The 81,390-nt window shown below is 64.3% G+C and carries 71 protein-coding genes; 27 read left to right on the forward strand and 44 right to left on the reverse strand.

Annotation, left to right across the window (positions count from 1 at the left end):
• Positions 1 to 140 precede the first annotated feature (140 nt).
• The gene (locus tag AB6804_RS24720) at positions 141 to 1,055 is read right to left on the reverse strand and encodes a Gfo/Idh/MocA family protein (RefSeq protein ID WP_370888684.1); all 915 of its coding nucleotides are present in this window, start codon (positions 1,053 to 1,055) and stop codon (positions 141 to 143) included.
• 22 nt (positions 1,056 to 1,077) lie between these two features.
• Positions 1,078 to 2,811: an IlvD/Edd family dehydratase gene (locus AB6804_RS24725; protein WP_370888685.1), complete on the reverse strand. Its 1,734-nt coding sequence runs from the start codon at positions 2,809 to 2,811 to the stop codon at positions 1,078 to 1,080.
• Positions 2,812 to 2,932: 121 nt separating this feature from the next.
• Between AB6804_RS24725 and AB6804_RS24730 the strand changes: the two genes are divergently transcribed.
• Positions 2,933 to 3,886, forward strand: a complete 954-nt coding sequence (locus tag AB6804_RS24730; RefSeq protein WP_370888686.1) for a LysR substrate-binding domain-containing protein — start codon at positions 2,933 to 2,935, stop codon at positions 3,884 to 3,886.
• On the opposite strand, the gene ampC is transcribed toward AB6804_RS24730, so the two are convergent.
• Together ampC and AB6804_RS24740 are read right to left on the reverse strand one after the other, a co-directional pair.
• Entirely contained in the window at positions 3,865 to 5,058 is a 1,194-nt protein-coding gene (ampC, locus tag AB6804_RS24735; protein WP_370888687.1) for a class C beta-lactamase, read from the reverse strand. The genes AB6804_RS24730 and ampC overlap by 22 nt on opposite strands.
• A 94-nt stretch (positions 5,059 to 5,152) precedes the next feature.
• Positions 5,153 to 5,908: a YoaK family protein gene (locus AB6804_RS24740; protein ID WP_370888688.1), complete on the reverse strand. Its 756-nt coding sequence runs from the start codon at positions 5,906 to 5,908 to the stop codon at positions 5,153 to 5,155.
• A gap of 146 nt (positions 5,909 to 6,054) precedes the next feature.
• Here AB6804_RS24740 and AB6804_RS24745 point away from each other — a divergent pair, with 146 nt between their 5' ends.
• The 5 genes from AB6804_RS24745 to AB6804_RS24765 are packed head-to-tail and all read left to right on the forward strand — an operon-like array spanning position 6,055 to position 11,329.
• The gene (locus tag AB6804_RS24745) at positions 6,055 to 6,522 is read left to right on the forward strand and encodes a MarR family winged helix-turn-helix transcriptional regulator (protein WP_370888689.1); all 468 of its coding nucleotides are present in this window, start codon (positions 6,055 to 6,057) and stop codon (positions 6,520 to 6,522) included.
• Positions 6,519 to 8,636 (forward strand): FUSC family protein, encoded by a 2,118-nt coding sequence (locus AB6804_RS24750; protein ID WP_370888690.1) that lies wholly within the window; start codon positions 6,519 to 6,521, stop codon positions 8,634 to 8,636. The genes AB6804_RS24745 and AB6804_RS24750 overlap by 4 nt, the downstream gene beginning before the upstream one ends.
• 37 nt (positions 8,637 to 8,673) lie before the next feature.
• Positions 8,674 to 8,883, forward strand: a complete 210-nt coding sequence (locus tag AB6804_RS24755; protein ID WP_244795947.1) for a DUF1656 domain-containing protein — start codon at positions 8,674 to 8,676, stop codon at positions 8,881 to 8,883.
• Positions 8,880 to 9,863 (forward strand): efflux RND transporter periplasmic adaptor subunit, encoded by a 984-nt coding sequence (locus tag AB6804_RS24760; protein ID WP_370888691.1) that lies wholly within the window; start codon positions 8,880 to 8,882, stop codon positions 9,861 to 9,863. Before AB6804_RS24755 ends, AB6804_RS24760 begins: the two co-directional genes overlap by 4 nt.
• A 14-nt stretch (positions 9,864 to 9,877) precedes the next feature.
• Positions 9,878 to 11,329 (forward strand): efflux transporter outer membrane subunit, encoded by a 1,452-nt coding sequence (locus tag AB6804_RS24765; RefSeq protein WP_370888692.1) that lies wholly within the window; start codon positions 9,878 to 9,880, stop codon positions 11,327 to 11,329.
• A 5-nt stretch (positions 11,330 to 11,334) separates the two neighbouring features.
• On the opposite strand, the gene AB6804_RS24770 is transcribed toward AB6804_RS24765, so the two are convergent.
• The 3 genes from AB6804_RS24770 to garD all read right to left on the reverse strand — a co-directional run bounded on the left by AB6804_RS24770 (position 11,335) and on the right by garD (position 15,245).
• The gene (locus AB6804_RS24770; RefSeq protein WP_370888693.1) at positions 11,335 to 12,192 is read right to left on the reverse strand and encodes an NmrA family NAD(P)-binding protein; all 858 of its coding nucleotides are present in this window, start codon (positions 12,190 to 12,192) and stop codon (positions 11,335 to 11,337) included.
• 93 nt (positions 12,193 to 12,285) lie between these two features.
• On the reverse strand, positions 12,286 to 13,524 hold the full coding sequence (locus AB6804_RS24775; protein ID WP_370888694.1) for a Zn-dependent hydrolase: 1,239 nt from the start codon (positions 13,522 to 13,524) through the stop codon (positions 12,286 to 12,288).
• 131 nt (positions 13,525 to 13,655) lie between these two features.
• The gene (gene garD / locus AB6804_RS24780) at positions 13,656 to 15,245 is read right to left on the reverse strand and encodes a galactarate dehydratase (protein ID WP_370888695.1); all 1,590 of its coding nucleotides are present in this window, start codon (positions 15,243 to 15,245) and stop codon (positions 13,656 to 13,658) included.
• A 195-nt stretch (positions 15,246 to 15,440) separates the two neighbouring features.
• Here garD and kdgD point away from each other — a divergent pair, with 195 nt between their 5' ends.
• Both kdgD and AB6804_RS24790 read left to right on the forward strand, forming a co-directional pair.
• A complete protein-coding gene (gene kdgD, locus AB6804_RS24785; protein ID WP_370888696.1) occupies positions 15,441 to 16,358 on the forward strand; it encodes a 5-dehydro-4-deoxyglucarate dehydratase in 918 nt (305 codons plus the stop codon).
• A 106-nt stretch (positions 16,359 to 16,464) separates the two neighbouring features.
• Positions 16,465 to 17,817, forward strand: a complete 1,353-nt coding sequence (locus AB6804_RS24790; RefSeq protein WP_370888697.1) for an MFS transporter — start codon at positions 16,465 to 16,467, stop codon at positions 17,815 to 17,817.
• A gap of 59 nt (positions 17,818 to 17,876) precedes the next feature.
• Here AB6804_RS24790 and AB6804_RS24795 read toward each other — a convergent pair whose 3' ends face one another.
• The 7 genes from AB6804_RS24795 to AB6804_RS24825 form a co-directional block, all read right to left on the reverse strand.
• The gene (locus tag AB6804_RS24795; RefSeq protein WP_370888698.1) at positions 17,877 to 18,209 is read right to left on the reverse strand and encodes a DUF2322 family protein; all 333 of its coding nucleotides are present in this window, start codon (positions 18,207 to 18,209) and stop codon (positions 17,877 to 17,879) included.
• A gap of 53 nt (positions 18,210 to 18,262) precedes the next feature.
• On the reverse strand, positions 18,263 to 19,378 hold the full coding sequence (locus AB6804_RS24800; protein ID WP_052005595.1) for a porin: 1,116 nt from the start codon (positions 19,376 to 19,378) through the stop codon (positions 18,263 to 18,265).
• A gap of 146 nt (positions 19,379 to 19,524) precedes the next feature.
• Entirely contained in the window at positions 19,525 to 20,805 is a 1,281-nt protein-coding gene (locus AB6804_RS24805; RefSeq protein ID WP_370888699.1) for a hypothetical protein, read from the reverse strand.
• Positions 20,806 to 20,949: 144 nt separating this feature from the next.
• Positions 20,950 to 21,489 (reverse strand): hypothetical protein, encoded by a 540-nt coding sequence (locus AB6804_RS24810; protein WP_370888700.1) that lies wholly within the window; start codon positions 21,487 to 21,489, stop codon positions 20,950 to 20,952.
• 20 nt (positions 21,490 to 21,509) lie between these two features.
• Positions 21,510 to 22,436: a CsgG/HfaB family protein gene (locus AB6804_RS24815; protein WP_370888701.1), complete on the reverse strand. Its 927-nt coding sequence runs from the start codon at positions 22,434 to 22,436 to the stop codon at positions 21,510 to 21,512.
• A 16-nt stretch (positions 22,437 to 22,452) separates the two neighbouring features.
• Positions 22,453 to 22,905, reverse strand: coding sequence for a curli assembly protein CsgF (locus AB6804_RS24820; RefSeq protein ID WP_035960125.1), 453 nt, complete (start codon positions 22,903 to 22,905; stop codon positions 22,453 to 22,455).
• Positions 22,906 to 22,940: 35 nt separating this feature from the next.
• Positions 22,941 to 23,558 carry a CsgE family curli-type amyloid fiber assembly protein gene (locus AB6804_RS24825; RefSeq protein WP_370888702.1) on the reverse strand — a complete coding sequence of 206 codons (618 nt, stop codon included), beginning with the start codon at positions 23,556 to 23,558 and terminating at the stop codon, positions 22,941 to 22,943.
• Positions 23,559 to 23,892: 334 nt separating this feature from the next.
• On the opposite strand from AB6804_RS24825, the gene AB6804_RS24830 reads away from it, so the two are divergent.
• Positions 23,893 to 25,374 (forward strand): SulP family inorganic anion transporter, encoded by a 1,482-nt coding sequence (locus AB6804_RS24830; protein WP_370888703.1) that lies wholly within the window; start codon positions 23,893 to 23,895, stop codon positions 25,372 to 25,374.
• Positions 25,375 to 25,378: 4 nt separating this feature from the next.
• On the opposite strand, the gene AB6804_RS24835 is transcribed toward AB6804_RS24830, so the two are convergent.
• The 3 genes from AB6804_RS24835 to AB6804_RS24845 form a co-directional block, all read right to left on the reverse strand.
• Positions 25,379 to 27,652: a putative bifunctional diguanylate cyclase/phosphodiesterase gene (locus tag AB6804_RS24835; RefSeq protein WP_370888704.1), complete on the reverse strand. Its 2,274-nt coding sequence runs from the start codon at positions 27,650 to 27,652 to the stop codon at positions 25,379 to 25,381.
• An 87-nt stretch (positions 27,653 to 27,739) separates the two neighbouring features.
• Entirely contained in the window at positions 27,740 to 28,375 is a 636-nt protein-coding gene (locus AB6804_RS24840) for a DUF5074 domain-containing protein (protein ID WP_370888705.1), read from the reverse strand.
• Between the two features lie 45 nt (positions 28,376 to 28,420).
• Positions 28,421 to 29,641: a helix-turn-helix domain-containing protein gene (locus tag AB6804_RS24845; RefSeq protein ID WP_370888706.1), complete on the reverse strand. Its 1,221-nt coding sequence runs from the start codon at positions 29,639 to 29,641 to the stop codon at positions 28,421 to 28,423.
• Positions 29,642 to 29,746: 105 nt separating this feature from the next.
• Here AB6804_RS24845 and AB6804_RS24850 point away from each other — a divergent pair, with 105 nt between their 5' ends.
• A complete protein-coding gene (locus tag AB6804_RS24850) occupies positions 29,747 to 30,508 on the forward strand; it encodes a DUF899 domain-containing protein (protein WP_370888707.1) in 762 nt (253 codons plus the stop codon).
• 159 nt (positions 30,509 to 30,667) lie between these two features.
• Positions 30,668 to 32,206, forward strand: a complete 1,539-nt coding sequence (locus AB6804_RS24855; protein ID WP_370888708.1) for a methyl-accepting chemotaxis protein — start codon at positions 30,668 to 30,670, stop codon at positions 32,204 to 32,206.
• A 4-nt stretch (positions 32,207 to 32,210) separates the two neighbouring features.
• On the opposite strand, the gene AB6804_RS24860 is transcribed toward AB6804_RS24855, so the two are convergent.
• The 5 genes from AB6804_RS24860 to AB6804_RS24880 are packed head-to-tail and all read right to left on the reverse strand — an operon-like array spanning position 32,211 to position 37,329.
• On the reverse strand, positions 32,211 to 32,912 hold the full coding sequence (locus tag AB6804_RS24860) for a substrate-binding domain-containing protein (protein WP_370888709.1): 702 nt from the start codon (positions 32,910 to 32,912) through the stop codon (positions 32,211 to 32,213).
• Between the two features lie 14 nt (positions 32,913 to 32,926).
• Positions 32,927 to 33,610 carry a 4-carboxy-4-hydroxy-2-oxoadipate aldolase/oxaloacetate decarboxylase gene (ligK, locus tag AB6804_RS24865; RefSeq protein WP_370888710.1) on the reverse strand — a complete coding sequence of 228 codons (684 nt, stop codon included), beginning with the start codon at positions 33,608 to 33,610 and terminating at the stop codon, positions 32,927 to 32,929.
• A 2-nt stretch (positions 33,611 to 33,612) separates the two neighbouring features.
• A complete protein-coding gene (locus tag AB6804_RS24870; protein ID WP_370888711.1) occupies positions 33,613 to 34,638 on the reverse strand; it encodes an amidohydrolase family protein in 1,026 nt (341 codons plus the stop codon).
• Between the two features lie 12 nt (positions 34,639 to 34,650).
• Complete coding sequence (locus AB6804_RS24875; RefSeq protein WP_370888712.1) at positions 34,651 to 36,000, reverse strand: MFS transporter; 1,350 nt, start codon at positions 35,998 to 36,000, stop codon at positions 34,651 to 34,653.
• Between the two features lie 27 nt (positions 36,001 to 36,027).
• A complete protein-coding gene (locus tag AB6804_RS24880; RefSeq protein ID WP_370888713.1) occupies positions 36,028 to 37,329 on the reverse strand; it encodes a gallate dioxygenase in 1,302 nt (433 codons plus the stop codon).
• Between the two features lie 340 nt (positions 37,330 to 37,669).
• On the opposite strand from AB6804_RS24880, the gene AB6804_RS24885 reads away from it, so the two are divergent.
• Positions 37,670 to 37,975 (forward strand): high-potential iron-sulfur protein, encoded by a 306-nt coding sequence (locus AB6804_RS24885; protein ID WP_370888714.1) that lies wholly within the window; start codon positions 37,670 to 37,672, stop codon positions 37,973 to 37,975.
• A 22-nt stretch (positions 37,976 to 37,997) separates the two neighbouring features.
• On the opposite strand, the gene AB6804_RS24890 is transcribed toward AB6804_RS24885, so the two are convergent.
• Positions 37,998 to 38,603 (reverse strand): DUF4019 domain-containing protein, encoded by a 606-nt coding sequence (locus AB6804_RS24890; RefSeq protein WP_370888715.1) that lies wholly within the window; start codon positions 38,601 to 38,603, stop codon positions 37,998 to 38,000.
• 23 nt (positions 38,604 to 38,626) lie between these two features.
• Between AB6804_RS24890 and AB6804_RS24895 the strand changes: the two genes are divergently transcribed.
• Complete coding sequence (locus AB6804_RS24895) at positions 38,627 to 39,499, forward strand: endonuclease/exonuclease/phosphatase family protein (protein WP_370888716.1); 873 nt, start codon at positions 38,627 to 38,629, stop codon at positions 39,497 to 39,499.
• 298 nt (positions 39,500 to 39,797) lie between these two features.
• On the opposite strand, the gene AB6804_RS24900 is transcribed toward AB6804_RS24895, so the two are convergent.
• On the reverse strand, positions 39,798 to 40,496 hold the full coding sequence (locus tag AB6804_RS24900) for a nitroreductase (protein ID WP_370888717.1): 699 nt from the start codon (positions 40,494 to 40,496) through the stop codon (positions 39,798 to 39,800).
• Between the two features lie 276 nt (positions 40,497 to 40,772).
• Here AB6804_RS24900 and AB6804_RS24905 point away from each other — a divergent pair, with 276 nt between their 5' ends.
• The 4 genes from AB6804_RS24905 to AB6804_RS24920 all read left to right on the forward strand — a co-directional run bounded on the left by AB6804_RS24905 (position 40,773) and on the right by AB6804_RS24920 (position 47,143).
• Positions 40,773 to 41,384 carry a (2Fe-2S)-binding protein gene (locus AB6804_RS24905; protein ID WP_370888718.1) on the forward strand — a complete coding sequence of 204 codons (612 nt, stop codon included), beginning with the start codon at positions 40,773 to 40,775 and terminating at the stop codon, positions 41,382 to 41,384.
• 12 nt (positions 41,385 to 41,396) lie between these two features.
• Positions 41,397 to 42,401: a xanthine dehydrogenase family protein subunit M gene (locus AB6804_RS24910; RefSeq protein WP_370888719.1), complete on the forward strand. Its 1,005-nt coding sequence runs from the start codon at positions 41,397 to 41,399 to the stop codon at positions 42,399 to 42,401.
• Positions 42,402 to 42,425: 24 nt separating this feature from the next.
• The gene (locus AB6804_RS24915) at positions 42,426 to 44,663 is read left to right on the forward strand and encodes a xanthine dehydrogenase family protein molybdopterin-binding subunit (protein WP_370888720.1); all 2,238 of its coding nucleotides are present in this window, start codon (positions 42,426 to 42,428) and stop codon (positions 44,661 to 44,663) included.
• Positions 44,664 to 44,968: 305 nt separating this feature from the next.
• Positions 44,969 to 47,143, forward strand: a complete 2,175-nt coding sequence (locus AB6804_RS24920; RefSeq protein ID WP_370888721.1) for a malate synthase G — start codon at positions 44,969 to 44,971, stop codon at positions 47,141 to 47,143.
• 49 nt (positions 47,144 to 47,192) lie between these two features.
• On the opposite strand, the gene AB6804_RS24925 is transcribed toward AB6804_RS24920, so the two are convergent.
• The 5 genes from AB6804_RS24925 to AB6804_RS24945 all read right to left on the reverse strand — a co-directional run bounded on the left by AB6804_RS24925 (position 47,193) and on the right by AB6804_RS24945 (position 50,604).
• A complete protein-coding gene (locus AB6804_RS24925; protein ID WP_035960104.1) occupies positions 47,193 to 47,378 on the reverse strand; it encodes a 4-oxalocrotonate tautomerase in 186 nt (61 codons plus the stop codon).
• Positions 47,379 to 47,403: 25 nt separating this feature from the next.
• Positions 47,404 to 48,180, reverse strand: a complete 777-nt coding sequence (locus AB6804_RS24930; protein ID WP_370888722.1) for a class II aldolase/adducin family protein — start codon at positions 48,178 to 48,180, stop codon at positions 47,404 to 47,406.
• Positions 48,143 to 49,066 (reverse strand): urea transporter, encoded by a 924-nt coding sequence (locus AB6804_RS24935; RefSeq protein WP_370888723.1) that lies wholly within the window; start codon positions 49,064 to 49,066, stop codon positions 48,143 to 48,145. The genes AB6804_RS24930 and AB6804_RS24935 overlap by 38 nt, the downstream gene beginning before the upstream one ends.
• 98 nt (positions 49,067 to 49,164) lie before the next feature.
• Positions 49,165 to 49,368 carry a hypothetical protein gene (locus AB6804_RS24940; protein WP_370888724.1) on the reverse strand — a complete coding sequence of 68 codons (204 nt, stop codon included), beginning with the start codon at positions 49,366 to 49,368 and terminating at the stop codon, positions 49,165 to 49,167.
• A 96-nt stretch (positions 49,369 to 49,464) separates the two neighbouring features.
• A complete protein-coding gene (locus AB6804_RS24945) occupies positions 49,465 to 50,604 on the reverse strand; it encodes an iron-containing alcohol dehydrogenase (RefSeq protein WP_370888725.1) in 1,140 nt (379 codons plus the stop codon).
• A 95-nt stretch (positions 50,605 to 50,699) separates the two neighbouring features.
• Here AB6804_RS24945 and AB6804_RS24950 point away from each other — a divergent pair, with 95 nt between their 5' ends.
• The 3 genes from AB6804_RS24950 (at position 50,700) to AB6804_RS24960 (ending at position 55,758) form a co-directional block, all read left to right on the forward strand.
• Entirely contained in the window at positions 50,700 to 51,638 is a 939-nt protein-coding gene (locus tag AB6804_RS24950) for a LysR family transcriptional regulator (RefSeq protein WP_244795912.1), read from the forward strand.
• A 205-nt stretch (positions 51,639 to 51,843) separates the two neighbouring features.
• Positions 51,844 to 53,028, forward strand: coding sequence for a diguanylate cyclase domain-containing protein (locus tag AB6804_RS24955; protein WP_370888726.1), 1,185 nt, complete (start codon positions 51,844 to 51,846; stop codon positions 53,026 to 53,028).
• Between the two features lie 345 nt (positions 53,029 to 53,373).
• Positions 53,374 to 55,758, forward strand: a complete 2,385-nt coding sequence (locus AB6804_RS24960) for a PAS domain S-box protein (protein ID WP_370888727.1) — start codon at positions 53,374 to 53,376, stop codon at positions 55,756 to 55,758.
• Positions 55,759 to 55,764: 6 nt separating this feature from the next.
• Here the strand turns inward: AB6804_RS24960 and AB6804_RS24965 are convergent, their stop codons facing one another.
• Positions 55,765 to 56,538 carry a DeoR/GlpR family DNA-binding transcription regulator gene (locus tag AB6804_RS24965; RefSeq protein ID WP_370888728.1) on the reverse strand — a complete coding sequence of 258 codons (774 nt, stop codon included), beginning with the start codon at positions 56,536 to 56,538 and terminating at the stop codon, positions 55,765 to 55,767.
• A gap of 273 nt (positions 56,539 to 56,811) precedes the next feature.
• On the opposite strand from AB6804_RS24965, the gene AB6804_RS24970 reads away from it, so the two are divergent.
• The 4 genes from AB6804_RS24970 to AB6804_RS24985 all read left to right on the forward strand — a co-directional run bounded on the left by AB6804_RS24970 (position 56,812) and on the right by AB6804_RS24985 (position 61,610).
• The gene (locus tag AB6804_RS24970; protein WP_370888729.1) at positions 56,812 to 57,819 is read left to right on the forward strand and encodes a 2-keto-3-deoxygluconate permease; all 1,008 of its coding nucleotides are present in this window, start codon (positions 56,812 to 56,814) and stop codon (positions 57,817 to 57,819) included.
• Positions 57,816 to 59,123, forward strand: a complete 1,308-nt coding sequence (locus AB6804_RS24975) for a four-carbon acid sugar kinase family protein (RefSeq protein ID WP_370888730.1) — start codon at positions 57,816 to 57,818, stop codon at positions 59,121 to 59,123. Before AB6804_RS24970 ends, AB6804_RS24975 begins: the two co-directional genes overlap by 4 nt.
• Positions 59,124 to 59,133: 10 nt before the next feature.
• The gene (gene pdxA / locus AB6804_RS24980) at positions 59,134 to 60,135 is read left to right on the forward strand and encodes a 4-hydroxythreonine-4-phosphate dehydrogenase PdxA (RefSeq protein ID WP_370888731.1); all 1,002 of its coding nucleotides are present in this window, start codon (positions 59,134 to 59,136) and stop codon (positions 60,133 to 60,135) included.
• 95 nt (positions 60,136 to 60,230) lie between these two features.
• Positions 60,231 to 61,610 (forward strand): CoA transferase, encoded by a 1,380-nt coding sequence (locus tag AB6804_RS24985; protein WP_370888732.1) that lies wholly within the window; start codon positions 60,231 to 60,233, stop codon positions 61,608 to 61,610.
• A gap of 12 nt (positions 61,611 to 61,622) precedes the next feature.
• Here the strand turns inward: AB6804_RS24985 and AB6804_RS24990 are convergent, their stop codons facing one another.
• The 5 genes from AB6804_RS24990 to AB6804_RS25010 form a co-directional block, all read right to left on the reverse strand.
• Positions 61,623 to 62,012: a DUF1801 domain-containing protein gene (locus AB6804_RS24990; RefSeq protein WP_370888748.1), complete on the reverse strand. Its 390-nt coding sequence runs from the start codon at positions 62,010 to 62,012 to the stop codon at positions 61,623 to 61,625.
• Between the two features lie 2 nt (positions 62,013 to 62,014).
• On the reverse strand, positions 62,015 to 63,124 hold the full coding sequence (gene alr / locus AB6804_RS24995; protein WP_370888733.1) for an alanine racemase: 1,110 nt from the start codon (positions 63,122 to 63,124) through the stop codon (positions 62,015 to 62,017).
• Positions 63,125 to 63,238: 114 nt separating this feature from the next.
• Positions 63,239 to 64,963: a pyrrolo-quinoline quinone gene (locus AB6804_RS25000; RefSeq protein WP_370888734.1), complete on the reverse strand. Its 1,725-nt coding sequence runs from the start codon at positions 64,961 to 64,963 to the stop codon at positions 63,239 to 63,241.
• 277 nt (positions 64,964 to 65,240) lie between these two features.
• Positions 65,241 to 65,567 carry a hypothetical protein gene (locus AB6804_RS25005; protein ID WP_370888735.1) on the reverse strand — a complete coding sequence of 109 codons (327 nt, stop codon included), beginning with the start codon at positions 65,565 to 65,567 and terminating at the stop codon, positions 65,241 to 65,243.
• 64 nt (positions 65,568 to 65,631) lie between these two features.
• Positions 65,632 to 65,880: a hypothetical protein gene (locus AB6804_RS25010; RefSeq protein WP_035960399.1), complete on the reverse strand. Its 249-nt coding sequence runs from the start codon at positions 65,878 to 65,880 to the stop codon at positions 65,632 to 65,634.
• 124 nt (positions 65,881 to 66,004) lie between these two features.
• On the opposite strand from AB6804_RS25010, the gene AB6804_RS25015 reads away from it, so the two are divergent.
• Positions 66,005 to 66,373, forward strand: coding sequence for a hypothetical protein (locus AB6804_RS25015; RefSeq protein WP_370888736.1), 369 nt, complete (start codon positions 66,005 to 66,007; stop codon positions 66,371 to 66,373).
• Positions 66,374 to 66,379: 6 nt separating this feature from the next.
• On the opposite strand, the gene AB6804_RS25020 is transcribed toward AB6804_RS25015, so the two are convergent.
• A complete protein-coding gene (locus AB6804_RS25020; protein WP_370888737.1) occupies positions 66,380 to 67,576 on the reverse strand; it encodes an amino acid aminotransferase in 1,197 nt (398 codons plus the stop codon).
• A 29-nt stretch (positions 67,577 to 67,605) separates the two neighbouring features.
• Positions 67,606 to 69,009: an amino acid permease gene (locus AB6804_RS25025; protein WP_370888738.1), complete on the reverse strand. Its 1,404-nt coding sequence runs from the start codon at positions 69,007 to 69,009 to the stop codon at positions 67,606 to 67,608.
• 340 nt (positions 69,010 to 69,349) lie between these two features.
• Between AB6804_RS25025 and AB6804_RS25030 the strand changes: the two genes are divergently transcribed.
• Together AB6804_RS25030 and AB6804_RS25035 are read left to right on the forward strand one after the other, a co-directional pair.
• The gene (locus tag AB6804_RS25030; RefSeq protein ID WP_370888739.1) at positions 69,350 to 69,601 is read left to right on the forward strand and encodes a hypothetical protein; all 252 of its coding nucleotides are present in this window, start codon (positions 69,350 to 69,352) and stop codon (positions 69,599 to 69,601) included.
• Positions 69,602 to 69,645: 44 nt separating this feature from the next.
• Entirely contained in the window at positions 69,646 to 69,813 is a 168-nt protein-coding gene (locus tag AB6804_RS25035; RefSeq protein ID WP_370888740.1) for a hypothetical protein, read from the forward strand.
• A gap of 26 nt (positions 69,814 to 69,839) precedes the next feature.
• Here AB6804_RS25035 and aroQ read toward each other — a convergent pair whose 3' ends face one another.
• The 7 genes from aroQ to AB6804_RS25070 all read right to left on the reverse strand — a co-directional run bounded on the left by aroQ (position 69,840) and on the right by AB6804_RS25070 (position 81,105).
• Positions 69,840 to 70,277 (reverse strand): type II 3-dehydroquinate dehydratase, encoded by a 438-nt coding sequence (gene aroQ, locus AB6804_RS25040; RefSeq protein WP_370888741.1) that lies wholly within the window; start codon positions 70,275 to 70,277, stop codon positions 69,840 to 69,842.
• Between the two features lie 96 nt (positions 70,278 to 70,373).
• Positions 70,374 to 73,667 carry an ATP-binding protein gene (locus AB6804_RS25045; protein ID WP_370888742.1) on the reverse strand — a complete coding sequence of 1,098 codons (3,294 nt, stop codon included), beginning with the start codon at positions 73,665 to 73,667 and terminating at the stop codon, positions 70,374 to 70,376.
• Positions 73,667 to 74,332 (reverse strand): response regulator, encoded by a 666-nt coding sequence (locus AB6804_RS25050; RefSeq protein WP_370888743.1) that lies wholly within the window; start codon positions 74,330 to 74,332, stop codon positions 73,667 to 73,669. The genes AB6804_RS25045 and AB6804_RS25050 overlap by 1 nt, the downstream gene beginning before the upstream one ends.
• 297 nt (positions 74,333 to 74,629) lie before the next feature.
• Positions 74,630 to 75,313: a hypothetical protein gene (locus AB6804_RS25055; protein ID WP_370888744.1), complete on the reverse strand. Its 684-nt coding sequence runs from the start codon at positions 75,311 to 75,313 to the stop codon at positions 74,630 to 74,632.
• Positions 75,314 to 75,370: 57 nt separating this feature from the next.
• Positions 75,371 to 77,164 carry a methyltransferase domain-containing protein gene (locus AB6804_RS25060; RefSeq protein ID WP_370888745.1) on the reverse strand — a complete coding sequence of 598 codons (1,794 nt, stop codon included), beginning with the start codon at positions 77,162 to 77,164 and terminating at the stop codon, positions 75,371 to 75,373.
• A gap of 64 nt (positions 77,165 to 77,228) precedes the next feature.
• Positions 77,229 to 78,956 (reverse strand): ShlB/FhaC/HecB family hemolysin secretion/activation protein, encoded by a 1,728-nt coding sequence (locus AB6804_RS25065; protein ID WP_370888746.1) that lies wholly within the window; start codon positions 78,954 to 78,956, stop codon positions 77,229 to 77,231.
• Between the two features lie 259 nt (positions 78,957 to 79,215).
• On the reverse strand, positions 79,216 to 81,105 hold the full coding sequence (locus AB6804_RS25070) for a peptide transporter (RefSeq protein WP_370888747.1): 1,890 nt from the start codon (positions 81,103 to 81,105) through the stop codon (positions 79,216 to 79,218).
• Positions 81,106 to 81,390 lie beyond the last annotated feature (285 nt).

Genomic DNA, 81,390 nt, shown 5'->3' on the forward strand with positions numbered 1-81,390 from the left:
GAACGAAGTCGTCGAGCTTGCGAAAGGAAAACAAACTCTCAGTGAACGTGTCGGCGCCGCGCATGATCTCCGGGGGGGCAAGTTAGGTCCTTCTATCAACGCTTCAGGCACATCCCGCGATGACCTCTGCGATCAGTATTTCAGCGGCCTGCTAAGAGGAACGCATCGGCGACGAGCCGCAGCGGACGTATATCGACATCGCTTTCCCGCTGCGCGATGAGTTCGTGAAAGCGTTCGTAAAGCGCCGGATATTCACGCTCCGCGCCGAGCGTGATGTCCTCGCCCGCAATGGACAAACGCTTGCCGCCTTCGCGAATCGACAGGCGGCCCGCATCCGTATCCACGTCGATCGCCCATTCTTCGACCGGGCCGTGACGCCAGTCGAACACCGCGCGCACCGGTGCGCCGTTTGTATCGACGCACTCCAGCTCGGCGGCGATCGGCGTCGCGGTATCGCGCGGAATGGTCAGCGTCGCCGCGCGCAATGCGATCTCGCGCGGCAGGATGCGCGTCACGATCGACAATGCATTGATGCCCGGATCGAACACGCCGAGTCCGCCCGGCTCCCAGATCCATTGCTGCCCCGGATGCCAGCGGCGCACGTCCTCTTTCCAGCGCACTTCCACTGCGCGCACGTTGCCCGCTTCCTTCGATGCGAGCCACGCGCGCGCCGGCTCCACCGCGCTCGCCGCCCGCGAATGCCAGCTTGCGAAAAGCGTGCAGCCGTTGGCCCGCGCGATCTCGTTCAGCGCTTCGACTTCACTGACGCTCGCGCCCGGCGGCTTTTCGAGCATCACGTGCTTGCCTGCTTCGAGCGCCGCGCGGGCCTGTGCGAAGCGCACTTGCGGCGGCGCGCAGAGCGACACCGCATCGAGCGATGATTCCCCCGCCAGCAGCGCGTCGATGTCCGCGTAATTGCGCACGCCATCGACGGACGCATTGCGGCTCGCGCATGCGACAAGCTCGAAGCCGGGCTGCGCGGCGATCGCCGGAAGATGCTGGTCCCGCGCGATCTTGCCGATGCCGACGACCGCGAGCGTATAACGCGTTGTCATACCGATGCTCTCCGTAGCCGGTTCAATGCGAGTGACGCGGCACTTCCGCGCCGCGCTTGCCGACGAGGAAGTCGAGATCGCAGCCTTCGTCCGCTTGCAGCACGTGATCGACGTAGAGACGCTGATAGCCGCCATCGCCCCACACTTTCGGCGGCACGTGACCTTCCATGCGGCGCGCGAGTTCCTCGTCGCTGATGTCGAGATGCAGCGTGCCTGCATCGCAATCCAGCTCGATATAGTCGCCGTCGCGCACCGCGGCAAGCGGCCCGCCCGCCGCCGCTTCGGGCGCGACATGCAGCACCACCGTGCCATACGCCGTGCCGCTCATGCGCGCATCGGAGATGCGGACCATGTCCTTCACGCCTTGACGCAAGAGCTTCGGCGGCAAGCCCATGTTGCCCACTTCGGCCATGCCCGGATAACCCTTTGGCCCGCAGTTCTTCATCACGAGCACGCAGTCCTTGTCGACGTCGAGCGTTTCATCGACGATGCGTTCCTTGTAGTGCTCGAGGTTCTCGAACACGACCGCGCGCCCGCGATGCTTGAGCAGTTCGGGACTCGCCGCCGACGGCTTCAGCACCGCGCCGCGCGGCGCGAGATTGCCGCGCAAGACGCGAATGCCGCCATCGGCGATCAGCGGATTGCTCAGTTCGCGGATCACTTCGTCGTTCGTGTTGGGCGCCGTCTTCACGTTGTCCCACAGCGTCTTGCCATTGACCGTCAGCGCGTCCGGATGCGGCAGCAGGTTCGCTTCGCCGAGGCGCCGCAGCACCGCCGGCAAGCCGCCCGCGTAATAAAACTCTTCCATCAGGAAACGGCCCGAAGGCATCAGATCGACGATGGTCGGCGTATCGCGGCCGATGCGCGTCCAGTCTTCCAGTTCCAGCGGCACGCCGATGCGCCCCGCGATCGCCTTCAGATGGATGACCGCGTTGGTCGAGCCGCCGATGGCCGCGTTGGTGCGGATTGCGTTCTCGAAGGCTTCGCGCGTCAGGATCTTCGACAGCGTCAGCCCTTCGAGCGCCATCTCCACGATGCGAATGCCGGACATGTGCGCGAGCACGTAGCGACGCGCATCGACGGCGGGAATCGCCGCGTTGTGCGGCAAGGACGTGCCGAGCGCTTCGGCCATGCACGCCATCGTCGATGCGGTGCCCATCGTGTTGCAGGTGCCCGCCGAGCGCGACATGCCCCCTTCCGCCGACAGGAACTGATGCAGGTCGATCTCGCCCGCCTTCAGCGATTCATGCAGTTGCCAGACCGCCGTGCCGGAACCGATGTTCTTGCCGTCGAGCTTGCCGTTCAACATCGGCCCGCCCGTCACGACGATGGCCGGCACATCGCAGCTTGCCGCGCCCATCAGGAGCGCGGGCGTGGTCTTGTCGCAGCCGGTGAGCAGCACCACGGCATCGATGGGATTGCCGCGAATCGCTTCTTCGACGTCCATCGCCGCGAGATTGCGCGTAAGCATCGCGGTCGGACGCAGGTTCGATTCGCCATTGGAAAACACGGGGAATTCGACAGGAAAGCCGCCGGCTTCATACACGCCGCGCTTCACGTGCTCGGCGATCTTGCGGAAGTGCGCATTGCACGGCGTCAGTTCCGACCAGGTATTGCAGATGCCGATGACCGGGCGGCCGTCGAATTCGTGATCGGGAATGCCCTGATTCTTCATCCAGCTTCGATACATGAAGCCGTTCTTGTCGGCGGTGCCGAACCATTGTTGTGAGCGCAGCTTGGGTTTCGATGCCGACATGTATCAGTCCATTTTCAGAAGTCGATTCGGCGAAGGATAGGAGAGCGCGTGATAATCTGCCAATGAAATGTTCGACCTTCCCCATATTCAAATCAGCATTCGTGCAAACCCTTAGATGTTGATGCTGAATTCAACTCCCTGGTATATCCGCAACCGGCTGAAGACGCGACAGTTGATGCTCGTCGTCGCGCTGGCGGAAGAAGGCAACATTCATCGCGCGGCCACTGCGCTGCATATGACGCAGCCCGCCGCGTCGAAGCTCCTGCGCGAACTGGAAGAGACGCTCGGTGTGACGCTCTTCGAGCGCGGGCCGCGCGGCATGCGTCCCACACTGTATGGCGATGCAATGGTCCGCCACGCGCGTGCCGTGCTCGGCAGTCTCGATCAGGCGCAAGAAGAGTTAGTCGCGTTGAAGTCAGGGCGGCTCGGGCATGTGGCGGTCGGGGCGATCACGTCGCCCGGCGTGCGGCTTCTGCCCGCGGCGGTCGCGGCTGTGAAACGCGCGCATGCGGACATCCGCGTGTCCGTCGAAATCGATGCGAGCAACGTGCTGCTCGAACGGCTTGCGCAAGAGAAACTCGACGTGGTCATCGGCCGGCTTTCGGCGGAGCATGACAAGCTCAGGCTGCGTTACGAGCCGTTGAGCGGCGAGCCGGTGCGCGCCGTCGTGCGCTCGGGGCATCCGTTGTTGAAAAGCCCGGCGCTTACGCTCGCCGATGTGCAGCCGTGCGCGTGGCTCGTGCCGCCGGCGGGCAGCGTGCTGCGGCATCGCTTCGAGTTGATGTTTCAGCGTGCGAGTCTTGCGCCGCCTTCGAACGTGGTCGAGACGGCGGCCATTCTGTTCATCACGCGCTTGCTGGAGCAAAGCGACATGATCGCGGTGCTCGCCGAGGATGTCGCGCTCTACTACGCGCGTCATGGCGTCACCGAGATGCTTCCGTTGCCGATGGATTGTCAGATGGACGACTTCGGCATCGTCACGCGGGCGGACGGCTTGCTCTCGCCCGCCGCGAACGTGATGATCGACGCCTTGCGCACGACCGCGCTCGACGTCTATCGCGACGAAGAGCGCTGACGGCCCGCTTCCGCATCGAGCAGGGCTGTCACGATCGCATACGCCGCGGCGACGCGTTCCGTGTTCGGGATGTTCCGGTTCGCCAGCATGACGATGCCAACATGCTGGCCCGGCACGAAGGCGACATACGCGCCGAAGCCGTTCGTGGATCCGGTCTTGTTGATCCACACATCGCCGCGCGGCGCTTGCGGCGGTTGCATGCGTTCGACCCGTTGCGCTTCGAGCGCCATCGCGGGCGAGTTGCCATCGAGCAAAGCCTGCAATTGCGCGGGATACGGATACTGCTCCCAGATGAGATCCTGCGTCATGGGGCCGGCGACGAAGTAGCCGGTGTGCGTCGCGATGATCGCGCGCTGCCACGTCGCGTCGATGTTCGCGGCATCGTTCATATTTGCCTGAACGAAGCGCATCATGTCCGTGACCGTCGCCTTCACGCCGTACGCTTCCGATGACAGCACGCCCGGCTTCACGCGAACCGGCGCGCCGTCCTTCGCATAACCCTGCGCGTAGTCCTTCATGCGAGCGGCGGGCACCTGAATATAGGTACTCGTCAGGCCCAGCGCGGGAAAGAGGCGCTGCTGCATGAGCGCATCGAAGTCTTGCCGCATCGTCTTTGCGGTGATCAAGCCGAGCATGCCGATGCCCGGATTCGCATACGTGCGATACGCGCCCGCCGGGTAACGCGGCTTCCACGCCTTGAAATACTGCATCAGTTGCGCGTTGTCGTGCACGTCATCGGGCACTTGCAGCGGCAGGCCGCCGGGCGTGTGCGTCGCGAGATCGAGCAGCGTGACTGTGTCGCCGAATGGCGTGCCACGCAACTCGGGAACGCGCTTGCTCACTGGATCGCTGAAGGAAAGATCGCCTTGCAGCTGAGCGTAGGACGCAAGCGTCGCGGTGAAGGTCTTGCTGACGGAGCCGAGTTCGAAGAGCGTGTCGCCCGTGACGGGCTTGCCCGTTTGCTTCGACGCCACGCCGTAAGTGAACATCTGCGTCTCACCGTTCGCGACGACGCCGACCGCCATGCCCGCGATGTCGTCGCGAGTCATGAGCGGCGTGATCGCCGTGTCGACGATATGCCGGATGGCGTCGGGAGTCGTCTGGCTGAATACCGGGAGCGCGCACGCGGAGAGAACGGCCGCTGCGAACAAGCGCAGCATGGTGGGCTTCATTGGCTGAATCCTTCGCTTGTAGTGAATGATCGACGCGAAGGATTCTATTCGACGATGCGAGGCCGGACGCCGACCGATCGACGCATGCGCGGCTTTACCTGCGCCGCCGCACCGCCGACAAGTCATCCACCACCGGCACCGATGAGAACAGCAGCAGGAGCACGGCGAGCGGCACCGTCGCCATGAAGCCGAGATGCGCGAAGCCGAGCGCGCCCGCGAAACCGCCCGCCACGAACATGCCGAGCAGCGAACCGAGCAGCGCGAGGCGCGCATGATTCGCGCGCACATACCGCGCGTCGCCGCGCGATACGCCACGGTTCCAGTAAAGAATCTTGCCCAGTTCGATGCCGATATCCGTCACCAGCCCCGTCACGTGCGTGGTCCGGATTTCCGCCTTCGATATCTTCGTGATCATCGCGTTCTGCAAGCCCATCACGAAGCAAAGAAGCGCGACCGTCGCCGGCACGTCCCACACGCGATGCGTCTCAAGGTTCGCGCCGAGCACGCCGAACGCGAGCAGCAGACACGCTTCGAGCAACAGCGGTGTCGCGAACACGCTCTGCGCGGCGCGCTGCCGTCCCCAGTTGATGAGCAGCGCCGACGTCGCCGCGCCCGCCAGAAACGCGAGCACCGCGCCGATCGCGGAGAACGCGAACGCCATCTGGCCGAGCACGAGGTGATCCGCCACCGACGACACCAGCCCCGACATATGCGACGTGTATTGCCCGACGGCCAGAAAGCCGCCCGCGTTGGCCGCGCCCGCAACGAACGCGAGCGCGCGGCCCAGCCGGCGATTGGCGGAGTCGGTGCGGCTCGGCGAGGTCAGGTCCCTGAGGTAACTGATCGGCATGGCTGGCCCGGCGGATGGTCGAATCGGCAAGATAGCACGACATATTTCCCGAGCGCCGCGCGTCGCCGAACGCAGGGCGAACATACTCGGGAAACCCCGAATCGTTAGCACGCTAACGAATGAAACAGCCGCTATAATCCCGGCCCATGACTTCCCTCGATCTCCTGCGCCGTTCGGTCAGCAGTACGCTCGTACTGGCAGCGCGCCGCTGGCGGCGCACGAGCCACGGCGTGCTCGCTTCATACGGCGTATCGGAGGCGTGCGCGGTGCCCCTGCTCGCCGCGCACCGGCTCGGGCAAGCGGTGCGGCAGGTCGCGCTGGCCGAGCATATCGGCATCGAAGGACCATCGCTCGTCCGTCTGCTGGATCAACTGTGCGCCGCCGGCCTCGTGCGGCGCGACGAAGATCCCGAGGACAAGCGCGCCAAGACCATCTCGCTCACCGATGAAGGCCGTGCCGTCACCGCGCGCATGGAAGAGCGGCTCGTCTCGTTGCGCGAACGGCTTTTGAAGGACGTCAGCCGCGAAGACCTCGAAACGACCCTGCGCGTGCTCAGCGTGTTCAATGCATCGGTCGATGCGACCAGCGGCAGGCGCGACACCCCCGCACCATGAATTTTCCGTCCGCACGCGAATGGCTGTTTTCCACGCGGACCTTCGCAGCCGCGATGATTGCGCTTTACATTGCGCTTGCACTCGAATTGCCGCGTCCTTACTGGGCGATGGCCACCTGCTATATCGTCTCCAACCCGTTCGTCGGCGCGACGCGCTCGAAGGCGCTGTATCGCGCGCTCGGCACCGTGATCGGCGCGGCGGGCGCGGTGGTGATCGTGCCGTCCTTCGTCGAATCGCCGATCTTCTTTAGCGTGCTGGTCGCGTTATGGACGGGCACGCTGCTGCTCCTCTCGATGTTCGACCGCACCGCGCGCAGCTATGTCTTCCTGCTTGCGGGCTATACGTTGCCGCTGATCGCGCTGCCCGCCGTCACGAATCCGACTGCCGTATTCGATCTCGCGATCTCGCGCACCGAAGAGATCACGCTCGGCATCGTCGTGGCGAGCATCGTCGGGACGGTGTTCTTTCCGAGCCGTCTTGCGCCGACGCTCATCGAGCGCACCGACGCCTGGTTCCGCGACGCCGCCTTCTATGCGAGCGAAACGCTCTCGGGCCGCCTCGCCGGCGCGCAGATTTCGGCGGCGCGCCAGAGGCTCGCGGCCACGGTCAACGGCCTCGAGGTGCTGCTGAGCCAGTTGACCTACGATCACACGCGCCCCGATATCGTGCGGCGCGCGCGGGCGTTGCAGGGGCGCATGCAGATTTTCCTGCCGCTGATTTCATCGCTTGCCGATCCGCTCATCGAAATCATCGTCAGGCGCGGCACGCATCCGGAAGGCCTCGAAGCGCTGCTCGCCGATGTCGCGAGATGGATCTCGCTGCCCGCCCCGAAAGAACACGATCCCGCCGAAACGGACCGCGAACCCGACGCGTTCCGCGAGCGCATCGCGGCGATGCGGCCGTCCGCTGAAGCCCTCGCGAGCGAAGACGGGGCGCTGTTCTCGAGCGCGCTGTGGCGGCTCGGTCAGGTCGTCGACGTATGGCGCGACATCCGCACGCTGCGCGCCGCAATCCTGCACGAGGAGCATCGCTGGCGTCCGCGCTTCCGTCACTGGCGGCTCGGCGGCACGGCGCGTTTCTTCGACCTCGGCATGATGCTGTTTTCGACGGCGGTCGCGGTCGGCGCGATCATCGTCGCGTGCGTGCTGTGGATCCAGTCCGGCTGGGCGGATGGCGCGAGCGGCGTGGCGCTTGCCGCGGTGGCGTGCTGCTTCTTCGCCGCGCTCGACGAGCCCGCGCCGCAAGTGTTCACGTTCTTTCTCGCGACCTGCATCAGCGTGGCGCTGGCCGGGCTGTACGTGTTCGCGGTGCTGCCTCACGTGCATGACTTTCCGATGCTCGTCGTGATCTTCTCGGTGCCGTTTCTCATCATCGGCACGCTGATTCCGCGCCCGCGCTTCACGCTCATCACCATGCTCGTCGCGGTGAATACGGCGACGTTCCTCAGCATCCAGAGCGCCTACGAAGCCGATATCTTCGTCTTTCTGAACAGCAATCTGGCGGGCCTTGCCGGACTGCTCTTCGCGTTCGTCTGGACGCGCGTCACGCGGCCCTTCGGCTCCGAACTCGCGGTCGCGCGCCTCACGCGTTCGGCGTGGCGCGATATCGTCGTCAGCGCATCGACGGCGACGATTTCCGATCAGCGCGATCTTTACTCGCGCATGCTCGACCGCCTGATGCAAGTGCTGCCGCGCCACGCGAGCACGGACTCGCACAAGCATCCGTCGATCGAGAGCTTTCGCGACTTCCGCGTGGCGCTGAATGCACTCGATCTGCGGCGCGCGCGCCGCAAGCTCACGGCCGACGTGCAAGCGTCCATCGACGACGTGCTCGCGGGCGTGCGCGCGTACTTTCAGGAATGCATCGACCGGCGCGACCGTCTGCCCGTGCCGCCCGCGCTCGTGCGGACCATCGATGCCGCCGTCGCGCGCGTCGCGGCTCATACCATCGAAGAGGCCGGCAAGCATGCGCAAGCCGCGCTGCCGGGTGAACGCCTCTTGCGCGATACGCTGCACGCGCTGATCGGCGTTCGTCTGTCGCTGCATCCGCCGGCGACCGAAACGCAGGCCAATACGAACGCACGCGGCGACGCGCCAAGGGAAGAGCCCGCATGATGATCGCGCAACTACTCTCGTCATTGAACTTTCACGCATGATCGGCGAAATCGACATTCTCGGCGTGTTCGTGCCCGCCGTGCTCGTGCTGATGTTCATCGCCTATCTGCTGAATCTGGCGATCCGCACCGTGCTCGCCCGCGTGGGCTTCTATCGCTTCGTGTGGCATCGCTCCGTTTTCGATCTCGGCATCTATGTACTGGTGCTGGGGCTTGTCGTCGTCGTTTCGCACCGGCTCATCACGTGAAAAAAACCTGGTTCTCAGTCGGGCAGATACTGCTCACGCTCATCGTCGTCGCCATTGCAGCCGTCGTGCTGTGGAAGCTGGTCGATTACTACATGTTCGCGCCGTGGACGCGCGATGGCCACGTCCGCGCGGATGTCATCCAGGTTGCGCCCGACGTGTCAGGTCTCATCACCGAAGTGAAGGTCGCGGACAACCAGCAGGTCAAACGCGGCGACGTGCTCTTCGTGATCGATCAGGCGCGCTATGCGCTCGCGCTGCGCAACGCCGAAGCGAACGCGCAGCAGCGCCGCGCGACGCTCGATCAGGCGCGCCGCGAAGACGCGCGCAACCGTTCGCTCGGCAATCTCGTCGCGCGTGAAATAGTGGAAGAGACGCAGTCGCGCGTTCAGCAGGCCACCGCCGCGCTCACCGATGCGCAGGTCGCGATCGACACCGCGCGTCTCAACCTGCAGCGCACGGAAGTGCTGAGTCCCGTCGATGGCTATCTGAACGATCGCGCGCCGCGTGCAGGCGAATTCGTAGCGGCGGGACGCGCGGTGCTGTCGGTGGTCGATCTGCATTCGTTCCGCGTCGATGGCTATTTCGAAGAGACCAAGCTGCATGGCATCGACATCGGCCAGCCGGTCGACATCAAGGTGATGGGCGAGCCGAACATTCTGCGCGGTCATGTGCAGAGCATCGTCGCGGCAATTGAAGACCGCGATCGTCAGCAAAGCCCGAGTCTCTTGCCGAACGTGAACCCCGCGTTCAGCTGGGTGCGGCTCGCGCAGCGCATTCCGGTGCGCGTCACGCTCGATGAAATTCCCGCCGATTTCCGCATGATCGCGGGCCGCACCGCGACGGTGTCGGTGCGCGGCATCGGTCCCGCGGTCGGGCGTCGCGCGCCGGCGGGCAACGTGCCCGCATCCGCGACGGCGCCCGCATCGCCGCTGCCGGCGCATGTTCCCGCTGGCGCGGCTGCTTCGGGCGCATCGCAATGAAAGGCATTGCACGCATGACGACGCCACGCCTCGGCCTCACGCTGCTTGCGTCGATGCTCGCACTCGGCGGCTGCATGACCGTAGGCCCCGATTACAAGCTGCCCGAAGGCGCGGCGGTCAACGCGCCGTATGTGAACGCGCCGATCGAAGGCGCCGCCGATGCGCCCGTCACGCAAGGCACGGCGCCCTCGAAATGGTGGCGTCTCTACGACGACCCCGCGCTCGACGAGCTCGTCAGCGAAGCGCTCATATCGAACGCGGACCTGCGTGTGGCCGCAGCCAATCTCGCCCGCTCGCGCGCCGAAGTCGAATTCGCAAACCGGCAAGGCGGCTTTTCGAGCAAGAGTTCGGTCGCGTTCCAGCGCGCGCAGGAATCGGCGGAACAGTACTTGTTGACCGAGAAGCTGCCGGTCGTGAACGAAGGTGCGCTCGAACTGAGCGTGTCGTATGAGTTCGACCTGTTCGGCAAGCTGAAGCGCGGTATCGAAGCCGCCGTCGCCGACGATGAAGCCGTCGAAGCCGCCTCCGATCTCGCGCGCATCACGGTGGTCGCCGATGTCGTGCGCGCCTATGTCGAATCGTGCTCGGCGGCGGAAGAGCTGTCCATCGCGCAGAAGTCGCTGGAATTGCAGCGCGAGCGCGTGAGACTGACCACGCGGCTGCGCAATGCGGGGCGCGGCAATCAGTCCGAAGTCACGCGCGGACAGACGCAGTCCGAGACGCTCGCCGCCGATATCCCGCGATACGTCGCCCGCCGACGCGTGGCGCAGTATCGCCTGGCGATGCTGCTCGCGCGTGCGCCTTCCGCGCTGCCGCCCGCCGCGCTCGCATGCAACAGACTGCCGAAGCTGCGCCAGCCGATTCCCGTCGGCGATGGCGCCGCGCTGCTCAAACGCCGCCCCGATGTGCGGCAGGCCGAGCGGCAACTGGCGGCATCGACGGCGCGCATCGGCGTGGCGACGGCGGCGCTGTATCCGTCGGTGAGCTTCGGCGCGTCGGTGGGATCGGTCGGTATCGCGCAAGACCTGCTGGGCGCGACGACGAACCGCTGGGCGTTCGGACCGCTCATCAACTGGAACTTCCCGATCAACGGCCAGCGCGCACGCGTGCAGCAGGCGGAGGCGGCATCGGGCGGCGCGCTCGCGCATTTCGACGGCGTCGTGCTGAACGCGCTGCGTGAAACGCAAAGCAATCTCGCCACCTATGCTTCCGATACGACCCGCGCCGATAACCTGCGCACGGCGTACCGTTCTGCGGTGCAATCGGCGGACGAGACGCACCGACTGTATTCGGCGGGACGCGAATCGTTTATCGCCGACCTCGATGCGACGCGCACGCTGACCAGCGTCGCCGCGCAAGTGGCGGCGGCGGAAGGTCAGGTCGCGGTGGATCAGGTCAACCTGTTCCTTGCACTGGGCGGCGGCTGGGAGCGTGACGAAGACGTGGCGCAAGCCAAAGGAAAGTGATCGGCTCAGGCCACGAGCTTGCGAATCACCGACTCGAGCGATTCATTGCCCTTGATGATCTCGTCGCGCGGCTTCTCGAAGTCGATCCATCCTTCGTTGAAGCCGTCGAGCATGCGGATGCGCGGCATCGGATGCCGCATGCCTTGCTGCTCGAACAACGCCTGCCAGGTGTCGCGCGGCACCGCTTGTGCGCGCACCGGCTTGCCGAGCACCGTCGCGAACGCACGAGCGATATCGTCAGGGCTCACGCGCTTCGGCCCTTCCAGCTCGATGATGCGATGTCCCTGCCACGCTTCCTGTAGCAGCTTCGCGGCGGCTTTACCGATATCGACGGTCGCAATCATCGGAATGGCGCGATCCAGCGGTTGCAGAAACGAATGGACGATGCCCTCGTCGCGCGCCGATTGCACGTCCCACGCGCTGTTTTCCATGAACCAGCCGGGGCGCAGAAACGTGACAGGAATCGGCTGACTTGCGAGCGCCTCCTGAAGCAAGGTGTGCTGCGTCAACAGGTTCTCTTGCGCGGCCTGCGCGCCGATGGTCGACAGACACACGATCCTGCGCGGCTTTGCACGCCTGACCGCCGCGACGATTGCATCGATGACTTCGCGCGTTTCCGGAAAACCCGGCGCGGGATCGAACTCGGGCGGCAGCAGGATAAAGACGCCGTGCGCGCCTTCGAAGGCTTGCGCGAGGGTGTCGGCATCGGTCATCGTGGCGACGGCGACTTCGCAGCCGCGTGCGCGCCACGCATCGCCCTTTCTCGCATCGCGCACGACGGCGCGCACGCGTTGTCCCGCTTCGAGCAATGCATTGGCGAGCGCCCCGCCGACTTGTCCGGTGATTCCTGTGATGGCGTACATCGTCTGATTCCTCCGTATGCAGAAGCCTCGCATCGTAGGACAACGCCATCGTTCAACCGATGCCGCACGCGTCACTTCATTGATGACACGTGGTCACGAATGACGATTCAGTTCGTGCAGGATGCTTGCGGCGGCCCGCGCCGCGACCTCGCATCCCAGCACGATATGCGCTTGCTCCGTATCTTCGATGAAGTCGTGACTGACGCCGCCGATGCTCGGCACGAACAGCATGCAAGCCGGCAAATGATGCGCAATGACCTGCGCATCGTGCGATGCGCCGCTCGGCATGCGCTCCCATTGACCGGGCGCGAGCGCTTCGGCTGCATCGGCGAGATGGGTCTGCAATGCGCTGTTCATCACGACGGGTTGCTCGGGCGGTTCGCTCGTCGCAATTTCCACGTGCACGCCGTTTTCTGCGTTGAACGCGTCGATCAGCGTGGCGAGCGCGCGTTCCATCGCATCGAGCCGCGCGGGATCGGCGTCGCGGAATTGCAGGCACATGTCCGCCCGTCCGGGCACGACGCTGAACGAACTCGGATCGAGTTCGATGCGGCCGACGGTCCATACCGTATCCGCATCGGCGAGTTGTTTGAACGCGTCGTCCATGCGCACGATGAACGCGACGAGCGCCGCGCCCGCATCGCGGCGGATAGCCATCGGCGTCGTGCCCGCGTGATTGCGCTGGCCGGTGAAGCGCAGCGCAAGCTCGCGTATGCCGACGATCGTCGTCACCACGCCGAGCGACTTGCCGCCCGCCTCCAGCCGCCCGCCCTGTTCGATATGCGGCTCGAGATACGCCTTGTGCCGCGCCTCGTCGATGCGAACGCGCGGTGCGTTTGCGATGCCCGCTTGCGCGAGCGCATCGGCGAGTAATACGCCTTCGCGATTGCGCGCTTGGCGGATCGCTTCATCGACGTTATCGCCGACGAAGCTGCGGCTGCCGAGAAAGCCGGAGAACGTGCCTTCCTCGTCGATCCACGAAGCGACATCGACGGCGAGATGTTTGGTCTCTTCGCATTCGGCGAGCGCGCGTGCGATTTCGATGCCGTAGATCACGCCCAATGCGCCATCGAGCCAGCCGCCTGTCGGTTGCGTGTCGGTGTGCGAGCCGATCAGCAGCGCGGGCCCGGCGTTGCGCGAGCGGCCGAACACGGTGCCGACGCCATCGATGGAGGCATCAAGGCCCGCATCGCGCATACGGTCGACGAGCCAGCGGCGCGCGGTCATGTCCGCGGCTGATAACGACAGGCGCACGACGCCGGGGCCGGTGGCTCCGAAGGTGCGCAGGTGGCTGAGGTCGTTCAGCAGGCGGGTGGGGTTGATTTTGAGCATGGCGGTTAGTGGTGGGCTGGCAGATGAGTAGCTTACATGTGCAGCATATGGAGAGGCGTCGGTAACCGCGAAAACGAAAAAAAGCCCCGAAAGATCGGGGCTTTTCGCGGGTCAACACCACTTCTCTCGCTTCAGGTCACCGGTGCCGGATTGAACAATACGAGCGCGTTATGCAGCTTCAGCGCCTCGGCCTTCGTCTGCTTCTTCCCGCTCGCGATATCCAGCATCAGCCGGAACAGCTCCCAGCCCACATCGCCAATCGTCGCTTCGCCGGTCGCGATGGTGCCCGCGTTCACATCCATCAGATCGTGCCAGCGGCGCGCCAGATCGGAACGGGTCGCCACCTTGATGACCGGCACTTCCGCGAGACTATACGGCGTGCCGCGCCCGGTCGTGAACACGTGAAGGTTGATGCCCGCCGCCAGTTGCAGCGTGCCGCAGATGAAATCGCTCGCAGGCGTCGCAGCATAGATCAAGCCCTTCTGCTTGACCTTCTCTCCCGGCGACAGCACGCCCGAAATCGTCGACGAACCCGACTTCACGATCGACCCCATCGCCTTCTCGACGATGTTGGACAACCCGCCCTTCTTGTTGCCCGGCGTCGTATTCGCGCTGCGATCCGCGCCGCCCCGCTTCAAATAATCGTCGTACCACTGCATCTCGCGGATGATCGCCGCCGCCACTTCGCCATTCGCGGCTCGCGCGGTGAGCTGCGCGACGCCATCGCGCACTTCCGTCACTTCCGAGAACATGACCGTCGCGCCCGCGCGCACCAGCAAATCGGTCGCGAAGCCGACCGCCGGGTTCGCGGTCAGACCGGAAAACGCATCGCTGCCGCCGCACTGCACGCCGACAACCAGATCCGACGCGGGGCACGTCTCCCGGCGGCGATTGTTCAGCCGCTTCAGGTGCGTTTCCGCCATGCGCATGATGGAATCGATCATCGACTGGAAGCCGACGTGCACCTCGTCCTGCAAGACGACCGCCGCGCCGTTGTCCTCGCTCTCCATGTCGCCGATATCCGCGATCGCGTCATCCACGGCGGCCGCAGCGATCGGGATCGTGCCCGGCGGCATCAGGCGCTCGGGCTGCAGCTTCTCGCAGCCGAGGCTCACCATCATCACTTCGCCGCCGAAGTTCGGATTCAGTGCGATGTTGCGCACCGTGCGGATCGGCACCATCGCGTCGGGCGCTTCGATAGCGACGCCGCAGCCGTATGTGTGACCGAGGCTCACGACATCGTCGACATTCGGGTAGCGCGGCAACAGCTCCGCCTTGATGCGGTCGACCGCGTGCTGCACGACATCCGCGACGCATTGCACGGTCGTCGTGATCGCGAGGATATTGCGGGTGCCGACCGTGCCGTCCGCATTCCGATACCCCTCGAACGTGAAGCCTTCGAGCGGCGACGTGTCGGGCGCCTGGATGGTCGCGATCGGCAAGTCATGAAGCTCGGGCGGCGTCGGCATCCGCAGCACGTGCTCGTTGATCCAGCTACCCTTCGGCAGCGGCTTGAGCGCATAGCCGATCACCACGTTGTAGCGGATGACCGCATCGCCTTCCGCGAGGTCCTTCAGCGCGACCTTGTGGCCTTGCGGCACGCGCTCGCGCAGCACGAGGCCATCGGAGAACGTTGCGCCTTCCCCGAGGCCGCCGTCGTTCACGACGATCGCCACGTTGTCTTCGGGATGCACGCGAATATAAAGCGGGGGCTGATTCATTCTGATGGTCCTTGGCGCCATTGAGCCGACTTCTGGAGTTATGTCATCCTACAACATAACAGTCAGCCGTTCCTCGGTATTTACCCTTCATTCTACAGCGACACTCACGTTTACGCTTGTTCGGCAAGACGCGATGTTGTACGATGACCTATAAGCGCTGCATCTGCCGCACGCTCCTCACTGAGACAACAAACCATGACGACACCGCAAGAACTCAAGCAAATCGTTTCCGAAGGCCTGCTTTCGTTCCCCGTGACCGACTTCGACGCGCAGGGCAACTTCCGCGCCGATACCTACGCGGAGCGCCTCGAATGGCTCGCTCCTTATGGCGCGTCGGCGCTCTTCGTGGCGGGCGGCACGGGCGAGTTCTTTTCGCTGACGCAACCTGAATATTCGCAGATCGTGCGCACGGCGACCGAAGTGTGCCGTGGCAAGGTGCCGATTCTCGCGGGCGCGGGCGGCCCGACGCGCACCGCGATCGCCTTTGCGCAGGAAGCCGAGAAGAACGGCGCGCAAGGCATTTTGCTGATGCCGCATTACCTGACCGAAGCATCGCAGGAAGGCATCGCGGCGCACGCCGAAGAAGTCTGCAAAGCCGTGCCGAAGATGGGCGTCATCATCTATAACCGCGCCAATTCGAAGCTCAATGCCGACATGCTCGAGCGCCTCGCCGACCGCTGCCCGAACCTGATCGGCTTCAAGGACGGCGTGGGTGAAATCGAAGCGATGGTCACCATCCGCCGCCGCCTCGGCGACCGCTTCTCGTACCTCGGCGGCCTGCCGACGGCGGAAGTCTACGCCGCCGCCTACAAGGCGCTCGGCGTGCCGGTGTATTCGTCGGCGGTCTTCAACTTCATCCCGAAGACGGCGATGGACTTCTATCGCGCGATCGCCGCGAACGATCACGAAACCACCGGCAAGCTGGTCGACGAATTCTTCCTGCCGTACCTTGCCATCCGCAACCGCCGCGCAGGCTATGCGGTGAGCATCGTCAAGGCGGGCGCGAAGCTCGTCGGTCACGACGCAGGCCCGGTGCGCGCGCCGCTCATCGATCTGACCGAAGAAGAGATGGGCCAGCTCGACGCGCTCATCAAGAAGCTCGGCTCGCAATAAGCGGCGGGCACTGCAACGGGCACGCAGACAGTCACGCGCGCCCGCATCGAAAAGGGCCGCTCGTGCGGCCCTTCGTGCATGAAGCACCGGAGACGAGGAGAAGTTCATGTCGATGAGCCGCGCCGCCCATCCCGCCGACGTCATGAAGCGCACGAAAGTGCGTTACGTCATTCTGTTGCTGATCTTCGCGATCACGACATTCAATTACGCGGACCGCGCCACGTTGTCGGTGACGGGCGCGGCCATGCGCGCGGAGTTCGGCTTCGACGCCATCCGCATGGGTTATATCTTCTCGGCCTTTAGTTGGGCATACGTACTATCTCAGGTCCCGGCGGGCTGGCTGCTCGACCGCTTCGGCGCGCGCCGCGTCTATGCGGCCAGCATTTTCCTGTGGTCGCTGTTCACGCTGCTGCAAAGTGCGATTGGCCTGCTCGGCAGCGCAGCGGCGGCAGTCACCGCGTTGTTCGTGCTGCGCTTCATGATGGGCGCAGCTGAAGCGCCGGCCTTCCCCGCCAATGCGAAGGTCGTCGCGAGCTGGTTCCCGACGAAGGAACGCGGCACGGCATCGGCCATTTTTAATTCGGCGCAATACTTCGCGGCTGTCGTGTTCACGCCGCTGATGGCGTGGCTCACACATGCGTTCGGCTGGCATCACGTGTATATCGTGATGGGCGTCGCGGGCCTGATGCTCGCCATCATCTGGCTTTCGGTGATGAAGAACCCCGCCGATCATCCGCGCGTCAATCGCAATGAACTCGAGTACATCGAGCAAGGCGGCGGCCTCGTGCGGGGACATCAGCGTGAGCGCGGTTCAGGCAGCGCCGATAAGGGCAGCCCGGTCGGCTGGCCGGTCGTGAAGCAACTGCTCACGAATCGCATGCTGCTAGGCGTGTATCTCGCGCAGTACTGCATCAACGTGCTGACGTACTTCTTCCTGACGTGGTTCCCGATCTACCTCGTCCAGGCGCGCCACATGACGATTCTGCAAGCGGGACTCGTCGCGTCGCTGCCCGCCATCTGCGGCTTCACGGGCGGCGTGCTCGGCGGCGTGCTCTCCGATTCGCTCGTTCGACGCGGCCATTCCCTGACCGTCGCGCGCAAGGCGCCGATTGTCGGCGGCATGCTGCTGTCGTCGTGCATCATTGGCTGCAACTATGTGAACACGGACTGGATCGTGGTTGCGCTGATGTCGCTCGCGTTCTTCGGCAAGGGCATCGGCGCGCTGGGCTGGGCCGTGGTCGCGGATACCTCGCCGAAAGAAGCCATCGGCCTGTCGGGCTCGATCTTCAACATGTTCGGCAATGTCGCCGGCATCGTGACGCCGATCGTGATCGGCTATCTCGTCGCGACGACGGGATCGTTCAACGGAGCGCTCGCGTTCGTCGGCGTCAACGCGCTGATCACCGTATTCAGCTATCTCGTGATCGTGAAGAAGATCGAGCGGGTGCAGTTGCAATAGCGCGTTCTGAATTGCTATTCGAAGGCGGCCAGCGCGGGCCGCCTCTTTTTTGCCGATGCTCAGGCCGCGGCGATCACATCCATTTTCAACGCCTCACCGCCCGCAACGATATCCAGCAGGCGATCGACATTCGGATGCGCCCCCGGACGATTGCGCGCATCCGCCGTATGTTCGGCGAACACCGCGAGGCCGTGTTCGGCGGCCTTGGCATCCAGCGTGCCGAACGCCTGCTTCAGATAGTGATAGACGGCCAGCGAGCCCTGCTTGCCAGGCTTGTTTTCGATGCTGGCGGCCACCGCGCCTTTGCCATCGATGAGATCGATACGCTCGATGCCGTCGATGGAAGGCAATTGAGCGAGGTTGTCCTTGAATACGTTGCCGGGCTGAATCATGAAGCACACTCCGCGTTGATGAGTCGACTATCGAGGCGGCGTATCTTAAACGATCAGAAGATGTGCATCATGCCGACATACGCGCCCGTCTGCGATTCGCCGGCCAGCGGACTCGTACTGACATCGGCATTGCGCGGCGTCGCGAACACCGAGAACGTGCCGTTCGCGCTGTTGCGCACGTAGGCCACGGTGCCGTAGAGAAAGGTGCGCTTCGTGAAGTTGTAGGTGGTGCCGAGCGCATAGAGCGTCGCGTGGCTCGCGGGATCATGCGATGCATCGCCCGCGCCCTCGCCTACATGAATATAGAAGCCCGCTGCCGTGACGGCCCATTGCGGCGTCGCCTGATACGTCGCGCCGAGCCAGTAGTGATCGGCGCTATCGGCCACGCCTGCTGGCGAATCGGGCGCGGCGTAGTGCGTATAAGCGGCCTGCACCTTGAACTTGTCCACCTTGAGATTCGCGCCGACGAAGTACTCGCGCGACGACGAGAAGATATTGCTGAGCCGCCCGTTCTGATCGCGCAGTTCGTCGTAGATGCCGCGCACGTCGAGAAGCGGCGAATGATACGTCAGCATGATGCCCTCGGACCTGCCGAATTCGCCGGGCGCGCCGCTGTTGAACGCGCCGGGCTGATTGCCGAAGGCATACTGCCCTTGCACGTCGAAGCCATGAAACACGGGGCTGTGATACTCGACGTTGTTGCTCGTCTGCTGCCAGTTTCGCCCTCGCACGAGCGATGCCGACGACACCGCTTCCTGCACGAACGGATCGAATTCCCACACGCCGTCGCTATCGATGAAAAGATTGCGGCCCGCCTGAATCTGGCCCCACGTCTTCGAATTCAGACCGGCATAGGCCCGCCGCGAGAACATGCGATCGCCGCCTGTTCTCCCGTTCATGATCTGCAGCGCCGTCTCCAGGGTGAAGACGGCGCTCATGCCGCCGCCCAGGTCTTCGACGCCCTTGAGCCCCCACATGCTCGTGCCCCAGTCGCCCCCTTCGGCGCTCCATCGCGTCGAATTGCCGCCCGCGCCATTGGCGACATGATTCAGATATTCGATGCCGCCATCGACACGGCCATACATCGTGACGCTGGATTGCGCCCATGCGGTCGATGCGAAAAGAAGGAGGCCTGCCGCGTGGCTGACAGCCGCGATGGTGGTTTTCATGGGCGTGGTCGTGATGAGATTTCGTCGCGCACGACCATAGCACTATCTCGCGAAACTGGCTGATATCGGCCCGCAGCAAAAAAGCGGGCGGCATACGGCCCGAAAGCCGCATGCCGCCCGCAAGGTTCGCTACGTCTCGTCGATGCTTAACGCTGCGAGATGGTCGCGGTGTTCTTCGCACCGCTTTGCGAAACGATCGCCGTGTTGCCCGCGCCGACCTGCGTCACCGAACCCACGTTGCCGTAGCCCGACTGACCGATGTACGCGTTGTTGCCCGTGCCCGATTGCAGAGCCGTCGCGCTGTTGCCGAAGCCGACTTGCGTCAGCAGCAGTTCTTCGTCCTTACCCGACTGCGTCGCGTTGGCCACGTTCAGATCGCCGAGTTGCACCGACAGCAGCGACGATTCGACCGCCGCTTGCTGCGTCAGATTCGCGGTGTTCTTGGAGCCGCTCTGGAAAGAGGTCAGCACGTTGCGGCCGCCGTTCTGCTGCGTGAGCGTGGCTTCGTTGGTGCTGCCGTATTGCGTCACCGACGTGTGGTCGTTCGACTCGTTGTACTGGTTCACGTAGGTCTTGTTGTACAGCGGGCCGCTCTGAACGATGGTCGTCGTTTCGTTGACGGCATTGCCCTGGTTCACTTGCGCGAAGTTCGGTGCATAGGCGCCGCTCTGCTCGATGGTCGTCTTGTTGCCGCTGCCGTTGCCCGAGAACACCTTCGCCAGTGCCGAGCCGTCCTGCTTGATCGAAACGGTATCGCCCAGTTCGCTTTGCTGGCCGACATACGCATCTGTGCCGCCGCCCGTTTGCGTGATGGTGGTCTTGTTCAGGCCGCCGCCGGTGGTCTCGACATTCGCGATGCCGTGGTCGCCGGTCTGCGAGATCTGCACGTTATTGCCGAACGTCCACGTCTGCGTGACGGTGGCGCTGCCGCCGTCGAGCCGGGCGAAGCCCTTGCCCTGGCCTTGATCGATGCTCACCGTATTGCCGGCCGCGTTCGTCTGCGTGATCTTCGCGGTATTGTTCGTGCCGTTCTGGCGGATGCTGTCGTTGTCGCCGGCCGATGCCGTTTGCGTGACGTTGGCCGTCGAGTTGCTCCCCGTCTGCGTGATGCTCGTGCGCTCGCTCAGTGCGCGATCTTGCGTCACGTTGGCGACGAGGCCGGAGTCACCGCCGAATGCGCCGTTTTGCGCGATGTCCGTGCGGTTGGAGGCGCCGTCCTTCGAGGTCACCGTGGCCTTCGTGCCGTTGCCGCCTTGCAGCACGCTCACGCGGTCGCCAGTCGACGATTGCTGGTCGACGGTCGCCTTGTTCGATTCGCCGAATTGCGAAACCGTCGCCGATTCATTGGCCGAGAAACCTGCCGCAAATACCGAGCCCGATGCGAGCGCCGCCAGACCCATAGCGATGATAGATGCCTTGACTTTCATTTTTATAGCCTCGTGGTTTATGTTTTGAGTGACTTCTCTGCTTGACGGAGTTCAGCCCCTGCCGCGCTCCGGCCTCATCGACCTGCACCTTCTTTACTGCGGTCTCCTCGCGCCATGGCATCACGCCCTGGCGGAAAAACGTTGCTACTTCATAAGAACCGACGCCCTGGCGCCGTTGCCGTTCTGCATGACTTGCAGCGTCGCGCCGTAGCGACTCTGCAAGATGGCGACCTCGTTGTTGACCCCGAGTTGCGTCACTTGCGACGACATCGACGAGCCGATCTGCGTCACCGTCGCTGCGTTATTGCTGCCGTTCTGCACGGCGATGGAACGGTTGGCGACGCCCGCCTGCACGCCTTCGTACTGGTTGCCGCTGCCGGTCTGCGCAAGCGCCGTCCAGTTGCCATTGCCGCCCTGCGCGATCGCAGCCGCGTTCGCGACGCCCGCCTGATTCGCCATCAGGCCATTCGCGCCGGCCTGCACCCCAACCATGCGATTGCCCGCGCCGGCTTGCGAAACACGCGCCCACTGCGCGCCGCCGTTGAAGCCCGGCTCCGATGGCCCGAAGTCCGATACCGGCGACAGATCCGCTGCGAACACCGCGAGCGACAGGCTCACGACCGCGAAAACCGCCGCACACAACGCAACCTTCGATGCGCGCCAGGGCGCAACCGGCTGGTTCATTCTCGTCTCCTTGTTCATGTTCAACCGCCGAGCGTCTTGGGCGGATCGACTTTCACCGGGCTATACGGCGGATTCACGTCTTCCATCGTCGCGACATAACCCTGGTTCTCTTGCAGATACCGCTGCATCGTCGGGTCGTACCAGTCCTTCATGTCCTTGAGCGACCAGCTCTGATTCGCGACGCCCTGCACGATCAGATGTACGAGCGCGGATTCGATCGCTTCGTTCACGCACAACTGCTGCGGCTCGTTGCGCGTCATGCCGAGCTCGGCCTGCAACAGATCCTTGAAGCCGATGAAGCGGTACACGCCCGTATCGACCTGAACGGAATAGATGGTCTTCGTGGTCGATACGCTGTTGAGAATCGTGCCGTTGCGGATATCTACCGCCCGCAGGTTCACCGTGACCTGATCCACGCGATACTGCTGCGACGCGCTGATGCCCAGATACGCGACGCCCGCGCCGCCCGTCCTGATGTTCGAGTCATAGCCGACGATGCCGCCTTCCAGCACGATGCTCGCGGGAGCCAGCGCGCCGATCTGCGGAATGGAACCGGCGCGATTTTTGTCGTCCGGCGTTTCGAGCGCCCGCATGATCTTGCGTTCGGTCAGCAGGTCCTGAAGGTTCTCGCGCTCGACCGGCGTGAACCAGCCGGAATCGCGCATCGCCTTCACAAGAAATGACGCCCCGCCTTGCGTGACTTGTGAGGAAAACGAACTATCCGGCGATGGCTTGTATTGGCCGGTCAGATCGCGAAAGCCGTACACCGCCGCGATGATCCTGCCCTTCGGCGGCGGCAGATGGGTGAGATCGCGCGTGACGCGTGTCGGCGGCGTCAGCGTCGCATTGCCGGACGATGGCATCGGCGCGGTAACGCAGCCGGTGAGCAGCATCGCGCCGATGACGGCGGCCGCAAGCGCCGCGGATTTGAAAGCATTCGTGTTCATTGCAGATGCGCTCGCGTTACTGGCCATTGCCGACGACGAAAGTCGTCGACGCGCCCGTGGTCTTGTCGGTCGTCGTGACTTGCAGATTGCCGCCCGTCACCGAGGTGATCGCGATCGAAAAGTTGCCCGTGTTGATCGTGCCCGGATGCAGCGTGCCGTCCGCCCCGACGATGGAACTCGAGATCGACGACGCCACGCGCGAGAGGATCGCTTGCTGCAACTGCGTGTTGAACTGGTCGAGCGTGGACTGGCTGCCCGTGCCGAGATCCGACAGCGACGGGTCCTTGTACTTGTTCTGCGCATTCGCTTCATTGAGCAGGTTCGGCCCGTTGAGCGGATTGCCGCCGAAGTTGGGATTCACCGGCTCGTAGACGAGCGCGGTTGCATGTGCATCGGTAAGCGGCATGAAGAGCGTCGACGTGAGCGCGCAGGCGATCACCGCGCTGCGGACAAGCGCATTCGTTTTCATCGTGTTCCCCGTAGTTTTGGCCGTGCTGCTTCTTATTAGAGTTCGTCCGTCGCCATGTCGGCGTCGCGGAAGAGCAGGCGCGTCAGGTCCGCCTGCATGACGTTCTGGAAGGCGACTTGCGCCGCGTTCTCCGCAACGGGCCGCACGTTCGCGCGGGCGATCGGCAGGAACGCCTGAAACACGCGGCGCTGACCGAACTCCACCCAGACGAGACTGCCGTAACGCGCCGAAGGACGCTCGTGCACCGACACGATGTATCGGTCGGAAAGCGGAATCGCGGTCCAGGCCTGTGCAAACCAGCTATAGAAGTCCTGGCCGGCTAGCGTGACCGTGTCCGTCGTGACCACGCCGCCGAGCGCGTCGTCGAGCGGCTTCTGGCCGTTGATGTCGGCGGTACGGGCGCGCGGCGTGCCAGCGAGCGTTTCGCTCTTTTCCAGCGATTCCGATGCGTTGACCGTGCCGCGCGACGACAGCGGCGCACCGTTCGCTGCGGGCAACGGCGCGGTGCGCGCGACCGGGCTCGGCGTCGGCGTAGTCGGCAGCGAGATCAGCGGTTGCGCCTGACTGCCGGCATCCGCATGAGATGCCGACGGTGCTTCGGCGTCCTGAGCGTATGCGCCGGATACGAAAGCCGGTATTGCGATGATGCACACTGCGATCGCGCACCTTCTCGGGCGCATTGCTTTCACTCGCTGCATGACTTCCCCGTATGCCCTTGGCCGCTATGGTGCTGCCTTCGGGCGTTCTGTGTTTTGCTTTATTCGTTAGACGGATTGGATTGTGCTGAAGATTGAACCGTCTCTATGTTGGAAGCGCCACATTCGACTGACGAAAAGCAGAGAGAAGCGAAATGTGGCTGCATGCGCATCGAAAGGAAACGTTTGCGGCGGCCGGGCGCCGCTCGAATGAGGGTTTGCACCGATCGGTTAAAATTGCGTCGCCTTTGCTTTTCCCTTGCGCACCGGCCGCTTCACCGAACTCACCCCTATGAAAACTCACACGCTGCGCGAGGAATGGTTCTCGAATATGCGCGGCGACGTGCTCGCTGGCATCGTCGTCGCGCTCGCGCTGATTCCCGAAGCGCTGGCTTTCTCGATCATCGCGGGGGTCGACCCGAAAGTCGGGCGGTATGCCGCGTCGGTCATTGCAATCGTGTCCGCCTTTGCAGGCGGGCGGCCCGGCATGATCTCGGCGGCGACGGGCGCGGTCGCGCTGCTGCTGTCATCGCTCGTGAAGGCGCACGGCGTTGAATACGTGCTGGCAGCGGGCATTCTTGCGGGCGTCCTGCAGATCGGCGCGGGCGTGCTGAAGCTTGGCGCGCTGATGCGCTTCGTGTCGCGCTCGGTCATTACCGGCTTCGTCAACGCGCTTGCCATCCTGATCTTTCTCGCGCAATTGCCGCAATTGCAGGACGCGCCGTGGTACGTCTATGCGATGGTCGCCGGCGGCCTCGCCATCATCTACCTGCTGCCGCGCGTGACGACGGCGATACCGTCGCCGCTCGTATGCATCATCGTATTGACCGCGATTGCGATGGCCCTGCATCTGCAATTGCGCACCGTAGGCGACATGGGCGCGTTCCCGGACCGCTTGCCGTTCTTCGCGCTGCCGCAGGTGCCGTTCTCGTTCGACACGCTGCGCATCGTCTTCCCGTACTCGGTGGCGATCGCGCTGGTGGGCCTGCTCGAATCGCTGATGACGGCCGCCATCGTCGACGACTACACCGATACGCCCAGCGACAAGAATCGCGAATGCCGCGGCCAGGGCTGCGCGAACATCGCCGCGGGCTTTCTCGGCGGCATGCCCGGCTGCGCGATGATCGGCCAGACGGTCATCAACATGAAATCGGGTGGACGCGGGCGCTTGTCGACCTTCATCGCGGGCGCGCTGCTGCTCGTGCTCGTCGTGTTCCTCGGGCCGTGGGTCAGGCAGATTCCGATGGCCGCGCTCGTCGCGGTGATGATCATGGTGTCGATCAGCACGTTCAGCTGGCGCTCTATTGCGAACCTGCGCACGCATCCGAAAAGTTCGTCAGCGGTGATGCTCGCGACGGTCGTCGTGGTGGTCGCGACAGGCAATCTCGCCATGGGCGTGTTCGTCGGCGTGCTGTTGAGCGCGCTCTTCTTCACGTCGAAGGTGCGGCAGGTGCTGGTCGTCGAATCGACGCTGGATCGGGCGGCAAGCGAACGCCGCTACGTGGTGCGCGGGCAGGTGTTCTTCGCCTCGTCGGAAGCGTTCGTTGGCGAGTTCGATTTCAGGGAGCCGGTGCGCTCGGTGCGGCTCGATCTGTCGCACGCACACTTCTGGGACATTACGGCGATCGATGCGCTCGATCGCATCGTTCACAAGTTCCGGCGCAACGGCATAGCGGTGGATATCGCGGGATTGAATCGCGCCAGTGCGACGATGATCGAGAAATACGCCACGCACGACAAGGCGACGGGCACGCATTACGAGCCGTCGCACTGAGCGATCACGCTGAACTTTCAGCGCACGCAACGTCGTCCATCAACGCATCGAGCGCCACGGGCCGCGCGCGCAGGAAGCCCTGCATCTTGTCGCAACGCGCGTCTTTCAGGTGCTCGAGTTGCTCCGGCGTCTCGACGCCTTCGGCCACGACAGTCACGCCGAGCTTGTGCGCGAGACCGATCACGCCTTCGACGACCGTTCGCATCATCGGGTCGGTGGCGATGTTGTCGACGAACGACTTGTCGAGCTTCAGCACATCCGGCCGGAAACGCGCGAGATAACTGAGGCTCGAATAGCCCGTGCCGAAATCGTCGATGGCGATACGCACGCCCATCTCGCGTATTCTCGCGAGCACGTCCTGTGCATCGTCGACGTTATCGATTAATGCGGATTCCGTAATTTCCAGCGTGATGCGGTCCGCGTCGACGCCGCTTCGCTTCATTGCGTGCATCAGCACCGACACGAGACGCGGATCGCGAAACTGCTTCGGCGACACGTTCACGGCGACCGAACGCACATCGGGCGCCGCTGCGGCGAGGCGTGCGGCCGCCTGCACGGCTTCGCGAATGATCCAGTGTCCCGCTTCGACGATCAATCCGCTCTCCTCCAGCACCGGCACGAACTCTCCCGGCGCTATCAGCCCAAGCTGTGGATGGTTCCAGCGCAACAGCGCCTCCACACCGGCGAGCGCGCCCGTATCCACGCGATACTGCGGCTGATAGTGCAGCAGGAACTGATTGGCGCGTATGGCGTCATGCAGTTCGGATTCAAGGTGCGCGCGCGCGAGATCGCCCTTCTCGCTTTCGCCGAACACGCGAAACGCATTGCGGCCCGCGCGCTTCGCGGCGTACATCGCCATATCCGCGCTGATGAACAGATCCTCGGGCGTGCCGCCATGATCCGGATAGAGCGCCACGCCGGTCGAGCATGTCATCGTAACCGTGCGGCAACCCAGCTTGATCGGCCGGTGACAGGCGAGCGCAAGCCGCCTGCATGCGCGCTCGATGCGCTGCTGATCGAAGCGGCCAGGCAGGATCACGGTGAACTCGTCGCCACCAGGACGCGCCGCGACCGCGCCTTCCGGCATCGCATCGGCGATGCGTCGCGCGATCGCCTTGAGCACGGCGTCGCCCGCATCGTGGCCGGCGGTATCGTTGATGGATTTGAAGCGGTCGATATCGATGAACAGATACGCGAACGGCTCGCCGGATGCGCAGCGCTCGACCAGCGCATCGGTCATCGCGTTGCGATTGCGCAGGCCCGTGAGGCTGTCGGTATTCGCGAGCCGATGCAGCTCCTGAAGACGCATGCGCTCCTCGGTGGCATCGACGCATACGCTCACGACACGCGACACCGCGCCGTCTTCGTTCACCGGATAGATGTCCGCGCGCACCCAGCGCGTGCGCTCGCCGGACAGACAAAGACGGAAATAGCTTTGCGAAGGCGCGCCCGTGTTCACCGCTTCGCGCATCTTGTTTCGCAGGCTGGGCAGATCGTCTGCGTGCACACGCTGCATCCAGGCGGTCTTGTCGGTTTCGAGCGCGGCCACCGGCATTTCCCACATGCGTTCGAACGCGGAACTGACATGCAGCAGTTCGCGGAAGTCGTGTGTCGTGGTCCAGAACACGGCGTCGACATGATCTTCCATGTCTTTCTGCACGCGCGCATTGCCGCGCAGTTCTTCGATGAGCGCGACTTCCGCCGTGATGTCGCGCGACTTGCACAGCACCGACACCACGCGGCCCGCTTCGCCGTGCACGGGCGCGAAGCTCGACGTCCACCATTTGAGCGCGCCGGTCATCGTGCGGCACGAGCCGGAGAACGACGTCGATGCGCCCGCCTTCGCACGTTCGAACGCATCGCGCGCATCAGGGCCGTCCCACAAGGCTATCCAGTCGACGCCGACGACTTCGTCCGCGCAATCCGCATCGATCAGCTTGCGGCCGACATCGGAAATGCATACGACGCGGCCTTCGAGATCGAGCAGCTTCAGACAGTCTTCCGCGATGGAAAGCAGTCCGTTGGAAAGCTGTCGCGCGACGAATATCTGCCGCCGCCACTGCAACATCAGACGAATGACGGTCAACGCACCGACCGCGGCCGCGCCGAGCAGCACGTTCCACGGCAGCGGCAGGAACGGCGTCATCGCCACGACGAGCGCGACGCCGAGCATCGCCAGCGCGAACGCATCGAAGCGACGCATGCACTCGACATAGGGAAATCGCCGGGCGACGGTTTCATCGATCGTCCCGAGAAAATCGCTCGCTCTTTCCTGCACCGCTTTGTTCCTTTCCGACGTGACCGTACGTGATGCGCCTGGCTCCTTAACGGCGCAAATCGGAAAGTCTTGAGTCGGCGAGCGTGCTCATGCCTTCGGCTTGCGCACCGCCCGCACCTTGCCTGTGCGGCCACCGCCGCAAAAGAACCGGTCCGCACCGTCCGATTCGAGGCCCGATACCGTGACGCCCTCCGGCATTTCAAGCCGCTCGATGACATCGCCGGTTTGCGCATCGATGCGCCTCAGCTCGCTCTCGTCGCCTTCCCACGTGGCGTGCCAGAGTTCGCCGTCCACCCACGACACGCCCGTGACGAAGCGGTTCGATTCGATCGTGCGCAATATCTCGTCGTTCTCAGGGTCGATCTGGTGAATGCGGCGCTCGCGATACTGCCCGACCCACAGCGCGCCCTCGCCCCACGCGAGACCCGAGTCCGCGCCGCCACCGGGCGCCGGAATCGTCGCGATCACGCGGCCCGTGCGTGGATCGATCTTCTGGATGCGGTCCTCCGCGATCTGGTACAGATGCTCGCCGTCGAACGCGGTGCCCGCATGCGCCGGCACGTCGATTTTGCGTTGCAATTCGCCGCTTTCCGGATCGAGCGCGTTGAGCGTGTCGCCGGCGGCGAACCACACCGCGTGTCCGTCGTAGGTCAGGCCGTGCACCGCCTCGACATCCGGAAAAGGTCCATATTCACGGATGATTTCTGCTTTCGCATGTTTCATGTGTCTGTCCTCGCTCGTTGCATCGGGTCGATGCATGAGTCGATCCTAGCCGCTCGCGAGATCGGCGGGGAGTAACAAGGCCGTCGCGAATCCCGGCATCGGCGGCGTCATCCAGCGGCGCGCGCGTCCGCGCCCGAACGATTGCACCTTCCCCGCCGACGCCAGGCCATCGAGCGCACGCTGCACCGTGCGCTGGCTTGCGTTGAGCGCGAGCGCAAGCGCGGAGCTGGACCACGACTGACCATCGGCGAGACAGGCCAGGAGCGATGCGTGATCGTCGTCGACCGGGCGCGCTAGCACCGCAACGGTATGTGCATTCCGTGGCGCGAGCGTGTAGCCATCGCGTGTGGCATGCACATCGGCGAGCGGGCGCAACATCGCGCGCAGACGGCCCATCTCGACGCGCAGCCGCGCACGATGCGTCTCGTCCGCACGCCGGATGCGAAACGCGCGCGCGATGAGGACGTCGCGCGGCGTGTCGGACGGCCATGCTTCCGCAAGCATGCGCGCCAGCATGAAGAGCACGGGACGCCTCGTCAGCGAGACGAGCGTATGAGCATCGCGAACGACGTTGCGGCAGGCATCGATCACGAGCGCATCGGAGGCGAACAACGTTTCGACTTCATCGAGCGCGAGAAGCCGTGCCGAACCCTGCTCGATGATGCGCGCGGCGGGCGCGTCGAGGCTCTGCCGCGCGGTTTCGACTTCCGCGATGAGCGCGGGAATGCCGGCAGCGCGTGCGGCATCGCTTGCACGGGCAAGCGCGATGCGCGCGGCTTTCGTCCGCACGCGGCGCATGGCGATGCCCGCCGCCATCAGTTCATGCGCAGCGAGTGATGCAGGCGGCAGCGTCGCTGAATCAATCGCGCCGAGCATGCGCTCCGCTTCATCGATGCGTCCGATGAGCAACGCGCGCCGCACTTCGAGCGTGCGCGCATGGGCCGCGTTGAGGTGATCGCCGTGAGCGTCGAGGGTCGCGCGTGCATGATCGAGCGCCTTCGCGGGCCACGCAAGCTCGCGCGATGCGAGCGCGATCTCCGCTTCCGCGACGATGCATCGCGCACGCGCGACCGCTTCCTTCGCGCCAAAGGCACGCGCCGCGCTTTTGACGAGCGCCTTCGCGCGGGCGAAATCGCCGAGCTGCGCCATCGCGATGCCGCGCAACGCGAGCGCAGGCGCATCGCTGCGCCACGCGACGCGATTCAGCGCGCCGAGCGGATCACCGGCCGCGAGCGCGCGCGCCGCCGCGGTAATCAACGAGTCCATGCGAATCGCGCCACGCTTGTCACTCCCCCGCTCCGGATGCCCCGCAGTAATCTAACACCATGCATTGCGACGATCTTTCAACCGGCGCACAAGGAGGCGGGAAACATGACGACGCACACTACCGGAACACGCGACGACTGGCTTGCCGCGCGGCTCGATCTGCTGAAGGCGGAGAAAGAACTCACGCGGCGAAGCGATGAACTCGCGCAGCAACGGCAACGCTTGCCGTGGGTTCGTGTGGACACGCGATATCGCTTCGACACCGAAGCAGGCGATGCGACGCTCGCCGATCTCTTCGGCGGCCGTTCGCAACTGCTGGTGTATCACTTCATGTTCGGGCCTGACTGGAGTGCGGGATGCCCGTCGTGCTCGTCGATCGCGGACAGCTTCGATGGCTTCGCGACTCACCTCGCGCATCACGATGTCGCGCTGTGGGCGGTATCGCGTGCGCCGATCGACAAACTTGCGGCCTATAAGCGGCGCATGGAATGGACGTTCCCGTGGGCATCCGCGCATGACGGCGAGTTCAACTACGACTTCAACGTATCGTTCACGGAAGCGCAGCAGCGCACCGGCGATATCGAATACAACTACGCACGCGGCGAACACGCGATGGACATGAAGGACGCGCCGGAGCCCGTCAAGGCATTCGCCGCCGACTGCGGCACCGATGCGCCGAGCTTCACGCGGGATCGTCCCGGCATGAGCGCGTTCGCGTTCGAAGACGGCGTCATCTATCACACGTACTCCGCTTATGCGCGCGGCCTCGACGCGCTTTGGGGCATGTATCAATCGCTCGATCGCGCGCCGAAGGGCCGCAATGAAACCGGCAACTGGTGGAAGCGCCATGACGAATACCCGAAATGACGATCGATCGTGCGCTTCTTGAAATAAGTGTTTTCCTCGACTAAAGAGCGTGGCGCGGTCGTCGTTATCTATGGAATCCGATGGATTTTCTCGGCCCACGCCCGGCGCAGCATCGCAGCCGGCGCGGGAACGACGCGATGCAGCCACTGTGGGGAAGACATGTTTTCGACTATCAAGGGCCGGCTGGCGTTGGCCATGTCGCTGCTGAGCGCGCTTCTGATTGCGATTGGTATCGTCGGGCTGATCGGTATGACGCGCTCCAATGCGCTGACGCACGAACTCTTCACCAATCAGATGCCGGGCGCGGTTTCGTTGGGCAACGCGGAAATGTTCGTGGCGCGCGAGCGTCTGTGCTTCGACCGCGCCGCGCTTAACGTCGGCACGAGCGCAGCGGAAGACGCCATTGCACGCGGCTCGCTGATGCGCAAGACCTCCGACGATGCCTGGACGAGCTACGCCGCGGTGCCGCAGGAAGCGGATGAGAAAGCGCTCGCTGACCAGTTCAACGCTCAGCGCAACAATATGTACAAGCTCCTGGATCAGGGATACGCGGACGTCCGCGCGAAGGATCAGGCAAAGATCGTCGCGGATGCGAGCGCCATGCAGGCCGCGTTTAACGAACTGGCGAAGACGGGCGCTACGCTGCGCAAGCTGCAATTCGAACAGGCGCAGAGCGCCTTCGCCGCGGGACAGGCGCAGTACGACACGTTCCGCATCGCGAGCATCGCTGCAATGTTGATTGGCGTCGCGGCGGCCGTCTATTCGTGGGTCTCGCTCAGTCGACGGATCGCACGTCCGCTCGATGCGGCGCTCACGCAGTTCACCGCGATCGCATCGGGCGACTTGCGCCGCCATGTGAACGTGACCTCGAACGACGAAATGGGCCAATTGCTGCGCGGCCTTTCGACGATGCAGTCGAGCCTCATCGAAACCGTTCGTTCGGTTCGTTCGGGAAGCGAATCGATTGCATCGGCGACGAAGCAGATCGCGGCGGGCAACATCGATCTGTCATCGCGTACTGAAGAACAGGCATCGGCGCTGCAGCAAACGGCGTCGAGCATGGATCAGCTCACGGGCACCGTGAAGCAGAACGCCGACAACGCACGGCAGGCAAGCGCGCTCGCGGCGAACGCATCGGAGATTGCGGGCAAGGGCAGCCATGTCGTGTCGCAAGTGGTGACGACGATGGGGGAGATCAACCAAAGCTCGGCGAAGATCGCGGACATCATCACGATCATCGAAGGCATCGCGTTTCAGACCAACATTCTCGCGCTGAATGCCGCGGTCGAAGCAGCGCGTGCCGGCGAAGAAGGACGCGGCTTCGCAGTCGTCGCGGGCGAAGTGCGCTCGCTTGCGCAACGCTCGTCGGCGGCGGCGAAGGAAATCAAGGAACTGATCGATACATCGGTGGAACGCGTGCAGTCGGGCAGCGCGCTCGTCGATGAAGCGGGCCGCACGATGACCGAAATCAGCGGCGCGGTGCAGCGTGTGACGGACATCATGGGCGAGATCGCGGCGGCATCGGAAGAACAGAGCAGCGGCATCGACCAGGTTGCGCGCGCCGTCACGCAGATGGATGAAGTCACGCAGCAGAACGCGGCGCTGGTTGAAGAAGCGGCGGCGGCGGCGCAATCGCTGGAAGATCAGGCGGCGGCGTTGCGCACGGCAGTGGAGACGTTCAGGTTGCAGGAAGCCTGACTCTTTAGCGGACCGCTTCCATGCCGTAACGATGCTTCGCGGAATCCGCATCGGCATGGCGCATGAACTCGAGCAAGGAACGCGCGGCCTCCCCGGCTCGCGCGTTCTCGCATAACGCGCCTTCAAAGACCGTCATGGTCTGGATCGCATCGGGCAATGAACCGATCACGGCGACGCCATCGACGCCGATCAGTTCACTCGTTTGCTGAAAGCCCAGCTCGACCTCGCCACGCGCGATCAACGCACCGACGCCGACACCCGGCGGCGCCTGCACGATACGCGGTTGAATCGTCTCTGCAATGCCCCATCGTTCGAAGAGCCGCATCAGATGCGCGCCGCTGGGGCCGGTCGAATAGCCGATGCTGCGTGCGCTCAGCACCGCGTTGCGCACGGCAGCTTCGCTGTTAATCGACGGACGCGCCGCCCCCGCCGCAACAGCCACTGCAATGCCCGATCGCGCGATGCCGACACGGCTCGCCGCATCGACGCGTCCCGCTGCGACGAGACGGCTGATCGCGTTGGCCGCCAGCACGACGACATCGAAGGCCTCTCCCTCCTCCACACGACGCGCCGCTTCCACGCCCCCGACCGATTCGACCGTGACAGGCTGTCCGAAGCTGCGCGTGTACGCATCGGCGAGATCGTTGAGGATCCGGCGCGTGGCCATCGACGATATGACCGTGATGCACATCTGTGTCTCGTTCATCGCACGCGCCTGCTTCAGTCGATGTAACGCAGGCCCGCGCGTTCCAGCGGCTCACGCATGCTGTACATGTCGAGGCCGAGCACGCCGCTTGCGAGCTTCGCGCGCTTCTCCTCCTCGAGCGCCTCGCGCGCCACGGCTTCTTGCAGCACGTTTTGCGCCGATGCGGACGGCACCACGACGACGCCGTCATCGTCCGCGACGATGACATCGCCAGGCGTGACCAGCGCACCCGCGCAGACCACCGGAATGTTGACCGAGCCGAGCGTCGCCTTTACCGTGCCCTTCGAGGAGATCGCCCGGCTCCACACCGGGAAGCTCATCTCCGTGAGCACGCGCACGTCGCGCACGCCGCCGTCGATGATCAGCGCCCTTGCTCCGCGCGCCTTGAAGCTCGTCGCCAGCAGGTCGCCGAAGAAGCCATCGGTGTTGTCGGTCGTGCACGCGGCCACGACGATATCGCCCGGCTGAATCTGTTCAGCGGCAACGTGCAGCATCCAGTTGTCGCCCGGTTGCAGCAGGACCGTCACCGCTGTGCCGCTGGCTTGCGCGCCCGTATAGATGGGCCGCATGTACGTCTTCATCAGGCCGACGCGGCCCATCGCTTCGTGTACCGTCGCCGAGCCGAGCGTGCCGAGCTTCGTTGCCGCGTCGCCATCGGCGCGATTGATGTTGCGATACACCACTCCAAGTTCGTACATGTTCATCGTCCCTTTGCCTTGAGCGCCGCATCGAGCCGCGGATACACACGGCGCGCGTTGCCTTCGTAAATCTTGTGGCGTGCTTCGGGCTGCATCTCAGCAGCTTCGATATAACGCCTCGTATCGTCGAAATAGTGGCCCGTTTCCGGATCGATGCCGCGCACCGCTCCAATCATCTCGCTTGCAAACAGGATGTTGTCGACGGGGATCACGCGCGTGAGCAGATCGATGCCCGGCTGATGATAGACACACGTATCGAAGAACACGTTATTGAGCAAATGATCTTTCAGCAGGGGCTTTTTCAACTCTTGCGCGAGGCCGCGGAAACGTCCCCAGTGATACGGCACCGCGCCGCCGCCATGAGGAATCACGAAGCGCAGCGTTGGAAAATCGCGGAACACGTCCGACGTCAGGCACTGCATGAACGCGGTCGTGTCGGCATTCAGGTAATGCGCGCCCGTCGTATGAAAACAAGCATTGCAACTGGTGCTGACGTGGACCATCGCGGGGATGTCGTACTCGACCATCTTCTCGTAGATCGGGTACCAATAGCGGTCCGACAGCGGCGGGCTCGTCCAGTGCCCGCCCGACGGGTCCGGGTTCAGGTTGATCGCGACATTGCCGTATTGCTCCACGCACTTCACGAGTTCGGGAATGCACATGGCCACGTCGACGCCCGGGCTTTGCGGCAGCATCGCCGCCGCAACGAAGTGGTCGGGAAACAACTGGCTCACGCGATAGCATAGCTCGTTGCAGATCGCGGCCCACGTGCTCGACACGTCGAAGTCGCCGATGTGATGCGCCATGAAGCTCGCACGCGGGCTGAAGATGGTCAGATCGAGGCCGCGCTCGCGCATCAGCCGCAACTGATTGCTTTCGATGGACTCTCGCAGTTCGTCGTCGCTGATATTCAGCTCCGATACGCGCGGCATCTCCGACGGGTTCCTGATGCCGGCGATCTGCCGGTTGCGCCACGCCTCCAGCGCCTTGGGCGCGGTCGTGTAATGGCCGTGTATGTCGATGATCATCCTGACTCCGTACTAATGTGCAGCGGTCGTTTGGGGCGCGGGTTCTTCCGCGCGGCCCCGCTGCGCAACGAGAATGGCGATCGCGGCGAGCGTCGCGGGAACGGCGAGCATCGCGAGAATTGCGCCGAACTGCCAGCCGAGACCGAGCAGCGCGCCGCCGAAGGCCGAACCGAAGATGCTGCCGAAGCGGCCCATGCCGAGCATCCAGCTCACGCCGGTTGCACGCGCGACCGTCGGATAGCGGCTCGGTGCAAATGCGTTCAGCCCCGTCTGCGCGCCGCTCATGCAGAATCCAGCGGCAAAGACGAGCACCGCGAGCGACGACGACAACGCGCCGATCCACGCGAGCCCCAGCACGCACACCGCTCCGCCGAGATATGCCGCGCTGATGACCGGCGCGGGACGCACGCGGTCCATGATCCAGCCGACGATGATCGCGCCGATGGTGCCGCCGATCTGGAACATTGCCGTGATGTTGGCCGCCGCCGTCACCGTCAGGCCCGCGTCCTTCATCAACGTCGGCAGCCAGCCGGTCAGCAGATAGATCACGAGCAGGCCCATGAAATAGGTGACCCACAACGCGGCCGTGAGCACGCCATAGCCGTGCGAGAACAGCACGCCGATAGGCTTCTTCGTCGGCAGCGGCGGCTCGTTCGAGACGAAGGTCTCGTCGCCGTTGAAGCGTGCGCCGCATACACGGCCGAGCACCTTCCCGATTCGCTCCTGTGTCGCGCCGCGCACCGCAAGCAGCCGGGCGGATTCGGGCAGCAGCCAGATTTGCAGCGGGATCAGCGCGAGCGGCAATGCGCCGCCGAAGATCAGCACCGACCGCCAGCCATGCACCGGAATCAGCCATCCCGCGACGAAGCCGATCAACGCGGAGCCGAGGTTGAAGCCCGTGAACATGATCGTGATCAGCAGCGCGCGCTTGCGTTGCGGCGCGTATTCGGAAAGCAGCGTCGTCGTGTTCGGCATGGCCGCGCCGAGGCCGATGCCGGTCAGCACACGCAATATCGCCATGCTCATCGGCGACGTGGTGAACGCGGTGGCGATGGTGAACACGCCGAACAGGAATACCGATGCGATCAACACGCCCTTGCGGCCGATTCGATCCGATGCCGGCCCCGCCGTCAGCGCCCCGATCACGAGACCGATAGGCGCCGCGCTCATCACGAGGCCGAACGCGGGCCGCGAGATATGCCAGTCCGCGATGATCGACGGCGCGACGAAGCCCATGATGGCCACATCCATGCCGTCCGCGGTGACGACGAGAAAGCACAGCGCCACCAGCAGCCACTGGTAAGCGGAAATCGGCCGCTCGTCGATGAAGCTCTTGATGTCGATGGTTCTACCGCTAGTCATGTGTGTCTCCGTCCCTGTAGGTGTTATTTATTGCTTGCCCTTCTCCGCCTTGTCCCAGTCAAGCTTGTCCGCGCTTTTGCCCGCGACCGAATACAGCGCGCCGGGTGCGTTGCGGGTCCGCTGGAATTCTTCGAGCGATTCGCCGCGCATTGCGGCGTAGATGTGCAGGTTCGATACGCCCGTCACCGCGCCGAGCTTTTCGAGCATGAAAAAGATCACGCCGTAATGCAGCATCGCGCGCCAGTCGCGCCGGCGGATCATGTCGCGCTCTTCGTCGCTCAGGCCCGCCGCCTCGAAACTTGCTTCGGGATCCTGCTTAAACGCTTCGCGATGCGCGGGCTCGATCATGCGATGCAGGTAGTCGTTGATGCGATACGCACGCACCGCCATCTCGATGCTGAACGGATACGTGCCGTCGAGCTTCTCGACATCGGTCAGTTGTTCCGCCATGCGCTGGCGATGCCGCTCGATGATCGCGCGCTTCGTCTCGCTGTCCTCGCCTTCGTAGATGGCGGTCGCGATCCCGGCCATCGAAGGCAGGTAGTAGCTGCGATGCTTGCACACGACATTCGACGACAACGCGCCGCGCATCGTCAGCCACATGATCACTTCCGCGCCTTCGTAGCCGCCTAGCGCCGCATACTCGGCCAGCGTCATGTCCGCGAGTTGTTCGGGATCGCGCTCGAAGAGATCGAGAAAACGCGCGTCCCATTCGGTGTTGTTGAAACCGGCGCGCTCGCCGTGCACCTGATGCGAGAGGCCGCCTGTCGCAAGAATGGCGACCTTGATGTCCTCCGGATAGCTTTCGATCGCGCGGCGCAGCGCCTTTCCGAGCTTGTAGAAGCGTCGCGCGCTCGGCACCGGAAGTTGCAGCACGCCCATTTGCAGCGGCACGATCCTGACGGGCCACTCGGGCTTGTGCGGGCACAGCATCGACAGCGGCGAGAAGCAGCCGTGATCGAGCGGCTTGTTCTGGAAGAACGACATGTCGAACTCGTCGGTCATCAGCGAATTGCCGATGTGCGCGGCGAGCGCGGGATGCCCTTTGATCGGCGGAAGATCGCGCGCGCCGCCGCCTTCGTCGGCCACGCGCCACTCGGGACCGACGCCGAGTGAAAACGCCGAGTAGTGATCGAAGAAGAACGACGTGACGTGATCGTTGTAGATGGTCACGATGACGTCGGGGCGATTTGCTTCGATCCAGTCCGCGAGCGGCGCGAAGTTCTTGAAGATCGGCGCCCACACGGGATCGTCGCGTTTGTTCTTGTCGAACGCGAAACCAATGGTGGGCGTATGCGAGGCGGCAATGCCACCGATGATGCGGGCCATATCAGGTGCTCCGTGAGGTCCGGGCGATGAGGCGCTCGTCGACCGCACGCGGCCCGGTTCGTTGCGAAAACTGAAAGCGACGATAAGGGGAGCACCGAAGGCGCGGTACTGCGCGTAAACCATGAGGCGGCGTATGAACGGATACGCCCGGAGTGATCGCACGCTGACCTGTGGCGGCTTTGCGGGCGCGGCCTGCGCATCGGCGGCGAAGATTGCCGATAAACAAAACAGATGGGCGGACAAAAAGGACGCAAGGGCGGCGGCCGTACATGCATCGAAGCGCGGGGAGGCGTATCGTTCCGCTAGCCTCACGAAAACGACAACCGGATCATTTCCCGATATGAACACTTCCCGCCGCAGTTTCATGGTGATGACAATAGGCGCGGGCACGTCGCTGTGGCTCGCCCGGGCGCACGCGGATGCGCCGCATCTGGACGAAGCCGATCCGGCGGCGATGGCCGTCGGCTACAAGGAAGATGCCGCGAAGGTCGACAAGGTGAAGTATCCGAACTTCGCGGCGGATCAAAACTGCGCGAATTGCTCGCTCTATCAGGGCAAATCCACCGATGCCTGGGGCGGATGCACCTTGTTCGGGGATAAGCAGGTGGCCGCGCGGGGCTGGTGCGCGTCGTACACGAATATGTGAAGCCGCCGGGCCACTCTCGGTCTTACCGCACGGAATACCCGACGAACCGCCACCGCCTGTCCGGATGAAGCATGGAGGTCACGCTTTCGCGCGACGACTGCCGCGCCTGGTCGAACTGGGTTATCGAAGGCCAGCTCATGAACGACCCGGCGGGCATGTTGCCCGTGCCGTCGAACTGAAGATGCCTGACCCACAACGGCATGCGCATGCCCGGCGTGCCGAGCGCCGCCCGGTCGCGCGTGACCTTGTTCGCGAAGTCCTCGCGGGAGATGATCTTCTTCGCAACAGCGGACGAGCCGTCCCACACTCCCCCGCCTTGTTCTGATCGATCATTCTCACGATCGCAGTAGCCGCTTCCGCGATATGCTGATCCAGCTTGTCGAGGCTCGCCTGCTGTTCGCGCGTAAGCGACGGCGCCCGATTTTGCTGCGGTGCTGGTTGCGTCTTCTGCGCATGGGCAGTAATGGCTGGCGCCATGAGTAGAGCCGTCAGTGAAATCCCGCTCAACCGCAGTTTTGTATTCGTTTTCATGATGCCGATATGACGTGTTTCCGGCATCGCCGAATGTAGGCCCCACTTTTACGAGACAGTCAGAAATACTGAGTTTCGGGATCCAGATGTCCTTCACGATTGCACTCGAGGAACACAGCTATGCGACTCGTCGACTGGAACATGCAATGGGGACGCGGCGTGGATGGCCGCGTCGATCTGACACGCATCGTCAGCGAAGCGAAGGCGTTCGGCGACTTCGACGTGCTCTGCCTGCAGGAAGTCACACGCGGCTTCCATGAGGGCGAAGAAGCCGGCGGGCTGGCAGGCCGCCCGAGCGCCGATCAGTTCGCGGAACTGGCGCAACTGATGCCCGGCGCGACCGTCATCGACGGGATAGGCTCGGATCTGCCGCCGCTTGGCGCAGGCATCGCGCGGCGGCAGTTCGGCAACGCGATCGTCAGCCGTCTGCCGGTGCGCCAGATATTGCGTCATTCGCTTCCATGGCCCGCCGATCCCCCGAAGCCGTCGATGCTGCGGATCGCGCTCGAAGCGGTCATCGAAACGGACGTCGGCCCGGTGCGCATCATCAGCACGCATCTTGAGTTCTATTCGGAAGCGCAGCGTCTTGCGCAAGCCGCGCGGCTGCGCGAGCTGCATCGAGAGGCGTGCGAGCATGCGCGCCGGCCGTCGAAGCCGGAGAAGCAGGCGAGCCCGTTCGGGGATACCGCTCGCCCGATGTCGGCGATCATCTGCGGCGACTTCAACAGCGCGTTCGAAGGCTCGGCGTATCGCGCGATGCTGGAACCTATCGCCGATGCGCCCGCCTTCGTCGATGCCTGGACCTGCGCGCATCCCGACGAGCCGCGCGCCGCGACCGTCGGCCTCTATGATCACGAGCAGTGGCAGGATGGTCCGTTCGCGTGCGACTTCGTCTTCGTCACCGAGGATCTCAAGTCACGTATCGCCAGATGCGACGTCGATCAGAAAAGCCAGTCGTCGGATCATCAGCCGATGTGCCTGGAGCTGCGTTAGCGCGGCAGGCTTGCACTAGCGCCTCTCTTTCAATTCGCTGATACGTGTGCCTCACCCGCCCGCTCGCGAAGCGAGACATCACGTCGACCACGCTTAAGCCCCGATTAAGAAAAGACTCGTAGTCTCGAAGCTGACCGACGCACCCTCCTTCCGGCCGCGCAAGCGGCCATTTTTTTGAGCGAACGCAATGCGAATGCTCTTGCGCCTCGTGCTGGTCCTGCTCGCGCTCGCCGTCTTTACGGCTATCGGCGTCGGCATTCTCTCGCTGGTTGCGCGCGCGTTGATGGCGCTCTGACACTCAAGCGCCGAGAAAGCGCACCACGTTGTCCAACGGCTCGCGCTCGCTCGCGAGACGGTTCTCCGGCTGCGACCAGTCCGCGTATCCGAGGCTCATGCCGCACACCACCGTCTCGGTTTCGGGCAGCTTCAACTGCTCCGCGATGATCCGGTGATAGCGATTGAACGCCGCCTGCGGACACGTATCGAGTCCAAAGGAACGCGCCATCAGCATGACGTTCTGAATGAACATGCCGTAGTCGAGCCACGAGCCGCGCTCCATCGTGCGATCGGTGGTGAAGATGATGCCCACGGGCGCGCCGAAGAACTCGAAATTGCGGCCCATCTGCGCATGCATGCCGCGCTTGTCGTCGCGCGTGATGCCAAGCAGCGTATAAAGCCCGACGCCGAGCGCGCGTCTTCTCTCGATGTAAGGCGACGTCCACGTGCGCGGGTAATACGCGAATTCCTCCTCGTGAACGCGGTCCGCGTCGGGATCGTTGAAGACGGCGAGAATTGCACGCGACAGCGCTTCCTTTGCATCGCCCGTCAGCACGTAGACCTTCCACGGCTGGATGTTACTGCCCGAAGGCGCGCGGCACGCATTCCCCAGAATGGCTTCGAGCGTCGCGCGGTCGACCGGATCGGCGAGAAAGGCACGAGTCGAACGGCGTGAAACGATGGCATCGGCGACAGAAAGGGTTGCGTTCATCGTCAGCATGCAGAAATAGGCAAGGCGTCAACGCTACCATGCAGGCACGCTCCGTGCGGTCTCCGTTGCGTTCTGTGAAAGATCGGCGGCGTCTGCCTATACTGGCTGAGTGTCATCCGGCAACGCTTCGTCCGCCGGTTCCCGCGCATGCTTTCTCTTTCTTTCACCGGAAGCGGCTGCGCACGCTTTGTCGCTCCACAGCTTCAGCGCATCTTCGCCTCTCTATGCCCCGCCGCATGCGCACGCTCTTTCGCTGCGCGATGCGCCATTCAAGGAGATTGCCCGATGCAACACCCCGTCCCCCAATCGAACCCCGCGCGCGCCGATATACCGACAAACACCCGGCTCGCCGCACAAACGCACGCAGCGAACGGCAACGGACACGCCGCCGCCGAAGTGCTCGCGCCGCCCGCTGCCCGGACGAGCGATTCCAACGCCGACATCACGCTGACCATCAACGGCCAACGTCATACGCTCTCGCTCGATCCGCGCACGACGCTGCTCGATGCACTGCGCGAGCACGTTCATCTCACCGGCACGAAGAAAGGCTGCGATCACGGGCAATGCGGCGCGTGCACCGTCCATGTGAACGGACGGCGCGTCAACGCATGCCTGTGCCTGGCCGCCGCGCACGATGGCGACGACATCACGACGATCGAAGGCATCGGCGAACCGGACGCGCTGCATCCGCTGCAGGCGGCATTCGTCGAGTGCGATGGTTTCCAGTGCGGCTACTGCACCGCCGGGCAACTGATGTCCGCGGTCGCGCTGCTCGACGAACCCATCGGCGCGAGCGACGACGACGTGCGCGAAGCGATGAGCGGCAATCTGTGCCGCTGCGGCGCGTATCAGAACATCGTCACGGCGATTCAGTCCGTGCGCGGCAAGCAAGACTGACCGGAGCGCGACATGGACATGTTTCAGCTATCCCGCGCACGCGATCTGTCCGATGCGATCAAGGCGGGCGCTTCCGCGCATACCGCCCAGCAAGGCGCCGAAGTGCGCTTCCTCGCGGGCGGCACGACGCTCGTCGATCTGATGAAGCTCAACGTCGAACGGCCCGTGCGAGTCGTCGATATCAGGCGCCTGCCGCTCGATGCGATCGAAGCGACGGACGACGGCGGCGTGCGCATCGGCGCGACATCGCGCAACTCGGATGTCGCGCATCACGCGCTGATACGCGAGCGTTACCCGGTGCTGTCGCAGGCGCTGCTGTCGGGCGCGTCCGTGCAGTTGCGCAACATGGCGACGACCGGCGGCAATCTGCTTCAGCGCACGCGCTGCGTCTATTTCCGCGATACCGCATCGGCGTGCAACAAGCGCGAGCCCGGCACGGGCTGTTCGGCCATTGGCGGCGCGAACCGCATGATGGCGATTCTCGGCACGAGCGAATCGTGCATCGCGAGCAATCCGTCGGACATGAACGTCGCGCTCGCGGCGCTCGAAGCGACCATTCACGTCGAAGGCACGAGCGGCAAGCGCGCCATCGCCTTCGACGACTTCTATCTGTTGCCTGGTACGACGCCCGATCGCGAGCACGTGCTCGAAGCCGGCGATCTCATCACGCATGTGACGCTGCCGCCGCCCGTCGAGGGCGCGCGCTCGGTGTATCTCAAGTTGCGCGACCGCGCTTCGTACGAGTTCGCGCTTGCTTCAGCGGCGATCGTCGCCGGCGTGAAAGATGGACGCATCGAGCATGTGCGTGTCGGACTTGGCGGTGTCGCGACGAAGCCTTGGCGATCGCGCGAAGCCGAGAACGAACTGCTGAACGCCGCGCCCGACGAAGCCGCCTTCCGGCGCGCCGCCGACGCCGCCCTTGCCGATGCGAAGCCGCAAAGCGAGAACGGCTTCAAGGTGGAACTGGCGAGGCGCTGCATCGTGCATGCGCTGAAGCTCGCGACGCAGGCATCCTGAACCCGACGACCGGAGAACGCATCCATGTCCACCGCGCCCGACGTATCACCGTCCGTCAACGGATTCATCGGACGGCCGCACTCGCGCATCGACGGACCGCTGAAAGTCAGCGGCCGCGCAACCTACACATCCGATGTCGACTTGCCCGGCATGCTGTACGCGGTGCCGGTGTGCAGCACCATCGCGAGCGGCAAGGTCACGTCGCTCGAATTCGCCGCCGCGCAGGCGATGCCGGGCGTCAAGCTCGTTCTGCATCGCGGCAACATCGGCCGGCTGTATCGCATACCCGCCAATTCGTTCGTGGACGGCTACGTCGACGAACAGCGTCCGCCTTTCGAGGACGACGTGATCCGCTACTACGGCCAGTACGTCGCGTGCGTGATCGCGGAGACGTTCGAGGCCGCGAGCGCCGCGGCGGCGGCAATCAAGGTCGGCTATGAAGTCGCGCCGCACGATGTCAGCGCGACGCTCACCGCCGACAGCGAACCCGAGGTCCAGAGCGAACGCGGCGATCCCGATGGCGCATTCGACAGCGCGCCCGTCAAGATCGACGAGACCTACGTGACGCCGACGGAAACGCACAATCCGATCGAACTCCACGCGACGGTCGCGCACTGGGACGGCGACAGCTACACGTTCTACGAGACGAGCCAGGCGGTGGCGAACCATCGCGGCACGCTCGTGCAGATGCTCGGCGTGCCGAAAGAGAAAGTGCGCGTGATTTCGCGTTATCTCGGCTCGGGCTTCGGCGGCAAGCTGTGGATGTGGCCGCATTCGCTGCTTGCGGCCGCCGCGACGCGTCAGACCGGACGGCCGGTGAAACTCGTGCTGAGCCGCAAGATGATGTTCCAGAACGTGGGGCATCGTCCGGTGACGCAGCAACGCATGCGGCTCGCCGCGACGCAGGATGGCAGGCTCGTTTCGCTGCGGCACGACTTCCTGAATCACGCCGCGCTGGCGGACGAATACACGGAAGATTGCGGCGAAGCCACGCCGCAGATGTACAGCACGGCGAATCTGCGCGTGACGGGCGGCTCGGTGAAGCGCAATGTCGGCTCGCCGACGTCGATGCGCGGGCCGGGCGCGGTGCCGGGGCTTTACGCGCTGGAATCGGCGATGAACGAGCTTGCGCTCGCGCTGCGGATCGATCCGGTCGAACTGCGGCTCGCCAACGAACCGAGCAAGGACGAGAGCAGCGGCTTGCCGTTTTCGTCGCGGCATCTGGTCGAGTGCCTGAAGTTGGGCGCGGAGAAGTTCGGCTGGTCGCGGCGCACGCCTGAAGTCGGCTCGATGACGCGCGATAGCCTCACGCTCGGCTGGGGCGTCGCCGCGTGCAGCTGGCCGGGCTTGCGCTTCTCGGCGGAGGCGAGCGTCGATCTGCGTGCGGACGGCACGGCGCGCGTCGTGTGCGGCACGCAGGATATCGGCACGGGCACGTACACGATCCTCGCGCAGCTCGTCGCGGAGCAGACCGGCATTACGCTCGACAAGATCGAAGTCGCCCTCGGCGATACCGCGTTGCCGGTCGGACCGATATCGGGCGGCTCGGCGGCGACGGCATCGGTGATTCCGGCTGTATCGGATGCGACGCGGGCTGCTGTCGACATCGTGCTGTCGCGGGCGAGCGCGGCGGAAGGATCGCCGTTCGCGGGCGTGAAGGCGGAGGAACTAACGTTGAGCGGCGGGCGGGTGCATCGCAAGGGCGAGGCTGCGGAGAACGGCGTGCCGTACACGCGGATTCTCGAAGCGGCGAGGATGCACGCGGCATCGGGCAGCGCGAGCGCGAAGGGCGGCTTCGACGATCCGCTCAAGAAGGACTGGTCCATTCACTCCTACGGCGCGCATTTCGCGGAAGTCACGTGGGAACCGGCGACGGCGCGTCTGCGCGTGAGCCGCGTCGTCACGGTCATCGACGGCGGCAAGATTCTGAATCCGCGTGCGGCGCGCAATCAGATCGAAGGCGCGGTGGTGATGGGCGTCGGCATGGCGCTGTTCGAGCACACTTCCTACGATGAGCGCAGCGGCGCGCCGGTGAACAGCAGTCTCGCGGACTACGTGATCGCGACGAACGCGGATACGCCGAAACTCGATGTGACGTTTCTCGATCATCCGGATACGGTGTTCAACGAACTGGGCGCGCGGGGCATCGCGGAGATCGGGCTGGCGGGGATTGCGGCTGCGATTACCGATGCGGTGTATCACGCGACCGGGGTCAGGGTCCGGAAGTTGCCGGTGATGATCGAGGATTTGCTGGGGGGCTGAACGTCCGTTCTGGTCCGGTCTTTCCGCGCGGAAAGGCCGGGTTTCGTCCTGCGTCCATATGCCCGCCAGGCCGGCGCGCGCACTGCATCAACACCGCACGAGCGTCGCTGGCTGCGACGTTTACCCCGACGACACAACTCCCCGCATTTGAGAATCGGGCGCGTTACGCGCGTCGCGCACGCTGCGCCGACGCGCCGCTCGGGCACGTGCATTGCCTCCCTGCCGTCGCTTCGACCTTCCTGCATTCCGCGCTACCATACCCCCAGCCCCGAATCCCTATCTAGCAGCAATCAGCCGGAGTGCCCATGAACGAAATGACTCAACAGCACGGCCTCAAAGTCGCATCGAGCCTCGCGAAATTCGTCGAGGAAGAAGCCATCCCCGGCACGGGCGTCGATGCCGCATCCTTCTGGCAAGGGTTCGATGCCCTCGTGCACGACCTCGCGCCGAAGAACCGCGCGCTGCTCGCCGAACGCGATCGCCTGCAATCGGAACTCGACAACTGGCATCGCAGCAACCCCGGCCCGGTGCGCGATCTGCGCGGGTATCGCAAGTTTCTGACCGACATCGGCTATATCGTCCCCACGCCCGCGCAAGTCCAGGCAACCACAGCCAACGTCGACCGCGAGATCGCCGAGCAGGCCGGGCCGCAACTCGTCGTGCCGCTGTCGAATTTGCGCTATGCGCTCAACGCCGCGAACGCGCGTTGGGGCAGCCTCTACGATGCGCTCTACGGCACCGACGTCATCGACGACAGCGACGGCGCCGAGCGCACCGCCGAATTCAACCCGAAGCGCGGCGCGAAAGTCATCGCCTATGCGCGCGCCTTCCTCGACGACAACGCGCCGCTCGCCCACGGCTCGCACGCCGACGCAACCAAATACAGCGTCGAGCAAGGCAAGCTCGTCGTCACGCTGAAAGACGGCAGAAGCAGCCTCGCGAATCCCGAACAATTCGCGGGCTTCCAGGGCGATGCCAGCGCGCCCAGCGCCGTCCTGCTCAAGCACAACGATCTGCACTTCGAGATTCAGATTGACGCGAACCACTCCATCGGCAAGACGGATGCGGCGCACGTCAAGGACGTACTGATGGAAGCGGCCGTGAGTACGATCATCGATTGCGAGGATTCGGTCGCCGCCGTCGACGCCGCCGACAAGACGCAGCTCTATCGCAACTGGCTGGGGCTGATGCAGGGCCAACTGTCGGAGCAGGTCTCGAAGAACGGCAAGACCTTCACGCGCAGCCTGAACGCGGACCGCGAATACACCGCGCCGAATGGCGGCACGCTGAAGCTGCATGGCCGCTCGCTGCTGTTCATCCGCAACGTCGGCCATCTGATGACGAACCCGGCCGTGCTCGATCGCGACGGCAACGAAATCCCCGAAGGCATCCTCGATGCGGTGATGACCACGCTCGGCGCCATGCACGATCTGAAGAACAAGATCAACTCGCGCACCGGGTCCATCTACATCGTCAAGCCGAAGATGCACGGCCCCGCCGAAGTCGCGTTCTCGGACGAGCTGTTCACGCGCGTCGAGGACCTGTTCGGGCTGCCGCGTCATACGATCAAGATGGGCATCATGGACGAGGAGCGCCGCACGAGCGTCAACCTCAAGGCGTGTATCGCGGCGGCCAAGGCGCGCGTCGCGTTCATCAATACGGGCTTTCTGGATCGCACCGGCGACGAGATGCATTCGTCGATGGAAGCCGGCCCGATGATGCGCAAGGGCGACATGAAGTCGTCGGCATGGATCGCCGCCTACGAGCGCAACAACGTGCTCGTCGGGCTGAACACCGGGCTGCGCGGGCGCGCGCAGATCGGCAAGGGCATGTGGGCGATGCCCGATCTCATGCGCGCAATGCTCGAACAAAAGGTCGCGCATCCGAAGGCCGGCGCGAACACCGCCTGGGTGCCCTCGCCGACGGCCGCCACGCTGCATGCGCTGCATTACCATCAGGTCGACGTCCAGCGCGTTCAGCGGGAGATGGAAAGCATCGACTATGAAGGCGTGAAGAACGAACTGCTCGACGGCCTCCTGACGATTCCCGTCGTCGAGAAGGCGACGTGGTCGGAAGACGAAATCAAGAACGAGATCGAGAACAACGCGCAGGGCATTCTCGGCTACGTGGTGCGCTGGATCGATCAGGGCGTCGGCTGCTCGAAGGTGCCGGACATTCACAATGTCGGCCTGATGGAAGACCGCGCGACGCTGCGCATTTCGAGCCAGCACATCGCGAACTGGCTGCGGCATGGCATCGTCACCGAAGAGCAGGTGCGCGCGACGCTCGAACGGATGGCCGCGGTCGTGGATCAGCAGAACGAAGGTGATCCGTACTATCGCCCGATGGCGCCCGCCTTCGACAGTTCGTACGCTTTCAAGGCGGCATGCGCGCTCGTCTTCGAAGGACGCACGCAGCCGAACGGCTATACGGAACCGCTGCTGCACAAGTTCCGCCTCGCCGCGAAGGAAACGATGTAATCATCAAGGCGAACGCGGCGGTGCAACGCCGCCGCGTTCTTTCAATGCGCTATTGGTCCGACCACAGCTTGCCTGCGGTCGCCCAGTTCTCGCGCTTCACGTCCGTCAGGATGATGTCCACCGACCCCGGCTCGCAGCCGAGCGTCTCGCATGTCGTGCGCGTGATCGCCTCGACGAACTTGCGCTTTTCTTCCGCCGTGCGGCCTTCGAAGAGCTGGATGTTGAAAGTCGGCATTGCGTTGAATCCTCCTTGAAACGGGTTAATCGCGATACGACGGATCAATGCGCTCCAGCTTGCGCAGAAGCGCGGGCCATTCGAGCGCGCCTTCGATGGCGTCGCCGTCGTGCAGTTGCGCCGCCGTGCGGGCGACGATATCGGGCGTCGGCACGATCATCTTGCTCACGCCCGCCAGCGCGCGCAGTTGAATATCGCATGCCTTCACGAGCATATCCATCAGCACATAAGCCTCGGCAATCGTGCGCCCGAGCGTGAGCGGTCCGTGGTTGCGCAACAGCATCGCACGGTGCGCGCCGAGATTCGCGACGAGCCGCTCGCCTTCCGCACGCGCGAACGCAAGACCCTCGTAATCGTGGTACGCAAGGTGGCCGTGAAAACGCATCGCGTGCTGGGACGCCGGAAGCAGGCCATGCGGCTGTGCCGACACCGCGATCGCCTCGCGCACATGCAGATGCATCACGCAGGCGGCATCCGCGCGGGCGGCGTGTACGGCGGCATGCAGCGCGAAGCCCGTCGCGTTCACCGGATGCGCGCTTTCGCCGATCACGTTGCCGTCGATATCGATCTTCACCAGATTAGACGCGGTGACTTCATCGAACGCGAGCCCGAACGGATTGATCAGAAAGCGTCCGGGCTCGCCCGGCACGCTCGCGGAAATGTGCGTGTAGACGACATCGTCCCAGCCGTTCAGCGCGACGAGCCGATACGCCGCCGCCAGATCGACGCGCGTCGCCGTTTCGGCGGCCGAGCGCGGCCCGCTTTCATCGATCCTGCGCTCGAACGTGTGGGTGAACGACATGCGACTCTCCTTTCGATATTTTCCCGACGCGCCGCGTAACGGCGATCACCGTCCACGACGCAAGCACGAACGGCGCGGTCAGCGCCGCCACCCCGAGGCAATCCGCGACGCGCTCGATCGCTACCGCCAGCGCAATCGCGATGAATGCATGGCGCGCGCCGAGCGATGCCGTCGCGAGCGCGGCCAGCGCCGCGTTGAAGCCGCACGCGCCGGACAGCACGACGGCGTCGCTCGTGCCGCATAACGCATGCAGCGCAGCGCCGATCGCGCTGCCACCGAGCGCCCACGTCCCGCGTGCCGGGCTGGCGGCGAACAGTCCCGCCGCGATGAACGCGCCCGCGATCGCGCCCGATGCAAACACGATCGGCGCGAGTCCGCCGAACGCGGCCTTCGTCAGCGCGGCCACGCCGACCGGCACCGGCCCGAGCGCGCCGACTTCGCCGCGATCGGCAAGCAACGGCATCCAGCACCAGGTGACGATAATCGCCGGACTGGAAAACATCGGCAAGCCGCGAAGCGAAAGAACTCGCGCGAGCGGGCTCGCGAGCAGCGTCGCGAACATCGCCGAGAGAATGGCGACGGCCGTCGCCTGCGATGCATCGCGGATAAAGGTGAACGCGGCGAGCGCGGCAAGCGCGCCGTTGAAGGCGTAGAGATCGTCGCGGAGTGCGGGCGAATCGGCGTCCTCGGTGATGAGCGTGATTACCTTGCCGACGAGCGCACCGATCACCAGCGCGCACGCAAGACGCAGGCTCGCACACAGGACGCCCGCGAGCAGCAGCGCGCCCGTTGCGGCATTGCGCTGAAGGACGATCTGCCCGAGAGAACGAGCGAAACTACGGAGTGGTTCGCCGGATGCGGCGTCAGTGTGAAGAGCGATGGACATGCGCGGCGGCTACGCAAAGGAAGCCGCAAGCATAGGACAAGCCGCGCGCGTCGTGCGACGCGGGGCCGTATAGCGGGTATTGGATGTGTCGCGAGTGCTTAGTTGAACGCGAGCGGCATCATCGTGGAGCCGTCGATGGTCGCGGTCGCGTAGTTCAAGTCCGAACTCATCTTCACTAATTCCGTGACGTTTTCGCGGAAGTTCGGATGCTTCTCCCAGGTGATGTAGCTGGCATCGGCAACGGCGGACAGTGTGAGCAACGTAAAAGCGATCTTTTCGAGAATGACGTAACGGGTGCGCATGACAGTAAATCCAGAATTTGCTGCGCATTGTAACAAAGACTAGGGTTTTCCCCTAGTCTTTTGTTGCGCCGCCGCAAATCGTCATGCGCTCCGGCCTTACATCGACGCTTCCAGGATGGCGATGTAATCGTCGCTCGACGCCTCGCGCGGATTCGTCTTGTGACTGTGATCCTTCAGCGCGCCCGCGACGATGCGCGGGAACAGATCGCGCGTGACGCCGAGTTCGGCGAGGCCGCGCGGCAAGCCGAGCGTCGCGGTCATCTTGCGGATGGCGTCGCCGACGTCATCGCCGGCAGCGAGGCCCATCGCCTGCGCGATGCGCGCGAGCTTGTCCTCATCGGCCATCGACGGGGCCGAGCTGTTGAACGCGATGACCGCCGGCAGAAAGATCGCGTTCAGCGTGCCGTGATGCAGCTTCGGATTGATGCCGCCCAGCGAATGGCTCAGGCTGTGCACGCAGCCGAGGCCCTTCTGGAACGCCAGCGCGCCCTGCATCGATGCGCTCATCATGTTCCAGCGCGCGGCGCGATCGGAACCGTCGCGCGTCGCCCGCTCGATGTGTCGCCACGCGCGCCACAAGCCGTCCAGCGCAATGCCGTCGGCGGGCGGGTTGAACGCGGGGGCCATGAACGTTTCGAGGCAATGCGCGATGGCGTCCATGCCGGTCGCGGCGGTGAGCATCGGCGGCAGGCCGAATGTGAGTTCCGGATCGCAAATCGCGACCTTCGGCACGACATATGGCGAGATCACGCCGACCTTGCGGCCATCGTCGAGAATCAGGATCGCGCCCCGGCCCACTTCGCTGCCGGTTCCGGCCGTCGTCGGAATGGCGATGACCGGCGCGGTCGCGGCCGTGATGCGCGCAAGCCCGCCTTCGATCACGGCGAAGCTCGCGAGCGGCCCGTCGTGCGTCGCGCAAACAGCGACGCCCTTCGCCAGATCGATCGACGAGCCGCCGCCCGCCGCGATCACGCCATCGCAATCATTCCCGCGATACAGCGCGACGGCCGCGCGCACAGCGGCTTCGTTCGGATTCGGCGGCGTCGCGTCGAAAACGGGCGCGGTGAATTGCGGGCCGAGCGCATCGACGACCTTGTCGAGGAGACCCGCCGCACGGATGCCCGCATCGGTCACGATCAGCGGACGGCGAATGCCGAAACGCTCGCACTCGCTGGCGAGCAGGCGCACCGCGCCAAAGTCGAACTGAATCTGCGTGATGTAATTGATCAGGGCCATGTGCAATGACGAAAGGTTATAGCGGTTGACCGAGTATACGGACGCTTCCGCCTCCGCGATACTGACGGCATGTGATACGGGTATAACTTTCCCTCATGACGCCATCGCTAAATTCCATTCTTTCGCGCCTGCACGTCAGGCAGTTGCGCCTGCTCATCGCGCTGGAAGAACGCGGCTCGCTGCTCGGCGCGGCGAAACAGCTTGCGCTCACGCAGCCGGGCGCGAGCAAGGCGCTGCATGAAATAGAAACGACGTTCGGCACGCCGCTTTTCGTGCGGACGCATCGCGGGCTGGAGCCGAACGCGGTCGGGCATTGCGTGATCCGTTATGCGCGGCTGATTCATACGGATATCGCGCATCTGCGTGAAGAGATCGTCGGCATCATGCGCGGCTATGGCGGGCGCGTGTCCGTGGGCGTCATCATGGGCGCGGTGCCGCTCGTCACCGATGCGATCACCGCCGCCAGCGCGCGTCAGCCGGAGATGTCGGTGGAGATCGTCGAGGATACGAGCGCGAGCCTGCTCGGGCTCATCGACGCGGGACGGCTCGATGTCGCCGTGTGCCGCACGAGCGTGAGCCAGACGCCGTATCTGTACGACAGCGTCGCCGTGCAGCAGGAAACGCTTGCGGTGATTGCGAATGTCGATCATCCGCTCGCGAAACGGCGGCGCGTCGCGTTGAGCGATCTCGCGCGGCATCGCTGGGTGGTGTATCGCGCGAATATGCCGATGCGCCTGCTGCTCGAACGCGAGTTCCACGACGCAGGCTTGCGCTTCCCGTCGCATCTGCTCGAAACCACCTCCGCCTTCGCGACGCTCGCGCTGTTGCAGAAGAATCCGTCGCTCGTGGCGCTGGTATCCGTCGATGTTGCGCGTTTTTGCACGGCGCATGGGGTCGTGTGCACGTTGCCGCTCGCGTTCACGTCCAAAAGCGAGCCGTACGAGATGGTCACGCGCCGCGATGCACAGCTTTCAGCGGGCGTGCGCTTACTGATGGACGAGATCGTGGAGGCGGGACGCAGCGCCGCCGCATGAATCGCCTGCGGCTTTCCTTGCGCTCGCTTTTTGGCTCAGCACGCTTCAATTAAACGCCCAGAGTCCGAGCAAACGATTGGCAAGCCATCCGCCCCTGAAACAAAGGGCGCGACCATAAAGTTCGATCCGCTCCACTCCGTTATCCGATGGGTGGGACACAAGTCCCGAAGGTCACGCAGTCGCCCGACCGCCGCACATCGCACCTATGGACCAACAGATCGAATCCTTTACCCTTCCGCGCGGACGTGCGGCGACGTGGTTGCTGCATGCGGGTCCCGACATTCCGCGTGCGATCCGAGCCGCGCTCGTCGGCAGCCTCTTCGGCACGCTGCCGATTTTCGCGGGCGGCGTGTTCAATACGATCGCGGTCGCGTGGGTGCTGCAGCGGCGGCATCCGTCCTTCGCATTCGATGCGTGGCTCGCGCTGAAAATCGCCGTCTGTCTTGCGCGCCTCGTCGTGCTGATCGTCGCGCGCCGCCGCGCCCGGGCGGGCAAATCGACGCTGACCGACACCTACGTGCTGCTTGCGCCGCTGTGGGGCGCAACAGTTGGCTACGGCGCGCTCGTCAGCGTGCTGTCGGGCGACTGGGTGGCCGCGACGCTCTCCTTCCTCTCGGCGGCCGCGATGGTCGGCGGCATCTGTTTCCGCAATTTCGCCGCGCCGCGTCTCGTCGCCGTGATGATCTTTCTGTCGCTCGGACCCTGCTGCATCGGCGCATGGCTGTCGGGCGAGCCGACGCTGCTTCTCACGCTGCTGCAAATCCCTTTCTATCTTTTCGCGATGAGCGCCGCCGCGTGGCGTCTCAACGGCATGCTCGTCTCGACGATGAAAGCCGAGCAGGAAAACGACCGCCGCGCGCGTCATGACGAACTCACCGGTCTGCTCAACCGCGCCGGGCTGTTTCAGGCAGTGCGCTTTCGCATGCGCTACGGCCGTGCAGACGAGACTGCGTACGACGCCCTCTTCTATCTGGATCTCGACGGTTTCAAGGCGATCAACGACGCGCGCGGCCACGAAGTCGGCGACACGCTGCTCGCGCTCGTCGCGCGCCGCCTTCGGCAACTGGCGGGCGATGGCGCGCTGGTCGCGCGTCTGGGCGGCGATGAATTCGTTATCGTCGCGCCGCCGCACGCCGATCCTTTCGTGCTGGCGGACCGGCTCGTGATCGAGCTTGGCAAGCCTTTCCATACCGATGGCGAGGGCGAACTGGTGATCGGCGCGAGCATCGGCGTTGCCATGTTCGATCGCAATCACACCGAACTCGACGGCGTTCTGCGCGATGCCGACAACGCGCTCTACGCCGCGAAGCGCTCGGGCAAAAGCCGGTGGGTCGCGGCGAGCCGCACGGAAGCGGCACTGCCCGCATCGGACGAGACGGCGGTTGCGTGATATTTACCGCATCGACTGCGACGTAGCGTCGTTGTTACCGTCTCTTCATTGAACAGTCGGTCGATTATTCAGTACGGCTTACCGATTTTCATTGAGCAGACAAATAAAGGTTCTCCCCTCGCTTTTAAGCAAACGTTTGACTGTGTTTTGTGTTCCAATTAGCGGACGATATACCGCCGATACTCTCCGCGATTGATTCGCGTTCCACCGATGCATAAACGGGCCATGCGTTTTCAATACGAGACTTCATCAACGGATAGAAGAACCAGGGCCCATCACAATCGTCGCGCGCATTTCGAGCGGTGGTTTGCCACGTTCGCGAGCCTCGCTCATTCCCGGCTGCCCTTGCCGGAGTACCTTCAGAAAGTCACCGATACGTTGCGCGAAGTCGCGGACGTCTCCTCGTCCGTGATCGAATGGATCGAAGGGGACGAACTCGTCTATCGCGCGGCGAGCGGCGCAGCCGCGCGTCACGTAGGCACGAGACTGCCGTCCGCGGGCAGCCTGTCCGGCCTGTGCATCACGCGGCAAGAGGCGCTGGTGAGCCGCAACACCGCGACCGACCATCGTGTGGACCGCGCGGCGTGCCAGGCCGTCGGCGCGGCGTCGATGGTCGTCGCGCCCGTCATATACGAAGGCCGCTCCGTCGCGGTGCTGAAGCTAATTTCCGGCGAGCCCGAACAATTCGGCCAGGCGGATATCGCGATTCTCAACGCGTTTTGCGCGTGCATCGCCGAAACCATCGCGCGTGAAGAAATCGCGCAGGAGCATCGCCGGCTCGTCGAACAGCACGCGAGCGTCAACGCGACGCTGAGCGTGGAATCCTCGTTGCGCGTCGAGTTCGAGAAGAAGCTTGCCGATGCGCTGCGCCGCCGCCGCACCGTGCTCGACAACGCGCACATCGCGTTCGTTTCCATCGATGAAGCCGGCATGGTCATCTACTGGAACGAGGCGGCGACGAAGCTGTTCGGCTGGCGCGCGCAGGAAGTGATGAATCAGGAACTGGCGCAGTTCATCGTGCCCGAACGCCATCGCGCCGCGCATCGCGCCGGCCTCACGCGCTATCTGGCGACCGGCGAGGCGCGCGTCATCGATACGCGGGTCGAACTGCCCGCGAAACGCCGCGACGGCAGCGAGTTCACGGCGGAACTGACGATCAGCGAAGTCTGGTATGAAGGTCAGCGTCAGTTCACCTGCTTCATTCACGACATCACGGACCGCCTGCGCGCCACTGAAGCGAATCAGCGTCTGCGCCTGTTGATCGATTCGGTCAGCGACTACGCGATCTACATGCTGGATTCGAACGGCATCGTGCGCTCGTGGAACGACGGCGCGCACGCGCTGTACGGCTACACCGCCGAGGAGGCCATCGGCCGCCATCTGGCGCTTTTCTATACGCCCGACGAACTTGGCCGCGACCGCCCCGGCGACATTATCCGGCGCGCGATCGAGCACGGCCGCGTCGAACACGAAGGCTGGCGGGTGCGCAAGGACGGCTCGGAATTCTGGGCGCACGTGACGCTGAGCGCGATGCCGTCGAAAGAAGGCAGCGCGCAGAATTTCGTCGCGATCACGCGCGACATGACTTCGCGCCGGCGCCTCGAAGAACTGGAGGCGTCGAGCCGGCGCATGAACGAGTTCCTCGCGCTGCTCGGCCACGAGTTGCGCAATCCGCTCGCGCCCATCCGCAACGCGGTGAGCATCCTCAAACTAAAAGCCTCCGACGATTCCGACGTGATCCGCAGCCGCCAGATCGTCGACCGGCAGCTTGCGCATCTGACGAAGCTCGTCGATGACCTGCTCGAAGCGGGCCGCGTCAGTTCGGGAAAGATTCGCCTCACGGCGGATGTCGTCGATATCGCGGACGTCGTGCATCTGAGCGCCGAAGCCAGCCAGCCCTCGTTCGACGCGCGGCAGCAGCGGCTCGTCGTCGAACACACGGGGCAGCGCGTCTTCGTCAACGGCGATCCAACGCGGCTAGTGCAGGCGCTCAACAACTTGCTGAACAACGCGTCGAAGTTCAGCCCGGCCGGATCGACGATCACGCTCGAAGCCGGAGCGCGCGGCGGCACGGCGCTGTTGCGCGTCATCGATCAGGGACGCGGCATTTCCGCCGATGCGCTCGGCGCCGTGTTCGATCTGTTCGTGCAGGAACATCCGCCCGGCGCCCATGCGGACGAAGGCGGCCTGGGCATCGGGCTGACGCTCGTGCGGGCGATCGCGGAACTGCATGGCGGCCACGTCGAGGCCCAGAGCGACGGCCCGGGCAAGGGCAGCGTCTTCAGCCTGTGGCTGCCGCTCGCCCAGGCGGCGGCGCACGAGCCGCCGAAACTGGCCGCGCCTGAACCGTCGGCGAATCGGCAACTGGAGGTGCTCGTCGTCGACGACAATCGCGATTCCGCCGACAGCATGACGCTCGTCGTCGACATGCTCGGCCATTCCGCGCGCGCGGCCTACGACGGCGAAGAGGCGATGCGCCGCTTCGACGAGCGGCGGCCCGACGTGGTGCTGCTCGATTTGTCGATGCCTGGCGTGACCGGCTTCGACGTGATTCGCGGCATTCGCGAGCGGGCGGGCGGAGGCGGCGCGCACGTCATCGTCGCCGCGATGACCGGCCTCGGTTCGGACGAGGACATGGCCCGCACGCGCGCAGCCGGCTTCGACGCGCATCTGATCAAGCCGGTGGACCTCAACGAAGTCGAAGCGGTGCTGGCGCTCGCGGCGCGGTGAGCGCGCCTACCGCGCGTCCATCTCGGCGCGTTCCACGTTCACGCTGCCGCGCTGCCTGAAACGCTCGATGGCGGCGTCATCGGCGAAGGAATCGGTGATGAGCGTCCACTCGCGTTCGAGCGGCGTCCAGTGCTGCTGGCTCGCGCGCTCCAGTTTGTCCGACGTCACCAGGACGAACACGCTCGCCGCCTGCGCGACGATGCACTCCTTCAGAAACGCCTGCTCCGCCGTGGCTTCGCACAGCCCGCGCCCGGCGACGACGCCATCCGCTCCGAGAAACGCCTTGTCGAACGTGAGCCGCGATAGCGCGACCTGAGCGATCGGCCCGAGCGTGCTCATGCTCGAAGGCCGCACGTCCCCGCCGATGAGCGTCACGCGCACGTCCGCCGACGCCAGCGCGCCGACCGCCAGCAGATTGTTCGTAATGACCTGAATGCCCTTGCGCCCCGCGAGGCAGCGCGCGAGCGCGGCGGTCGTGGTGCCGCCATCGAGAAACAGCGTGTCGCCATCCTGCACGTGCCGCGCCGCCGCCCGCGCAATGGCTTCCTTCTGCTCGCGAAAACTCTCGCGCCGCGTATCGAGCGATTCCTCCGGCTCGTGCACGCCGACCGACGCCGCGCCGCCGTATGTGCGCACGATACGGCGTTCGTCGGCGAGCGCGCGCAGATCGCGCCGCACCGTCGCTTCCGACATGCCGAAGTGCTCGCACAGCGCGGCGACATCGTTCATGCCGGACAGCACGGCCTGCAGCATCGCCTCGCGGCGTTTTTCGACTTTCATGCGATTCCTGTTGATGGCGTGGCGCCTCGCGGGCGACGGGCCGCCAAGTTTATCGAATCCGGGGGCGCTTCCGGGCGCGCGCGATGCTGGTGAGCCCAGCGTGTGGTTGTGATCGTTTCGGTCATTCCGCACGTTACGCATTGCTCGTTTCGATCAGTGTAAACGCCTATAGACCGAGAATTGCGCACAATCCGGTCAAACATTACACTACCAACTGATCGAAACGATCATTTCATGATCGAACCGACAAAAATTTCCCTCCCGGAGACACCCATGGTTCAGATTCCCATCAAGCGCGCAGTGGAGCGCGTACCCGGCGGCATGATGATCGTCCCGCTTCTGATCGGCTCGCTGATCGCAACCTTTCTGCCGGGCATGCCGAAGTTCTTCGGCTCGTTCACGAATGCGCTCTTCACCGGCGCGCTGCCGATCCTCGCGGTGTTCTATGTCTGCATGGGCGCGGGTATCGACGTGAAGGCAACGCCGTATCTGCTCAAGAAGGGCGGCGCGCTGTTCATCACGAAAGTCGGCATGGCGATCATCGCGGGCGTGGTGCTGGGCCATTTCCTCGGCGAGCAGCCGATCAGCTCCGGCATGTTCGCGGGAATTTCGACGCTGGCCGTCGTCGCCGCGATGAACGACACCAACGGCGGCCTCTACATGGCGCTGATGGGCCAGTACGGGCGTAAGGAAGATGTCGGCGCGTACACGATCATGTCGCTCGAATCCGGCCCGTTCCTGACGATGGTCACGCTCGGCGTCGCCGGTCTCTCTGCATTTCCGTGGCCGACGCTCGTCGGCAGCATCCTGCCGCTCGCTGTCGGCATGCTGCTCGGCAATCTCGACCGCGACATGCGCGATTTCCTGGGCCGCGCCGTGCCGGTGATGATTCCGTTCTTCGCGCTCGCGCTCGGCGCGGGACTCGATCTGCACAAGGTATGGCAAGCCGGCCTGCTCGGTATCGGCCTCGGCCTCGCGGTGGTCGTCTTCACCGGCATTCCGCTTTATTTCGCGGACCGGCTGACGGGCGGCACGGGCGTCGCAGGCGCGGCGGCGGCGAACACGGCGGGCAACGCGGCGGCAGTTCCGGCGCTGATCGCGGCGGCCAATCCGGTTTATGAAGAAGCCGCCAAGTCCGCGACGCTGCTGGTCGCGGCATGCGTGGTGGTGACGTCCATCATCACGCCGATCATCACGGCGTCGATTGCGAAGCGCGTCAACGCACGCAACGACGCCCGCGCCACGCTCGACTCAAGCGCGAAGCGCGGAGCCGCTCGATGAGCGCGAAGTCCACGAGCATGCTGATTCTCGCCGACGACCTCTCCGGCGCCGCCGACTGCGCGATCGCGTTCGCCGCAGCGGGCCGCAAGACGGTCGTCACGCTCGACGCGCACGCGCCGGACGAAGGCGCGACGGTCATCGCCGCCGACACCGACACGCGCCGCTACGCTCCCGCCGATGCCGCCGCCCGCGTCGCCGACGCCTTGCAGGCGCTGCGCGCGCCGGGCCGCCGTCTCTACAAGAAGATCGATTCGACCCTGCGCGGCAACTGGACCGCCGAAGTCGCGGCGCTCGCCCGGCTCGCCGGTTGCGCCATCGTCGCGCCCGCGTTCCCGGCGACGGGCCGCGCGGTGCGCGACGGCGGCGTCTTCGTGCATGGCGTGCCGCTCGACGCCACCGAGACGTGGCAACTGGAACACGCCGGACGCGACGCCAGCCTGAGCGCGATGCTCGAAGCAGCGGGCCTGAAGTGCGCGCACATCGGGCTCGCGAGCTTGCGCGACGCGCCGCAGACGCTCGCCACGCGGATCGCGGCGGCGGCAGCGGAAGGCATCGGCGCATTGATCGTCGATGCCGAAACGAGCGACGATCTCGCCGCGCTCGCGCGCATCACCGCATCGCTCGACACGCCGTTCTTCTGGGTCGGCTCCGGCGGTCTCGCCCGCGAACTCGCCGCGCTGCCCGATCTCTTCGATGCGCCCGCAGCATCGACGGCCCGGCCGGCATCGGCGGAGGTGGCGCATGGACCGGTGCTCGCGCTGGTCGGCAGCCTGTCGTCGGTATCGGAGCGGCAATGTGCGATGCTGCGCGGCGAAGCGGGCATCGACGAACTGATCGTGCCGCCCGCGGTGCTGCGCGACGGCGCGCGGCATCCGATGTGGACCGCATGGGGCGACGACATCGGCTCACGGTTGCGCGGCGGGCATGACCTGATCGTGCGGATCGGCCGTGACGACGCCTTCGATCCATCGGAAGGCGCGCATCTCTCCAACGCGCTCGCCGCGCTCGTCGCGCCGCACTTCGGCACGCTCGGCGGGCTGATCGCGACCGGCGGCGAAACCGCCCGCGCGATGCTCGCGGCGGCGAACGTCGGCAGTCTCGAACTCGTGCGCGAAATCGAAGCCGGCGTGGCCCTCGGCCGCGCCACCACGGCCAGCGCGGCGAACGGCGCGGCCATCGTCACAAAAGCCGGCGCGTTCGGCAGCGAGCACGCGCTGTACGGCGCATACCGGCATCTGCGCGGCCAGCCAGCCGTGGCCGACACCGCCGCGCTCGACAAGAACGCACGCGAAACCTCAATCTGAACAGACGACCATGACCAACTATCTCCCCGTAATCGGCATCACGATGGGCGACGCAAGCGGCGTCGGCCCGGAAATCGTCGTGAAGAGCCTCGCGCATGAAGCCGTGTACCAGCAGTGCCGCCCGCTCGTGATCGGCGATGCGCGCCGGCTCGAGCGCGCCATCGAGATCACCGGCGTGCGCGCGAGCGTGCGGCGCATCGAGGATGCATCGCAGGCGCAGTATCAGATTGGCGTGATCGACTGCATCGACCTCGAACTGATTCCCGACGACCTGCCGTTCGGCCAGCTTTCAGCCGTCGCCGGCGATGCGGCCTACCGCTACATCGCGCGCGCCGTCGAGCTTGCGCAGGCGAAGCAGATCGACGCGATCTGCACCGCGCCGCTCAACAAGGAAGCGCTGCACGCGGGCGGCCACAAGTTCCCCGGCCACACCGAGATGCTCGCGCATCTGACGGGCGTGGACGAAGTGTCGATGATGCTCGTCGCGCCGAAGCTGCGCGTGATTCACGTGACGACGCACATCGGCATCATCGACGCGATCCGCAAGATCGAGCCGGGTCTCGTGCGCCGCACGATCGAGCGCGGCAACGCGACGCTCGTGAAGGCCGGCATCGCGAAGCCGCGCATCGGCGTGTGCGGGATCAATCCGCACGCAGGCGAAAACGGCCTGTTCGGCTACGGCGAGGAAGAAGAGAAGATCATTCCGGCGGTGAAGGCGCTGCAGGAAGAAGGACTCGACGTGACCGGCCCGCTGCCCGCCGATACGCTCTTCTACCGCGCGGGACGTGGCGACTTCGATCTCGTCGTCGCGATGTATCACGATCAGGGCCACGGGCCGGTGAAAGTGCTGGGCCTCGAAGCGGGCGTCAACGTGACGGTCGGGCTCGACGTGATCCGCACGTCGGTAGATCACGGCACCGCGTTCGATATCGCGGGCAAGGGCATCGCCGATGAAGGCAGCATGCTCGAGGCGCTGCGGCAAGGCGCGGAGCTGGCGACGCGGCGCGGTTGAGGCGCGTCTCGCGGGCTTGATCCGGAGCGATGCGGGAACGCGTTTCAAATCGGCGCGACAATGCGGCATCTTCCACCGCCCACGCGATCCCGACCATGCCCGACGCTTTCGAGACACTGACGCATCTGTGGCAACTCGCCGGCCTTCCCGGCGACGCGCTTTCCTTCGTCGACATGCCGGGCCACGACCCGGTGTTTCCGTCGACGTTCGCGGTCGGCACGGCGGCGCAATCGACGATCGCCGCCGCCGCGCTCGCCGCCTGCGAACTCGCGCACGCGCGCGGCGCGGCGCGTCAGAACGTGTCCGTCGACATGACGCACGCGGCGGTCGAATGCACCGGCCACTTCACGCTCGATGGCCAGGCGCCCGAAACATGGGGTCCGTTCTCGGGCCTTTATCGTTGCGCCGACGGCTACGTGCGCATTCACGCAAACTTTGCTCATCATCAGGACGGCGCGCTGCGCGTGCTCGGCCTCGATCCCGCCACGGCCAGACGCGACGACGCGGAGCGCGCGCTGCTCGGCTGGCGCGCCATCGATTTCGAGGATGCCTGCGCGCAACGCGGGCTCGTCGTCACGATGCTGCGCAGCTTCGACGATTGGGACGCCACGCCGCAAGGACGCGCCATCGCCGCGCAACCGCTGATGACGCTCACCCGCATCGGCGATGCGCCGCCGCGCGAACTGCCGCCGCTATCCGCGAACGATCGTCCGCTCGCCGGCGTGCGCGTGCTGGATTTCACGCGCATTCTCGCGGGCCCCGTCGGCGGACGCGCGCTGGCCGCGTTCGGCGCGGACGTGATGCTCGTGAACTCGCCGCATCTGCCGAACATCTCCGCCATCGCCGATACGAGCCGCGGCAAGCGCTCGGCGCATCTCGATCTGCAGAGCGGCGATGACCGCGCCGCGCTCTGGCGTCTCATCGACGGCGCGCACGTGTTTTCGCAGGGGTATCGGCCAGGCGGGCTGGCGGCGCTCGGCTTCGCGCCGGAAGCGGTGGCGCAACGGCGGCCGGGGATCGTCTATGTGTCGCTGACGGCGTACGGCACGCAAGGCCCGTGGGCCGGGCGGCGCGGTTTCGATTCGCTGGTCCAGACCGCGATGGGCTTCAACGCAGCGGAAGGCGAGGCGCAAGGCGTGGGCAAGCCGCGTCCGTTGCCGATGCAGATGCTCGACATGGCGAGCGGCTTCCTGATGGCGTTCGGTGCGGCCGCCGCGCTGTGGAAGCAGCAACGGGAAGGCGGAAGCTGGCACGTGCAGGTGTCGCTGGCGCAGACGGGGCAGTGGCTGCGCGGTCTCGGGCGGATCGATGGCGGTCTGGGCGCGGCCATCCCCGATTTCGCGCCTTTTCTCGAACGGCAGGCGTCGGGCTTCGGCGAGCTGGAAGCGGTACGGCCAAGCGCCCAACTGGCGCGCACGCCGGCGGGCTATGAGCGCGCGTCGGAGCCGCCGGGAACATCCGAGGCGCGATGGTAAATCGCTCGGTCCTCACGCAGCGGAGCCGCGCTTCTTCTTCGCCTTGCTTCGATTGAAGTCGATCGCGGCGCGAATCAGATTTTGCAGGCCGTCCGCATCGACTTCGTCGCCTTCCAGATAGTCGATCGCGCGCCGCGCATTGCCCTCCAGCCCCGCGTTGAAGCGCTTGCCGGGATCGGGAAGCATCGCGCCGTGAGCGAACGTCAGCTTGACCTTGCCCTTGTGCGCGTTGCCGACGGCGATCATCCCGTCGCAATACCACACCGGGCTGCCCATGTACTTCCATTCCTCGACGATGCCGGGATCGGCCGCGAGGATCGCCGCCCGCATGTTCGCGAACGTCGCGCCGCGCCAGTCGGCGAGTTCCGCGATCATCTGGTCGATACGTTCGGTCGCGTTCATCATCACGCCTCCGCGCGCAGATTGGCGGCTACCGGCGTATCGACTTCGACAGGCACCCGCCGCGCGAGCGCGCACATCAGTTCATAGCCGATGGTCCCGGCCGGCTCGGCCACTTCGTCGACGCGCACCTGATCGCCCCAAAGCTGCACCGATGAACCGATGCCCGCTGCCGGACACGGCGCGAGATCGACGGTGAGCATGTCCATCGAGACGCGCCCGACGAGCCGCGTCCGCACGCCATCGACGACGACCGGCGTACCAGCGGGCGCGTGTCGCGGATAACCGTCCGCATAGCCGCACGCGACGACGCCGATGCGCATCGCGCGATCCGCCGTGAACGTGCGTCCATAGCCGATGGTTTCGCCCGGCGCGAGCGTCTGCACGCCGATGATGCGGCTCGACAGCGTCATCGCCGCCCGCAGCGGCAAGCCGGCAATGTGCCGCGCGCTGCCCGTCGGCGATGCGCCATAAAGGATCGTGCCGGGCCGCACCCAGTCGCGATGTGCACGCGGATGCCAGAGCACGGCCGCTGAATTGGCAAGCGAGCGCGTGCCGGGGAGGTCGCGCGTGGCGGCGTCGAATTCGTCGATTTGCCAGTCGATGCCGCCGTCGTCCGCGTTGGCGAAGTGGCTCATCAGTCCGATCTTGCCGATCTTCCCGGCCGACTCCATGCCCGACGCCCGTTGCCAGGCGCGCGTGAAAGCATCGGGCCGGAATCCGAGCCGGTTCATGCCGGAGTTCATCTTCAGCTGGATGTCGACAGGCTGGCGCGGTTGCGAGGCATCGAGCAGATCGAGTTGCTCGTCGCAATGCACCGTCACGGTCAGCCGATAACGGTCCGCGACTTCCGCGTCGCGCGCATCGAAGATGCCTTCGAGCAGCAGGATCGGTCTGGTCCAGCCGAGCTCGCGCACGCGCACGGCTTCGTCGAGATCGAGCAGCGCGATGCCATCGGCCGCGCCGAGCGCCGGAAAAATCCGTCCGATGCCATGACCGTATGCGTTCGCCTTGATCACCGCCCACACGCGCGACGACGCCGCCGTGCGCCGCACGAACGCGATGTTCTCCTGGATCGAATCGAGGTGGATGCGCGCGGAAATGGGACGGGGCATGGGCGTTACTCCTTAATGGCTCGTTGTTAGTCGATCATGGGATCGTATCGAGTCAAACGGAGTGCTTGTTATTCTATTGGGACGATTTTTTGGTGGAATCGACTAGGTACGCGCCTAACGCGCCAGCAAACCGAACACCGCCACGCCGTTCTTCGTCCCCACATAAACCTTGCCGTTCGCGATCGTCGGCGTGATGAACTTGTTGCCCGGACCGAACTGATCACGCGCGCCGGCCTGGTTACTGTCGTAGAGCGAGCGCGCGAGATCCGACGCGTCGTACGCATGCAGCGTCGCAATCGTCCCGTTTCGCGCCGCCCACACGATTCCGTTCGCCGCCCCATTCGCCGATATGCCCGGCGTCGTGCCGGGAAAGCCGAAGGTGGTGGGCGTCTGGCTGGCGGGCGTCGCCGAGAGCCGCGCGTTCGTGATCGGGAACGCCTTGAGGTTGTCGCCGACCGCGCCGAAGTACACCGTGCGATTGAAGTACGCGGGCATGCCGAACATCGCTCCGCGAATCTGCCCGGCCAGTTCCTGATAGATGTGGTCCCCGTTCGAATCGAACTTGCCCATCGAATCGCGGTTGACGACATAGATCACCGCGTTCTTGCCCGCACCCAGCGCGAGGCGGCGCACCGCGCCGCTGGCGTCGACGAGATCGGGCAGCACGAGCGCGCCGCCGGACCCGAGGTCTTCGTCCACGTTCGACTGCTGCACTGTGTTCGACGCCTGGAAGTAATCGGTGACGGCAAGCGCCGGTGTTACGCCCAGCTTCAGAAAGCCATTGCCGAAGTTGCCGTGCAGCGGCATCTCCTGCGCGTTCAGCGTGGCGTCGAAAGTGCCGTTGCCATCGAGGAAATAGATCGACGCGCCATCCGACGCGAGTCCCGCGCCGCTCATCCAGATCGCGCCCATCTGCCCGTTCGGGGTCACGTTCAGCACGCTCGACTGCTGCAGCGTCGCGGCGTCGTAGCCGATCACCCAGCCCGTGTAAGGCATGAAGTCGCAATGCGACGTCCACGCCGTGTAGACGACGCCGTTGAGCAGCAGCAGCGACGCGCGCTCCGCGTACTGTCCGGGATCGAACACCACGCGCCCGTTCTGGCTCGCCGCGCCCGTCCCCGGATACGACGCGCTGATTTCCGTGGGTCCGCCGAACAGTTCCGCGCCCGTCACGATATCGAGCGCGTGAATTCGCTGGTGATAGCGGCCCGCGCCGTCCTTCGACATGCCGACGACGTACATCGCGCCGTTCGGCCCGCGAGCGCGATCGATGACCGGCGTCGCCGTGATGCCGATCGTCGGCGTGATCTGGCCGCAGCCGTGGTCGTCGCTCGGCGTTTCGCCGTTGGCGAGCGTCGTGGTCTTCCAGAGCGTGGCGCCGGTATCCGCGTCGAATGCATAGACGCTGGCGTTTTCAGTGGCGACGTACAGCACGTTATGCATGCCGCCCGCGATCAACACCTTGGCCAGAAAAAGCGGCTGCGCGTCGACGGGGCCATCGACCGGATAGACGGCGAGCTTGCCGAACGTCGTCGAGTTGACGTTGGCCGGCGTGAGCACCGTTTCCGCAAGCTGCTGGCCGGTGCGGCCGATATCGTTGTGGTAGGTGACGACGTCCATCGCGTTCGCGACGGCACCGGAAGCCGCCGGCGGGCTGGATGCGCCCGGCGGGGCCGATGCGGCCGGCGGACCGGATGCACCAGCGCCCGCGTCCGATGAAGAAGACGAAGACGACGAGGACGAACCGCCCCCGCTGCATCCCCCGCCGATGGCGAGTGCGATCATCACAGCGAACAGCAGCGACAGCAGGACGGTACGGCCCGAGAGATTCGGTTTCATCTGCTATCCCCCGCTCTGACGGCACGAGCCGCCTGCGGCATCTTGCCATCGTGCGACGCCTTTGCTGCGTCGCCATCAACCGTGTTAGTATAGGGAAACTACCTAGGTAGTTAACCTAGTTCCACGCTTAATCAAGGAGTTGCGCCATGGGAGTCATCCTTTCTGCTTTTTCGATGTTGTCCGCCGCCGTCCGCGACGCGCTCGAAGCCCGCGCCAAGGTCAGCGCGCTGATGGCCGAGGCTTATCGCCGCGCGGGGTAATCGCCCGGCTTGCCGATTCATCGGACCGGGCGCGGCCAGCGCCCGAAATGGACCATCGTCGCATGCGTGTCCGATAGCAGCGCGGCCTTTAGATCGCGCCGCTCGGAAAAGCGCGGCGCGTCGTACCACTGTAGAAACTCGTCGCGCCAGAAGGCCCAGGCACTCTCGTCGAAGTCGAAATCTTCGTCGATGCAGCCGTTGTCGCGCAGATACGCTCCGACCACTTGCGTCCCGTTCCAGTAAGCGACGGCCACATCGGTCAGATCGGCGGTCATGCCGCGCGGCAGGTCGCGCAGCAGCATAGCGAGATGCGCCTTGAACGATGCGAAGTCGGTCGGTCTCATCGCGTGTTCCGCCCCAAAAAGTGCGTTGTAAGACGATGCGGCGCGCGGTCTGTCCACGGCACGATCAGCCGAATGCGCCCTTGTTCAAGTCTTTCTCGAACATGGCCACCCAGGCGGTGCCGTGTCCGACGCGATACTCGCGCTCTTTGAGCGTCGAGCGCCGCACGATCGTGACGTGTCCCTGCAAAGGATAAACATCGTCGACGACTTCGGATTCCCCCGCTTCCTGCACGAGAAAATCGCCCGCGTCGATACGATGCCGCGCGAGAATGGCCAGAAAGTCCGCTTTTTCGTCCGGTGCGATCACTGACATGGCGGCCTCCACGATCGGTTGCTGCTGCATTCAAGGTAGCACACGCAAGACCGAACGGCGATGCCTATTCGCCGCACGCAAATTGCTTGCAGTCGCCCCGTGATCCGACCGGAGGCGCTCGCCGATGACCCGTTTAACTGTTCGCCGCGCGCTGTGTTGCGCGGCGCTTGCCGCGTGCGCGCACGTTCATGCACAGGACCGCGCTTGCGGCGTGCTGCAAGGCGCGTCCGGGGATGTGCTTTCGTTGCGGGAAGGTGAACGCGCCGATCTCGTTCAGGGCGGAAAGGCCGTGCATGGCGCGCTGCATGTGTACGCCGACGGCGCGGTGTATCGCGTGTACTGGCAGCCGGACGGGAGCGCCGAGCAGTACGTGCTGGCGAATGCGGGAGAGAACAGCGTGCGGCTGGTGTCGACGCCGCCACGCGGATCGAAAGTGGACGCGGGACCCGGCACGCTGCCGCCGCAGCAAGCGCTCTCGTGTCCCGCGTTGTGACGCCGATTACTTCGCCAGCACCTTGCCGATCGCATCGGCGACCGTCTGCACGTTGCTGTCGTTCAGGCCCGCCACGCACATGCGGCCCGAGCGCAGGATATAGACGCCGAATTCCTCTTTCAGGCGATCAGCCTGCTCCGCCACGAGGCCCGTGTACGTGAACATGCCGCGCTGCTTCAGATAGCGCGCGAGCATTTCGCCGCGCACGTGGTCCTTGAGGCCATCGTGAATCGCGCGACGCATCCGCGCGATGCGCTCGCACATTGCCGCCAGCTCTTCGCGCCACGATTGCGCGAGTTCGGGCGTCGTCAGCACCTTCGTGACGATTTTCGCGCCATGCGTCGGCGGGTTGCTGTAGTTCGCGCGCACGGCGCTCGTCAACTGGCCGAGCACGCGGTCGGCTTCGGCGGCATCGTCGCAAATGACATGCAGGCCGCCGCAACGCTCGCCGTACAGCGAGAAGTTCTTCGAGAACGAATTGGCGATGAACGCCGGCACCCCGCGACGCGCCAGTTCGCGCACGGCGAAGGCGTCGTCGTCGAGGCCGGAGCCGAATCCCTGATACGCCATGTCGACGAACGGCAGCAGGTCGCGCCGCTTCAGCACGTCGATGATCTTCACCCACTGCGCTTCGTCGAGATCGACGCCCGTCGGGTTGTGACAGCACGCATGCAAGAGCACGACGCTCTTGGCGGGCAACGCATCGATGGCTTCGAGCATCGCATCGAAACGCAGGCCGCCGGTGGCTTCGTCATAGTACGGATACGTGTTCACTTCGAAACCCGCGCGCTCGAAGATGAAGCGATGGTTCTCCCACGTCGGATCGCTCACCCACAGTTTCGACGCCGGAAAATACCGCTTGATGAAGTCCGCGCCCACTTTCAGCGCGCCCGAGCCGCCGAGCGTCTGCACGCTCGCAATGCGGCCCTCGGCGCGCGCCGGACATTCCGGGCCGAACACGAGCGCCTGCACGGCATCGCGGTAATGCGCGAAACCGGCCATCGGCAGATACGGCTTCGGGCCGAGGTCCTTCAGAATCGACAATTCGGCTTCGCGCACGGCCTGCATCACGGGGAGGCGGCCGGCGTCGTCGAAATAGATGCCGATGCTCAGATTGACCTTGTTGGTGCGCGGGTCCTTCTGGAAGTTTTCGTTCAGCGAGAGAATCGGGTCGCCGGGGTAGGCATCGATATGTTCGAACATGGTGTCGGGAGCGCAAGCGAAAGGAAGGATCAGCGGGATGTCACGCGGCGCGTTGCGCCCGCGTCATCGCCGCGACTTCTGAGATAGTAGCCGATTCCCAGAACCGCGAGCCAGATGGGGATCAGGTAGACGGACAGCCGCAGGCCGGGCGATTCGAACATCACCCAGACGATGCCCGCGACGAACGCGAGGCACAGATAGTTGGTGAGCGGAAAGCCGATGCTTCGGAACGACGTGGTCACGCCGCGCTCCTGCTTCTCGCGGCGGAACTTGAGGTGAATGATGCTGATCATCGCCCAGTTGATGACGAGCGCCGATACCGCGAGCCCCATCAGCAGTCCGAACGCGCGGCCCGGAATGAAGTAATTGATCAGCACGCATGCCGCCGTGACGATGGCCGAGACGCACAGCGCCGCGATCGGAATGCCGCGCCTGTTCACGCCGCAGAGCGCGCGCGGCGCATTGCCCTGTTGCGCGAGGCCGTACAGCATGCGGCTATTCGCATAGACGCCGCTGTTGTAGACCGACAGCGCGGCAGTCAACACGATCACGTTGAGCACGTTGGCGACCAGCGTGCTGTTCATCTCGCGGAAGATCAGCACGAAGGGGCTGCCGCCCGTCGCTACCTTGTCCCACGGATACAGCGAAAGCAGCACGCCGAGCGCACCGATATAAAAAATGAGGATGCGGTAGATGACCTGATTCGTCGCGCGCGGAATGCTGTGCGACGGGTCTTCGGCTTCTGCCGCCGTGATGCCGATGAGTTCCAGCCCGCCGAACGAAAACATGATGACGGCCATCGACATGACGAGGCCGCTCACGCCGAGCGGAAAAAATCCGCCGAGCTTCCACAGGTTCGTGACGCTCGCTTGCGGACCCGCGTGACCTGAAAACAGCAGATAGCCGCCGAACAGGATCATCCCGACGATCGCGGCAACCTTGACGATGGCGAACCAGAATTCCAGCTCTCCGTACGACTTCACGCTCGTCAGGTTGATCGCATTGACGATGACGAAGCACGCCAGCGCCGATATCCACGTCGGCAATCCCGGCCACCAGTACTGCATGTAGATGCCGACCGCGGACAACTCCGCCATGCTGACGAGAATATAGATGGCCCAGTAGTTCCACCCGGAGATGAAGCCGGCCGCGCGGCCCCAGTACTTGTCGGCGAAATGGCTGAACGAGCCTGCGACGGGTTCGTCGACGACCATCTCGCCCAGTTGCCGCATGATGAAGAACGCCATCACCCCGGCGATCGCATAGCCGAGCAGCACGGATGGACCGGCGAGCTTGATCGTTTCCGCCACGCCGAGAAAGAGCCCGGTGCCGATTGCGCCGCCGAGCGCGATTAGCTGGATGTGACGGCTCTTGAGTCCGCGCCTGAGTGCTTCGGGCGAAGTCGCCGCCGCGCCGGTATTGCCTGAAACCATGTGATGCCCGCCTCTCCTGCCGGGTCCGCGCGTCGCCGCGACGCCCGCCGCCGCACCGTCACCAAAACGCACGAAGTGTTGTTTTTCTGCGAGGACGGACTTCCGCCGCACGCATTACGACCGCTTCGCTTCCCGTTCCGCCCGGACCAAAGTACGCGATTTTACCGCTCCGCCGCCCGCAAAGCCTTGTCTAGCGGACTTTCGGGACGTTTCTTCGTGCCGGCTGGCGCACCCGCGCCCTCGAAGAAGGAGAACTGAGGCCGGAATTGGGGCTTTTTCGGAGGATTGAGTTCGAGGCCCTGCGCGCAGAATCCATTCATCCACTCAACGGGAAAGCGCCATGTTCCAGACGATGCGAAAAAACGCCGCGCCGCATCACATCGCCAATCCGAATGCTTACGCGGACATCGACGCGCCGGCAACGGAAGCCGAACTGCTCGCGCAGCTTCAGGTCGCGTCGGACAACGTGCTGCGCCTCGCGGGTGAACTGCACGCGAATGCGAACGCAGACGCCGATTCCCTCGCCGAGCAGCACGAGATCGCGCAACGGCTGATCGGCCGGTTGCTCGCCATGCCCGCATCGCAACGCTGATTCACCGCTCACCGCACCAAACTGGAATAACGAAAATGAACTACTTGACCATCATCGCGATTGTCTGGACGGTGTGCGCGATCTTTGCTGTTTTGTTCATCCGTGGCGCGACGGCGCAAGAGCGGAAGCCGGCGCGCGTTTCGCAGCGCCGCGAACTCGGCAACGCGTCGAATGGCGCAAACGCGGTCAAGACCGCCAGCCGCGCTTCCTGAAACACGCGCTCGGCGCGCGCGATGCATCACTGAATAGCCGATGCCGCCGCGCGCAATCCGAGCAGATAGCTGTCCACGCCGAAGCCGCAGATTTGCCCCTTCACGACTTCGGCGAACACCGAGTGGTGGCGGAACGGCTCTCGCGCATGAACGTTCGACATGTGCACTTCGACGATGGGCACGGTCAGAATGGCGAGCGCATCCCGAATGGCGATGCTGTAATGCGTCCACGCGCCCGCGTTGATGATGACGGCATCGACCTTGTCGGTGAACGCCTGATGGATGCGCGCGCACATCTCGCCTTCGATGTTCGTCTGATAACACTCCACTTCCACGCCCAGTTCCTTGCCGAGCGCGCTCAGTTGCTCGTCGATCTGCGCGAGCGTCGCCGTGCCGTACTGCTTCGGATCGCGCTTGCCGAACATGTTGAGGTTGACGCCGTGCAGCGTCAGGATCTTTGCCATGGTGTGTCCTCGAATGTGGATGCTGCAGGCTGGTAACGGGCAGATTCTGCAGTCCGTGACGGGCGATGACAATAGGCGCGCCCTCGCGATTCGCCGTTAACTCGACTGGGCCTGCAGCGCGGCGTGCAGCATGTCGCGAAGCTCGATCAGGTCGTCACGCAGCAAGGCGGTGAATGTAGCGACGTCTTCGACCCACTGCCCCGAATCCCGCAGCACCGTGCGTAGCTCCTGGCACTGCTCGTACAGCATCGACGGACCGAGCACCGTCAGGCCGCCAGCCAGCCTGTGCGCCCATTTGCGCAATTGCTGCACGTCCTTCGTGCGGCTGATGCGGTCCAGCGCGACGATATCCTCATCGATTTGCGCGACGAGATCGCGCATGTAGGCCGCCGGAATCGTCGGGAAGCGCGGCGGCAGATCGTCGTCGTCCCCGGCGTCATCGCACCGGGGCGTGTCCGTCTGGCCGGCATTGTCGGCGCGAGCCGTCTGCAGCACGCCCGCAAGCACGGAAAGGGGAAGCGGCTTCGTCAGATAATCGGTGAAGCCGCGTGCGCGGCCTGCTTCCACATCCTGCGTGCTCGCGCTCGCGCTGACCGCATAGATGCGCACCTCCGGGTCCAGCGCGCGCGCCGCGACGAGAAGTTCCGCACCCGACATCTTCGGCATGTCCATGTCAGTCAGCACCAGGTCCACGCGGTTCTTGCGCAGCAGATCGAGCGCCTCTTCGCCATCGGCGGCCTCGAGCACGGTTGCGCCGAGCGTCAGCAATTGATCGCGCAATAGCCCGCGATTGAGCCGGTTGTCCTCCGCGATGACGACCGTTGGCCCCGCCGTGCGCGCGGCCGTTAGCGCGGTCGCAGTGCCCGCGCCCGGCAGGGTGACGCCGCCCTCGCGTTCCCGGATCATGGCGACCGCGTCCATGAATCCCTTCACGCTGAAGATGCTTACTTCGAGCACGCCGTTCTCCCGCTGTACGGGAACGAGCGGCCCGTTCTGCGTCATCCGGATCATGCGCGGGGGGGCGGGCCAGGCCGACTGGATTTCCTGGTCGGAAAACTCGTCGGTGGCAATCAGGTAGTCGCAACCATCCGTCGACGCAGCGTCGGGCTGCTGCAAGAACGTGAGCGAACTGCGATCCGCATCGTAGAGATTCTCGAACCATTCGCGATACTCGTTCGCACGGCACAGGATGGCCGGGCGGCCGCCAGGCAGGACGGCATCGCCGGTGCCCGCAGATACATCGACGGCAAGCGGCAGCGATACGCGGATGCGCGTGCCGACGCCTTCCGTGCTGTCGAGCTGGATGCGGCCTTTCATCAACTGGCTGAGGCGCACGCAGATGGACAGCCCCAGGCCCGTGCCACGCGCCTGCGTGAGGCGATGCGCGTCGCCCTGCATGAAGGGCTGAAAGAGCTTCTCGCGCTGTGACTCCAGAATGCCGATGCCCGAATCGGCGACGCTCAGTTCTAGCGCGCTGTCGGCCCAGCGCGCCCGCACAACAACCTTGCCCGAATACGTAAACTTGAGCGCATTGCCGAGCAGGTTGTTGAGAATCTGCGAGACGCGGATCGGGTCAAAGAGCAGCTTCGCCGGACACGAGCGGTCGATCACGACATAAAGCCGCAAGCCCTGCCGGTTCGCAAGCGGCGCATGGGCGACGATCACGCGCACGAGGAGCTCGCGTATCGAGCCCCATTCCTCGGCAAGCCGCATTTCGCCGATATCCATCTTCGAGAAATCGAGTACGTCGTTTACCACTTGCAGCAGCGCGCTCGCGGAGGCCTGCATCGCATGGACGCGCGCTTCCTGTTCGGCGGCGAGCGGACCCAGCGCGACGAGTTCCAGATTGCCGACGAGCGACGACAGCGGCGTGCGGATCTCGTGGCTCATCGATGCGAAAAAGCTCAGCTTGGCCTTCGCGGCGGCCTCGCTCGTTTCCTTGGCCGCGCGCAGCAAGCGTTCGGCTTCGTGATGCTCGCTGATGTCGGCGATCGCGCAGAAGAGCACGTCAGTCTTGTTCACCACCGCCGACGCATACGAAATCTTGAGATGCAGCATGGCGGCGTTCGGCTTATCGAGCGAGTACTGAAGCTGCCGGATGATCGCTTCCTGGCCTTCCTGCGCCGGCGCAATGCCGTTCGCTTCGAGCGCCTGACACAGCCCGGCGGGCAAGCGCAAGGAGGCCTCGGTCAAATCGAGCACCGAGCGCGCGACCTGATTCACGGCGATGATGGCGAAATCGCTACGCATCGCAATGCATAGACCGACTGGCGTCGCGTGCACGAGCAGGTGATTGAGAATCTCGCCTTCGACCGCGCGGCACGCCTGCTCGTAGGTGCGCGTGAGAAAGCGGTAATTCCAGTATCTATACATCGCGATCAGCATTGCGATGAGTGCGGCGGTCACGAGCGCGATCACGGTGGCCGTTTCGCGCTGCGACGCGAGACGCTTTCCAAGTGGCAGCGCAGCGACGATATGGCCGATGCCGAGGGCGAGCGGTTCGAGCCGTATGCCCCATCCGCGTCCAGGCAGCCAGTAGAAGGCGCCGGTCTGTTTATCCGACAGATGCGCGTTGGCGTATCGCGTGTACTCGGTGTCGTCGCCGCCGAGAATGCGGCCATCGGCATCGAAGACGGCAATCTGCGATTCGAGCGTGCGCGAAGTCACGCCGCGCAATGCGGTACCCGGTGCAAGCATCGTGAATACGAGACCGAGCGGCTGATCGTTTCGAGCGACGACCATGAACAGAATGACAGTCGGCTCCAGAAAACCCAGTAAAGGCGGCGCGATGAACCACATGACGCGTCGCGCACGCGCCGCATCGAGCGGCGCAATCTTGTGCGTGTTCATGTGGATCATCGCAAACGATACGAGCGCAGAAAGCCTCTCAGCGGGCGCGACTTTATTGTCGGTTTGCTCGAAGAACCCGAAACCGTGCGAAGCGGTGCCGTCATACGACACATATTGCAGTATCGGCGGCGTGCTTTCTTCAGGAATGAGTCGGCGCGCCGCATCGCAAGCGGTGGCCAGCGTCTGGTCTTCGCGATCGGGAGGGTAGGCTTTGCATTGAGGCTTGTCAGCCAGCTCCGGTGCGTCCGACCTCGACACAACCGCGCCCACGCTCAGCAGCAGGCTGCCGGGTGTGAGCATGTTGTAGCGGCTGAACATCGAGACGTTGACGCCGCGCATGGCGGACTGCACCGCATCCTGGTCGGCCTTCAGTCCCGCTCTCAGCACGAAAATCCCGGTGGCGGCGGCGCCGCATAGCGCGGCGAAGATCAGGAGACCTACGGCGATCGCAAAGATGCGCCGCTCCCGCTTGAGATTGTTTTCCAGCATCCGCAGCATCTGCAGAGGGGAGTTCTGCGACGCGGCAAAAAAACGCTCCATCAGGCCAGTCCCGTTTTGGTAGCGTACTTGACGAGTTCTACGTGATTCTCCACATGTAGCTTGCGCATGGCGGAGCGCTTCTGAGTCGCGACCGTCGGGACCGACCGGTTGAGGGTGCGCGCAATCTCCGTCACGGAAAGCCCTTGCGCGAAGAGGCGCACGACTTCAAGTTCACGCGGCGACAGTGGCTGCGCGCGCGCAAGATCCTTCGTCGTCGATCCCTCGCGCGCAAGACGATGCTGGATCTTCGGCGAGATGATGGTTTCCTTTGTGGAGAGCGCACGCACGCTGATCTGCGCGAGTTCGCTCGCCGGCTCTTCCTTGCTGACGATAGCAGCGACGCCGAGCTTGCAGAGTTCGTGGAACATGCCGCCGCTCGTCGTCATCGTAAGGACGACGACCGGGATGTCAGGATAGGAACGGCGCAGCTTGCTGACGAGACGCAGTCCGTCGAGTTCGACATCCGCATCGCCCTGCATCACGAGGTCGGTGATGATGAGATCGGCAGGCTGCTGTTCGAGCACGCGAATCAGTTCAGCGCCCGAGTTCACCGTCGCGATGATCTGATAGCCGGGCAGCTTCGCAAACTGATCCGACACCGCTATGAGAACGATGGGATGGTCATCCGCCAGCACTATCCGAACCGTGCGCATCTGCTCATTCATGAATTCACCGTCGGTGACGCACTGGATGTCCATGCTGAAACTTGAAACAGACGCGTGGCCTCCAACGAAAGAAGCAATAGACGAACAGGCCGGTTCATCAGGAGGTCCCCCGAACGAGTATGCACATCCAAAATTATTCTAGGATAGCTCGGACAGCATTGAGAGACGTGAGCAAACGCTCTGAGACGCGTCATCGTGGCCCCCGCCATCATGGACACTGTTCATTCCGGTGTTCCCAGTCAACTCTACAGCTCGGCCGGCCGGAACGCGGGCGACATTCTTTTCACGGCAAAGGCTTCATCGTATCGGCATGCCATTGCGTGATGCATCGTTGTTCGTCCCTCTGCGGCCGCGATGCGGCTTCGGTTGTCCGAACTCGTCGAGCGGCATGGACATGATGCAACGAGCCTTTTCCGTTCCTGACCGCTTGCTCTGCGCGAACAGCACACACGTAATCACGACCATGCAGGCGATGAGCCCGATCGCAATGGACAGGACCGGCAAGGAGCGCCATGCATCGAGGGCTAAAGCCGCGAGGATGATGAAGCATACGGCGAGGAACACCGGCGCGAGCACCATGGAAGCGATGCCTGCAGCGTCGAAAGCCCTTTGAGCAATTCGGCGGATCGGATGGTTTGGCAACATAGTGGGCACCCGGGAAGGAACGCGACGGGCGCCATTGAGATGCCTGTCTGCGGAGGTGGAATGCAATCTGTCTGGTATCGAAGCCTTCGCCGCTACGTTGAGCGCGATCTCGAGTTGTCTTGCATCGATCCATCGGCTTCTCATGCGTGACGGTAATAGACACCTTGCGAGAAACATGTCGAAGGACGTCGAGATCGTCCGATAAGCACGATGGGCGCCCTTCAACTGGCCGAAGCCAAGAAAAAATGCCGCCTTGACGGCGGCAAATGGGTCGATCGGTAATGCAGACTGCGCCTCATAACACGTCGGTCGCGAAACAGCGCATGAACCATTCAACGCACGTACATCATCGCGCCAGGTGCATGTCCGAAGATATAGGAGGAATTCGAAATATTACCGGCTGCCTGTCGATTGGCACCAGGCCGTGACTGCGCGAGGTGGCTTGTCCATCACCGACTGCCGCATATGTCCGCTGATGCGCGCGACGACCTCCGACCAGTCGCAGCCGAAGCGCCGCCGGAACAGGCGCATCGTCGGATACCACGGACTGTCTTCGCGTGTGTAGTGCCAGCGCCAGTCGCCATAGGCGGGCAGCATCACCCAGACGGGCTTGCCCATCGCACCGGCCACATGGGCGACCGATGTATCCACTGTCAGAACGAGGTCCAGTGCTTCGATCGCGCTTGCGGTCTGCGCCATCGTGTTCAGGTCCGGGCCAATGTCGTGGAAGTTGCGGTAGATCTGTCCATAGCGCGCGGCTTCGTCGGCGCCCGCGCCTTTTTGCAGGCTGAAGAACTCGACACCCGAAAGCTTGATGAGATCGTCCAGCACGGCAAGCGACGGCAGCGAGCGATGGCTGTCGTTCTCGTGCGTCGGATTGCCCTTGAACACCAGGCCCACTTTCAGCTTGTGCGAATCGACGGCGGGCAGCTTCGGCTCGACGCACTGCGGCGCGCGCAGATACGGAACGGTCGGCGGCATGGCATCGAGATGCAGCGGCATGTGCGCGGGGATCGCGTGCGGAAACACCCAGTAATCGACGGCCGGCATCGACGAGACATCGTTCACGTCGACGACATGATCGGCCGTGCCCGACGCCTCGTACAACTCGACGAGCGGCGTCTGACACACGACGACGACATGTGTCGCACCGCATCGCTCGCGGAACGTCTTCGCGAAACGGAGAAAGAAGATTTCGTCCCCGAGACCGAACTCGCTCCAGATGGCGATGGATTTGCCTGCGAGCGATTCGCCGTTCCACTGCGGCACATCACGCGGCGGCTCGGCGGTGGTGCGACGCTTCCAGCCCAACGGAGCCATGAAGGATTCACGCAGCCTGAAGCCTTCCTGCAGCTTGCCGCGGCTGATCGTGTGCAGCGCCTGGTATAGACGCGGCGCATGCTCGCCGGGCAGACGCTCGACGCATTGCTTCCAGTGCTCATCCGCTGCTTCGGGCGCGTCCCAGCGCAGCGCTTCGAGCATCGCGCGGTGGTATGCCTCGAAGCGATACGGATACAGCCGCACAGCTGTCTTGCCAGCCGCGATGCCTTCCTCGCGGCTCCGCGCCCGCCCGATGGCGGCGATCATGTCCCCCGCCGTCGGCACCGCGCGCTTGCGCAGCACGATCTCGATCACGCATTCGGCAGCGCCATTGGCGGTCTGATCGGCTTCGGGACGGCTGGCATCGTAGCCGTCGCGCACGAGCGCGATGCGTTCACAGTCCGCCACCGTCGACATCGCCTGAACTAGCTCGATCACGTTGACCGACTTCGGCAGCCTGTCGAGCGCCTTGCAGACGGTGAAGCTCGCCTTATGAGCTGCATTGAAACGGTTCGGCCATACACCCTTGCCGTACAGGTCTTCATCGGGCAAGGTGACGATGGCGTAACCGCCCGGCTTCAGCACATCCAGCCAGCGCGCGAGGGCCTTGTACGGATTGTCCTGCTCCGCGAGCAGATGACTCGAATGCACGAAGTCGAGCGATGCATCCGCGATGCCATTGAGCGTCGTCGCATTGCCTTGCGCGGGCGTCCACGACGCGACCTTGCCCATGCGCGGGAACGCTCCTGCATGCGCCGAGAGAGCGTCGTCGGCAGAGCCGATGTCGAGGCCATCGCCGACCAGATAATGTTGTGCAAAGGCGGAGTCGCGCGAACGGCGCAGGACGGCTTTACTGGTTTCTTTCATGTTCGTCTCACTAAACTGCCGGTGTCGGCATTGGGTCCTGTAAATGCCCGTGAGGGCCGAAGAATCAGTGACTCCAGGTCACGGAGAGCCAATATTGCGTCGGTCTCTTGCCCGGTTCGACCCACGAACTCTCCGAGAATCGATAAGGCTTCGAGACAGAAGCCGACACAGTCGCACCGATCGGTGTGAGCCAGTCGACACTCGCGCCATATCCCGCAAGCGCGCGGTTGTTCGTCACGCCCGGCACGCCCGGATAGCTCTTCTCCCAGCCATCCCACGGCGAATGATTCACGCGGCCATAGGCAAAGTCGTTGAAGACGCCGAACTGCAGCTGATGACCCGCCGCAACCGGAACGCGCTGATACAGGCCCACACTCGCCACCACGCCTTCGTCCGCGGAACCTTCGTCGGCGCGATACGCGCGCACGGCGTCAGGCCCGCCGAGGCCGAGCTTCTCGCTCGGGTCGAGGTTGCGGCTTGCCAGCTGCGTGCTAATACGCCCCGACAAGAAGGTGTTGCCGCTCTTCGACAGCGCATACGTGCCGAAGCCGGCGCCCGCGATCTTCGCGTAGTTGCCCGCGTGATGCACGACCGATTCGAACGGATCGTCGTTGCGCTGATGCCCGAGCGTCAGCGCGATCTGTCCCGTCGCGAGATTCGTGCGCAGTGCGCGAGCGCGATCGCCGTTATCGGCAGTCAGCGAGAGCTGGATCGAGTCGAGCTTGCTATGCGTGACGGAGCTGTATTCCTTCATGTCCGTCGATGTCTGGCTATGCAGCACCGATGCGCCGCCCCACACGTTCGCATCGAGTCCTCGCGCAAACGGGTATTGCACGCCGAGCTGGCCTGTCGTCGCGACGCCCTTCACCGGTGTGCCTGCATTGATGAAGTATTGCTGACGCGTAACGCCGCCCGTCATGCGAAGGCCGTCGTCGAAGATGGGCGTGCTGCCGGTGAGCGAACCGGTCCACATCTTCTTATTGGTGCTGGTGAGGGTGAACGCGTAGGCATCGCCTTGTCCGAACAGGTTGTTCGCCGATGCCGTAATGCCTGCGCGATACGAGCCCGTCGATTCGACGCCCTTGTTATCGAGGATCAGATCGGCCGACACCGGCTTGCCGTTCTGCGCGATACTGAACACGACATCGACATCGCCTACGCCCGCGCCGGGGGAGAAGCTCGGTGCGCCATCGATTGCGACGCCGGGAATGTCTTGCAGCAGTTGCGTCGCGCGTTCAAGACGTGACGTGCGCAGCAGGCATGCGTTGTTGATCGTGTCGCCGCCGCAAAGCGCGTGCGAGATAAGGCGTTGCAGACGTGCATCCTTCACGCGCGACTTGTTCTTCACGATGATGTTGCGGATGCGTCCCGGAAACACGGTGAATTGCATCTTGCCGCCCTTCTGCGCGGCCTGCCAGTCTTCCTGCGTCACGAGCACCTGGCCGAGCGGAAAGCCGCCCTGACGCAGCGCGACGGTCAGCAGTTGCGACCAGTGATCGACTTCCGCGAGCGTCGCCGGAGCGCCGCCGAGTTTCTTGATGTCGGCATCGAGCAGTTGCTTCACGAGCAACGCGTCGGCGCCTTCAGCCGGTACGACCTTCACCTCGACCGCGCGCACATCGGCCGCCGAAGCCTGCCCGTCCGTCGTGGCGACAGGCGCCTCAACGACAGGTTCCGCAGCGGCAGGTTCCGCTGCCACCGCGCGTTCCGCACTTGCCACACCTGCCAGCAGGACGGACCCGACACACACCATGCGGCGGGCCGCCATTGCTATTTCGTTCATCTTCAACATTGCACGTATCCTTGCATTCAACCAGACGTTGGAACGTTCGCGCCTGGTTCATCGACTCTTGTCTGCGCATCGTTCTCAAATAGAAGCTTAAGGATTCGCTTGCTTCATTCGAATAGAACAAGTTCTAAAGTGGCCCGGCACAGCGGGGAAACGCAGTGTTTCGGCAAGCGATGCACGCGCAAGGCGGCCCTTGAATACAAAAAGCCCGGCACGTAGCCGGGCTTGGTCCACCAGAAGGCAGTCGTTTCAACGATCGTGCTTATGCGGTCTCGATGGCGCGTTCCACTTTTTTCCCTCCACGGGCACGCGGCTTCGCACTGGGCAGTTGCTCCGTCCACAGCGCTTCCATGCGTTCGCCGAGAATCTCGGGACGGCCCGCGAAGATCAGCTTTTCGATGGCTTGCGGACCTGCGAGCTTCGCCGACAGTTCGGCGCGCTCATCGGCGTTCTCGATCAGACGCAGCGCCGATGCCTTGTACTCTTCGTTGGTCTTCGCGATCATCCAGTCGGGGAAGCCGAGACGACGGAACATGCCTTCGTCGATATGCTCGTGCACTTCGCGCCCGGTCTTGCACACGCCGACGAGACCCGCCCACACCGTATCGACGATGCCGTTCGTATTGCCGAACGGGAACGGATTCAGGAACAGATCGCAGCCAGCGATCACCTTCATGTAACTGCCGTAGTTCTGATGCTTGTGCACGGTGGCCTTGTCGCCCATCAGGCGGCGCACCAGGTTGCGCACTTGCGGATAAATCAGGCCGTTGGCCTGGCCCATCAGGAAGTGGAAATGCACCGGCACCTTGGATTCCCGCGCAATCTGGGCGCACGTGTTGAGAAAACCCGGGTTCTGCTTGATCGTCGTGCCGGCGACCGCGATCTTCACCACGCCATTCGACGGCTGCTTCTCGGGAAGCTCGAGTTCGAGCAGCGCGGCCGGCGCGCGGTACGGCATGCCGTCCTTCGGCAGCTTGAGCAGCTTCTCGCTGAAGCATGCTTCGTCGCCCACGTAGTCTTCTTCGACGACGACATAGTCCATCGCATGACCGTGCGTGGTGGCGGGATGGCCGAGCGCCATCATCTGCAGCGGCGCGACCCGCAGGCAGGCGAGCACCATCGTGATCGGGAACATGCCGACGCTCGGCATGTACACCATCTGCGCGTTGAGCGCTTCGCTGGTCTGACGCACGTGCTTCGCGACTTCCCAGAGATTGCCGCCTTGCAGCGGAATGAACTCGTGGAACACGGCCTTGCCCGCATCGTCGACGCGGCCGTCATAGCCCATGCCGACGAGGTGGAACTTGTCACGCATCGCGACCATCGTCTGCGAGTGCGTGCGATAAATCGAGTGATTCTTCGAGAACCATTCGAGCACGACGAGCACGACGGGCTTCTCGCCCTTCTTCACCGGCTGGGCCTTGCGCTCGACGTCGTGGATGTCGAGGCTCTTCAGCTTGCGGCGAATCAGCGCATTGATCGGCTTCTTGATGTCGTGCTTGCCGGAATAGTCGGCATAGCTCGAGTGCATGTACATGTCATGGAAGACGCCCATCGGCAGCACATCGAGGCTTTCGACTTCCGCAAGCCGCTCGGGCAGCCAGCGCAGCAGCATTTCGCGCTTCGAATGCGCGGAAGGCGTGGCGAGGAAGCGGGATGACATGATGGTCGTCGCCATGCTCGCGGTCATCACTTTGTCGTGCTTCCACAGCAGATCCCAGTCGAGACGCACTTCCGACTCGGGCAGGTAGAAAAGCTGGAATTTGCGGATTTCACTGTTTCGCAGATTGAGCGAATTGCGCGACTCCTCGTCCGCGCTGAACGAACGCAGGATGTGGTCGGCGTTGCGGAACGGACTGGCGGCGAACATCGCAGCGAGCCAGCGCTGGAACAGCATGAGGCGGCCGATGCCATGATTCGAAATGGTGAACTTCGGGTCCGAGGCCAGCGTGCTGATGGCCGACGTCAGGCGCGTGAGCAGGTGATCGTCCATGATGTCGAACGCTTCGGCGGACTGCGCCCAGGTATCCACGTCCATGAGAACGCCGTAGTTCTGGTCGATCTTGTTGAGCAGCTCGATGAGCATCCGGCTCGCCGCTTCGTGTTCACGGCGATAGCACAAGTGTTCGAATTTTGCGATGCTGAACTTCATGTTGGGTTCCTGAGTTGGATTGATCTGGCGCGACGCATTTCGCGATCTGGCTGGTGCCGCATGCGACCGGCTCGCTTGCCTCGATATCGCTCTGGCGCCCTCAGAAACAAGGTTAAGGTTTCTCCCGGTCGGATCGAATAGATGAAGTTCTAATTTGAGAGGACGTATGCGCGCTGGATTGTGCATAGAAATGAAAAAGCCCGGCGTTTGAACTGCACCCCAAAAGTTGGACACCGATCCAACCTTTGGGGTGTTTTTCATGACGAAGTACGATGAGCGGTTTCG

Source organism: Caballeronia sp. RCC_10 (assembly GCF_041360715.1).
In the GTDB taxonomy this organism is placed as follows: Bacteria; Pseudomonadota; Gammaproteobacteria; order Burkholderiales; family Burkholderiaceae; genus Caballeronia; species Caballeronia grimmiae.

Bases quoted from the DNA above. Each gene is read 5' to 3' on its own strand.
- AB6804_RS24720 (WP_370888684.1), bottom strand. From the start codon at position 1,055: ATGACAACGCGTTATACGCTCGCGGTCGTCGGCATCGGCAAGATCGCG.
- AB6804_RS24725 (WP_370888685.1), bottom strand. From the start codon at position 2,811: ATGTCGGCATCGAAACCCAAGCTGCGCTCACAACAATGGTTCGGCACC.
- AB6804_RS24730 (WP_370888686.1), top strand. From the start codon at position 2,933: ATGCTGAATTCAACTCCCTGGTATATCCGCAACCGGCTGAAGACGCGA.
- ampC (WP_370888687.1), bottom strand. From the start codon at position 5,058: ATGAAGCCCACCATGCTGCGCTTGTTCGCAGCGGCCGTTCTCTCCGCG.
- AB6804_RS24740 (WP_370888688.1), bottom strand. From the start codon at position 5,908: ATGCCGATCAGTTACCTCAGGGACCTGACCTCGCCGAGCCGCACCGAC.
- AB6804_RS24745 (WP_370888689.1), top strand. From the start codon at position 6,055: ATGACTTCCCTCGATCTCCTGCGCCGTTCGGTCAGCAGTACGCTCGTA.
- AB6804_RS24750 (WP_370888690.1), top strand. From the start codon at position 6,519: ATGAATTTTCCGTCCGCACGCGAATGGCTGTTTTCCACGCGGACCTTC.
- AB6804_RS24755 (WP_244795947.1), top strand. From the start codon at position 8,674: ATGATCGGCGAAATCGACATTCTCGGCGTGTTCGTGCCCGCCGTGCTC.
- AB6804_RS24765 (WP_370888692.1), top strand. From the start codon at position 9,878: ATGACGACGCCACGCCTCGGCCTCACGCTGCTTGCGTCGATGCTCGCA.
- AB6804_RS24770 (WP_370888693.1), bottom strand. From the start codon at position 12,192: ATGTACGCCATCACAGGAATCACCGGACAAGTCGGCGGGGCGCTCGCC.
- AB6804_RS24775 (WP_370888694.1), bottom strand. From the start codon at position 13,524: ATGCTCAAAATCAACCCCACCCGCCTGCTGAACGACCTCAGCCACCTG.
- garD (WP_370888695.1), bottom strand. From the start codon at position 15,245: ATGAATCAGCCCCCGCTTTATATTCGCGTGCATCCCGAAGACAACGTG.
- kdgD (WP_370888696.1), top strand. From the start codon at position 15,441: ATGACGACACCGCAAGAACTCAAGCAAATCGTTTCCGAAGGCCTGCTT.
- AB6804_RS24790 (WP_370888697.1), top strand. From the start codon at position 16,465: ATGTCGATGAGCCGCGCCGCCCATCCCGCCGACGTCATGAAGCGCACG.
- AB6804_RS24795 (WP_370888698.1), bottom strand. From the start codon at position 18,209: ATGATTCAGCCCGGCAACGTATTCAAGGACAACCTCGCTCAATTGCCT.
- AB6804_RS24800 (WP_052005595.1), bottom strand. From the start codon at position 19,378: ATGAAAACCACCATCGCGGCTGTCAGCCACGCGGCAGGCCTCCTTCTT.
- AB6804_RS24805 (WP_370888699.1), bottom strand. From the start codon at position 20,805: ATGAAAGTCAAGGCATCTATCATCGCTATGGGTCTGGCGGCGCTCGCA.
- AB6804_RS24810 (WP_370888700.1), bottom strand. From the start codon at position 21,489: ATGAACCAGCCGGTTGCGCCCTGGCGCGCATCGAAGGTTGCGTTGTGT.
- AB6804_RS24815 (WP_370888701.1), bottom strand. From the start codon at position 22,436: ATGAACACGAATGCTTTCAAATCCGCGGCGCTTGCGGCCGCCGTCATC.
- AB6804_RS24820 (WP_035960125.1), bottom strand. From the start codon at position 22,905: ATGAAAACGAATGCGCTTGTCCGCAGCGCGGTGATCGCCTGCGCGCTC.
- AB6804_RS24830 (WP_370888703.1), top strand. From the start codon at position 23,893: ATGAAAACTCACACGCTGCGCGAGGAATGGTTCTCGAATATGCGCGGC.
- AB6804_RS24840 (WP_370888705.1), bottom strand. From the start codon at position 28,375: ATGAAACATGCGAAAGCAGAAATCATCCGTGAATATGGACCTTTTCCG.
- AB6804_RS24845 (WP_370888706.1), bottom strand. From the start codon at position 29,641: ATGGACTCGTTGATTACCGCGGCGGCGCGCGCGCTCGCGGCCGGTGAT.
- AB6804_RS24850 (WP_370888707.1), top strand. From the start codon at position 29,747: ATGACGACGCACACTACCGGAACACGCGACGACTGGCTTGCCGCGCGG.
- AB6804_RS24855 (WP_370888708.1), top strand. From the start codon at position 30,668: ATGTTTTCGACTATCAAGGGCCGGCTGGCGTTGGCCATGTCGCTGCTG.
- AB6804_RS24860 (WP_370888709.1), bottom strand. From the start codon at position 32,912: ATGAACGAGACACAGATGTGCATCACGGTCATATCGTCGATGGCCACG.
- ligK (WP_370888710.1), bottom strand. From the start codon at position 33,610: ATGTACGAACTTGGAGTGGTGTATCGCAACATCAATCGCGCCGATGGC.
- AB6804_RS24870 (WP_370888711.1), bottom strand. From the start codon at position 34,638: ATGATCATCGACATACACGGCCATTACACGACCGCGCCCAAGGCGCTG.
- AB6804_RS24875 (WP_370888712.1), bottom strand. From the start codon at position 36,000: ATGACTAGCGGTAGAACCATCGACATCAAGAGCTTCATCGACGAGCGG.
- AB6804_RS24880 (WP_370888713.1), bottom strand. From the start codon at position 37,329: ATGGCCCGCATCATCGGTGGCATTGCCGCCTCGCATACGCCCACCATT.
- AB6804_RS24885 (WP_370888714.1), top strand. From the start codon at position 37,670: ATGAACACTTCCCGCCGCAGTTTCATGGTGATGACAATAGGCGCGGGC.
- AB6804_RS24895 (WP_370888716.1), top strand. From the start codon at position 38,627: ATGCGACTCGTCGACTGGAACATGCAATGGGGACGCGGCGTGGATGGC.
- AB6804_RS24900 (WP_370888717.1), bottom strand. From the start codon at position 40,496: ATGCTGACGATGAACGCAACCCTTTCTGTCGCCGATGCCATCGTTTCA.
- AB6804_RS24905 (WP_370888718.1), top strand. From the start codon at position 40,773: ATGCAACACCCCGTCCCCCAATCGAACCCCGCGCGCGCCGATATACCG.
- AB6804_RS24910 (WP_370888719.1), top strand. From the start codon at position 41,397: ATGGACATGTTTCAGCTATCCCGCGCACGCGATCTGTCCGATGCGATC.
- AB6804_RS24915 (WP_370888720.1), top strand. From the start codon at position 42,426: ATGTCCACCGCGCCCGACGTATCACCGTCCGTCAACGGATTCATCGGA.
- AB6804_RS24920 (WP_370888721.1), top strand. From the start codon at position 44,969: ATGAACGAAATGACTCAACAGCACGGCCTCAAAGTCGCATCGAGCCTC.
- AB6804_RS24925 (WP_035960104.1), bottom strand. From the start codon at position 47,378: ATGCCGACTTTCAACATCCAGCTCTTCGAAGGCCGCACGGCGGAAGAA.
- AB6804_RS24930 (WP_370888722.1), bottom strand. From the start codon at position 48,180: ATGTCGTTCACCCACACGTTCGAGCGCAGGATCGATGAAAGCGGGCCG.
- AB6804_RS24935 (WP_370888723.1), bottom strand. From the start codon at position 49,066: ATGTCCATCGCTCTTCACACTGACGCCGCATCCGGCGAACCACTCCGT.
- AB6804_RS24940 (WP_370888724.1), bottom strand. From the start codon at position 49,368: ATGCGCACCCGTTACGTCATTCTCGAAAAGATCGCTTTTACGTTGCTC.
- AB6804_RS24945 (WP_370888725.1), bottom strand. From the start codon at position 50,604: ATGGCCCTGATCAATTACATCACGCAGATTCAGTTCGACTTTGGCGCG.
- AB6804_RS24950 (WP_244795912.1), top strand. From the start codon at position 50,700: ATGACGCCATCGCTAAATTCCATTCTTTCGCGCCTGCACGTCAGGCAG.
- AB6804_RS24955 (WP_370888726.1), top strand. From the start codon at position 51,844: ATGGACCAACAGATCGAATCCTTTACCCTTCCGCGCGGACGTGCGGCG.
- AB6804_RS24965 (WP_370888728.1), bottom strand. From the start codon at position 56,538: ATGAAAGTCGAAAAACGCCGCGAGGCGATGCTGCAGGCCGTGCTGTCC.
- AB6804_RS24970 (WP_370888729.1), top strand. From the start codon at position 56,812: ATGGTTCAGATTCCCATCAAGCGCGCAGTGGAGCGCGTACCCGGCGGC.
- AB6804_RS24975 (WP_370888730.1), top strand. From the start codon at position 57,816: ATGAGCGCGAAGTCCACGAGCATGCTGATTCTCGCCGACGACCTCTCC.
- pdxA (WP_370888731.1), top strand. From the start codon at position 59,134: ATGACCAACTATCTCCCCGTAATCGGCATCACGATGGGCGACGCAAGC.
- AB6804_RS24985 (WP_370888732.1), top strand. From the start codon at position 60,231: ATGCCCGACGCTTTCGAGACACTGACGCATCTGTGGCAACTCGCCGGC.
- AB6804_RS24990 (WP_370888748.1), bottom strand. From the start codon at position 62,012: ATGAACGCGACCGAACGTATCGACCAGATGATCGCGGAACTCGCCGAC.
- alr (WP_370888733.1), bottom strand. From the start codon at position 63,124: ATGCCCCGTCCCATTTCCGCGCGCATCCACCTCGATTCGATCCAGGAG.
- AB6804_RS25000 (WP_370888734.1), bottom strand. From the start codon at position 64,963: ATGAAACCGAATCTCTCGGGCCGTACCGTCCTGCTGTCGCTGCTGTTC.
- AB6804_RS25005 (WP_370888735.1), bottom strand. From the start codon at position 65,567: ATGAGACCGACCGACTTCGCATCGTTCAAGGCGCATCTCGCTATGCTG.
- AB6804_RS25010 (WP_035960399.1), bottom strand. From the start codon at position 65,880: ATGTCAGTGATCGCACCGGACGAAAAAGCGGACTTTCTGGCCATTCTC.
- AB6804_RS25015 (WP_370888736.1), top strand. From the start codon at position 66,005: ATGACCCGTTTAACTGTTCGCCGCGCGCTGTGTTGCGCGGCGCTTGCC.
- AB6804_RS25020 (WP_370888737.1), bottom strand. From the start codon at position 67,576: ATGTTCGAACATATCGATGCCTACCCCGGCGACCCGATTCTCTCGCTG.
- AB6804_RS25025 (WP_370888738.1), bottom strand. From the start codon at position 69,009: ATGGTTTCAGGCAATACCGGCGCGGCGGCGACTTCGCCCGAAGCACTC.
- AB6804_RS25030 (WP_370888739.1), top strand. From the start codon at position 69,350: ATGTTCCAGACGATGCGAAAAAACGCCGCGCCGCATCACATCGCCAAT.
- aroQ (WP_370888741.1), bottom strand. From the start codon at position 70,277: ATGGCAAAGATCCTGACGCTGCACGGCGTCAACCTCAACATGTTCGGC.
- AB6804_RS25045 (WP_370888742.1), bottom strand. From the start codon at position 73,667: ATGGAGCGTTTTTTTGCCGCGTCGCAGAACTCCCCTCTGCAGATGCTG.
- AB6804_RS25050 (WP_370888743.1), bottom strand. From the start codon at position 74,332: ATGAATGAGCAGATGCGCACGGTTCGGATAGTGCTGGCGGATGACCAT.
- AB6804_RS25060 (WP_370888745.1), bottom strand. From the start codon at position 77,164: ATGAAAGAAACCAGTAAAGCCGTCCTGCGCCGTTCGCGCGACTCCGCC.
- AB6804_RS25065 (WP_370888746.1), bottom strand. From the start codon at position 78,956: ATGTTGAAGATGAACGAAATAGCAATGGCGGCCCGCCGCATGGTGTGT.
- AB6804_RS25070 (WP_370888747.1), bottom strand. From the start codon at position 81,105: ATGAAGTTCAGCATCGCAAAATTCGAACACTTGTGCTATCGCCGTGAA.